Source organism: Accumulibacter sp., assembly GCF_036625195.1.
Taxonomy (GTDB): Bacteria; Pseudomonadota; Gammaproteobacteria; order Burkholderiales; family Rhodocyclaceae; genus Accumulibacter.
The window spans coordinates 2634510-2746630 of sequence record NZ_JAZKUG010000001.1 but is presented as its reverse complement, the minus strand read 5'-3'; the positions used below and the strand labels follow the sequence as shown (position 1 = coordinate 2746630).

General features: G+C 66.1%; 108 protein-coding genes, 2 tRNA genes and 2 pseudogenes (2 of these 112 cut by a window edge). 60 read left to right on the top strand and 52 right to left on the bottom strand.

Annotated features, from left to right (window positions below; all coding sequences use genetic code 11):
* Both V5B60_RS12195 and V5B60_RS12190 read right to left on the bottom strand, forming a co-directional pair.
* Positions 1 to 309, bottom strand: partial view of an ABC transporter permease gene (locus tag V5B60_RS12195; protein WP_332347249.1) — the beginning only. It extends 903 nt beyond the left edge of the window; only the first 309 of its 1212 coding nucleotides appear in the window; its start codon is at positions 307 to 309; its stop codon lies beyond the left edge, outside the window.
* A gap of 32 nt (positions 310 to 341) precedes the next feature.
* The gene (locus V5B60_RS12190) at positions 342 to 1589 is read right to left on the bottom strand and encodes an ABC transporter permease (protein WP_332347248.1); all 1248 of its coding nucleotides are present in this window, start codon (positions 1587 to 1589) and stop codon (positions 342 to 344) included.
* Between the two features lie 330 nt (positions 1590 to 1919).
* Here V5B60_RS12190 and V5B60_RS12185 point away from each other — a divergent pair, with 330 nt between their 5' ends.
* The 4 genes from V5B60_RS12185 to V5B60_RS12170 all read left to right on the top strand — a co-directional run bounded on the left by V5B60_RS12185 (position 1920) and on the right by V5B60_RS12170 (position 5767).
* Entirely contained in the window at positions 1920 to 2993 is a 1074-nt protein-coding gene (locus tag V5B60_RS12185; RefSeq protein ID WP_332347247.1) for a hypothetical protein, read from the top strand.
* Between the two features lie 13 nt (positions 2994 to 3006).
* Positions 3007 to 4047, top strand: a complete 1041-nt coding sequence (locus tag V5B60_RS12180) for a methyltransferase (protein ID WP_332347246.1) — start codon at positions 3007 to 3009, stop codon at positions 4045 to 4047.
* Positions 4048 to 4072: 25 nt separating this feature from the next.
* Positions 4073 to 4942, top strand: a complete 870-nt coding sequence (locus tag V5B60_RS12175; RefSeq protein WP_332347245.1) for a ThiF family adenylyltransferase — start codon at positions 4073 to 4075, stop codon at positions 4940 to 4942.
* Between the two features lie 99 nt (positions 4943 to 5041).
* Positions 5042 to 5767, top strand: a complete 726-nt coding sequence (locus V5B60_RS12170; protein ID WP_332347244.1) for a tetratricopeptide repeat protein — start codon at positions 5042 to 5044, stop codon at positions 5765 to 5767.
* An 80-nt stretch (positions 5768 to 5847) separates the two neighbouring features.
* Here V5B60_RS12170 and V5B60_RS12165 read toward each other — a convergent pair whose 3' ends face one another.
* Complete coding sequence (locus V5B60_RS12165) at positions 5848 to 6780, bottom strand: class I SAM-dependent methyltransferase (protein WP_332347243.1); 933 nt, start codon at positions 6778 to 6780, stop codon at positions 5848 to 5850.
* A gap of 208 nt (positions 6781 to 6988) precedes the next feature.
* On the bottom strand, positions 6989 to 7924 hold the full coding sequence (locus V5B60_RS12160; protein ID WP_332347242.1) for a PEP-CTERM sorting domain-containing protein: 936 nt from the start codon (positions 7922 to 7924) through the stop codon (positions 6989 to 6991).
* A gap of 464 nt (positions 7925 to 8388) precedes the next feature.
* On the opposite strand from V5B60_RS12160, the gene rfbC reads away from it, so the two are divergent.
* From rfbC to V5B60_RS12130, 6 genes are all read left to right on the top strand, one after another.
* Positions 8389 to 8940: a dTDP-4-dehydrorhamnose 3,5-epimerase gene (rfbC, locus tag V5B60_RS12155; RefSeq protein ID WP_332350546.1), complete on the top strand. Its 552-nt coding sequence runs from the start codon at positions 8389 to 8391 to the stop codon at positions 8938 to 8940.
* 261 nt (positions 8941 to 9201) lie between these two features.
* The gene (gene glyQ, locus V5B60_RS12150; protein ID WP_332347241.1) at positions 9202 to 10101 is read left to right on the top strand and encodes a glycine--tRNA ligase subunit alpha; all 900 of its coding nucleotides are present in this window, start codon (positions 9202 to 9204) and stop codon (positions 10099 to 10101) included.
* 1 nt (position 10102) lies between these two features.
* Positions 10103 to 12175 (top strand): glycine--tRNA ligase subunit beta, encoded by a 2073-nt coding sequence (gene glyS / locus V5B60_RS12145; protein WP_332347240.1) that lies wholly within the window; start codon positions 10103 to 10105, stop codon positions 12173 to 12175.
* A complete protein-coding gene (gene gmhB / locus V5B60_RS12140) occupies positions 12172 to 12708 on the top strand; it encodes a D-glycero-beta-D-manno-heptose 1,7-bisphosphate 7-phosphatase (RefSeq protein WP_332347239.1) in 537 nt (178 codons plus the stop codon). Before glyS ends, gmhB begins: the two co-directional genes overlap by 4 nt.
* Entirely contained in the window at positions 12708 to 13451 is a 744-nt protein-coding gene (locus V5B60_RS12135) for a lysophospholipid acyltransferase family protein (protein WP_332347238.1), read from the top strand. Before gmhB ends, V5B60_RS12135 begins: the two co-directional genes overlap by 1 nt.
* Complete coding sequence (locus tag V5B60_RS12130; RefSeq protein ID WP_332347237.1) at positions 13435 to 14199, top strand: M48 family metallopeptidase; 765 nt, start codon at positions 13435 to 13437, stop codon at positions 14197 to 14199. Before V5B60_RS12135 ends, V5B60_RS12130 begins: the two co-directional genes overlap by 17 nt.
* 134 nt (positions 14200 to 14333) lie before the next feature.
* Here the strand turns inward: V5B60_RS12130 and V5B60_RS12125 are convergent, their stop codons facing one another.
* The 3 genes from V5B60_RS12125 to V5B60_RS12115 form a co-directional block, all read right to left on the bottom strand.
* Entirely contained in the window at positions 14334 to 17306 is a 2973-nt protein-coding gene (locus V5B60_RS12125) for a hybrid sensor histidine kinase/response regulator (protein WP_332347236.1), read from the bottom strand.
* 88 nt (positions 17307 to 17394) lie between these two features.
* Positions 17395 to 18057, bottom strand: a complete 663-nt coding sequence (locus tag V5B60_RS12120) for a response regulator transcription factor (RefSeq protein ID WP_332347235.1) — start codon at positions 18055 to 18057, stop codon at positions 17395 to 17397.
* A gap of 8 nt (positions 18058 to 18065) precedes the next feature.
* On the bottom strand, positions 18066 to 19943 hold the full coding sequence (locus V5B60_RS12115) for a PAS domain S-box protein (RefSeq protein ID WP_332347234.1): 1878 nt from the start codon (positions 19941 to 19943) through the stop codon (positions 18066 to 18068).
* Between the two features lie 418 nt (positions 19944 to 20361).
* Here V5B60_RS12115 and V5B60_RS12110 point away from each other — a divergent pair, with 418 nt between their 5' ends.
* The 14 genes from V5B60_RS12110 (at position 20362) to V5B60_RS12045 (ending at position 32379) form a co-directional block, all read left to right on the top strand.
* On the top strand, positions 20362 to 21708 hold the full coding sequence (locus tag V5B60_RS12110) for a CmpA/NrtA family ABC transporter substrate-binding protein (RefSeq protein WP_332347233.1): 1347 nt from the start codon (positions 20362 to 20364) through the stop codon (positions 21706 to 21708).
* Between the two features lie 10 nt (positions 21709 to 21718).
* Positions 21719 to 22558 carry a nitrate ABC transporter permease gene (gene ntrB / locus V5B60_RS12105; RefSeq protein WP_332347232.1) on the top strand — a complete coding sequence of 280 codons (840 nt, stop codon included), beginning with the start codon at positions 21719 to 21721 and terminating at the stop codon, positions 22556 to 22558.
* A 14-nt stretch (positions 22559 to 22572) separates the two neighbouring features.
* Entirely contained in the window at positions 22573 to 23505 is a 933-nt protein-coding gene (locus tag V5B60_RS12100; protein WP_332347231.1) for an ABC transporter ATP-binding protein, read from the top strand.
* Positions 23502 to 23945 carry a cyanase gene (gene cynS, locus V5B60_RS12095; RefSeq protein WP_332347230.1) on the top strand — a complete coding sequence of 148 codons (444 nt, stop codon included), beginning with the start codon at positions 23502 to 23504 and terminating at the stop codon, positions 23943 to 23945. The genes V5B60_RS12100 and cynS overlap by 4 nt, the downstream gene beginning before the upstream one ends.
* Positions 23946 to 24062: 117 nt before the next feature.
* The gene (gene gloA, locus V5B60_RS12090) at positions 24063 to 24449 is read left to right on the top strand and encodes a lactoylglutathione lyase (RefSeq protein ID WP_332347229.1); all 387 of its coding nucleotides are present in this window, start codon (positions 24063 to 24065) and stop codon (positions 24447 to 24449) included.
* A 4-nt stretch (positions 24450 to 24453) separates the two neighbouring features.
* Entirely contained in the window at positions 24454 to 25056 is a 603-nt protein-coding gene (locus V5B60_RS12085; protein WP_332347228.1) for a hypothetical protein, read from the top strand.
* A gap of 146 nt (positions 25057 to 25202) precedes the next feature.
* The gene (locus V5B60_RS12080) at positions 25203 to 26195 is read left to right on the top strand and encodes a beta-propeller fold lactonase family protein (RefSeq protein WP_332347227.1); all 993 of its coding nucleotides are present in this window, start codon (positions 25203 to 25205) and stop codon (positions 26193 to 26195) included.
* Positions 26196 to 26197: 2 nt separating this feature from the next.
* Positions 26198 to 26950: a polysaccharide deacetylase family protein gene (locus tag V5B60_RS12075; protein WP_332347226.1), complete on the top strand. Its 753-nt coding sequence runs from the start codon at positions 26198 to 26200 to the stop codon at positions 26948 to 26950.
* Positions 26947 to 27951, top strand: a complete 1005-nt coding sequence (locus V5B60_RS12070) for a sterol desaturase family protein (protein WP_332347225.1) — start codon at positions 26947 to 26949, stop codon at positions 27949 to 27951. The genes V5B60_RS12075 and V5B60_RS12070 overlap by 4 nt, the downstream gene beginning before the upstream one ends.
* Positions 27941 to 28456, top strand: a complete 516-nt coding sequence (locus V5B60_RS12065; protein WP_332347224.1) for an HD domain-containing protein — start codon at positions 27941 to 27943, stop codon at positions 28454 to 28456. The genes V5B60_RS12070 and V5B60_RS12065 overlap by 11 nt, the downstream gene beginning before the upstream one ends.
* A gap of 105 nt (positions 28457 to 28561) precedes the next feature.
* A complete protein-coding gene (locus V5B60_RS12060; RefSeq protein WP_332347223.1) occupies positions 28562 to 28909 on the top strand; it encodes a hypothetical protein in 348 nt (115 codons plus the stop codon).
* A 379-nt stretch (positions 28910 to 29288) separates the two neighbouring features.
* The gene (locus V5B60_RS12055) at positions 29289 to 29891 is read left to right on the top strand and encodes a hypothetical protein (RefSeq protein WP_332347222.1); all 603 of its coding nucleotides are present in this window, start codon (positions 29289 to 29291) and stop codon (positions 29889 to 29891) included.
* Positions 29888 to 31300 (top strand): DASS family sodium-coupled anion symporter, encoded by a 1413-nt coding sequence (locus V5B60_RS12050; RefSeq protein ID WP_332347221.1) that lies wholly within the window; start codon positions 29888 to 29890, stop codon positions 31298 to 31300. The genes V5B60_RS12055 and V5B60_RS12050 overlap by 4 nt, the downstream gene beginning before the upstream one ends.
* A 161-nt stretch (positions 31301 to 31461) precedes the next feature.
* Positions 31462 to 32379 (top strand): glutamate/aspartate ABC transporter substrate-binding protein, encoded by a 918-nt coding sequence (locus V5B60_RS12045; RefSeq protein ID WP_332347220.1) that lies wholly within the window; start codon positions 31462 to 31464, stop codon positions 32377 to 32379.
* A 139-nt stretch (positions 32380 to 32518) separates the two neighbouring features.
* On the opposite strand, the gene V5B60_RS12040 is transcribed toward V5B60_RS12045, so the two are convergent.
* Complete coding sequence (locus V5B60_RS12040; protein WP_332347219.1) at positions 32519 to 32962, bottom strand: universal stress protein; 444 nt, start codon at positions 32960 to 32962, stop codon at positions 32519 to 32521.
* Positions 32963 to 33492: 530 nt separating this feature from the next.
* Between V5B60_RS12040 and V5B60_RS12035 the strand changes: the two genes are divergently transcribed.
* On the top strand, positions 33493 to 35115 hold the full coding sequence (locus V5B60_RS12035) for an ABC-F family ATPase (RefSeq protein WP_332347218.1): 1623 nt from the start codon (positions 33493 to 33495) through the stop codon (positions 35113 to 35115).
* A gap of 27 nt (positions 35116 to 35142) precedes the next feature.
* Here V5B60_RS12035 and mnmA read toward each other — a convergent pair whose 3' ends face one another.
* The 3 genes from mnmA to V5B60_RS12020 are packed head-to-tail and all read right to left on the bottom strand — an operon-like array spanning position 35143 to position 37334.
* Positions 35143 to 36243 (bottom strand): tRNA 2-thiouridine(34) synthase MnmA, encoded by a 1101-nt coding sequence (mnmA, locus tag V5B60_RS12030; protein WP_332347217.1) that lies wholly within the window; start codon positions 36241 to 36243, stop codon positions 35143 to 35145.
* A gap of 27 nt (positions 36244 to 36270) precedes the next feature.
* Positions 36271 to 36891 carry a hypothetical protein gene (locus V5B60_RS12025; RefSeq protein WP_332347216.1) on the bottom strand — a complete coding sequence of 207 codons (621 nt, stop codon included), beginning with the start codon at positions 36889 to 36891 and terminating at the stop codon, positions 36271 to 36273.
* On the bottom strand, positions 36879 to 37334 hold the full coding sequence (locus V5B60_RS12020; protein WP_332347215.1) for an NUDIX hydrolase: 456 nt from the start codon (positions 37332 to 37334) through the stop codon (positions 36879 to 36881). The genes V5B60_RS12025 and V5B60_RS12020 overlap by 13 nt, the downstream gene beginning before the upstream one ends.
* A gap of 107 nt (positions 37335 to 37441) precedes the next feature.
* Here V5B60_RS12020 and V5B60_RS12015 point away from each other — a divergent pair, with 107 nt between their 5' ends.
* From V5B60_RS12015 to V5B60_RS11985, 7 genes are read left to right on the top strand one after another with little or no spacing between them, the layout of a single operon-like run.
* Positions 37442 to 38380 (top strand): branched-chain amino acid transaminase, encoded by a 939-nt coding sequence (locus tag V5B60_RS12015; RefSeq protein ID WP_332347214.1) that lies wholly within the window; start codon positions 37442 to 37444, stop codon positions 38378 to 38380.
* An 8-nt stretch (positions 38381 to 38388) separates the two neighbouring features.
* On the top strand, positions 38389 to 38586 hold the full coding sequence (locus V5B60_RS12010) for a zinc-finger domain-containing protein (RefSeq protein WP_034932872.1): 198 nt from the start codon (positions 38389 to 38391) through the stop codon (positions 38584 to 38586).
* A 45-nt stretch (positions 38587 to 38631) separates the two neighbouring features.
* Complete coding sequence (gene waaF / locus V5B60_RS12005) at positions 38632 to 39648, top strand: lipopolysaccharide heptosyltransferase II (protein ID WP_332347213.1); 1017 nt, start codon at positions 38632 to 38634, stop codon at positions 39646 to 39648.
* Complete coding sequence (locus V5B60_RS12000; protein WP_332347212.1) at positions 39645 to 40088, top strand: YybH family protein; 444 nt, start codon at positions 39645 to 39647, stop codon at positions 40086 to 40088. Before waaF ends, V5B60_RS12000 begins: the two co-directional genes overlap by 4 nt.
* Before the next feature lie 38 nt (positions 40089 to 40126).
* On the top strand, positions 40127 to 41059 hold the full coding sequence (locus V5B60_RS11995) for a hydrolase (protein WP_332347211.1): 933 nt from the start codon (positions 40127 to 40129) through the stop codon (positions 41057 to 41059).
* A 1-nt stretch (position 41060) separates the two neighbouring features.
* A complete protein-coding gene (locus V5B60_RS11990) occupies positions 41061 to 42440 on the top strand; it encodes a phosphomannomutase/phosphoglucomutase (RefSeq protein WP_332347210.1) in 1380 nt (459 codons plus the stop codon).
* Between the two features lie 42 nt (positions 42441 to 42482).
* A complete protein-coding gene (locus V5B60_RS11985) occupies positions 42483 to 43739 on the top strand; it encodes an EAL and HDOD domain-containing protein (protein WP_332347209.1) in 1257 nt (418 codons plus the stop codon).
* Here the strand turns inward: V5B60_RS11985 and V5B60_RS11980 are convergent.
* From V5B60_RS11980 to V5B60_RS11970, 3 genes are all read right to left on the bottom strand, one after another.
* Positions 43699 to 44355 (bottom strand): hypothetical protein, encoded by a 657-nt coding sequence (locus V5B60_RS11980; protein WP_332350543.1) that lies wholly within the window; start codon positions 44353 to 44355, stop codon positions 43699 to 43701. The two genes, V5B60_RS11985 and V5B60_RS11980, sit on opposite strands and share 41 nt — an antisense overlap.
* Positions 44356 to 44449: 94 nt before the next feature.
* Positions 44450 to 45244, bottom strand: coding sequence for a glycerophosphodiester phosphodiesterase (gene ugpQ, locus V5B60_RS11975; RefSeq protein ID WP_332347208.1), 795 nt, complete (start codon positions 45242 to 45244; stop codon positions 44450 to 44452).
* Complete coding sequence (locus V5B60_RS11970; protein ID WP_332347207.1) at positions 45241 to 46521, bottom strand: extracellular solute-binding protein; 1281 nt, start codon at positions 46519 to 46521, stop codon at positions 45241 to 45243. Before V5B60_RS11970 ends, ugpQ begins: the two co-directional genes overlap by 4 nt.
* Positions 46522 to 46817: 296 nt before the next feature.
* On the opposite strand from V5B60_RS11970, the gene V5B60_RS11965 reads away from it, so the two are divergent.
* The gene (locus V5B60_RS11965; RefSeq protein WP_332347206.1) at positions 46818 to 47219 is read left to right on the top strand and encodes a hypothetical protein; all 402 of its coding nucleotides are present in this window, start codon (positions 46818 to 46820) and stop codon (positions 47217 to 47219) included.
* Positions 47220 to 47348: 129 nt separating this feature from the next.
* On the opposite strand, the gene V5B60_RS11960 is transcribed toward V5B60_RS11965, so the two are convergent.
* Complete coding sequence (locus tag V5B60_RS11960) at positions 47349 to 48386, bottom strand: aldo/keto reductase (protein WP_332347205.1); 1038 nt, start codon at positions 48384 to 48386, stop codon at positions 47349 to 47351.
* Between the two features lie 237 nt (positions 48387 to 48623).
* Here V5B60_RS11960 and V5B60_RS11955 point away from each other — a divergent pair, with 237 nt between their 5' ends.
* Both V5B60_RS11955 and V5B60_RS11950 read left to right on the top strand, forming a co-directional pair.
* A complete protein-coding gene (locus V5B60_RS11955; RefSeq protein WP_332347204.1) occupies positions 48624 to 50714 on the top strand; it encodes a DUF1631 family protein in 2091 nt (696 codons plus the stop codon).
* Between the two features lie 109 nt (positions 50715 to 50823).
* On the top strand, positions 50824 to 52308 hold the full coding sequence (locus tag V5B60_RS11950; RefSeq protein ID WP_332347203.1) for a DEAD/DEAH box helicase: 1485 nt from the start codon (positions 50824 to 50826) through the stop codon (positions 52306 to 52308).
* On the opposite strand, the gene V5B60_RS11945 is transcribed toward V5B60_RS11950, so the two are convergent.
* From V5B60_RS11945 to V5B60_RS11920, 6 genes are all read right to left on the bottom strand, one after another.
* Positions 52282 to 53097 (bottom strand): PP2C family protein-serine/threonine phosphatase, encoded by an 816-nt coding sequence (locus V5B60_RS11945; protein ID WP_332347202.1) that lies wholly within the window; start codon positions 53095 to 53097, stop codon positions 52282 to 52284. The genes V5B60_RS11950 and V5B60_RS11945 overlap by 27 nt on opposite strands.
* A 166-nt stretch (positions 53098 to 53263) precedes the next feature.
* Positions 53264 to 54604 (bottom strand): AMP-binding protein, encoded by a 1341-nt coding sequence (locus tag V5B60_RS11940; protein WP_332347201.1) that lies wholly within the window; start codon positions 54602 to 54604, stop codon positions 53264 to 53266.
* A 35-nt stretch (positions 54605 to 54639) separates the two neighbouring features.
* Positions 54640 to 55893, bottom strand: a complete 1254-nt coding sequence (glcF, locus tag V5B60_RS11935) for a glycolate oxidase subunit GlcF (protein WP_332347200.1) — start codon at positions 55891 to 55893, stop codon at positions 54640 to 54642.
* A 13-nt stretch (positions 55894 to 55906) separates the two neighbouring features.
* Entirely contained in the window at positions 55907 to 56974 is a 1068-nt protein-coding gene (gene glcE, locus V5B60_RS11930; protein ID WP_332347199.1) for a glycolate oxidase subunit GlcE, read from the bottom strand.
* The gene (locus V5B60_RS11925; RefSeq protein WP_332347198.1) at positions 56974 to 58449 is read right to left on the bottom strand and encodes an FAD-linked oxidase C-terminal domain-containing protein; all 1476 of its coding nucleotides are present in this window, start codon (positions 58447 to 58449) and stop codon (positions 56974 to 56976) included. The genes glcE and V5B60_RS11925 overlap by 1 nt, the downstream gene beginning before the upstream one ends.
* 236 nt (positions 58450 to 58685) lie before the next feature.
* On the bottom strand, positions 58686 to 59423 hold the full coding sequence (locus tag V5B60_RS11920; protein WP_332347197.1) for a ParB/Srx family N-terminal domain-containing protein: 738 nt from the start codon (positions 59421 to 59423) through the stop codon (positions 58686 to 58688).
* Between the two features lie 198 nt (positions 59424 to 59621).
* Here V5B60_RS11920 and V5B60_RS11915 point away from each other — a divergent pair, with 198 nt between their 5' ends.
* A complete protein-coding gene (locus V5B60_RS11915; protein WP_332347196.1) occupies positions 59622 to 61094 on the top strand; it encodes a cobyric acid synthase in 1473 nt (490 codons plus the stop codon).
* 160 nt (positions 61095 to 61254) lie between these two features.
* On the opposite strand, the gene V5B60_RS11910 is transcribed toward V5B60_RS11915, so the two are convergent.
* Both V5B60_RS11910 and cobU read right to left on the bottom strand, forming a co-directional pair.
* Entirely contained in the window at positions 61255 to 61719 is a 465-nt protein-coding gene (locus V5B60_RS11910) for a universal stress protein (protein WP_332347195.1), read from the bottom strand.
* Positions 61720 to 61793: 74 nt separating this feature from the next.
* Positions 61794 to 62339 (bottom strand): bifunctional adenosylcobinamide kinase/adenosylcobinamide-phosphate guanylyltransferase, encoded by a 546-nt coding sequence (cobU, locus tag V5B60_RS11905; RefSeq protein ID WP_332347194.1) that lies wholly within the window; start codon positions 62337 to 62339, stop codon positions 61794 to 61796.
* A gap of 68 nt (positions 62340 to 62407) precedes the next feature.
* On the opposite strand from cobU, the gene cobT reads away from it, so the two are divergent.
* Positions 62408 to 63442 (top strand): nicotinate-nucleotide--dimethylbenzimidazole phosphoribosyltransferase, encoded by a 1035-nt coding sequence (gene cobT, locus V5B60_RS11900; RefSeq protein WP_332347193.1) that lies wholly within the window; start codon positions 62408 to 62410, stop codon positions 63440 to 63442.
* Positions 63443 to 63509: 67 nt separating this feature from the next.
* Here cobT and V5B60_RS11895 read toward each other — a convergent pair whose 3' ends face one another.
* Both V5B60_RS11895 and V5B60_RS11890 read right to left on the bottom strand, forming a co-directional pair.
* The gene (locus tag V5B60_RS11895; RefSeq protein ID WP_434735374.1) at positions 63510 to 64748 is read right to left on the bottom strand and encodes a NupC/NupG family nucleoside CNT transporter; all 1239 of its coding nucleotides are present in this window, start codon (positions 64746 to 64748) and stop codon (positions 63510 to 63512) included.
* Positions 64749 to 64889: 141 nt separating this feature from the next.
* The gene (locus V5B60_RS11890) at positions 64890 to 65150 is read right to left on the bottom strand and encodes a hypothetical protein (RefSeq protein WP_332347191.1); all 261 of its coding nucleotides are present in this window, start codon (positions 65148 to 65150) and stop codon (positions 64890 to 64892) included.
* 573 nt (positions 65151 to 65723) lie between these two features.
* On the opposite strand from V5B60_RS11890, the gene V5B60_RS11885 reads away from it, so the two are divergent.
* The gene (locus V5B60_RS11885; protein WP_332347190.1) at positions 65724 to 66059 is read left to right on the top strand and encodes a hypothetical protein; all 336 of its coding nucleotides are present in this window, start codon (positions 65724 to 65726) and stop codon (positions 66057 to 66059) included.
* A 64-nt stretch (positions 66060 to 66123) separates the two neighbouring features.
* On the opposite strand, the gene V5B60_RS11880 is transcribed toward V5B60_RS11885, so the two are convergent.
* Entirely contained in the window at positions 66124 to 67092 is a 969-nt protein-coding gene (locus V5B60_RS11880) for an ISKra4 family transposase (RefSeq protein ID WP_332345952.1), read from the bottom strand.
* Complete coding sequence (locus V5B60_RS11875; RefSeq protein ID WP_332345299.1) at positions 67046 to 67480, bottom strand: hypothetical protein; 435 nt, start codon at positions 67478 to 67480, stop codon at positions 67046 to 67048. The genes V5B60_RS11880 and V5B60_RS11875 overlap by 47 nt, the downstream gene beginning before the upstream one ends.
* Before the next feature lie 251 nt (positions 67481 to 67731).
* On the opposite strand from V5B60_RS11875, the gene V5B60_RS11870 reads away from it, so the two are divergent.
* A complete protein-coding gene (locus V5B60_RS11870; protein ID WP_332347189.1) occupies positions 67732 to 68067 on the top strand; it encodes a hypothetical protein in 336 nt (111 codons plus the stop codon).
* Between the two features lie 253 nt (positions 68068 to 68320).
* Here the strand turns inward: V5B60_RS11870 and V5B60_RS11865 are convergent, their stop codons facing one another.
* From V5B60_RS11865 to V5B60_RS11850, 4 genes are all read right to left on the bottom strand, one after another.
* The gene (locus V5B60_RS11865) at positions 68321 to 69088 is read right to left on the bottom strand and encodes an MBL fold metallo-hydrolase (RefSeq protein ID WP_332350541.1); all 768 of its coding nucleotides are present in this window, start codon (positions 69086 to 69088) and stop codon (positions 68321 to 68323) included.
* Positions 69088 to 70230, bottom strand: coding sequence for an outer membrane protein assembly factor BamC (gene bamC / locus V5B60_RS11860; RefSeq protein ID WP_034933557.1), 1143 nt, complete (start codon positions 70228 to 70230; stop codon positions 69088 to 69090). Before bamC ends, V5B60_RS11865 begins: the two co-directional genes overlap by 1 nt.
* 17 nt (positions 70231 to 70247) lie before the next feature.
* A complete protein-coding gene (gene dapA, locus V5B60_RS11855) occupies positions 70248 to 71126 on the bottom strand; it encodes a 4-hydroxy-tetrahydrodipicolinate synthase (protein ID WP_332347188.1) in 879 nt (292 codons plus the stop codon).
* A 147-nt stretch (positions 71127 to 71273) separates the two neighbouring features.
* The gene (locus V5B60_RS11850; RefSeq protein WP_332347187.1) at positions 71274 to 72200 is read right to left on the bottom strand and encodes a histone deacetylase family protein; all 927 of its coding nucleotides are present in this window, start codon (positions 72198 to 72200) and stop codon (positions 71274 to 71276) included.
* Between the two features lie 111 nt (positions 72201 to 72311).
* On the opposite strand from V5B60_RS11850, the gene V5B60_RS11845 reads away from it, so the two are divergent.
* From V5B60_RS11845 to mltB, 4 genes are read left to right on the top strand one after another with little or no spacing between them, the layout of a single operon-like run.
* A complete protein-coding gene (locus V5B60_RS11845; RefSeq protein WP_332347186.1) occupies positions 72312 to 73238 on the top strand; it encodes an AAA family ATPase in 927 nt (308 codons plus the stop codon).
* The gene (locus tag V5B60_RS11840; RefSeq protein ID WP_332347185.1) at positions 73238 to 74212 is read left to right on the top strand and encodes a DUF58 domain-containing protein; all 975 of its coding nucleotides are present in this window, start codon (positions 73238 to 73240) and stop codon (positions 74210 to 74212) included. Before V5B60_RS11845 ends, V5B60_RS11840 begins: the two co-directional genes overlap by 1 nt.
* Positions 74202 to 76169, top strand: a complete 1968-nt coding sequence (locus tag V5B60_RS11835; RefSeq protein WP_332347184.1) for a transglutaminase TgpA family protein — start codon at positions 74202 to 74204, stop codon at positions 76167 to 76169. The genes V5B60_RS11840 and V5B60_RS11835 overlap by 11 nt, the downstream gene beginning before the upstream one ends.
* Complete coding sequence (gene mltB / locus V5B60_RS11830) at positions 76166 to 77218, top strand: lytic murein transglycosylase B (RefSeq protein WP_332347183.1); 1053 nt, start codon at positions 76166 to 76168, stop codon at positions 77216 to 77218. Before V5B60_RS11835 ends, mltB begins: the two co-directional genes overlap by 4 nt.
* Here mltB and recQ read toward each other — a convergent pair.
* The 5 genes from recQ to V5B60_RS11805 form a co-directional block, all read right to left on the bottom strand.
* On the bottom strand, positions 77176 to 79008 hold the full coding sequence (gene recQ, locus V5B60_RS11825; protein ID WP_332347182.1) for a DNA helicase RecQ: 1833 nt from the start codon (positions 79006 to 79008) through the stop codon (positions 77176 to 77178). The genes mltB and recQ overlap by 43 nt on opposite strands.
* 97 nt (positions 79009 to 79105) lie before the next feature.
* Positions 79106 to 79843, bottom strand: a complete 738-nt coding sequence (locus tag V5B60_RS11820) for a UDP-2,3-diacylglucosamine diphosphatase (RefSeq protein ID WP_332347181.1) — start codon at positions 79841 to 79843, stop codon at positions 79106 to 79108.
* Between the two features lie 34 nt (positions 79844 to 79877).
* A complete protein-coding gene (locus V5B60_RS11815; protein WP_332347180.1) occupies positions 79878 to 80369 on the bottom strand; it encodes a peptidylprolyl isomerase in 492 nt (163 codons plus the stop codon).
* The gene (locus V5B60_RS11810) at positions 80366 to 80935 is read right to left on the bottom strand and encodes a peptidylprolyl isomerase (RefSeq protein WP_332347179.1); all 570 of its coding nucleotides are present in this window, start codon (positions 80933 to 80935) and stop codon (positions 80366 to 80368) included. The genes V5B60_RS11815 and V5B60_RS11810 overlap by 4 nt, the downstream gene beginning before the upstream one ends.
* A gap of 148 nt (positions 80936 to 81083) precedes the next feature.
* The gene (locus V5B60_RS11805) at positions 81084 to 82037 is read right to left on the bottom strand and encodes a tetratricopeptide repeat protein (protein WP_332347178.1); all 954 of its coding nucleotides are present in this window, start codon (positions 82035 to 82037) and stop codon (positions 81084 to 81086) included.
* Between the two features lie 135 nt (positions 82038 to 82172).
* Between V5B60_RS11805 and cysS the strand changes: the two genes are divergently transcribed.
* Together cysS and V5B60_RS22240 are read left to right on the top strand one after the other, a co-directional pair.
* Entirely contained in the window at positions 82173 to 83549 is a 1377-nt protein-coding gene (cysS, locus tag V5B60_RS11800) for a cysteine--tRNA ligase (protein WP_332347177.1), read from the top strand.
* A gap of 84 nt (positions 83550 to 83633) precedes the next feature.
* Positions 83634 to 83717, top strand: a pseudogene (locus tag V5B60_RS22240) (SAM-dependent DNA methyltransferase); the annotation flags it as partial.
* Between the two features lie 47 nt (positions 83718 to 83764).
* Here V5B60_RS22240 and V5B60_RS11795 read toward each other — a convergent pair.
* The 4 genes from V5B60_RS11795 to grpE form a co-directional block, all read right to left on the bottom strand.
* Positions 83765 to 84907: an ABC transporter substrate-binding protein gene (locus V5B60_RS11795; protein WP_332347176.1), complete on the bottom strand. Its 1143-nt coding sequence runs from the start codon at positions 84905 to 84907 to the stop codon at positions 83765 to 83767.
* A gap of 186 nt (positions 84908 to 85093) precedes the next feature.
* Positions 85094 to 86218, bottom strand: coding sequence for a molecular chaperone DnaJ (gene dnaJ, locus V5B60_RS11790; protein ID WP_332347175.1), 1125 nt, complete (start codon positions 86216 to 86218; stop codon positions 85094 to 85096).
* 65 nt (positions 86219 to 86283) lie between these two features.
* Positions 86284 to 88221 carry a molecular chaperone DnaK gene (dnaK, locus tag V5B60_RS11785; RefSeq protein WP_332347174.1) on the bottom strand — a complete coding sequence of 646 codons (1938 nt, stop codon included), beginning with the start codon at positions 88219 to 88221 and terminating at the stop codon, positions 86284 to 86286.
* A gap of 100 nt (positions 88222 to 88321) precedes the next feature.
* On the bottom strand, positions 88322 to 88903 hold the full coding sequence (gene grpE / locus V5B60_RS11780) for a nucleotide exchange factor GrpE (protein WP_332347173.1): 582 nt from the start codon (positions 88901 to 88903) through the stop codon (positions 88322 to 88324).
* A 175-nt stretch (positions 88904 to 89078) separates the two neighbouring features.
* Between grpE and V5B60_RS11775 the strand changes: the two genes are divergently transcribed.
* The 3 genes from V5B60_RS11775 to V5B60_RS11765 are packed head-to-tail and all read left to right on the top strand — an operon-like array spanning position 89079 to position 91608.
* Positions 89079 to 90425: a serine/threonine-protein kinase gene (locus V5B60_RS11775; RefSeq protein WP_332347172.1), complete on the top strand. Its 1347-nt coding sequence runs from the start codon at positions 89079 to 89081 to the stop codon at positions 90423 to 90425.
* Positions 90426 to 90439: 14 nt separating this feature from the next.
* Entirely contained in the window at positions 90440 to 91183 is a 744-nt protein-coding gene (locus tag V5B60_RS11770; protein WP_332347171.1) for a TerC family protein, read from the top strand.
* Positions 91180 to 91608, top strand: coding sequence for a universal stress protein (locus tag V5B60_RS11765; protein ID WP_332347170.1), 429 nt, complete (start codon positions 91180 to 91182; stop codon positions 91606 to 91608). Before V5B60_RS11770 ends, V5B60_RS11765 begins: the two co-directional genes overlap by 4 nt.
* A gap of 32 nt (positions 91609 to 91640) precedes the next feature.
* Here V5B60_RS11765 and hslU read toward each other — a convergent pair whose 3' ends face one another.
* From hslU to V5B60_RS11750, 3 genes are read right to left on the bottom strand one after another with little or no spacing between them, the layout of a single operon-like run.
* Positions 91641 to 92975, bottom strand: a complete 1335-nt coding sequence (gene hslU, locus V5B60_RS11760) for an ATP-dependent protease ATPase subunit HslU (protein ID WP_332347169.1) — start codon at positions 92973 to 92975, stop codon at positions 91641 to 91643.
* Positions 92976 to 92977: 2 nt separating this feature from the next.
* Entirely contained in the window at positions 92978 to 93514 is a 537-nt protein-coding gene (hslV, locus tag V5B60_RS11755) for an ATP-dependent protease subunit HslV (RefSeq protein WP_332347168.1), read from the bottom strand.
* A gap of 23 nt (positions 93515 to 93537) precedes the next feature.
* Positions 93538 to 94737: an STAS domain-containing protein gene (locus V5B60_RS11750; RefSeq protein WP_332347167.1), complete on the bottom strand. Its 1200-nt coding sequence runs from the start codon at positions 94735 to 94737 to the stop codon at positions 93538 to 93540.
* A 322-nt stretch (positions 94738 to 95059) separates the two neighbouring features.
* Here V5B60_RS11750 and V5B60_RS11745 point away from each other — a divergent pair, with 322 nt between their 5' ends.
* The 7 genes from V5B60_RS11745 to arsC all read left to right on the top strand — a co-directional run bounded on the left by V5B60_RS11745 (position 95060) and on the right by arsC (position 101638).
* Positions 95060 to 95611 (top strand): tetratricopeptide repeat protein, encoded by a 552-nt coding sequence (locus V5B60_RS11745; RefSeq protein ID WP_332347166.1) that lies wholly within the window; start codon positions 95060 to 95062, stop codon positions 95609 to 95611.
* Between the two features lie 201 nt (positions 95612 to 95812).
* On the top strand, positions 95813 to 96979 hold the full coding sequence (locus tag V5B60_RS11740) for an efflux RND transporter periplasmic adaptor subunit (protein WP_332347165.1): 1167 nt from the start codon (positions 95813 to 95815) through the stop codon (positions 96977 to 96979).
* A 3-nt stretch (positions 96980 to 96982) separates the two neighbouring features.
* The gene (locus tag V5B60_RS11735; protein ID WP_332347164.1) at positions 96983 to 97708 is read left to right on the top strand and encodes an ABC transporter ATP-binding protein; all 726 of its coding nucleotides are present in this window, start codon (positions 96983 to 96985) and stop codon (positions 97706 to 97708) included.
* Entirely contained in the window at positions 97690 to 98898 is a 1209-nt protein-coding gene (locus V5B60_RS11730) for an ABC transporter permease (RefSeq protein ID WP_332347163.1), read from the top strand. The genes V5B60_RS11735 and V5B60_RS11730 overlap by 19 nt, the downstream gene beginning before the upstream one ends.
* Positions 98899 to 98929: 31 nt before the next feature.
* Positions 98930 to 100135: an ABC transporter permease gene (locus V5B60_RS11725; RefSeq protein WP_332347162.1), complete on the top strand. Its 1206-nt coding sequence runs from the start codon at positions 98930 to 98932 to the stop codon at positions 100133 to 100135.
* A 471-nt stretch (positions 100136 to 100606) separates the two neighbouring features.
* A complete protein-coding gene (locus V5B60_RS11720) occupies positions 100607 to 101218 on the top strand; it encodes a CBS domain-containing protein (protein ID WP_332347161.1) in 612 nt (203 codons plus the stop codon).
* Positions 101219 to 101275: 57 nt separating this feature from the next.
* Positions 101276 to 101638: an arsenate reductase (glutaredoxin) gene (gene arsC, locus V5B60_RS11715; protein ID WP_332347160.1), complete on the top strand. Its 363-nt coding sequence runs from the start codon at positions 101276 to 101278 to the stop codon at positions 101636 to 101638.
* Positions 101639 to 101656: 18 nt separating this feature from the next.
* Here the strand turns inward: arsC and V5B60_RS11710 are convergent, their stop codons facing one another.
* The 4 genes and pseudogenes from V5B60_RS11710 to V5B60_RS11695 form a co-directional block, all read right to left on the bottom strand.
* A complete protein-coding gene (locus tag V5B60_RS11710; protein ID WP_332347159.1) occupies positions 101657 to 103501 on the bottom strand; it encodes a glutamine--tRNA ligase/YqeY domain fusion protein in 1845 nt (614 codons plus the stop codon).
* An 82-nt stretch (positions 103502 to 103583) separates the two neighbouring features.
* Complete coding sequence (locus V5B60_RS11705; protein WP_332347158.1) at positions 103584 to 104081, bottom strand: type II toxin-antitoxin system RatA family toxin; 498 nt, start codon at positions 104079 to 104081, stop codon at positions 103584 to 103586.
* Between the two features lie 14 nt (positions 104082 to 104095).
* Entirely contained in the window at positions 104096 to 104845 is a 750-nt protein-coding gene (locus V5B60_RS11700) for a sulfatase-like hydrolase/transferase (protein WP_332347157.1), read from the bottom strand.
* 181 nt (positions 104846 to 105026) lie between these two features.
* Positions 105027 to 105155 (bottom strand): annotated as a pseudogene (locus tag V5B60_RS11695) (hypothetical protein); the annotation flags it as partial.
* A gap of 360 nt (positions 105156 to 105515) precedes the next feature.
* Here V5B60_RS11695 and V5B60_RS11690 point away from each other — a divergent pair.
* Positions 105516 to 105662, top strand: a complete 147-nt coding sequence (locus tag V5B60_RS11690) for a hypothetical protein (protein WP_332347156.1) — start codon at positions 105516 to 105518, stop codon at positions 105660 to 105662.
* A gap of 58 nt (positions 105663 to 105720) precedes the next feature.
* Here V5B60_RS11690 and V5B60_RS11685 read toward each other — a convergent pair whose 3' ends face one another.
* Positions 105721 to 105987, bottom strand: a complete 267-nt coding sequence (locus tag V5B60_RS11685) for a hypothetical protein (protein ID WP_332347155.1) — start codon at positions 105985 to 105987, stop codon at positions 105721 to 105723.
* A gap of 212 nt (positions 105988 to 106199) precedes the next feature.
* On the opposite strand from V5B60_RS11685, the gene V5B60_RS11680 reads away from it, so the two are divergent.
* From V5B60_RS11680 to dtd, 4 genes are read left to right on the top strand one after another with little or no spacing between them, the layout of a single operon-like run.
* Positions 106200 to 107255 carry a C4-dicarboxylate ABC transporter gene (locus V5B60_RS11680; protein ID WP_332347154.1) on the top strand — a complete coding sequence of 352 codons (1056 nt, stop codon included), beginning with the start codon at positions 106200 to 106202 and terminating at the stop codon, positions 107253 to 107255.
* Between the two features lie 39 nt (positions 107256 to 107294).
* Positions 107295 to 108293: a cation diffusion facilitator family transporter gene (locus V5B60_RS11675; RefSeq protein WP_332347153.1), complete on the top strand. Its 999-nt coding sequence runs from the start codon at positions 107295 to 107297 to the stop codon at positions 108291 to 108293.
* Entirely contained in the window at positions 108290 to 108748 is a 459-nt protein-coding gene (gene arsN2 / locus V5B60_RS11670; protein WP_332347152.1) for an arsenic resistance N-acetyltransferase ArsN2, read from the top strand. Before V5B60_RS11675 ends, arsN2 begins: the two co-directional genes overlap by 4 nt.
* The gene (gene dtd, locus V5B60_RS11665; RefSeq protein ID WP_332347151.1) at positions 108745 to 109197 is read left to right on the top strand and encodes a D-aminoacyl-tRNA deacylase; all 453 of its coding nucleotides are present in this window, start codon (positions 108745 to 108747) and stop codon (positions 109195 to 109197) included. Before arsN2 ends, dtd begins: the two co-directional genes overlap by 4 nt.
* 152 nt (positions 109198 to 109349) lie before the next feature.
* Here the strand turns inward: dtd and V5B60_RS11660 are convergent, their stop codons facing one another.
* The 4 genes from V5B60_RS11660 to gltX all read right to left on the bottom strand — a co-directional run.
* Positions 109350 to 109850 (bottom strand): YkgJ family cysteine cluster protein, encoded by a 501-nt coding sequence (locus V5B60_RS11660; protein WP_332347150.1) that lies wholly within the window; start codon positions 109848 to 109850, stop codon positions 109350 to 109352.
* A gap of 1171 nt (positions 109851 to 111021) precedes the next feature.
* Positions 111022 to 111097: transfer RNA gene (locus tag V5B60_RS11655), tRNA-Glu, on the bottom strand.
* A 20-nt stretch (positions 111098 to 111117) separates the two neighbouring features.
* A tRNA-Ala gene (locus tag V5B60_RS11650) sits at positions 111118 to 111193 on the bottom strand.
* Positions 111194 to 111311: 118 nt separating this feature from the next.
* Positions 111312 to 112121 carry the 3' portion of a glutamate--tRNA ligase gene (gene gltX, locus V5B60_RS11645; protein ID WP_332347149.1) on the bottom strand. 609 nt of this gene lie beyond the right edge of the window, so the window shows 810 of its 1419 coding nt (coding positions 610-1419); the start codon falls outside the window, past its right edge; it ends in the stop codon at positions 111312 to 111314.

Sequence of the window (112121 nt, the reverse complement as noted above, 5' to 3'; positions counted from 1 at the left end):
ACCGGAAAAGCTGAGTCTTGCCATCACGTCCACGACGCCCTGAGCCTCTCGAATCACCTGTTTCACGCCGTCCGGATCGTCGATCAGGTACTGGTCCGGTGAGCGTGAGCCATGGTCGTGAAAGCCCTTGCGATACACCTGCAGGTGTCCCGACTGCGAGTGAATCGTCGCCTCGCTGAGCTGAAAGAGGATGTCCTGCACGAAGCCTCCGGAGATCATCAGGCCGATCACTCCGAACACGATCGCTCCCAACGTCATCGCGGTTCTGAGCTTGTGTCGGAAGATGTTTCGCAAAGCGAGGCTAAGCATGACGCACCTTGCTTGCCGTGGTGGCGCTTGCGTCAGCGGTTATGTCGGAGAGCATTGACGATTTCCATGCGGGAGGCTTTCCAGGCCGGGTAGAGGCTGGCGAGCAGAGTTGTCGCCAAGGCCAGCGCCAGAGCCTCCAAGGCAAGCTGCCAAGTCACGAGGATTTCCCCGGTGAAGCCGCGGGCCATACCTGGCGGCGGCGGCATCGGTATGCCGACCGCCGAGATTGCTGCGGCCAGAAGCAGCCCAAACATCAAGCCCGCAACACCGCCAATCAAGCCCAGCACGGCGGCCTCGCCGACAAAGAGGCGCAGGATGGTACTGCGCTTGATGCCCAGGGCCATCCCTGTCCCGATCTCGTTCGTACGCTCCATGACGCTCATCATCAGGGTGTTCGAGATGCTCAAGACGATGATGATGGCAATGATCAGTTTCATCGCCCCGACCTGCTTCTGGAACAGCACGACCGTCTTGTTGTAAAAGTCGGCCAGTTCGTACCAAGGGACCAGTTCCAGTCCTTTTCCAGCCAACTGCGGACGAAGCTGCTCAAGCACCAGATCCGTTGCCGCGGTATCGTCTAGCAGGATCAGCCACCGATGCGCTCCGGAGGTTCGCAGGAGTTTTTGCGCCATGGGCAATGGCAGGCGCAGGGCCGCATCGTCGTAGGCTTTGCTGACACTGGAGAACAGACCACGAACGTGCCCTTCGGCGGCGGAGACTCCACCCGAAGGGCTGCTGACCAGCAAAACGACGGTGTCCCCAACGCCAGCTCCGAGATTGGCAGCCAGGCCGTTGCCGAGAATGACGCCATGCGGATCGCTTGTGGAGAGACCTTCTCCCTTGACGATGATCAGGTTCCGCCGCAAGAGATCGTCCATCTCTGGACTGACCCCGTCACCGATGAACGATATGGTCGACTCGCGGTGGCTGATGAGCCCATTGAAGGACAACTTCGGTGCAACCCCCTTGACTTGTCTCAACGCCTCGATTGTGCGCAGTTCGGGTGCGTTCTCGGGCAACAGGAAAGCAAACGGGTCGGCCAGTCCGCCATCGAGGTAGCCTGGACGCGTGACTTGGATGTGGCCCAGATGGGATTCGATCGTGCCCTCCCGCATGGCCCAATAGATCCACTCGATGAAGCCCCCCGCCAGAACGAGCGAAACCACTCCGAAACCAACAGCCGAGATCGCCACGGCCGACCGCCTGCCCTGCCGGACGACATTGCGAAAGGCGATCGACAAGTCGGACATTAGGCCACTGTACACCATCGGCCCGATCATATCGCATGCGCCAGCCCGATGTCGATTCCCTCGGCGGCATACCGAGGTGGGGCAAAAGGAAAACTGCCTGCCGACGTCTCCCGCTATCCGCCCGATTGTGGGAAACTACGCACCGATCGGGCAGGTGCGGCAGCGACCTCGCCCGTGCAACCGGGCATCCCCGCCTGCATCGCGAGCCAACGAGGATACCTGATGGCCAATCGCCAAGGCCGAGAAGCGGCGGCTGCGGGCCGTACGTCCTCGCGATGGCGGAGCCACGGTGTGGCATGCCTCGCCACCGCTGCGATGCGGCCAACTGAGAAGGGAGATTGACGTGCCAGGTGATTCGCGATGAGTGCGCGTGACGTTCCGGGATGGGTCGACTTCCTGGCCCGGGCCGGCCAGATGGCGCCTTCAGCGGACAACTCGCAACCGTGGCGCTTCGTCTGGGACGGTAGCGACTTGTCGCTGCACATGCATGAGGAACGAGGCAAGACCGGGCTTGGCCTCGAGCATCCAGCCAATCTGATGGCGATGGGAGCGGTCATCGAGAACCTACAGCAAGCCGCCGTTGCACTCGGCATGCCCCCCGAAGTACTCCGCGTCGATGCCACGAATGCCACGGGTTGCATGGCACGGATTAACTGGGACGGCCCGGATCCTGTCGAGCTGCCGGATCCACTCCCTGACCTGTTCCGACGGCACACCAACCGCGGGCCGTTTGCGGGCACGCCCCTGACCGAAGAAGTGATCAGCCTGCTTGCCCCGATGCAGGAAGGCCCGGCCCGGATACTGGTCGTTACTCGGCCCGAATCGAGGAAACGCTGGGCGGGTCTGGTACGCGATGCCTCCCAAATACGCTTTCAGACCGAGGACATCCACCGCTGGCTGGCAGGAAGCCTGCGCTTCACGCCCGCAGAGATCGACCGCGGTGATGGGCTGGATGTCGCCACCTTGCTGCTGCCCCCTGGCGCCGTCTGGCTGCTCCGACTCTCTCTGGACTGGCAGCGCATGACGGCGCTCAACAGATTCGGAGGCTTCAGGCTGTTTGCGTTCCTCGAAGCGGCCATGCTGCAGCAATGCGGCGCCCTTGTGGTCGTGGCAGGGCCGGTTTCCGGAACCGCTGTCGAGGTCGCCGCGGGCCGCCTCCTCGAACGCGTGTGGATTGCCCTGAATGGGCAAGGGCTGGCCGTCCACCCCTACTACGTGCTTCCCGACCAGTTGTTCCGGCTGCGCGCAGGGCGGGTTGCGTCGCAGTTTACCCACGCAGTCGGCAGGATCACCGAGGATGTGGCCGAGTTGCTGGGTTCGCGGGATGAAACCGCGTTGATGCTGTTGCGGGTTGGCTCGCCAAAGGTGGTTGATCCCATTCGCTCCCGGCGACTGCCGGTCGAAAACAATCTGACGTTGTTGACTTCGCAATGAGGGAGAGAAGCAGATGAGTGACAACAAAGAAATCGACATGGAAGGTTTTGTCCTGGTGGCCCAGGGGCACGCAGCCTTCCAGTTGTTGTGGGCGGGTGTCAAACTGGGCGTGTTCGACATGCTTTCCAGGGCACCTGCCTCGACCGCCGAGAAACTGGGCAGCAGCCTGAAGCTGCAGCCCTATCCGTGTCGGGTCCTGCTGACCGGCCTTTGCTCACTGGGTCTGATCGTCAAGAACGAGAACTGCTTCCGCAACTCAGCGGTTGCCGAAAAACTGCTGGTGAGCGAGAAACCCGAGTCCATGGCGCCGGTTCTCGGCTGGCAGGCGCACATCGTCTATCCCGGGCTGCAGGATTTTCTCGAGTCGCTGCGCGCTGGCACCAATCTGGGCTTGAGCCGCTTTCCTGGGCACGGAGAAACGCTGTACGAGCGCTTGGTGAGCCATCCCGAACTCGAGCAGATCTTCCAGGATGCGATGAGCGCGCTCTCGGTTCAGGCCAACCGCCTGATTGTCGATGCCTACGATTTCGGGCGCTTCTCGCATGTCGTCGATGCCGGCGGGGGCGATGGCACCAACGCCATTGCCCTAGCCAGACGTTACCCGGACCTGAGAGTCACGGTGTACGATTCCGAGTCTGTCTGTCAGATCGCCGCGGAGAAGATTGCTGCGGCCGGATTGAGCGAACGCGTGTTCACGTGGGTCGGGAATTTTCTCCTCGATCCCTTCCCGCCGGGGGTCGATTCCATCCTTTTCTCGCACATTCTCACCATCTGGTCGATGGCCCGCAACCTTGAACTGCTGCGCAAGTGCTGGCAGGCCCTGCCGGCGGCCGGCGCGGTGGTGCTCTTCAACATGATGGGCAATGACAGCGACACCGGTCCAGTCGGCACGGCTTTGGGTTCGCCCTATTTCCTGGCCATAGCCACCGGCGAGGGCATGCTGCACGCCTGGAAGGACTACGAACAGGCCATGCTGGCGGCTGGTTTTTCCAACATCACCCGTGTCGACGACCTGCCGCTAAACCATGGTTTGCTGGTCGCGCACAAACAGTGACCAAACGGCCACCTCACCCCGACCGATGGAAACGCCAACGACCCCCTTCGATTACTACACTGCTTTCCAGCGCAATCTGGGTTTCCTCAGCCGCGAGGAGCAGGAAAAGCTGCGGACTGCGCGCGTCGCCATTGCCGGTCTCGGCGGCACCGGCGGCGCCCAGGTGCATGCCTTGTGCCGTATGGGCATCGGCTCCTTCCATCTGGCTGACCCGGACATCTTTGAACTGGTCAATTTCAACCGCCAGATCGGCGCGACCATGGGCAGCATTGGTCGCGCCAAGACCGCGGTGATGGACGAACTGGTGCGGGGAATCAATCCCGAAGCCGATGTCCACCTGTTCGAGACCGGTGTGAATCCGGAGAACATCGCTGCCTTCCTGGACGGGGTCGATGTGGTTGTGGACTCGCTCGACTTCTACTGCTTCAAGGAACGTTTCCTGCTTTACCGTACGGCTCGGGAACGGGGCATCTGGGTGCTGACCTCGCCACCACTGGGGTTCGGTTACACCCTCCTGATCTTCAGTCCCCAAGGCATGTCCTTCGAGGACTACTTCGCCTTTAAGGAAGGCATGGACGAGTTTGAACTCAGCGTATCGCTGATTGCTGGCATCGCTCCGCGGCCGTGGTTGATGGAATACCAGACCAAAGGCGGCCTTGATCCGGCCGGCCATCGCCTCCCCTCGGTGGGCGCGGCGCCGTTCATGATTGCCGGGGTGATTGCCACGGAAGTGATGAACTTGCTCATCCGAAAACAAGCCACGCTGTCGGTTCCTGACATCATTCAATATGATGCACTGCTGCGCCGGTTTCGCCGGGCGCGTTATCCCTGGGGGATGCGTGGGCCGCTGCAGCGGTTGAAAAAGGTGTTCCTGCGCCGTCAGCTGCGGCGCTGAACCGTCGCGGAGCGGGTGCGGGTGAAACCGACCCTGAAGGAATAGAGCTCTGAGAATCTTGCGTGGAAAACATTGGATAACCAACCGTTGGAGCATTCGATGCTTAGCAATCTCCGTTACACCGCACTCCGCAGCGCGGTTGTCGCAGCAAGCTCGCTGCTGCTCTCCGGCCCGGCACCCGCCGTGCCACTGACCGAAAAAGGGGCAATTCAGTCCTCGGCGCCCGGCGGCACGGCAAGTCCCTACGACCCAGCCATCGCAAAGGCTCAGGGCAGCCTTGATGTGATCAGGCAGCACCGGTCGCTGCTCAAATCGGGGGACGGAGCGCGTGCCGACGACAAGGCGCTGGCGTGGCTTGCCAAGCACCCGGATGACCGCATCGTCAAGACCTATCTCGCCCGGAGCTATCTGAAGCGCGAGCGCGAGCGCGACGCCATCAAGCAGTACGAGGCCCTGCTCAGTCGCATACCGGACGAACAGGAGGCCCTCAACAATCTCGCTGTCCTTTACCAGCGTACGGGCGATCCACGGGCCGTGACCATGGCCCAGAAGGTGTATTCGCTGAAACCCGACAGCGCCACTTATGCCGATACCCTGGGGTGGATCCTGGTGCAGCAGGGCGAGACAGCGAAGGGCCTGAAACTGTTGGAGCAGGCCGTTGCTGGCGCGCAGCAAGATCCCGAGATCCGGCTTCACTGGGCCCAGGCCCTGGTGAAGGACGGTCAAGGCGCCAAGGCACGCGAAGCGCTTGGAGCGCTCAAGGGCATGAAGCTGAACCCCGAGCAGGCGAGCCAACGGCAGAAGCTGCTCTATCAGCTGCGCTGAGCAGAGGCGGGCAAGCAGCGTGCGCGCCTATTTTTTTGCCCGATGAAATTGCCGCCAGGATGCCGGCGGCGATGCAGATTTCAGGCCGCCCGATCGGAAGCGTGGACCCAACTCCGTCCTGCCATTCCCAGCGTGGTGCTCAGAAACCACCATTCGTTCCTCATCTCCCGCGGCACTGGACCTTGCCCCGGCTGCCAGGGGAAGCCGGCGCGCAGCAAAGGCTCGCTCCGCCCCTCGGGCAGACCGAGCACGATTTGCGCGCCGGGTAGCCCGCGTGGGACTAGGTGGCACCAGTTCCGCGCCGTATCCGTCGGGATGGCCTTCCTGAGCTCCTCTGGGGTATACGCCGCATACATCGAGTTGCGGAAGTCCTCGTAGAAATTGGGCAGGCCCCGTTCGATGTAGTCGTGGCCAATGATGTTGATGTAGCGCTCGGTAATGTCTGCCGTGCGCAGGCGCACCAAGTCCATGAGCATCACCAAGCCCTCGGGCCGGGTGATCCGGTCCATCTGCCGCAGCACCTGCCGTACGTCGTCGATGCCCGTCAGATGGTGAGCCGCTCCGGTAAAGCTGGCGAGATCGAAGACATTGCCGTCGATGTCGTCCAGCCGGGTGATGTCACCCTGCCGGAAGCTCACCCGATCCTGGAGCTGGTATTCAGCGGCGTTCCTGGCGGCCGCGCTCACCATGCCTGGGGAAAGATCGACCCCGGTCACCGACTCGAAGCCCAGATAGCGTGCGAGACAGAGAGTGTAGTGCCCGGGACCGCAAGCCAGATCGATGGCCTTGCGCCCGCCGTCCCGTGGTGGCAGGGCGCGGTGGAGAAGGGCCAAGCCCGCCCCATATACCACCGCGAGCTTGGTTCCCATCACCCGATCGTATTGCAGGACATTGGGATCCGCAGCGGTCACCGCTGAGGGCTCGGGGGTGCGCCCCAGTTCCTGCGACCCGATCTGCTGGGCAAGCAACAACGGCAGAAGCCGGATCGGGGTGGGGAGGTTGCTGCCGCTCATAGGGGACTCTGATTGACCACGTTAGGGTAGCCGAGACACTGGCCAAGAAGCTTACCCGAGTCCGCCCAAAAAGAAAAGCTCCCATCGCGGGAGCTTGAGGGGTTCAACTAGAAGCGCCTATTCATGACGCCCGCTGCGGTAGTTGGTCATGGATCGATGCACGGGCTCCCGGCAGCCTACAGCTGGAGCCGTGCATCAATCGCCAGCTTCACGCCCGACGGCGCCGAAGGCCGAGACCGACTAGGCCAGCACCCAGCAGAATCATGGTTCCGGGCTCCGGTACAGCCATTTTCTCGAGATCTGTATCGCTGGTCGCAACGTAGCCGTCGTCAATCAGGGATTGCAGAGCGGCTTTGGCAGTGGGATTGAACGCCCCGCCACCGTTGATTGTGCCGTTAACCAACACATCAACGGGCCCATTGTTTCCTGGCAAGCCAAGCAGCACCAGATCCTTTCCTGTGCCGTTGTGCAGGATGTCGAGGCCAGCATTGAAAAAGCCGGAAATCTGGGTCACGGGTTTTCCGAGGATGGTGGAGTAGGTGGCTCCGGTTCCGAGGGCTGTCCAGTAGTTGTTCGTGATATCAGCGCCAAAACCGTCTACCTGCCAAAGCGCGCCATCCGATGCTTGGGCCAAGCATTCCGCCCGGGTCTTGCAGCTCAAATTGTTTGGCACAAGGCCGGCGTCGACAGCCAGATTGGGAGTGTCGTCCAACCAAAACGCGACCATGGCGCCTCCACCAACCCCACCACCAGGGACATTGACCCCAGCCGCAGCGTTCAGGCCACCTGCGTAGGGCTCGAACTCGATACCGCCTGGGCCAACCGATTTCGCCTGAATGACACTGACCCCGGTGAGTTCCTGCGGAAGGATCGGCTTGCCAGCAGCTGTGTTGAACTCGACAACGGCGACCAGAACATCGCCGACGTTGAGCGTGTCGTCGGTATCAGGGATGAGCGTCCAAGTGCTTGGATCGTTCGGATTATAGTTCGTGGCCTGCTTGTCGACCGTCATGGCGAAGTCGATGTTGTCGTCTTGGAACACCGTGCTCGTCGGCTGGCCGTTCCATGTGATACCAGCCGTCGCCGAGCTCATGGCCAAGGCCAACCCGACTGCGCCGACGATCTGCTTCAGCTTCGTATTCATATCATGTTCCTATCAATCAAGGTGAGTGAAATCAGTCGTGTCGCACAGTGGTGCGTGCACGGCTCCAACCAAGCAATAATGATGCCAGAAAAAATGTGGTTTTCTAACTCCATGAATATAAATCAACAACTCAACTCACCAAGAGGTACAGCCGGTCTCAGACCGACCCGGAGTGTAAAAGATTCCGACACCCCCTGGTTGCTCGAAGCCCGTTCGGACGAAGGCTCCCCATCGCTCGGGACCAAGCAAGCTGAGCTTCCCGGGGTCACGCCGGGTCCGGGAACCGGATTGCGTGCACGGACCGCCCCACGGGGCGGCCCGGGCGGGGCAAGGCGGACAATGCGGATCGTGGAGACGTTCCTGCCGCCGAACCGCACGCTGCGCGCCACTTGGCGTCGCCTCGGCTCGCGCCAAGGGCGGTAACATGTCGAGCCTCACAGTATTGCGAAAGAGATCGTCTGGTGATGGTCTCCCCCACGCGTCTCGCAGGACTCCTCGTCATCGAACCCAAGGTATTCCCCGACCAGCGCGGGTACTTTTTCGAGAGTTTCAACGCACGCGCCTTTGCCGAGGCTACGGGCCTCGCCGTCGAGTTCGTGCAGGACAATCATTCGCTGTCGACGCGCGGCGTGCTGCGTGGGCTGCATTACCAGCTTCCTCCGAAGGCGCAGGGCAAGCTGGCTCGGGTCGTGCACGGGGCCGTCTTCGACGTCGCAGTCGACTTGCGCCACGGATCGGCGACCTCTGGCCGCTGGGAGGGACATCGGCTGAGCGCGGAAAACAGGAAACAGCTCTGGATTCCAGCGGGCTTGGCGCATGGCTTCCTGGTGCTGCCGGAGACCGCCGAGTTCCTCTACAAGACGACCGACTACTACTCGCCGGAGCACGAGCGCGCCCTGCTCTGGAACGATCCGCAGCTCGGCATCGAATGGCCCCTGCAGGGAGAACCGATCGTCGCCGCCAAGGATGCCGCAGCACCGCGGCTGAGCGGAGCAGAGACTTTCCCGGCTGGCTGAGCGCTGCTTCGACAATCCTCGCCAGCAGCCCGCCGAGAACTGCGCGGCCGGCCCGCGCTCCGGTCAATGCACGGTGCACACCATGCACGGATCGAAGGAGCGGACGCCCTGTCGTCCAACCCGGCTCTGGGCTGTTCGCACGTCGTCCGGGCAGCCCTCCGGCAGCCGGGACTGAGTGGGAACCCGGCGGGCAATCGTCGTCAGCAGCCGCGTGCGAAACGAAGTAAAATCCCGCCTTCTCGTCCTGCCCACCAATCTCTCATGCCTACCTTCCAGGAAGTCATTCTGCGTCTCGAGGAGTTCTGGGACAAGCAGGGCTGCGCACTGCTGCAGCCCTACGATATCGAAGTCGGCGCCGGCACCTTCCACACTGCGACCTTTCTCCGCGCCATCGGGCCCGAACCGTGGAACGCCGCCTACGTGCAGCCGTCGCGACGGCCGAAGGACGGGCGCTACGGCGAGAACCCGAACCGCCTGCAGCACTACTACCAGTACCAGGTGGTACTCAAGCCCTCGCCCGCCAACATCCAGGACCTCTACCTCGACTCGCTGCGTGCGCTCGGCATCGACACGGCGCAGCACGACATCCGTTTCGTCGAGGACGACTGGGAAAGCCCGACACTCGGAGCCTGGGGACTCGGCTGGGAGGTCTGGCTCGACGGCATGGAAGTCACCCAGTTCACCTATTTCCAGGAGGTCGGCTCGCTGCCCTGTCGGCCGGTGCTCGGCGAGATCACCTACGGCATCGAGCGACTGGCGATGTACCTGCAGGGCGTCGAGAACGTCTTCGATCTGGTCTGGGCCGAGGGACCTGGCTACCGCGTCACCTACGGCGACGTTTACCACCAGAACGAGGTTGAACAGTCGAAGTACAACTTCGAGCACGCCAACGTCGAGTTGCTGTTCCGCCACTTCGGCGAACACGAATCCGAGGCGCGTCGCCTGATCGCCGCCGGTCTCGCACTGCCGGGCTACGAAATGGTCATGAAGTGCTCGCACACCTTCAACCTGCTCGACGCGCGTGGCGCCATCTCGGTTACGGAACGGGCGGCGTACATCGGCCGCGTGCGCGCGCTGGCGCGGGAAGTCGCACAGGCCTACCACGACTCGCGGCAAGCGCTCGGTTTTCCGATGTGCCGGACCAGCTGCGGAGCGCAATGAAATGAACGACACGATCCTGATCGAGCTGCGGACCGAGGAATTGCCGCCGAAGTCGCTCAAGCTGCTGTCGGAAGCCTTCGCCGATGCGGTCTTCTCCGCGCTGCGCGCGCAGGAGTTCACCACTGCCGCCAGTGTCTGCACACCCTACGCGACGCCGCGCCGGCTCGCGCTGACGATCAGCGAGGTCGCCGAACGCCAGCCCGACCGGTTGCTGGAGAAGAAGGGGCCGGCGGTAGCCGGCGCAATCGACGCCGCCGGACAGCCAACGCGCGCCCTCGAAGGCTTCATGCGCGCCGCCGGCGTCAGCTTCGCGCAACTGCACCGGACGAGCGATGCCAAGGGCGAGTACTTCGTCGCGCGGCGTGAGCAGAAGGGCGAGGAGCTGTCGGCGCACCTCGCCGCCATCGTTGCCCAGGCCGTGCGCAAGCTGCCGATCCCGAAAGTGATGCGCTGGGGCGATTCCGAGCACCAGTTCGTGCGGCCGGTGCACAGCCTCATCCTGCTGCACGGCAGCCAGGTCGTCGCGGGTGAGGTCCTCGGGCTGGGCAGTGGGCGGACGACGATGGGACACCGCTTCCTGTGCGCCGGCGACGTCGTCATCGAGCGGGCGGATGACTACGCGGCCCGACTGGCCACCGCCAAGGTCATCGCTTCCTTCGGCGAGCGCCGGGCGCTGATCGCATCCCAGCTCGAAGCGGCGGCGAGCAGCCTTGCTGCCCGCATCAATCCGGCAACCGCGCTGCTCGACGAGGTGACGGCGCTGGTCGAATGGCCGGTCGTCTACGTCGGCGAGTTCGAGGCGGAATTCCTCGAAGTGCCGCAGGAGTGCCTGATCCTGACCATGCAGCAGAACCAGAAGTACTTCCCGCTGCTCGACGCCGCCGGCAGGCTGCTCAACCGCTTCCTGATCGTCGCCAACATGCAGGTTGACGATCCGGCACACATCATCCGCGGCAACGAGCGGGTGGTCCGCCCGCGCCTGTCGGACGCGCGCTTCTTCTTCAACCAGGACCGCAAGGCCGGTTTCGCCAATCGCGTCATTCGACTGGGCGACGTCGTCTATCACAACCGGCTAGGTTCACTCGGTGACCGGGCGCAGCGCCTGGGCCGCGTCGCGCGGGCGATCGCCGAGAGGCTCGGTGCCGACGGCAGTCTCGCCGAGCGCGCGGCACTGTTCGCCAAGATCGACCTGCTCACCGACATGGTCGGCGAGTTTCCCGAACTGCAGGGAATCATGGGCCGCTACTACCTGCTGCACGAGGGCGGCCTGCCGGTGGTGGCCGACGCCATCGAGCAGCACTACCGGCCACGCTTCGCCGGCGACTCGCTGCCGCAGGGCAACATCGCCTGTGCCGCCGCGCTGGCCGACAAGCTCGATGCCCTCGTCGGGTTCTTCGGCATCGGCCAGGTGCCGACCGGTGACAAGGACCCGTTCGGCCTGCGACGCGCCGCCCTCGGCGTCCTGCGCATCCTGATGGAAACGCCACTGCCACTCGACCTCGGCGAGCTGATCGCCGACGCCCGCGACGCCCTGCTGCTGCAGGGAGTGCGGCTCGCAGCGGTCGACGAGCACCTGCTGGCGTTCATCCTCGACCGCCTGCGCGGCATGCTCCGCGAAGCGGGACACTCGGTTGACGCCATCGAGGCGGTGCTGGCGCAGCGGCCGACACGCATCGACCTGGTTCCCGCCAGGCTGGCCGCGGTGCGCGAGTTCCAGAAGCTGCCGGAGGCGCTGGCACTGGCCGCCGCCAACAAGCGGATCGGCAACATCCTGAAGAAGGCGGACGAGGAACTGCCGGAGCCCGATATCGCGCTGCTTGAGGAAGAAGCCGAGAAGGCCCTCTTCCAGCGCGTCGTCCTGATGGCGCCCCTGGTCCGCTCGCACGTCGCCAACGAGGACTACGCCGATGCCCTGAAGGTGCTCGCCGCGGTCCGCGGCGAGGTCGACCGCTTCTTCGACGAAGTGATGGTCAACGTCCATGAGCCGTTGTTGCGCGGCAACCGCCTCGGCCTCCTGCGAGCACTCTACGAAGAGCTCAACGCGGTTGCCGACATCTCGAAGCTGGCCGTATGAAACTCGTCATCCTCGATCGCGACGGCGTCATCAACTTCGACTCGAAGCAGTTCATCAAGTCGCCAGCAGAGTGGCGCCCGATCCCCGGCAGCGTGGAAGCGATCGCCCGCCTCAATCAGGCCGGCTACCGGGTGGTGGTGGCGACCAACCAGTCGGGCGTCGGCCGCGGCCTGTTCGACATGGACACGCTGAACGCCATCCACGACAAGATGCACCGCGCGGTGGTGGCCGCCGGCGGGCGCATCGACGCGATCTACTATTGCCCGCACGCGGTCGACGCCGGCTGCCACTGTCGCAAGCCGGCGACCGGCATGTTCGAGCGCATCGCCCGCTGCTTCAACATCGACCTGCCAGGGACGCCGACGGTGGGCGATTCGCTGCGCGACCTGCAGGCAGCCGCCGCTGTCGGTGCGCTGCCGCTGCTCGTACTGACCGGCAAGGGAACGCAGACGCAGATCGACGGCGGACTGCCGGAGGGCACCGTGGTCTTCGCCGATCTGGCAGCTGCCACCGACCACATCCTCCTCCTCTGATGGCCGCCTGGCGCACGGCCCTCTTCATGCTGCTGGTCGGTCTGTGGACGGTGCCGTTCGGGCTCCTGGTGACGCTCGCGATCGCCCTGCCGATGGTCGCCCGCTACCGCATCATCGCCTGCTGGCGCAAGGGCTTCATGGCGCTGTGCCGGGGCCTTCTCGGGCTGCGCTACCGCGTCCTCGGGCGCGAGAACCTGCCGGCGACGCCTTCGGTGGTGCTGGCCAAGCACCAGTCGGCCTGGGAGACGGTGGGATTGCAGGACATCCTGCCGCCGCTGGTGTTCGTCCTCAAGAAGGAGCTGCTGCGCGTCCCCTTCTTCGGCTGGGGACTGGCGGCGATGAAGATGATCTCGATCGATCGTGCGGCAGCCAAGGACGCTCTCAAGCAGGTTTTCGAGCAGGGCAAGGAGCGGCTCGCTGCCGGCTACTGGGTGGTGATCTTCCCCGAAGGCACGCGTGTTGAACCCGGCGAGACCGCGCGCTACAAGCCCGGCGGCGCCCACCTCGCCCTGCGCGGCGGCAGTCTGGTCGTGCCGGTGGCACACGATGCCGGCGAATTCTGGCGGAAGAGCGTCTTCGCCGTCTCCCCCGGCACCATCACCGTCAGTATCGGGCCGCCGATCGACCCGACCGGCAAATCGGCGGCGCGCATCAACGCCCTCGCCGCCGCCTGGATCGAGGCCGAGATGCGCCGCATCTCGCCACACCGCTATCCGGCTGCGGCCGATGTCGTCGCCGCTTGAAAGGGCGAGCGCGGCCAGCCGGCAGCCGGCAGCCAGCGAGACTCAGCGCACGATCGAACTCGGCGAGCGGACGGTCGCCTACGTCCTGCGCCGCAGCCAACGACGAACCATCGGCCTGTCGATCGACCATCGCGGCCTGCGTGTCGGCGCCCCGCCACGTGCACCACTGCACGAAGTGGAGTCGCTCCTCCTGCGGCATGGCGAATGGATCGGCCGCAAGCTCGACGAGTGGCGCGCGCGCCGACCGGAGCGGCTGCACGCGATCACCGATGGCCTGCAGCTGCCCTTCCTCGGGCACACGCTGACGATCCGCCTGGCGCTTGGCGGCAATCGCTGTCTGTGGAACCGGCATGCCGGCGGTACGATACTGAGCCTCTGCCTGCGCGCACCGGCAGAAGCGCCGCGCGTACTCGAGCGGGCGTTGCGCGAACGGGCACGCGAACTCTTCAGCGAAAGGCTGGCGCACTACGCGCCCGTTCTGGAGGTGCCGCAACCACGCCTGAGCCTCACCGCCGCGCGCACCCGTTGGGGAAGCTGCAGCGCCCGCAGCGGCGTTCGCCTGAACTGGCGACTGCTGCATTTCCCGCTGCCGGTGATCGACTATGTCGTCGTGCACGAACTGGCGCACCTGCGCGAGATGAACCACAGCCCGCGCTTCTGGGCGATCGTCGCTGGCGCCTGCCCCGACTGGCAGGCGTTGCGGGTGGAGTTGCGGGTACTCGGCAGGACGCTTCCGGGTCTCGCATAGCAGAGCCGCACGCAGCGCGCCGCTTTCGGCGATCGACTGCACCGGTGCGGACCGCGGCGTGCCGGCTCACCCGGTTCAATTCCCGTGCGTGTGGTCGGCACGTTCGACGGACTGGCCGCCGTGAATCGGGAAGCTCAAGGCGCGGCGGTAGACGCCAGGCCCCGCGACAATTCGGCCAGCGCTTGCGCCAGCGCCCACAGCTCTTCGTCAAGATGACCTGAGGAAAGCTCGGACGGACTCCAGTCGTTCAGCTGAAGCTCGATCCGGCTGGCGGTCGAGCGGATCGCCTCCGCGCCAAGCGTCGCCGCAGCTCCCTTGAGCGAGTGTGTCAAGCGACGCGCCTCGGCGAAACAACCGCTGCGGAGGTTCTCCCGGATCGCCACCGGATCGTGCGTGTGGTACTGCACCAAGCGTTCGAGCAGTTGCCGGTAGCGGGCACGCTTGCCCCCTACGTAGCTCAAGCCCGCGGCGATGTCGAGCCCCGCGATCACCGGGAAAACGGTCTCCTCCTCCGGCAGGGTCGGCTGCGGCACCACGGCGCGGTCGGGCATCCTGCATGGCTGCGGCACGCTGGCCGGCAGCGGCAACCATTGGCGCAGGGCCGTATAAAGGCGCTCCGGGACGACCGGCTTGGCCAAGTGATCGTTCATGCCGGCCTTGAGGCAGCGCTGGCGATCCGACTCGAAGGCATTGGCCGTCATGGCGAGAATCGGCGTTTTCTGGTAGCCAGCCATGCATCGTATCGCCCGCGTCGCTTCAATACCGCCCATCACCGGCATCTGCATGTCCATCAGGATCAGGTCGTAGTGCCGCTCGAGAGCCATGCTCAGCGCCACCCGCCCGTCCTCCGCCACGTCCGCCTGCAACCCCGCAGCCGTCAGCACGTCGAGCATCACCTCCTGATTGAGGGTGTTGTCCTCGACGAGCAGGAGCTTACATTTGGCATAGAGCGACAGGTCGGTCGCCAAGCCATCGGTGCTGCCGGCGGTCGTGCCATCGGTGGTGTCCGCGGGCCAGCCGGCGAGCAATCCCCGCAACACCTCGACCAGATAATCTGCGTCGGCGGGCAGCGGCACGATGGCATCGAAGAAACCTGACCGCTCCTCGGGTTCGTCCGCCGGTACGCCATCAACCCGAAACGCCCAGATCCGGTAGGGCCGCACCGCCTGGCCGCCAAGCCCCAGGAGCGGCGCGGCGGTTGCTGCTGCCAGCAGTTCATCGAGGAAGGCGCCGTACCCGGCGCAGACAATGAAATCGTAGGGCCGGCCGGCCCTGGCCGCTACCTCGATGCGTGTCAGCAATTGATGCACCGCATCCGCCTGCTGGACATGGATCCCTTGCCGAGCCAGGATGTGGCGGATCTGGTCGAGATCCCCGGCGGCGGCACTGATCAACATCGCGCGCCGGCCCTTGAGCTTCGCCCGGCTGGCCTGCGATGGCTGAGGGATGGCCTCCGGCAGCGTCGTTTCGAACCAGAACGTGCTGCCGCGTCCGGGTTCGGTCTCCGCGCCGACTGTTCCGTCCATCAGGCCGGCAAGCTGGCGACAAATCGCCAAGCCCAGTCCGCAGCCGCCATGCTTGCGTGTCGTCGAACCGTCTTCCTGGACGAAGGGCCGAAAGATTCGGTCTGCCTGGGCCGGATCGAAGCCGCAGCCGGTATCGCGCACGGCGAAGCGGATGCGATGCCCGGCGGCGTCTTCCCCCAACCGCTGCACGGTCAGGGCGACCTCGCCGTGGTCGGTGAAGTTCACGGCATTGCCGGCAAAGTTGACCAGGATTTGCCCGAGCCGCAAAGGATCACCGAGCACGCGCTCCGGAACCCCCGGGCCGATCTTCACCAGCCACGCAATCCCCTTGTCGCGCAAGCGCTCTTCAACCTGGCTCGAAACCGTGTCGAGAACGCTCGCCAGCATGAACGGCGTCCTCTCGATTTCGATCTTGCCCGCCTCGATCTTGGCGAGGTCGAGGATGCTGCTGATGAGGCCCAGCAAGTGCTGCGAGGACGACACGATCCGCTGCAGCCGCCTGCGCTGGTCAGGCTCCCGAATGTCGTTGAGCATCAGCAGCGACGACGCGACGACCGCGTTCAATGGCGTGCGAATCTCATGGCTCATGTTGGAGAGAAACTCGCTCTTGGCCTGCGCCGCCTTCTCGGCCGTCGCCACGGCATCGGCCAACTGCCTTGCCATCGCGATGCTGTCGCTGACATCACGATTCGACGCGCGGCGGCCCTGGAATTGGCCATTGTCGTCGAACACGGGCTGGCAGACGTGCTCCAGCCAGCGCCAGTTGCCCTCCGGATCCCGGATGCGGAATGTCATCTCATGCCAACCGGCGTCGGCAAACCCGCCGCAGAGATGTTTGCCCACCACCGCTGCATCGTCCGGGTGTGTGATCGACAGCAGCAGGCCCGGGTTGTCGAGAAACGCCTTTGCGTCATAACCGGTGATGCGCAGGCACGAGGGTGAACAATAACGCATCTCGCCGTCGGGGCCGGCCCAGGTTTCCCAATCGCAGGTATGGTCGGCGATGATTCTGTTCCGCAGTTCCAGCTCGCCGACCAGAGTCTCGTGATGCTCCGCCATCTCGCTGAAATGCGCGTACATGTCGATGAGCGCACGGCTCAAGGCCGGCCGGGCCGGGTCCAGCGCGTAGCTTCCGACGCCTTCGAAGGCAGCATGCGGCGCCATGCCATTGCCGATGCCGTGCAACTGCCGAGCCAGATCCTGGTCCTCGCCGAGGATGTGGAACACGACCCAGTGGGTGATGAATCCCAGCAGCTTGCGCCCGGTGACACCACTCCGGTTCAGGCAGGCGGCCGCCATTTCCTCGACTTCGGCGACGAAGCGCCGGTGTGATTCGTGGTGTTTGGCGATGTGCCGCGGGTCGACGCCCTGGCTGCTCATCAGCCCTTCTTCGCTGGCGAAATGCCGGTCGGCATAATCCCGCAACTGGTCGAACAGCTCGGCGAGTCCGTCCGGCACTTGGTCGCCAGCCGTGGCGAGCATTGAGGCCAACTCGTTGACGCGCTCGACCAGACAGCGATGCTGCCTGTCCACCGTTTCGATACCGGTTTCGAAGTGGGAATTCCAGGCCAGAAGGGACATGGCTGCGTTAAGCTACGCGCGCCTAGTGGGTACATCTCATGCAGCGATACTAGGCTGCCATGAGTTTGAGGGCTAGGGTTGCCGGCCCTTAAGTGGCAACACCTAATGAAGCAAGCAGCTCGACGAGCCTTGCCGTCGGCAGCCCGCCCTGTTCGCAACGACGCTGCCAGTCCTGGACTGAAGCAGCATCGAGCTTGAGCAGCAGTCGTGAACGATGGGCCTCGATGGTTCGCAGGCTCAAGCCCAGGATCTCGGCAATGGCCCAGTTGCGGATCCCCTGCAGCGCAAAGCCCAGGATCTCACGTTCACGCCCGGTCAGCCGCTGCAAGACGCAGAGCACTTGTTCTTGCAGTTGCCGCGCCTGGAAACGCGCCGTCTCCGCCTGCCAACAGGCGTCGAGCCTGCGCAGCAGCAATCTCCCATCGACCGGCTTGAGCAGGAAGTCGACCGCGCCGGCACGCAACGCCACCAGCGCATCCGGCAATTCGCCATGGCCCGTCAGGAAGAGGATCGGGATGGTGCCGCCAGCCTCGACGAGGCGGCGCTGCAACGCCAGGCCGTCCAGCCCCGGCATGCGAAGATCGAGGATCACGCAGCCGGCAAGCGCCGCCATGCTCTCCGCGACGGCATCAAGAAAGGACTCTGCACTCGCAAACCCCTGCGCTGGATAACCGGCCGACTCCAGCAGCGACACCAGCCCCTTGCGGACATCCGCATCGTCATCGACGACGTACACCAGCAGGCCACTCATGCGCGCGGTCAACCGGCAAGGTCTTCGATGGCCGGCAGCATGAGGCGGAAGCGCGCTCCGCCGCCTGGCGGAACCTCGTAGGCCAGCGTGCCGCCCAGCGACTGGGCCAGGGAATGGCTGATGGCCAGCCCCATGCCGAGGCCGCCCGGCTTGCTGCTGACAAAAGGCTGGAACAGGCGCGGGACCAGTTCTGCCGGCACCCCGGGACCATTGTCGTCCACCTGGAGGCAGATGCTCCGTGCGGCCTCGAACACCTCGATGACGATCCTGCACAACCTGCCTGGAGTATGCACCGATTGGCAGGCCTCCACGGCATTGCGCAACAGGTTGAGCACGATCTTCTCGATCTGCAGTGCATTGCCCGCAACTTGCGGGATATCGCCCGGCAAACGCACCTCGATCTCGCCAGCGAACGGCCGACCGGCCTGACATTGCACGACGACTTCTTGCAGGAGCGCAGCCAGATCGAAGGCTTCCGGCGTGCGCTCGGCCCGGCGGAGGAAGCCCATCAATTCATGCACGACACAGCCCGCACGCTGCGCGCCATGAGCGATGCCCTCGAGTGCACTTGCCAGTGGTACCGGAAGCGGGTTGCCGCCGTGCAGCTGTTGGCGAGCGGCCTCGGCCAACGTAGTGATGGCGTTCAGCGGCTGGTTCAATTCATGGGCGATGCCGGCGACGGTCTGATGCGCCACCTGGAGGGCCAACGTCCGCTCCATTTCCTCCCGATGCTGCCGCACCAGTGCTTCGGCCTGCTTGCGCGGCATCGCGTCGCGCATCATGACATGGACGGCGCGGCGCCCCTGGTATTCGATGGCCGCCGAAACGCCGTCGACGGGCAATGGCGTGCCATCGCAGCGATTGATCTCGACTTCAGCAATGGGGTTCACCGCTCCCAGCTTCAGGGCACGCGTGATTCGCCCTCGCAGCAGCGGGTGCGACCGCGTGCTGGTCAGGGACCAGACATCCCGGCCAAGCAATTCCTGTTCGGAGGACGCCCGAAACAGTCGGACACTGGCCGGGTTGGCCATGATGACACGCTGCTCGAAAAAGATCAGGATGGCATCGGGTGCCGATTCAACGACGGTGCGGTAACGCGCTTCGCTCTCCTGCAATGCCAGTTCGGCCTGCTTGCGGGCGGTGATATCCAGTAGCGTGCCGGCGATCCGGATCGGCTGTCCCTGCGCATCGGTGCTGAAGACCCGCCCGCGGTCATGCAGCCACACCCAGCTGCCATCCCTGTGACGCAGACGGTACTCGATATCGACATGTCGCAAGTCGCCTGTGACAATGCGGTCGTAGTGTGACTGTATGCGCGGCAGGTCTTCCAGGTTGACGCGATCCATCCAGGCCCTCACCGACATCTCGAGTTCCCCAGGAGCATACCCCAGCAGAGCCAGGTAACGGTCATTGACCTCGACGCGTCCGCTCGGCAGGTGCGCATCGTAGGTGCCCAGGCTGGCACCGACCAGCGCCAGTTCAAGCTTTTCATGGGCTTCAGACAGTTGTGCCTCGATGCGCCTGCGGTCGGTGATGTCCTCGAAACAGGCGAAGGCACCGACAAGCCTGTGCTCGACCCGCAACGGACAGGCATGAATCCGGAGCCAGCGCCGTTCTCTTCTCGCCCGGCTCGTTACGCCCATGATGAAATCCCTGACCGGCGCCCCGGTTTCCAGGCACATCATCGCCGGGTGCTGCTTGCCGGGAAATGGACCGCCATCTGCGCTTACTGCCCGCCAGTCCGGATCCATGGCGGTCTCTCCGGTGATCTCGGCAAGACTCAGCCCGAGAATCTCCGGCGCCGAAGCGTTTGCAGCAACGACGCGGCCAGCAGGGTCATAGACGACAACCCCCTCCAGAAGGGAATCGAACAAGGCCGTGAGCATGGCTTGATCCAGCAAGTACGCAGTATCGGGCGAGCTTTTCACGAGGATGGACGGGTCGGCTGATGAGCGCGAATTATGAGGGCATGTCGGCCCCCTACACTACCGTAGCGACACGTAAGCCCGCGGCAAACCAGCAACGCCCGCAGGCAACGGCGTGGCACCGCAGCGGACGCGCCCTCGTTGCGGGTGAGTCAGCAGCTTGGCCCACCGTTGACCTGGAGCGTCCGTGGCCGTAGCCGATCCCGAAGCGGTGCATCGGGCCGGCCGAGTGCGCTTGCATGGTGCAGCGTTGGGACGGGCGCAGCGCGAAAAGGGCTGTGGCGCCTCGCTGCCGTGCCTGGCATGGGTCCTGCTTTTGGTTCCATGTAGCCACTGATCCGTCGCCACCTTGCCCCCGATCCGCCAGGAGCCCACGCACATGGACAACCCCTTTGACGCTGAAGCGAGACTGCACGCCGGCTGCACCTGCGGCCATCACGGCAGCCAGGCCGAACACGAAGCCGCCGCACCTGCGGAAGAGGCTCTCAACCGCCGCGTCATCGAGACCTCCGTGATGCGCGCCCTGTTTCCGCGCGACAACGAGCGCCGCAAGTTCCTGCACAGCGTCGGCGCCTCGACGGCCTGGGCCGCGATCTCTTCCGTCATCCCGTTCGGCGCCCTCGAAGCGATGGCCCAGGACAAGGGTTCACTGGAAAAGAAGGACCTCAGGATCGGCTTCATTCCCATCACCTGCGCCAGTCCGCTGATCATGGCAGACCCGCTGGGCTTCTACAAGGAACAGGGCCTCAATGCCTCGGTCATCAAGACCGCTGGCTGGGCCTTGATTCGCGACAAGGTCATCAACAAGGAGTACGACGCCTCGCACATGCTGGCGCCCATGCCCTTGGCGATGTCGATGGGCGTCGGCTCGGCGGCCGTGCCGATCAGCGTGGCGACCATCCAGAACATCAACGGCCAGGCCATCACCCTGCACGTCAAGCACAAGGACAAGCGCGACCCGAGAATGTGGAAAGGCTTCAAATTCGCCGTACCCTTCGAGTATTCGATGCACAACTTCCTGCTGCGCTATTTCGTCGCGGAGCACGGCCTTGATCCCGACAGGGATATCCAGATCCGCGTCGTGCCGCCGCCCGAGATGGTCGCCAACCTTCGCGCCGGCAACCTCGACGGCTACCTCGGGCCCGACCCGTTCAATCAGCGAGCCGTCTATGACGAGGTCGGCTTCATCCACATCCTGTCCAAGGACATCTGGGACGGCCACCCTTGTTGCTCCTTTGGCGCACCTGCGGCGTTCGTCAGGGAAAATCCGAACACGTTCGCCGCGCTTTACCGTGCCGTGCTGACGGCCGCAGCGATGGCCAACGACCCCAAGCGCCGGCCGCTCATGGCCGAGGTGCTGTCGCCGCCGAATTACCTCAACCAGCCGAAGACGGTACTGGAGCAAGTGCTGACGGGAAAGTTCGCGGACGGTCTCGGTGGCGTGAAAAACGTGCCCGATCGCGCCGGTTTCGATCCCTTCCCGTGGTATTCGATGGCGGTGTGGATCCTGACGCAGATGAAACGCTGGGGCTACATCAAGGGTGACGTGCGCTACAGGGACATCGCCGAAAAGGTCTACCTGCTGACCGACGCCAGGACGCACATGGCCGAACTGGGCCTGACCGCGCCGAAGGAGTCCTACAAGAGGTTCAAGGTCATGGGCAAGGAGTTCGACCCGGCCAAGCCCGAACCCTACGTTGACAGCTTCGTCGTCAAGCGTGTTTAAGGAATCCTCGATGCGCAGCGAAACCCTCAAGGCCGCCTTCATCTCCCTCCTGCTGTTCGCAGTCTTCATCGGCGCGTGGCACATGGCCACCCTGCCGAAGGTATCCGCGGCACAGGCAGGGGCCAACGCCGAATATGCCGCCTTGATGGGCAAGGGCGCGGAGAGGTCCGGTGGCTTCCCGCCGCCGGCTGAGGTCGGCGCCGCCTTCATCACCCACCTATCCAACCCGTTCTACGACCGCGGCCCCAACGACAAGGGGGTCGGCATCCAGCTCGGGCATTCTCTGGTGCGGGTGGCACTGGGCTTTCTGCTCGCCGTGCTGGTGGCCGTACCGTTCGGCTTTGCGATCGGCATGTCGCCACTGCTCCTGAAGGCCTTCGATCCCTTCATCCAGGTACTCAAACCGATCTCGCCGCTGGCGTGGATGCCGTTGGCCCTGTATACGCTGAAGGACTCCTCGATCTCCGGCATCTTCGTCATTTTCATCTGCTCGGTATGGCCGATGCTGATCAACACCGCCTTCGGCGTGGCTGCGGTGCGCCGCGACTGGATCAACGTCGCCCGCACGCTGGAAGTGAATCCGCCGCGCAAGGTCTTCCTCGTGATTCTGCCGGCTGCCGCTCCGACCATCCTCACCGGCATGCGCATCTCAATGGGCATCGCCTGGCTGGTCATCGTCGCCGCCGAGATGCTGGTCGGCGGCACCGGCATCGGCTACTTCGTCTGGAACGAGTGGAACAACCTCGCCCTGCCCAACGTCATCTTCGCCATCGCGCTGATCGGCCTCGTCGGCATGCTGCTGGACATGATCTTCCGCCGGCTGCAAGAGCTGGTGACCTACCGGGAATAGGGAAGGGGCACGCGATGAGTTCTCCTTTCCTGTCCATCGAGGCCTTGTCCCGGGTCTTCCCCGGCACCGCCGGGAAACCCAACCCGCCGGTGTTCGAGGACATCCACTTCCAGATCGACAGGGGCGAGTTCGTCTGCATCGTCGGTCACTCCGGCTGTGGCAAGACCACCATCCTCAACGTGCTGGCAGGCCTGGACGAAGCCACGCAGGGCTACGTTTTCATGGCCGGCCGTGAAGTCAGCGGGCCGAGCCTCGAACGGGGCGTGGTGTTTCAGGGCCACGCACTGATGCCCTGGATGACCGTCCTCGGCAACGTCGCCTTCGCCGTCAAGTCGAAGTGGCCGGACTGGGGCAAGGACAGGGTCACCGCCCACTGCACCAAGTACCTGGAGATGGTCGGCCTCGGCTGCGCCTTGCAGAAACGGCCGGCGGAACTGTCCGGCGGCATGAAGCAGCGCGTCGGCATCGCCCGTGCCTTTGCCATCGAACCCAAGATGCTGCTGCTCGACGAACCCTTCGGCGCGCTCGACGCGCTGACGCGGGGCACCATCCAGGACGAACTGCTGAAGATCGTGCAGGCCGCGCAGCAGACGGTGTTCATGATCACGCACGATGTCGACGAAGCCATCCTGCTCGCCGACAGGATATTGATGATGAGCAATGGCCCCTACGCCAAGATCGCCGAGATTGTCGAGGTCACCATGTCCCGTGACCGCAAGCGCACCACCATGCACCACGACCCGCAGTTCTACCGCATCCGTAACCACCTTGTTGACTTCCTCGTCAATCGCTCGACCAGCTATTCGGGCGCCGACGTCAGCCACGACGCGAAAAATCCGCCCGTAGTGCGGCCGGGACTCGTAGACGACAGGCAGAGGGCACCTTCACGACCCCTGCATGCCGTCAATCAATCACCCTCAACCCAAACGAACAGGAGGCTGCAATGAACCGCAATGACGTGACCGAAATGATCGTCGGCGCCAAGATCCAGAAAGGCATCAAGTGGAGCGACGTGGCCAGCAAGCTCGGACTGTCCAAGGAATGGGTGACGGCCGGTTGCCTCGGCCAGATGACCTTCGACAAGAACCAGGCGACCACCATCGGCCAGATCTTCAGCCTGCCTTCCGAGGCGGTGGCCCTGCTGCAGGTGGTGCCCTGCAAGGGCTCGCTGCCGACCGCCGTGCCCACCGATCCGCTGATTTACCGCTTCTATGAGCTGATCAGCGTCTATGGCACGACCCTCAAGGAACTGATCCACGAAGAGTTCGGGGATGGCATCATGTCAGCGATCGACTTCAAGATGGACCTGCAGCGCGAGCCCAACGCGGCCGGTGACCGGGTGAATATCGTCATGTCCGGCAAGTTCCTGTCCTACAAGACGTACTGATCAGAGGTTGGCCTTGGGGCCGATGGATTTGCTATCCTCCGGGGCATGCCACGCTCCGCATCGGTCAGGAACCGCGGCGGGCGCTGTCACGCAAGTCCAATCCGCTGAGGAACTGCCATGAGAATCCTGCATACCATGCTGCGTGTCGGCGAGCTCGATCGATCGATCGCCTTCTACACCGAAGTCCTCGGGATGCGCGAGTTGCGCCGCCAGGACTATCCAGGCGGGCGCTTCACCCTTGCCTTCGTCGGCTACGGGCCCGAGTCGGACGGGGCCGTGCTCGAACTGACGCACAACTGGGATACCGCTTCGTACGAGATCGGCAACGGCTTTGGCCATGTCGCGATCGCAGTCGACGATGCCCATGCTGCCTGCGAGCGGATCCGGGCGCGTGGCGGCAAGGTCGTTCGCGAGGCGGGGCCGATGAAGCACGGTACGACGGTGATCGCCTTCGTCGAGGATCCCGATGGCTACCGTATCGAGCTGATCCAGAAAAAGGGCTGAGGCGGTGGGCTTCCCGGCCTTCTTCGCACAGGTGCCGTCGATCGTCCTGCGCGATCGCCTTGCCGACTTCCTCGGCGCCGCTGCCGGCGGGCTGATCGAGTACGGCTATGCCGACGCCGTCCGCCTTGCCGGTCACTCGTGCCCGACCGTGGCCGGCAGCTACCTGCTGAGCCATCGCGCCCTGCGCGCCCTCCACGGCGACGAGACACCACTGCGTGGCGAGATCGCCGTCGACTTCCGCGAGGCGGCCGAGACCGGCGTCAGCGGCGTCATGGCGGCGGTCGTCGGACTGCTCACCGGCGCTGCCGGAGCCGGTGGCTTCAAGGGGCTGGCTGGCCAGTTCGTGCGCCGCGACCTGTTGCGTTTCGGGCAGCAGCTGCCAGGCGATATCCGCTTCCGACGCCTCGACAATGGGCAGAGCATCACGGCAACGCTGCAACTCGCGCAGGTCCCCGCCGACCCCCGTCTGCCATCGCTGCTGCAAGGACTGCTTGCCGGCGACGACGATCCGGAGAGCCGCAGCCTGTTCGCCAGCCTGTGGCAGGATCGGGTACGCCGCATGCTCCTCGATCATTTCGACGATCCGCGACTGGTGGTTCTGGCATAGGGGGGAGTTTTCCTGCAGAATCACGCTCCGGGGGATTCGCCACCGGCGCCCGGCCAGCCCCGGCAGCCACGTCGCAGACTGCCTGCCGCCGTTTCGGACCACGACGCTCGCCGACCACTCTCGTTCGCAACCGGATTCCGACTGAAGTGACCCACCGCCACCCTGCATCCCTCGCTCGTCTCCTGCCCAGACTGCTGGCGCTGTTCTTCTTCCTCTGCGGCAACCAGATGGCAGCACATGCCGGCCTCGCAATCGCGCTCAACTCGGCCGATGGAACGCTCAGCCTGATCGACACCGACAGCTACAAGGTCACTGGCAAGGTCAACGTCTGCAAGGAGCCGCATCACCTGATGCCCACTCCCGACGACAAATCGCTGATCGTCGCCTGCGCGGCATCCAACCAGCTCGTCTTCTACGACCCGCTGACCGGCCAGGAGCAAAGACGCATACGTGACATCTCGGACCCCTACCAGATCGGCTTCTCGCCGAACCGCAAGTGGTTCGTCGCCACCTCGCTGCGCCTCGATCGCGTCGACCTCTACGACGCTGCCGACTTCCGCCTGCTTGCCCGCCTGCCGGCACCGAAGACGCCCTCGCACATGGCGTTCGACGATGCCAGCCAGTTCGTTTTCATCACCCTGCAGGACTCGAACGAGTTGATGGCGATCAGCCTGCCGACGCAGAAGATCGCCTGGGTGATGCCGGTGGCGGCGACGCCGGCGGGAATCGTCATGGCGCCGGGCAATCGCCACCTGCTGGTCGCCAGCATGGGCGAAGGGGTGGTCGAGGTGATCGAATGGCGGGCGCGCAAGAGCGTACGGCAGATCGCCACCGCGAAGGCGGCGCACAACCTGCAGCCGAAGGGCGATGGCCGCCATTTCTACGTCTCGAACCGGACGATCGACGGCAGCATCTCGCTGCTCGACACGCAGACGATGAGCGTCGTCGAACAATACGACGTCCCCGGCGGCCCCGACGACATGATGGTCCGCGCCGACGGCAAGGAGCTGTGGACCACCGCGCGCTTCGCGCGCAGGGTGCAGGTCGTCGACCTGGTGAGCAAGCAGCTGAAGCTGTCGATTCCGGTCGGCAGTTCGCCGCACGGGGTCTTCTTCCTCAACCACGCCGGGCTCCGGTGAGGATGGCACGCTTTCATCCCGCACTCGCTCTGGCGCTCGGGCTGGCGACGGCAGGCGCGGATGCCGCCGGAGCCGCCACGCCACAGTCGGGCTGCAAGGGGACGCTCTATCTCACCTTCGACACCGGCAACATGCGCCACGCCGAACTGATCGCCGACACCCTGGCACGACACGGCGTCAAGGCGACGTTCTTCCTCGCGCAGGAAAGGACCACTCGCGGCGACAGCGCCCTCGACGCCAGTTGGGCCCCCTACTGGCGTGCCCGCGTCGCCGAAGGCCACGCCTTTGGCAGCCACACCTGGCGCCACGGCAGTTTTCGTGGCGACAGCGGCACGCTGGTGCGCTACCGGCTGCAGGATGGCAGCAGCGAAACGATGGACGCCGCCGCCATCTGCGCCGAGCTGCAGCGACCCGACACCCGCTTCCAGGAACTGACCGGCCGCGGCCTCGACCCGCTTTGGCGGGCTCCTGGTGGCCGCACGACGCCGAACACGCTGGCGGCGGCACAGTCCTGCGGCTACCGACATGTCGGCTGGGCGGCAGCCGGCTTCCTCGGCGACGAGCTGCCGTCTGAGACCTACCCCAATTCGATGCTGCTGCAGCGAGCGCTCGAGCGCCTCCGCCATGGCGACATCGTCATGGCCCATCTCGGCATCTGGTCGCGCAAGGACCCCTTCGCGCCGATGTTCGAGCCGCTGATCGCCGGCCTCAAGGCGAAGGGCTTCTGTTTTTCCACCCGGCGCGGGCAGACATGATCGACACAATGACCGAGGCCTTCGTCTTCCTGCAGGGCTGGTTGCTCGATCATGTGGTGCAACCGCCGCTGTTCGCGCTCGGCATGGGCAGCCACCTCGAAATGGCTTTCGACGGCATCCAGTTCTTCCTCGCCGGGGTGTTGCAGATCGGCTTCGCCTACCTGCTGCTGCGACCGCTCGAAGCCTGGCGGCCGGTCGAGGTCTGGCCGGATCGCCGGGCAGTCCGCGTCGATATCCTCTACTCGCTGCTCGACCGGCTGGGTATCGTTCCGCTGGCGGTGTTCGCACTGCTGGCACCGCTCTTCGCAGTCATCGATGGCTGGTTGCGCCTGCACGACATCATCCCGCCGCAACTCGAGGACCTGTTCCCCGGCCTCGACACGAGGCCGCTGCTCGCCTTTCTCGTCTACCTGCTGCTCCTCGATTTCGCCGAATACTGGCGCCACCGGCTGTCGCACATCCTGCGCTGGTGGTGGGCACTGCACGCCATCCACCACAGCCAGCGGCGGATGACCCTGTGGACCGACAGCCGCAACCATCTGCTCGAGGATCTGATCGGCGGCTTCTGGTTCGCCAGCATCGCCCTGCTCATTGGCGTACCGCCGGGGCAGTTCATCGGCCTGCTGCTCGTCGTCAAGACGGTGGAGAACCTCGCCCACGTCAATGCCCGCCTCTCGTTCGGGCGCTTCGGCGAAAGGCTGCTGGTCAGCCCGCGCTACCACCGCTGGCACCATGCGCTGCACCTGCCGGCGGGTCGTCGGTACCGCCACGGATGCAATTTCGCCGTTCTGCTGCCGGTCTGGGACCAGATCTTCGGCACCCAGTACCACGAGCAGGAACTGCCGCCCTGCGGCCTCGCCGGCGGCCCGCTGCCACCTGAGGCCGAGCGCAGCGGCTTCTGGCGACAGCAATGGGAGGGGCTGCAAGCCTTCGCCGCCGCCTTGCGACCACGCGGCCACAACGCGGACGAGCGACAGACGGAAGGCTCGCATGCTGGCTGACGCGCGCGCCTTCGCGTTGCGCGCGCACGACGGCCAGATGTACGGCGAGCGCCCGTACTCCTGGCACCTCGAAGCAGTCGCCGAACTGCTCGCTCCGTACGGTGCGCAGGCGCAGGTCATCGCTTATCTGCACGACATCGTCGAGGACACGGCAGTCAGTGACGACGACGTCAACGCCCGTTTCGGGCCCTTCGTCGGCGAATGCGTCGGCCTGCTGACCGACGCCCCGGGCGCCACCCGTGCCGAGCGCAAGGCGCAGACCTACGCCCGGCTGGCGGCGGTCAGTGGCCCGGCGGAACTGGCACTGGTGGTCAAGGCAGCCGACCGCCTGGCCAACGTCAGGAGCTGTGTCGCCGATCGCCGGCAGCGTCTCTGGGAGATCTACCGCCACGAGCATCGTGCCTTCCGTGCCGCGGCGTACCGCCCCGGCCTCTGCGAACCATTGTGGTGCGAACTCGACGGGCTGCTGGCGCCGGATGACATCCCGGCGGCGACCGATGGCTGATTCCCGCGCCCGGCCGCACACGCGGCTGCCCGCGCCGCGCGCCACCGCCACGCCAAGCGGGGCGAACGCAAAGCCGATGGACCGATGCGCCAGGCAGCGGGACCGATGACGGCGCGCGTACGGCGCGCAGTGATCGCCGTCTGCCTGTTGCTCGCTGCGTGCGTGCCCGGGCCCGACAAGGCAGCTGAACTGACTCGCGTGTCGATGCAGGAGTATTTTCGCTACGACCCGCAGTTCAGGGGTCAGGGCGTCGAGGTCCTCGCCGTCCGCATCACCGGCGGGCAGGAACGGCAACTCGCAGCCGTGGCGACGATCCGCCACGCGGGCAAGAGCCACGAGGTGCCGGTGATCATCGTCCTCGACGGCGTCAATCTGGCATGGTTTGCCCAACCGGGCGGGCTCGCCTTCCTCGCCAGTCCGCGCCCCGACGGAGTCCAGCAAGGCTCGAAATAGATGTTCGCTGCTGGCACTTGCCGGCTGTCGTCCACAGCGGCAGCGGCATCCCCATACGCAGACACCCCCCGTGCGCTCCTTCGCGAGGTCCTCCGGCGACCGATCGCCGACAGGGCGACCGCGGCGGCGGTGCCCGTACTGCCCCAGTGGGCTGGCGCTGGAGGCAGACCTCAGGAACGGCAAGCTGCCATCAAACATACTCGAGGCATATGCTTTCGGGCTGAGGATGGGCTGAACTGGGCAGGAATTCCGCGGCGCTGGCTTTTCCCCGCCCAAAGTGCTAGGGTAATCCGCGATGGGTTCGGATCGTCCCGGCGGGCCTGTCGCCGACGCGGACACGTGCTTCGTCTCGCTTCTCTTTCCCATCGGAGGCAGATCCATGCGTTTTCCGACCCATTCATCCGCACGCCATTGTCCGCCGGGCATCATTGTCCTGGCCGTGCTGCTGTCGGCGGCCTGCGGCCGACCGGACCCGTCATCGCCCGCTGCCACCGCGAGTTCAGCACCGCAACCGGCAACTGCCGATGAGGTGCGGCACTTCAGCGGCGACTGGACCACGACCGGAACGAGGCAGGTTCTCGACCTCGGTCCGGGCCACCAGGCGGGCATCTTCTCACTCAGCGGCACGATGTTTCTGCAGGGCAAACAGCGGGTGAACCCGGCGTTCCAGGCCCAGGCCATCGGTCTCTCGGACACCACTACCGGTACCCAAGGGCGAAGTGTGTGGACCGACACGCGTGGCGACAGGATCTTCAGCGAACTGAGTGGCGATGTGATTGGCCCCGGCAAGCTCATCGAAGGCAGGTTCACCGGTGGCACCGGCCGCTACAGCGGCATCACCGGCGAATACCGCTTCAAGTGGCAGCGCATGGGTGCCATCGAGGGTGAGGAGTTGACCGGACGTGTCGTCGACCTGAGTGGCTGGGTGCGCTTCGGCCAGCCACCTGCTGCCACTCCCGCCACGGCAGGAGGCCAGAAATGAGCACGCCCACCGTTGGTACCGGAAGAATCCTCAAACTGGCATGCCTGCTGGGCCTCTTCTTCGGCCTCTGGTTCGCACCGATCCCCGAGGGCCTGACCCGCGAGTCCTGGCATCTCTTTGCGATCTTCGCATCGGCGATCTTCGCGGTGGTGCTCAATATCTTCCCGCTGTTCACTTCCGCGCTGCTCGCCTGTGCGATCGTGGTCCTGACCAACACCCTGACCCCGGCCAAGGCCTTTGGCGCCTTCGCCAACCCCGTCGTCCTCCTGGTGGTGACCGCTTTCCTGGTCTCGCAGTCGGTCGTCAAGAGCGGACTCGGCAAGCGGATCAGCCTGTACGTGATCTCGTTCTTCGGCAGATCGACGCTCGGTCTGGCGTACAGCATCTTCATCACCGACACGCTGATCGCGCCCGGCTTTCCGAGCAACACGGCACGCGGCGGCGTGCTCTTTCCGGTCATCCTCGCCCTGGCACAGAACAGCGGCTCGACACCCGACGACGACGAGAAGCGGCGCCTCGGCGGCTACCTGATGTTCTGCGGCATGGCCAGTCTCGCCATCACCTCGGCGCTCTGGTTCACGGCCACGTCGGGCAATCCGGTCGGAGCCGGACTGGCCGCCGAGAAAGGAATGACGATCACTTTCGGCTCGTGGCTGCTCGCCTCATGCGTCCCATGCCTGGTGGTGATCGCCCTGCTGCCGCTGCTGCTCTACCGTCTCCATCCACCGGGGATCACCGACACCCCCGAGGCGCCGGACAACGCCCGCAGGGAATTGAGCAAGATGGGACCGATGTCGCGCCACGAGTGGATCACGGCAGTGACCTTCTCCGTCATGGTCACCGGCTGGATACTCGCCGCCCCCTACGGACTCAACCTGACGGCCATTGCCATGGCGGGTCTCGCGACGCTGATGATCACCGGCGTCCTGACGGTCGACGACATGAGCCAGCAAGGCGGCACGCTGGTCACGTTCATCTGGCTGGCCGTGCTCTTCGGCATGAGCGGACAGCTCAACGAGATGGGCTTCATGGGCTATGTCGGCGAGCGCCTGGCCGTCGGCCTCGAGGGCCTCTCCTGGCCGGCCGCCTACGTCGCCCTGGTGGTGATGTACGTCCTCCTCCACTTCGGCTTCGTCAGCCAGAACGCCCAGGTACTGGCGCTGCTCGGCGTGTTTCTCGATGTCGGAGTCAAGTCGGGAGTTCCCGTCCCCCTCATGGCCTACGCGTTGCTGTTCGCCAGCAGCTACTTCTCGGTGATCACGCCACAGGGCGGCAGCCAGAACATCATCTTCGTCGCCAGCGGCTACCTCAGGCAGGGAGAGCTCTACCGCCTGGGGCTGCTGACGACGCTCTTCTGCACCGTGGTGTTCCTGGTCATCGGTACACCCTGGATCCTCTGGGTGGGTTGATCCGGGGTGAGCTTCGAACTCAACCTGCGCGAAATCGACTGGCGCCGGGCGCAGCCGCGCTGCATCGATTGCTGGTCGCGGGTGGCCATGAAATCCGCCGCGGACCGCGCCCGTCTGCCGACCCACCTGGGCCTTTTATGCATGCAAGGGAGACCGATGCCATGTTCCGGAATTCACTGACCCACCCGCAGCGCTTCGCCATTGCGGCAACGCTCGTCGCCGCCCTCATCTCGTCACCGGCGCTGGCGCAGCAACTCAGCGGGACGCTGCAGAAGATCAAGGAAAGCGGCGTCATCGCACTGGGACATCGTGCATCGTCGGTACCGTTCTCGTACTACGACGACCGGCAACAGGTCATCGGCTACTCACAGGAGATGATGCTCAGGGTGGTCGACGCGATCAAGGCCGAACTGAAACTCGACAGACTCGACATCAAGCTGATCCCGGTCACATCGGCCAATCGCATGACGCTCGTGGCCAACGGGACGGTCGACCTCGAGTGCGGTTCCACGACCAACACCACCGAACGGCAGAAGCAGGTCAGCTTCTCGAACAGCATCTTCGTCTCCGGCACGCGCCTATTGACCCGAGCCAACGCCCGCATCAAGGATTTCCCCGACCTGGCGGGCAAGGATGTCGTGACCACTGCCGGCACCACCTCCGAGCGCCTGCTGCGCCGGATGAACGAATTGAGCCTGATGAAGATGAACATCATCAGTGCGAAGGATCACGGCGAAGCATTCCTGATCCTGGAGAGCGGCCGCGCTGCGGCTTTCGTCATGGATGAAGTGTTGCTCTACGGCGAAATGGCGAAAGCCAGGAACCCCGGCGAGTGGGCCGTGGTCGGTTTGACGCAGTCGTACGAGGCCTATGGCTGCATGATGCGCAAGGATGATCCCGCCTTCAAGAAGGTCGTCGATGCCGCCCTCGCCAGGGTGATGACCTCGGGCGAGGCAGAGAGGATCTTCAGCAGGTGGTTCCAGCAACCGATCCCGCCAAACGGTCTGAACCTCAACTTCGCGATGTCGTATGCCCTCAGGAAACTGTACCAGTCGCCCAACGACAAGGCTTACGAGTAGCGCTCACCCGACGCGAGACGAGACGCTCCGACCGCAGCGCGGGCAAGCGCCGGTGCCGGCGGCTGCCCGCGCAGTGCCCCGGGGACCAGTGGTGGGGTTCCAGACGTGGCGCCGGGAGCGTGCCCGGCAAAGAGAAGGATCAGCGGTAGACGATCACCGGCACGCGTGAGTGCGACAACACCTTCTGCGTCACGCTGCCGAGGAGCAGCTTCCTGATCTCGCTGCGCCCGCGCGAGGCGATGAAGATCGCGTCGCAGTGCTTCTTCTTCGCGGCATCGGTGATTCCTTCGTGCGTGATCGCCGGCTTGGTGATCACCCCGACATACTCGACGTTGGCCTCGCGGGCAGCCTCAGCGATCTCCTCGAGATACTTCTCGCCGGTGACGCGCGCCAGCCGGTCGAGCTTGGCGAGCACGTTCCTGTCGATCGCCTCGCCGTCGCCGAAAGCGGCGGGCTGCAAGAAGGGCATGGCGTAGTAACCGGTGACCTTCGCCCCCAACGACTGCGCCAGCTTGACGCCAGCCTTGATCGCCTTCCGCGAAACGGCCGAGCCATCGGTCGGAATGAGGATGTTCTTGAACATACCGCTTGCTCCCGATGAAACGTCCCCTGGCAAGGGCACATGCCCGTACCGCTCGTCCGGGGCGAGACAGGGGTTCGGGCTGCAGGTGCCACGTCTTCGGCCAGTGCCTGGTGCACGGCGGCCGTGGCCGGTGCCGCCCAAGCCGCCACCTCGCCGGCCCATCATGCCCGCCCGGCCTGCCGTGATCCGGGAAAACGAGGCGCAGCGACACCGGGCAGTATAGGCCGGCTCCGTAAACCACGTCAATCGCGGACACTCGGCGCGCCGTCACGGCAAGCGCAGGCGACGGCGACGGCGGCTGCGGGGCCAACCCGGGTCGCGCACGCCGGCATGAAGCGCGCGCCTGCGGTACAATTGCGCGGTCTCGCCAGACGAATGGTGTCGCCTGCCGCAGCACCGGTGCCAATGCAGCTGGCCGCCGCTCCGCGTCGCCACCGCGTCCCTCGACGCCGCCCCGGTGCCCGTCCGGGGGCCTGCGGCGATTCCTTCTTGTCTGACTTTCGCGCATTCGATCTTGCAGAGGTTCCTTCGTGCTCATCGCCAACAACATCACCATGCAGTTCGGGGCGCGCCCCCTCTTCGAGAACGTCTCGCTCAAGTTCGGCGAGGGCTATCGTTACGGACTGATTGGCGCCAATGGCTCGGGCAAGTCGACCTTGATGAAGATTCTCGCTCGCGAGCTCGAACCCACTGCCGGCAACGTCACGAAGGACGTCCACGAGCGCATGGCCTACCTGCGCCAGGACCAGTTCTCCTTCGAGGAGCAGCGGGTGATCGACGTCGTCATGATGGGACATGAGGAAATGTGGGCCTGCATGCTCGAGAAGGACGCCATCTACGCCAACCCCGACGCCAGCGAGGCGGACTACATGCACGCCGCCGACCTCGAGGCCCGCTTTGCCGAGTATGGCGGCTACAGCGCCGAGTCGCGCGCCGGCGAGTTGCTGCTCGGCGTCGGCATTCCGGCGGCGCAGCACTACGGCCCAATGAGCGACGTTGCTCCGGGCTGGAAGCTGCGCGTCCTGCTGATCCAGGCGCTGTTCGCCGACCCGGACATCCTGCTCCTCGACGAACCGACGAACAACCTCGACATCGGCACCATCCGCTGGCTGGAGAACGTGATCAACGACCGCAACAGCACGATGGTCATCATCTCGCACGATCGCCACTTCCTCAACCAGGTCTGCACGCACATGGCGGACCTCGATTACGGCAGGATCACCGTCTACCCCGGGAACTACGACGACTTCATGGAAGCGTCGACGCAGGCCCGGCAACGGCAGCAGAGTGCCAACGCCAAGGCCAAGGAGCGGATCGCCGAGTTGCAGAGCTTCGTCCGTCGCTTCTCGGCCAACGCCTCGAAGGCCAAGCAGGCCACCTCACGCCTGAAGCTGATCGACAAGCTGAAACCCGAGGACGTCAAGCCGTCTTCACGCCAATATCCTTGGATCCGCTTCGACTTCGACGAGAAGGAAAAGCTGCACCGACAGGCGGTCGAGATTCAGAACCTCGGCTTCGCCTATCACGGTGCCGCGCGGCCACTCTTCAGCAAGCTCGACCTGACGCTAAACGGCGGCGAGCGCCTGGCGATCATCGGTGAGAACGGCGTCGGCAAGACGACGCTGCTCAAGCTGCTGATGGGCGAGTTGCAGGCGCAGCGCGGCACCATCAAGTGGGCCGAAAAGGCGCGCCCTGGCTACTGCGCGCAGGACCACGCGCTCGACTTCGACAGCGATCTCAGCCTGACCGAGTGGATCGCCGGCTACGCGCGAGGCAGCGCCGAAGACGGCGACGACCTGGCGACGCTGATCCGCGGCACGCTCGGCCGGCTGCTGTTCTCGGGCAACGAGGTGCACAAGCCGGTGCGCGTCATCTCGGGCGGCGAACAGGGGCGGATGATCTTCGGCAAGCTGATGCTGCAGCGGCCGAACGTGCTGGTCATGGACGAACCGACCAACCACCTCGACATGGAATCGATCGAGTCGCTCAACACCGCGCTCGAGAAGTTCAAGGGAACGCTGATCTTCGTCTCGCACGACCGCGAGTTCGTCTCGTCACTGGCCACGCGCTTGCTTGAAATCCGCCCCGATGGAACCTTGGTCAACTACCTGGGCAACTACGAAGACTACCTCGCCAGCCAGGGCATCGCCTGAAGCGACGTGCAGCGTGGCGGCGTTGGCTCAGGCGATGACGCCGCCGCCGAGACAGACGCGGCTCTCGTACACCACGACCGACTGCCCCGGAGTCACCGCCCACTGCGCTTCGGCGAAGCGGATGCGGCAGGCGTCCGCTGCCACCCACTCGATCTCGCACGGCGCATCGGCCTGCCGGTAGCGCGTCTTCGCCGTATACACCCAGTGTGTGTGCGGCGCCTGGCCGGACACCCAGGAGAGGTCGCGCGCCGTCAGCTCGTCGCTGAACAACGCCGGGTGATCGTGGCCCTGGACGACGTGCAGGACGTTGTTGACGATGTCCTTGCCGGCGACGAACCAGGCGTCGTGGTCGCCGCTCGCGCCACCCTTGCCGCCCTTGACGCCGCCGATGTGCAGCCCCTTGCGCTGGCCGATGGTGTGGTAGGCAACGCCGTCGTGCTCACCGAGCACGCGGTCGTCGTCGAGGCAGCGAATCTCGCCCTGCTGCGGCGGCAGGTAGCGCATCAGGAACTCCTTGAAGGGTCGCTCGCCGATGAAGCAGATACCGGTCGAATCCTTCTTCAGCGCTACATGCAGGCCGGCATCGGCGGCAATTCGGCGGACGTCACGCTTGTACAGTCCGGCGAGCGGGAACAACGTCGTCGCCAGTTGCTCCTGTTGCAGCCTATGCAGGAAATAGCTCTGGTCCTTGGTGCCATCCTCGGCCTTGAGCAACTGCCACGCGCCTTGGAACTCGCGCACGCCGGCATAGTGGCCGGTGGCGATGCGGTCGGCACCGATTCGCTCCGCGTGCTCGAGAAAGGCCCTGAACTTGATCTCTGAATTGCACAGGACATCCGGGTTCGGTGTCCGCCCCGCCTCGTACTCGCGCAGGAAATGGGCGAAGACGCGCTCGCGGTACTCGGCGGCGAAGTTCAGCACCTCGACGTCGATCCCGAGCGTGTCGGCGATACTCATGACGTCGATCAGGTCCTGGCGCGACGCGCAATGCTCGTCGGTATCGTCGTCCTCCCAGTTTTTCATGAACAGGCCAACCACGCGCCATCCCTGCTCCTTGAGCAGCAGCGCGGCAACCGCCGAATCGACGCCGCCCGAGAGGCCGACGAGCACCGTTCTTCCTTTGTTCATTTCCCTGTCCCCGCAGCCATCATCATCTCACGGCCCAAAAGCCGGCATGCCGGCGATCAGCGAAGGCAGCGCACTCTCCACCTCACCGCCGCCGGCGAGCCATTCCGGCAACGACAGGACCACCGCCGGCTGGCCATTGTCGTGAAACCAACTGTCGACGACGTGCAGCTTCGCCGTCGCAGCGACGCCGTCCGGCGTCGGCGCCGCTGCCTTTTCCGCGATCTGCGCCGAGAAATGGGCAGCGAACAGGTAGCGCGTCCGCAGCACCGGTTCCCGAACCTCATGGAAGCGCAACCAGCGACGATCGTCGAGCATGCGCAGCAGCCGCGTCGTCGTCAGCGAATGATCGATGCAGTCCATTCGCCCATCGACCCCATCGTCGGCAACATTGCCGCCACGGTCGGCGGCGATCGCGCTCTGCTCACCCGCCCAGCCGAGCAGCCAACCGATCACCAGCGCCAACCGGTCGCGCTCGTCGGCGGCGTCGCCGGCGGCCGCGAGAAAGGCTCCAACCAGCGCCAGTTGCCGCTCGCTGTAGCGCACCTCCGCCTCCTCCACGCAGCCGTAGTTGTAGCAGACCCGCAGCGTCGCGTCGGCCACCGCCGTCTGCGCCGATGCCGCCAACAGCAGGACGATCAGCCAGCGCACGGAAAATGGCTCAGAAGCTGCAGTGGGTAACGCCTGCCGGACAGCCAGTCGTCGATGCAGCGCAGCACCAACGGACTGCGGTGCTGCGCCTGCCGCGCGCGGATTTCCTCCACCGTCAGCCAGTGTGCGGCGAGGATGCCGGCGTCGAGCTGCCGCAAGGGATCGTGGGCGACGATCTCGCCGGCAAAGGCAAAGCGCAGGTAGGCGAGATCGCCGGCGCCGGTCGGGTAAAGGTAGACGCCAAGCAGCGAATCCGGGCGCATCGTGTACGCCGTCTCCTCGAGCGTCTCGCGGACGGTAGCGTCGAGCAGCGACTCACCCCAGTCGAGGTGCCCTGCCGGCTGGTTGAAGCGGATGCCGTACTCGGTTTCCTCTTCGACGAGCAGGAAACGCCCGTCGCGTTCGAGTACCGCGGCGACGGTGACGTTCGGTTTCCAGATCATGGCTGCAGCCCTGCGGCGGTCGGCGAAGCCGCCATTTTAGCGCCAACGAGGGGGCGAAATCGGCTAGAATTTCCGCTTCAGGTTTAGCGGCTCGAGGGGAGAAGACGATGTCCATGGCGGATCGCGACGGCTTCATCTGGTACGATGGCAAGCTGGTTCCATGGCGCGACGCCACGACCCATGTGCTGACCCATACCCTGCATTATGGCATGGGCGTCTTCGAGGGCGTCCGCGCCTACAAGGCGGCCAGGGGCACGGCGATCTTCCGCCTCGCCGAGCATACCGAGCGGCTGTTCAACTCCGCCTACATCTTCCAGATGAAGATGCCCTACGATCGCGAGACCCTGCTCGAAGCGCAGAAGGAAGTCGTGCGCGCGAACGGCCTCGAGTCGTGCTACATCCGGCCGATCGTCTTCTACGGCTCGGAGGCGATGGGCATCGCCGCCACCGCGATCAGCACGCATGTCGCCATCGCCGCCTGGCCGTGGGGTGCCTACCTCGGTGCCGAGGGAATGGAGAAGGGAATCCGCGTCAAGACCTCGTCCTTCACCCGCCACCACGTGAATATCAACATGTGCCGCTCGAAATCGGTCGGCACCTACACCAACTCGATCCTCGCCCACCAGGAAGTCGCGCACGACGGTTACGACGAGGCACTGCTCCTCGATGTCGATGGTTATGTCGCCGAAGGTGCCGGCGAGAACGTATTCATCGCCAAGAAGGGAACGCTGTACACGCCGGATCTGACGTCCTGCCTCGAAGGAATCACGCGCGCCTCGGTCCTCGAGCTTGCCGCCGAACTCGACATCCCGGTGGTCGAGAAGCGCATCACGCGTGACGAGGTCTATTGCGCCGACGAGGCGTTCTTCACCGGCACTGCCGCCGAAGTGACGCCGATCCGCGAACTCGACAACCGCCAGATCGGTGCCGGCCACCGCGGGCCGATCACGACGAAAATCCAGAGCCTGTTCTTCGACTGCGTGAACGGCCGCGTGCCGGCGCACGAGAACTGGCTCGTCTACGTCCAAACGCCTTCTGCAAGGTGATCAAGAAGATGTCCCAGAACGACCAACAGAAGCCCATCGCGGTCACCGCCAACGACCTGCCGCTGCACTGCCCGACGAAGGACGCACCGCTCTGGGCCAGGCACCCGCGCGTCTTCCTCGACATCACCCACAGTGGCGAGGCCACCTGCCCGTACTGCAGCGCCCACTATGTGCTGCAGGGCGGGCTCCCGAAAGGCCACCACTGAGCCTCCGCTACCCGAACACGGGTAGCGCACACCGCACAGCCAGTGATGAAAGCCCTCGTCGTCGCCCCTTCGTGGATCGGTGACTCGGTACTGGCGCAGCCGCTGTTCACCCGGCTGCACGAGCGCACCCCTGGCCTGCAGCTCGATGCGCTGGCGCCGCGCTGGGTGGCAGCGGTCCTCGAGCGGATGCCCGAGATCAACCGCATCGTCGACAGCCCATTCGCGCATGGCGAACTGTCGCTGCGCACCCGCCACCGCATCGCCCGCGAACTGGCACGCGAGGGCTACCAGCGCGCCTATGTCCTGCCCAACTCGCTCAAGTCGGCCCTGATCCCGTTCTTCGCCGACATCCCCGAGCGTATCGGCTTCATCGGCGAAAGCCGCTACGGATTGATCAACCGCCGCCACACGCTGGACAAGAAGCTGCTGCCGCAGATGGCGGAGCGCTTCGCCCAGCTCGCCGAAGAGCCGGCAACGCCACTGCCTCGACCCGTGCCGCAACCGCGCCTGCGCACCAGCCCGGCGCAGCGCATCGAGACGCTGGCCGCGCTCGGCGTCAGCCTGCCGGCGAAACTCGCGGTCTTCTGTCCGGGTGCCGAATACGGGCCGGCAAAACGCTGGCCGGCGCGACACTTTGCCGCCCTGGCCGCCGCGCTGGCCCAGCGCGGTCATGCCGTCTGGCTGCTCGGGTCGGCCAAGGACAGGCCCGTCGGCGAAGAGATCCTCGAGCATGCCAGCCCCGGCAGCCTGCCGCTCAATCTGTGCGGTGCGACGACGCTGGCACAGGCGATCGACCTCCTCGGTGCCGCCTCGCTGGTCGTCTGCAACGATTCCGGCCTGATGCACGTGGCTGCCGCCCTCGGCCGCCGGGTCGTTGCCGTCTACGGCTCGTCATCACCCGACTTCACGCCGCCGCTGTCGGCAACGGCGACGATCATCAGCCTCAATCTCGCCTGCAGCCCCTGCTTCAAACGGCAGTGTCCGCTCGGCCATCTCGACTGCCTGCAGAAGCTCGAGCCCGAGCGCGTGCTCGCCGCCTGCCTTGGTGGAGTCGCCGCATGATCGTCATCTTTGCCACCCCCGAGGATGTCGAGGCGGCCTTCTACGAGGCCATCGCCCGCGCCGACCTGGGTGCTCTGATGAGCGTCTGGGCGGAAGACGAGGAAATCGTCTGCATTCACCCGACTGGCCAGCGCCTGGTCGGCGCCGACGCGATCCGTGACAGCTGGCGCGGCATCTTCGCCAACAATCCGCGCCTGTCGGTGCGACTGAGCCGCGGCGTCCGCTGGAACGGCATGCTGCTGTCGGTACACAGCGTCGTCGAGATGCTGTACATCGGCGACGACCGCAAACCGCACGGCCCGATGCTCGCCACCAACGTCTTCCAGCGTGGCGCCAGCGGCTGGCGGCTGCTGGCGCACCACTCGTCGACCGCGGCCGAGCGCGAAGCCGCCGAGGGCGATGGCAGCGGCGACCGCAACACGCCGCGGACGCTGCATTGATCCCGTATTGCGCGCCCGGTTGGCTGCCCGGCGGGCATTTGCAGACCCTCTATCCGCTGCTCATCCGCCCCGACCCGATACCCTACCAGCGGCAGCGCTGGGAGACCCCGGACGGCGACTTCATCGACCTCGACTGGCTGGTCACTGCGGGCGGCGTGACCGCGACGGAGGAGGCGCGATCGCTGCTGGTGGTCTTCCATGGTCTCGAAGGCAGTTCGAACAGTCACTACGTCCTGGCACTGCTGGCAGCTGCGGCGGCGATCGGCTGGGCCGCGGTAGCGGTCAACTTCCGCGGCTGTTCGGGTGAGAGCAATCGCCTGCCGCGCGCCTACCATTCGGGCGACAGCGACGAGATCGACTGGATCCTGCACCGTCTGCGGACCACTTTCCCGCAGCAGCAGCACTACGCGGCAGGCGTCTCGCTTGGCGGCAACGCGCTGCTCAAGTGGCTGGGCGAACGCGGGTCCGCTGCCGGCTGCTGCCTGCAGGCAGCGGCTGCGATCAGCGCACCGGTCGATCTCGCCGCCTGTGGTCATCATCTCGCGCATGGCGTCAATCGCGTCTACACCCGGCACTTCCTGCACAGCCTGAAGCGCAACGCGGCGGCCAAGCTGCGCCGCTACCCGGGGCTCTTCGACGAACGACGGATGCGCAGCGCCCGCAACCTGTACGAGTTCGACGATGTCGTCACGGCGCCGCTGCATGGTTTCGCCGGTGCCGACGACTACTGGCGACGGGCGTCGAGCAAGCCGTTGCTGGGCGGCATCCGGCTGCCGACACTGCTGCTCAACGCCGTCAACGATCCTTTCCTGCCGCCACGGGCGCTGCCTGCCGCCAACGAGGTCGCCGGCAGTGTCCGCATCGACTTCCCGCGCCAGGGCGGCCACGTCGGCTTCGTCACCGGCAATCCCCCGGGGCAGCTCGTCTGGCTGCCGCAACGAGTCCTGCACTATTTCCAGCATGAGGTTTGAGATGAACGCTCCCCTGCCGCAAGAGATCTTCAAGGCCTACGACATCCGCGGCATCGTCGGCCGCACGCTGACACCCGCCATCGTCAGCCGCATCGGCCATGGACTCGGTTCACTGGCGGTCGAACGCGGCCAGCGAGCGATCGCGGTCGGCCGTGACGGGCGCCTGTCGGGCCCGCAGCTGGCGGAGGCCTTGATGGCCGGCATCCGCATGGCCGGCATCGACACCATCGACGTCGGCTGCGTGCCGACACCGGTGGTCTACTTCGCGGCGCACGAACTCGGCTGCCAGAGTTGCGTCGCCGTCACCGGCAGCCACAACCCGCCCGACTACAACGGACTGAAGATGGTCGTCGCCGGCGAGACGCTGGCCGGCGAGACGATTCAGGGCATCCGGCAACGCGTCGACGCCAATCGCCTGCAGCACGGTTCCGGCCAGTCCAGCAGCGCCGACGTGCAGCCGGCGTACCTGGCGCGGATCGGCAGCGACGTCCGCCTGGCACGGCCGATGAAGATCGCCATCGACTGCGGCAACGGCGTCGCCGGTGGCATCGCGCCGCAGCTCTTCCGGGCCCTCGGTTGCGAACTCGTCGAACTGTTCTGCGCCGTCGACGGCAGCTTTCCGAACCACCATCCCGACCCGTCGAAGCCCGAAAACCTGCAGGATCTGATCGCGGCGCTGCGCGACAGCGGGGCCGAGATCGGCCTCGCCTTCGACGGTGACGGCGACCGTCTCGGCGTCGTCACCCGTGACGGCGAGATCATCTACCCGGACCGCCAGTTGATGCTCTTTGCCGCCGACGTCCTGCGCCGCTGTCCCGGGCAAGCGATCATCTACGACGTCAAGTGCAGCCGCCGGCTGGCGCCCTGGATCCGCGAGCACGGTGGCGAACCCTTGATGTGGAAGACCGGGCATGCGCTGGTCAAGGCCAAGCTGAAGGAGAGCGGATCGCCGCTGGCCGGCGAAATGAGTGGCCACATCTTCTTCAAGGAACGCTGGTTCGGCTTTGACGATGGTCTCTATGCCGGCGCCCGGCTGCTCGAGATCGTCTCGCAGGCAGCCGATGCCAGCGCCGTGCTGCGTGCCCTGCCCGACAGCAGCTCGACACCCGAACTCAACATCGGCATGGGCGAGGGTGAGCCCTTTGTGCTGATCGAGCAACTGCAGCGGCACGCCCGCTTCGTCGGCGCGCGCGAGATCATCACCATCGATGGCCTGCGCGTCGAGTATGCCGACGGTTTCGGCCTCGCCCGCCCGTCGAACACGACGCCGGTCGTCGTCCTGCGCTTCGAGGCCGACTCCGCCGCCGCGCTGGCGCGCATCCAGGCGGATTTCCGTCGCGTCTTCAACGAGGCCCGGCCCGACCTGCACCTGCCGTTCTGAGCGGCCGCCAGCGACCCGGCACAGCGCCCAGGAGGAGCCATCGTGATCACCGAGCAAGCCCTGCGGAAAGCCTTTCTCTTTCGCCAGCCGATCGTCAGCCGGCAGCAGGAACTCGCCGGTTACCAGCTGCTGCTGCGCAGTGCCGAACCCGACACCGACGAGCGTCAGCAGACGCTGAACACCGCCGCTCTCTGTGCTGCCTACCTCGAGCTGGGCATGCACAGCGCTCTCGGCAACACCTGCGCCTACCTCGGCATCACGCCGGACTTCCTGCAGCAGGAGGCGATCGAGCTGCTGCCGGCGGCCGGCGTCGTCCTTGAACTGCTGCTCGACCGCCCGCCGGACAAGGCGGTCCAGATCCGTTGCCGCTGCCTGCACGAACGCGGCTACACGCTGGCACTCGCCGACTACCGCGGCATCGATGATCGCAGCCGGCCGCTGCTGCCGATGGTCGATGTCATCAAGATCGACGCCGGCACGACGGACCAGCGCACGCTCGGCAACCTCGCCGGCTCGTTGCGCAACCTGCCGATCAAGCTGCTGGCGCAAGGGGTCGACAGCCGCGAGCTGATGGATCGTTGCCGCAACCTCGGCTTCACGCTCTTTCAGGGGCGCCATTTCGCGCAGGCCGAAATCGTCAGCGGCCGCCGCCTTTCAGCTTCGCAGGCGGCGCTGATCCGCCTGATCAACCTCGTCGGGCGCGATGTCGATGTGGCGCTGATCGAGGACGCGTTCAAGCACGAACCGGCGCTGACGCTCAATCTCCTGCGCATCGTCAACTCGGTCGGACACCGCGGCAACCGCCTGTCGCAGCCGGTGACCTCGCTGCGCCATGCGATCAACCTCTTCGGGCGGCGCCATCTGCAGCGCTGGCTGTCGCTGCTGCTGCTCGCGCCGGGCAGCGTTGCCAGCGACCCGGCAAACTCACCGCTGCTGCAGGTGGCTGCCCTGCGCGGACGCATGATGGAGCTGCTGATCACTGGCGACCCGTCGGGAGCGAACGGCAGGCTGGCCGACCTGGCTTTCATGACCGGCATCCTGTCGATGATGCCGGCAGCGCTAGGGCTGCCGATCGACGAGATCCTCGCGCAGATCGCCGTCGAGGACGAAGTGCGCACCGCGCTCTGTGAGCACGCCGGCCTCCTCGGGAGCATCCTCGCGCTGCTCGAGTGTTTCGACAACGACGACGCCAGTGGCTGCGACGCGCTGCTCGGCCAATTGCCGGGGCACCTGGATCGACAAGCGCTCAACACCTGCCTCAGCGTCGCACTGCGCTGGCTGAACGGCAACGGCGGGTAGACCCGCCGCGCGCAGCCTGGTGACCCGCCAGACGCGGTAAGACGAGGGAAAGGAAAGAGGTCGGGGAAAGTCCGGCTCGCAGGGCAACGAGAAAGCAGGGAGCACCGCTGCCGCTGCGGTCGATCGATTTCCGGCACGCCGCGCGCACGTTCATCCGCCGGGCGACGACGTTGGCTACGCCGCCAATGCTCCGGCCTGCCCTCGCGAAGACCTCGGCAGGCGCCACATTCCTGCCGCCCGACGGCGCCACATAGCGGTCGGCCAGCAGGTAGTCGATCGCAGACAGACCGGAAGTCCCCGGACACCCGAGCCAGCGGACCTGAACCGGCGCCGGCCGTCGGGCAACGATGCCCGTGCGAGCGTCGAGCGTGTGGCCGCCCGGATCAACGAAGATGCCGATCTCGAGTGCGCACAGCCTGCTTGCTGCCTCCTCGCCGGACAGCCGCGTGATGTCGAGGAATTTGTCGAGGGCCGTGCGCAATCGGCGATACGTGGCGTCACCGTTGAGCCGCGGACCGGAATGGACGGCGAAGCACTCGACGTTGCCGCGGCCATGCGCTTCGATCAGCTCGCCGATCTGCAAACCGACCGGATGCTCCCGCAAGTCGGCCGACAGGTAGGCGACCCGGGCAGGCTGGCAGGGACCTCAGCGCGGCACAAGCAACCGTCGCCTTGGCCGCGGCACGGGCGCGTCCGCGAAGGTGCTGGAACTACCGGCGGCTGCCGCCGCTGCGATGCTTTGTCGGGCACCCCCCTGCCACCTCGTCATCGCCAATGAGATCGATGCGATCGCTAAACACGGCAGCGACGCCACGCACGAACAGCGCCGACGCCAGAACCGGATCATTGACCGTGTAGCAGAGAAGTGGAATGTCGCAGGCGCGCGCTTCGGCGATGACCCCATCGTCGACCAGCCCGGCATCGCAGTGCAGCGTCGCGGCCCCGAGCCGGCGCAGGCGTTCGCGCCAGTCGGTGGGGACGCGCTCGAAGAGGCAGCCCAGCGTCAGGGTCGGAACCACCGCGCGTGCTGCCTGCAGAGCGGCCTCGCAGAAGGAGGAGACGAGTGGCTGCTCGGTACCGGCCCACAGCTGCTGCACCTGCCGCGCGACGACGCTGCCGGTCAGCTCCTCGCAGCCGGCCGCCGGCTTGATCTCGACGTTGGCATGCAGCCCGAGCTGACGACAGGCGGCCGCTGCCGCCGCCAGGGTCGGCACCCTTTCACCGGCAAAAGCCGGGTGACGGCGAATGCCTGCGTCGAGCTCGTGCAGTTGCGCATCGCTGCTGGCGCAGACACGGCCGACACCGGTGGTGGTCCTCTCGAGGGTCTCGTCGTGGACCAGCCATGGCGAGCCGTCGGCCGACAGCATGACGTCGAACTCGACCGCCGTGATGCCGAGACGGGCGGCGATGCGCAGGCCGGCTAGGGTGTTCTCGGGTGCCAGCGCACCGCCGCAGCGGTGCGCAAACACGCGCGGCAGGCGCCAGCCGAACCGCGCCGTGTTCACTTCTTCCTGGCTGGCGCCTTTGCCTTTGCCGCTGCCGCAGGCACTTTGTTCATGACCAGGTTGCCCCGCTGCACGGCGACGTCGAGCGCCTCCTTGGCCGGCGTCTTGCCGGACCAGGCTGCCTCGAGTTCCTCCTCGACGATGATGCGCACCTTCTCGATCTCGGAAACGCGGATCGGACGCAGCGCCGCGGGGCCCTGCAACTGGCGATAGGCGATGTTGAGACCAGCGACATCGGCCTGCAACAGCTTGCTGCCAGCGGCGGCGCGCGCGGCGGCGGTCATCGGCAGGAAGCCCGATGCGGCGGTGAACTCGACCTGCAGACTGGGTTCCATCAGGAAGCGGACGAACTGCGCGATTCCCTTGTAGTCGGCCGGCTTCCTGCCGCCAGCCGCCCACAGCGAGGCCCCACCGGCGAGCGTCTGCTGCGGTGCTCCCTGGATGTCGTCGTGATAAGGCAGCGGCGACACTCCGGTGTCAACCTTGCGGCTCTCGTGCAACGCACCGAAAAGCGACGATGAAGAGGTCAGCATGCCGCACTCGCCTTCGGCGAAGCGCCTGTCCGCCTCGTCGCGGCGGCCGAAATAGATGAAGAAGCGCGCTTTCGCCCAGGTCGTCAGCAGCGCCGTGTGCTTCACCTGCGGCAGGCCGTTGAAGACCAGGGTACCCTTGGCATCCGCCACCTCGACACCGTTCCAGGCACTGAGGTTGTCGATATGCACCCATGCCGGCCAGGATGTGGTGTACGGGCACTTGCTGCCGGCGTCGAACAGTTTGTCTGCCGCCTTCTGCACTTCGGCCCAGGTCCGCGGGGGCTTCTCCGGATCGAGCCCCGCCTTGCGGAACTCTCCCTTGTTGATGAACAGGATCGGGGTGGCGAGAGCGAGCGGCAGCGCTGCCAGGTTGCCTCTTGCATCGGTCAGTCCGACGCGCAGTTCGGGCGCGATACCGCTGCCGTCGAAGGGAATTCCGGCTTCGCTCATGATCTGCTGGATCGGCTTGAACGCTGCCTTGGCTGCAACGTAGTGCCCCTGCTCCTCACGCGTGGCAAGGTTGAGGTCCGTCGCCGGCTCGCCCTGCACACGGCGCACCAGCTTGACCTGGTAATCCTTCTGGCTGCCGTTGAAGCGTTCGATCACCTTCTCGACGCGCTCGGCGCGCTCCTCGTCGAGCTGGTGCGACAGCAGGATCTCGGCCGGCGCGGCCGCCGTCACGCCGGGAATGGAAGCGGCAAGGGCAAGAGCCAGTGCCGTCGGGAGGAATTTGCGCAAGAGCATGGCAGTCCTTCGGTAGCGGAAAAAAGAGTGCGATTATAGCGGCAGGTGGCGACGCCTTGGACGACGATGCGACCTGCCCGCCAGCGGACCCTCTGTGCCGCCGCGCCTTCCCGTTGGTCGTCGTCAACGACCGCACCCGCTCGCGGTGCTTGCACCGCTGGCTGAGGGCTTGCGCAGTTGAGTGTGGAAGCGGAACGGAACGTGCATTTCCGCCGATCAACGCCGCGAGTCGCAGGCAGCGATCCGTCGATTGTGGTTACAATGCGCGACTGATCTTCAGCTTCCCGGGAAGCACCGTGTTCGATCGTGCGCGCCTGCCATTCCGTACCCTCCTGATCGCCTGCTGGCTGCTGCCTGGCCTGAGCGCCTGCGACTCGGCACAGCAGGCGGTCGGTATCGAGCCGGCCGGCGCCAAGCTCGCGCGCCTGGACGCCGAGGGCAAGGCAGTTGGCGGCGCGTGCCGACAATCGGGGCGGGCGATCGAGGACTGCTATTCGATCTACTCGTGGCTGCCGAAGGCCTCGATCTACGAGGGGTGGCGCGACATGGACATCTACATGCGCGAGAACAAGCTCGAAACCGTCGAGCCACAGCTGCCACCGCCGCAACCACCCGGCAGCAAGAAGAAGAGGGCTGCCGCCGGCGAGCCCACGGAAGGCGAAGGCAAGTCGACGCCGAAGCCCACGGCGAAGGAGTAGAAACCGCCGCGTCGTCCCACATGTGGTCAGCAGCGCTCGCGCATTGCCCGCTGACCCGCTGATCATCGACCCGGGAGCCGCGCGCTACTGCGGATTCCACCTTCTGGCGACACCCTCACCGACCCGTGTTCACGGAGCCGGATTGGCGTGGCGCATGTGGATCCCGTCGACCTCAGCCAACAGCGCGGGCGACACGGGCAGAGCCAACGCCGCCAGGTCCTCGTCGAGTTGCGCGACGCTGGTGGCGCCGATGATCGTGCTGGCGACGAACCAGCGTGAGTAGACGAAGGCCAGTGCCAGCTGCGTCGGCGTCAGCCCGTGCCGGGCCGCCAGTTCGACGTAGGCGCCCACCGCCGACGCGACGCCCGCCTTGCCGTAGCGCTGGCCGAAACCCGGGAATTCGTTGATGCGACCTGCCGCCTGCGGATCGCGCAGGTACTTTCCGGTCAGGACGCCGAAGGCGAGCGGCGAGTAGGGCAACAGGCTGACCCCCTCGCGGTGGCAGACCTCGGCGAGCCCGTTCTCATACACCCGGTTCAGCAGGTTGTAGGCATTCTGCAGCGAGACCGGTCGCGGCAGACCGTTCTCGCGGGCAAGGCGGACGAATTCCATGACGCCCCAGGGATGCTCGTTCGACAGGCCATAGTGGCGGATCTTGCCCTCGCACATCAGCCTCGCCAGAGCCTCGATCGTTTCCAGGATCGGCGTCGCCGCGTGCTCCTTGGCCGGATCGAATTGCCACTGGCCGAACATCGGCTGATTGCGCGCCGGCCAGTGCAGTTGATAGAGGTCGATGTGGTCGATCTGCAGTCGCCGCAGCGAGCCCTCGACCGCGCTGCGCAGGCTGCCGTAGTCGAATGCGTGTTCGCCGCCGCGTATCCAGTGGAGACCGCGCGACGGTCCGGCAGCCTTGCTGGCAATCACCAGGCGATCGCGCGCCTGCCCGCGCAGCCAGCTGCCGATGATCTCCTCGGTGCGGCCGCAGCTTGCCGCGCGCGGTGGCACCGGATACATCTCGGCGGTGTCGATGAAGTTGATCCCGGCTGCCAGCGCCCGGTCGAGCTGTGCGTGGCCTTCCGCTGCGCTGTTCTGTTGTCCGAAGGTCATCGTGCCGAGACAGATCTCCGACACCTGCAGGTCGCTGTTGCCAAGGAATCTCCGTTGCATCTCTTCTCCCACCCGTCACCCGGCGACGGTCAACAAGAGCCTCGGCACGCCCATGCGCGAGGCGAAAAGCTCGGTGTCATCGTGCAAAGCCGTTCATGGCGACGGATGTCGTCGTCTATAATCGGACGACGATCCCGCCGCCGCTGCAACGCGGTCTGCAGCGGCCCACCGAGCCGTATTACGATACAACAAACGAGACCACCCGAGATCTGTGCGGGCAACCCGAAGGCTTGACCGATGCCTCCTCACGAACCGCCAACCAGTCGCCCCGGCGAGCGGCAACTCGCTCTGACCCGCGCCAGCAGGGAGATTCTCCAGCGCCGGCTGGGTGATGTCGTCAGAATCTGCGCCGCAAATTCGCCGGCGGCCGCAGAGGCTTTCGAGCGAGAGATCGGCGACGCGCATGACGAGCTGTTGTCCAACCACTCGGACCACGACTTCGGGCAGGCCAGCGAGTTGACGGCTTCGCGCCTTACCCTGATGGGCGACGACGATCTCGAACTCGACATCCGCATCCGCAACCTCGGCAGCCGCCTGCGTGAGGCTGGCGGGCGCGCTCTGTCCCGCTGCCAGTCGCGCTACCGGACCCTGCTCGGCTGGGCGGCGAGCAACGACGGCGACGAACCACTGGGTCCGGAAGTCATCTGCCTCGGACTCTGGGCGCTGTCGCGCGAGGCCGCCCGCAGCCTCGACGAGGCGCTGACCCTGCTCGATCGGATCGAACAGCGGCTGCTGCAGCAACTTCCCCTGGTCTACGGCGAGATCGACGACTTCCTCGCCAGCCAGGGGGTCGAAGCCGCGCCGACCGAGCGGCGGCCGAAGGCGGACACGGGAACGGTGACGGCGCCATCGCCACGGAGCCCGGCCGGCCATGGCCAGGCGTCGAGTTCGGCACTGCAGGACTTGGTCCGGCAGCAGACCGCCGGCACGCCAACGGCCAGCGCAGCCCCGTTGGCCGGCGATGATAGACTGCAGGCCGGCAGTCCGACGCTCGACACGGCAGCGCTCGTCATGCTCCAGCACCTGCTCGCCCGCCTGACGGCACTCGAGGCGCGCGCCTCGACAGCAGACGGCACGGCGACCAGCGCTGCCGGCACTGCTGCGCCGCGATCACAGGATCTCGACCTGCCGGCGGGGCGACCGGAGGCGGTCATCATCGACACCATGGCGCTGATCTTCGAGGCCATGTTCGAGTCGGATGAGTTGCCGGATGTCATCCGCGCGTTGCTTGGCAACCTGCAGATTCCCGTGCTGAAAGTGGCGCTCGTCGATCCGGCGCTGCTCGCCAACGAGATGCACCCCGCCCGCCTGCTGCTCAACCGGATCGGCCATGCGGCGCTGGGCCTGCCGCGCGATGCGCCATCGGGGCACCCGCTGTGCGCGCGGCTGTGCCGGCTGGCAACAACGGCGCGGGCAGCGCTCGCACGGCAACCGATCGATCTCGACAGCCTGCTCGCCGATCTCGCAGCGCTGATCGACGAGCGCGAGCGGGCGATCCGGGCGTCTGCCGAACCGTACGCGCAGATGGTGCGCGCGCACGAGAGCAGACGATACGCCAGCCAACTGGCTGCGACCTGGCTGCGAACCAGCCTGGCACGGACACACGCAGCCGAGATCGCCGCCTTTCTCGAGACGTACTGGCTGCGCGTGATGATCTCTGCCGGCGCCGACGGGGGCCCAAACGGCAAGCGCTGGCAGCAACACAGCCGGACCGCCGACGATCTGATCTGGAGCGTGCTGCCGAAACAGGGCCCAGAGGAGCGCAAGCGGCTGGCCGGGATGGCTTCCTCACTGCTCAAACGAATCGCCGACGGCCTCGACGGAATCGGCATCAGCGCGGCCGAGCGCACGCCCTTCCTCGACCGGCTCTTCGAGCTGCAGACGGCAGCCCTGCGCAACCAGCCGGCTGCTGCCCCGGCAGGAGAGGGGGCAGCAGGCACGCGACCGACGAGCAGGTTCGCAGAGGCGCTCAAGGAGGCTGCTGGAAGCGGAGCGCAACTGCTCGAGAACGACGGAAGACGAGTACGCTACCTGGGCAGTGCGAGCAGCGAGCGTCCGCCGCAGGCAGGCGCCACGGCCGACTTCCAGGTCGGGGAATGGCTGCGCTTCAACCTGCCGGATGCCGCACCACTGTGTGGTCTGAGCTGCTGGCTGGACCCGGCCGGGGCGACGATCCTCCTGTTCAACCCGGACTGGATTTGGGCGGTGGCGGCGCATCGCTCCTTCTTCGACCGGCAGATTGCCACCGGTGGGGCACGCATCGTGTCACGCATCGGCCTCTTCGACGCCGCCGCAGAAACTGCCCTTCGCCGTCTGGGCGGGGGTTGAGCCGGTGGCGCTCGGTCAGCCGGTGCGGCGCAGCCGACCGCCGTTTGGCAAGCGATGTATAATCAGTCTTATATGAGACTGATGATGACCCGATTCCGAGGTTCCGCGCATGCGTTTCGATGAACTGGACCTGGCACCTGACCTGCTGCAGGCGGTTGCCGACCAGGGTTACGCCGAACCGACGCCGATTCAGGCGCAGGCGATCCCGCTCGTTCTCGCAGGCCGCGACCTGATGGGCGGCGCGCAGACCGGCACGGGCAAGACGGCAGCATTCACCCTGCCGCTGCTGCAACGTATCCTCGGCTTTGCCAACGCCAGCCCGTCGCCGGCGCGGCATCCGGTGCGGGTGCTGATGCTGGCGCCGACCCGCGAACTGGCGATCCAGGTGCACGAGTCGGTCAAGACCTATAGCCGACATGTTCCGCTCCGCAGCGCCTGCGTGTACGGCGGCGTCGACATCAAGCCGCAGATCGCAGAGATCCGCTGTGGCGTCGAAGTTCTGGTGGCGACGCCCGGGCGTCTGCTCGACCTCTTCGAGCAGAAGTGCCTCAACTTTGCCAGCGTCCAGGCGCTGGTGCTCGACGAGGCCGACCGCATGCTCGACATGGGGTTCATCCCCGACGTCACGCGCATCATCAACCTGCTGCCGACACAGCGGCAGAGCCTGCTGTTCTCGGCGACCTTTTCCGAGGAGATCAAGAAGCTTGCCGACCGCATGCTCAAGTCACCGGTGCTGATCGAGGTGGCCCGCCGCAACACGGTCTCGGAAACCATCACGCACCGTGTGCACCCGGTTGCCGCGGTGGCGAAGCGGGCGCTGCTGGTCAAGCTGCTGAAGTCGGCCGACTTCAATCAGGTGCTGGTGTTCACCCGCACCAAGATCGAAACCAACCGCTTGGCGCGCGACCTGCAACGGGCCGGCATCGCAGCCGACTCGATCCACGGCGACAAGAGCCAGCAGGACCGGCTGAAAGCGCTCGAGGCGTTCAAGGATGGTTCGATCCTCGTCCTGGTCGCCACCGACGTCGCCGCCCGCGGTCTCGACATCGACGAACTGCCGCATGTGATCAACTACGAGCTGCCGCACACACCCGAGGACTACATCCATCGCATCGGCCGCACCGGCCGCGCCGGCAAGCCGGGAACCGCAGTCTCGCTCGTCTCTGCCAGCGAGGTGCAGTACCTCGCCGACATCGAGAAGCTGATCCGGCTGCAGGTCGAGCAGATCGTCGTCCCTGGCTTCGAGCCGGAATACGATTACAGCTATCCGCCGAGCGGCAAACGGGGCCATCTGCGACGGCCCGCGTCGGCCTCCCCACCGGCAGCGGCCGCGCCAGGCGGGCGGCGCGAAGAGCAGCACCGGTCGGGCCGCAACGACGAGCGCCGGGACGGTCGTGACCGACAGGGCAGCGAGCGCCCGTCATCCATCGCCGCCGACGGCTTCGACTTCAGCAAGCCTTACGAGAGTAGCGTACCGCCGCCACTCGCGACCACCGCTGCCGGCGCAGCTGCCCGGCTCCCGGTACACGGCGACCACCCGCACAAGACCCGCCGTCCGGTCGCAGCCTTACTGGGCGGACTGGGGCGCAAGTGACGCCGTTTCCGCCGCGGGCCGGGCGACCTGCTCGGCCGTCGCCGCAGCAACGACTTTCAGGATGGCGAGCGAAATGTTGTCGCCATCGCCGTTGCCCAGTGCACGCGCTCGCCCGATCAGCAGTTCCGATGCCTCGCGTGCGGACGCGGAGCCGCTGATCACCCACGCCAGCTCCTGATCGGTGAAATAGGCCCAGAGGCCGTCGGAACAGAGGAGGAACGTGTCTCCGGGCTGCAGGCTCGCGCTCTCGCCGAAAGCGATCTTTGGCAGCTCGATGCCACCGAGCGAAGTCAGCAGAATGTTGCGGTTGGGATGAACCAGCGCCTGTTCCGGTGTCAGGCGCCCCTGCACCACGAGCTGCTCGACGTAGGAATGATCGGTGCTGCGAAACACCAGGCTGTCGCCGCGAAAGTGGTAGAGCCGGCTGTCGCCGCAGTGCGCCCAGCTCACCTTGCCCGGTTGCAGGAGCAGCATGACCGCCGTGCTGTGCGGATCCTTCTCGTTGATGAAACGCGATGCCTTGATCAGCATGTGCGCCTCATTGAGGCTCGACTCGAGCAGCGTCCGGGCCGAATCGTTGCGTGCCGAAAAGCCCTCGAGATTGTTGCGTGCGGTGTGCACCACCTGCTTGGCGGCGATCACACCGCCGGCGTGCCCACCCATGCCATCCGCCACCACGGCGAGGACGACGCCACCGCCACGCGGATGCGGCACGATGGCGGCACGGTCCTGCTGTTCACGGCGATCGCCCTGATGCTGGGCAACGCAGGCATCAACTGAAATCCCCATGTCCCTCGTCCATTCGCCCCTTCCTCCGGCATCGCGCAGCCTGCACCGCGGCGGCTACCCCCACGTCGCCTGCCGCAGGACGGCAACGACCGTCTCACACATGCATCTTGGCGGGCAATTCTATCGCTTTCGGAGAACGGCAGGTGCGACGAAAGTGCGCACGGCTTCAGACATCGGCGGCACGCCCGCGGTACCAGAAATCTCCCTTGGCATCGGCTGCCACCAAAGCGCCCGTGAGGAACCAGCCATCACCGAGCAGCCGGGCATCGCTTGCCGCGTGACCCGGCCATGAACCGAGCGGCACCGCCGGGTCCTCCTCACCGTTGCACACCCGATGCACCGCCAGTGCGCCGACGGCGCCTGCACCGAGCAGCGCGCCCTGATGGTCCAGGACCGCGACCCGGTGACCGGGATACGGCCGCCCGAGCGAGCCCGGGCTGGTCGGCCAGCGCGCTGCGCAGGGACCGAGAATGCCGCTGATCCCGGTGCCGCACCAGATCTCACTGATCGTCACGCCGAGCTTGTCCTGCGACCAGTTGTGGGTCGCCTCGTTCAGCGGCTCGCCGCTGCTCGCCAGCGTGCGCAACTCGAGGTCGCAGGTCGCCCGCGGATCCGGCAGCGTCTGCTGCAGCATCTGCAGCGCCGACGGTTCGAGAAGACAGTTGCGCACCGCGTAGTGCTGCAGCAGGGCGAAAGCCTTGCCGGCGTCGAAGGGTCCGTTGTAGGCCAGCAGCGGTCGGCCGAAATGCCACGTTGCGAGCAAACCCTGCAAGAGGCCGCCGGTGCACGCCCAGTCCAGGGGTGACCAGAAGAGGTCCGCGTCCTGCGGGAAGCACTCGTGCGCGCTGGCGTAGGCGCCCACATTGCCGAGCAGGGCCCGTTGCGCCAGCAGAACCCCCTGCGCCCCGCGGGCAGGAGCATCCGGGTAGAGGATCAGCGCCGGGTCAGCGGCCGCCGTGTCCGTCGGCGCGTAGCGCGGTGAGGCATGCTCGACGACGGCTGCCCAGGGTCTGACTGCCCCGCCGACCGCCGCGCCGACGCCGATCACATGCCGCAATGCCGGCAGCCGGTGGCGCACCTGCGCCAGAGCCGGCAAAGCCGTCTCGTCGACGATGGCCAGGTATGCGCCCGAATCGTCGAGCCGGTGTGCAAGCGCATCGGGCCCGAGCCGAGGCGCGAGGGGCACAGCGATGGCGCCCATCTGGAGGATCGCGACCTGCGCGATGGCGGCTTCGGGGCGCTGTGGCAACACGATGGCAACGCGGTCTCCGGCAACCGTCGCCAGAGCGGCGAGAACGTTGGACAGGCGATTGGCATCGCGCTGGATATCCCAGAAAGTGTGTGCCGAGCTGAAGCCGCTGGCATCCTCGTAGTACAGCGCGAAACGACCGCGATCGCCGGCCCAGCGGCCGCAGACATCGTCGGCAATGTTGAACCGCGCGGGAACCCGCCAGCGAAAGCTGCAGCTGAATTGCTGCTGATCACCGTCCTGACTGTCGCTCGTCATCGTCTGCTGGCCGTTCCTCGCCCCTGCGCCGATGCTCAGGAAGCCGTTCCCAATCGCTCGTCGATGAGCTCGATCCAGTGCCGTACCGGCGTCGCACTGCCACTCTGCAGGTGCGTCTGGCAGCCGATGTTGGCGGTGACCAGGAACACCGGCCGGCCGGCATTCATTGCCCCCAGCTTGTTGTCCCGCAGCTGCGTCGCCAACACCGGCTGGCTGATCGAATAGGTACCCGCTGATCCGCAGCACAGGTGTGCGTCCGCAACCGGCGACAACTGGTAGCCGGCGACGGTGAGCAGGCCCTCGACGACGCCGCGGATCTTCTGCGCGTGCTGCAGCGTGCACGGCGAATGAAAGGCAACCCGCTCACCGCTGGCACCGCCTGCCGCGCGCAGCAGCTCGACGAGGCGATCCTGCTCGCCGGCCAGGATCTCCGAAACGTCCCGCGTCATCTGCGCGATGCGCGCCGCCTTTGCCGCATAGGCTGGGTCGTTCTGCAGAAGTTCGCCGTAGACCCGCACATGCTCGCCGCAGCCCGACGCGGTCATCACGAACGCCTCGACGCGGCCGCTTTCGACCTCCGGCCACCACGCGTCGATCACCTGCCGCATGTCGTCGAGCGCCTTCTCCTGCGCCTGCAGGTGGTAGCGCAAGGCACCACAGCACGCGGCAGCGGGTATCTCGGCCAGTTCGATGCCGAGGCGGTCGAGGACGCGGGCGGTCGCGGCATTGGTGGCGGGGGTCAGTGTCGGCTGCACGCAGCCGGCCAACGCGATCATGCGTCGCCGGTGCCCTGCGGCTCGCGGCCACGGTCGCGCGGCGCGCGCCGCGGCAGGCGGCACCTTGTCGGCCAGCGCGCGCGGCAACAGCGGTCGCATCGCCTGGCCGACTCGCACCGCCGGCCGGAAGATCCAGTTTCGCGGCAGCGCCTCGCAGAGCAGGAAGCGCATCGCCCGCGCCGCCAGCGGACGCGGCACCTTGCGCTCGACGACTTCGCGCCCGATCTCGAGCAGCCGGTGATAGCGGACCCCGGACGGGCAGGTCGTCTCGCAGGAACGGCAGCTCAGGCAGCGGTCGAGGTGCAACTGCGTCGTCTCGCTGACCGATCCGCCCTCGAGCATCTGCTTGATCAGGTAGATGCGGCCGCGCGGCCCGTCGAGTTCGTCGCCGAGCAACTGGAAGGTCGGGCAGGTGGCCGTGCAGAAGCCGCAATGGACGCAGCTGCGCAGAATCGCGTCGGCCTCGCGGCCAGCCGGCGTGTCGCGGATGAAATCGGCTAGATTGGTCTGCATGATCGGCGAACTCTCATAGGTCCGGGTACATCCGGCCGGGATTGAAGATCCGCTGCGGATCGAAGGCCAGCTTCAGGTTGCGATGAATCCTCGCCAGCGCCTCGGGCAGCGGCTGGAACACACCGGCGGCGGCCTTCAGCGTCGCGTCAGCGCGAAACAGGGTGGCATGGCCGCCGGCCCTGGCGGCTGCCTCCCGGATGATGCCCGCTTCGCCGCCGCGCAGCCAGCGTTGCGCGCCGCCCCATTCGATCAGCGTCGGACCCAGTCCCAGTGGCGGAGCCACCGCAGGCAGGCCGAGACGCCACAATGGAGCGTCACCGGCAAAGAAGTCGTGCTGCTGCTCGCGCAGCGACTGCCAGAACGCATCCGCCACCGGCTCATCGAGCACCTCGCCGGCCAGCGTCCGCCGCGCCGCCGCGACTGCCGCTGCCGCTCCCGAAAGGCGCAGCGTCAGGACGCCGTCGTGCCAGGCCGAAGCGGAAATTGGCAGCGGCCGCCCCCCCCACTGGTTGAGTCGCTGCAGTGCCGCCACCTCGTCGCTGGCCAGACGCAGGCTGCTCTCGGCCACCGGCCGCGGCAGCACCTTCAACGATACCTCGAGGATCACGCCCAGGGTACCCAGGCTACCGGCAAGCAGGCGCGGCACATCGTACCCGGCAACATTCTTCATCACCTGACCACCGAAGGAAAGTACCTCGCCACGCCCATCGAGCAGGCGGACGCCGAGAACGAAGTCGCGCACGGCGCCCATCGCCTGCCGCCGCGGGCCCGACAATCCGCACGCCAACATGCCGCCGACCGTCGCCTGCGACCCGAAAAGCGGTGGCTCGAAGGGCAGCCATTGACCCTTCTCGGCCAGTATCGCAGCCAGATCGGCGACGCGGGTGCCGGCGCGAGCGGTCACCACCAGTTCGGTCGGCTCGTAGGCGACGATGCCCCGGTAGTCGCCGACTGCGAAGGGCTCGCCGCTTTCGGTGCCGCCGTAGAACGACTTGCTTCCGCCGCCGCGAATCGCCAGCGTGCCGCCTCGGCCGGCAGCTTCCCTGATCCGGCCAACCCAGTCTTCGAGCAGCGCGTCCATCACGACCTCGCCGACGCGGTCGCGCTGGCGGCACGCGCTTGCGTGTACTCACGGCAGCGCGCCAGCGTCGGCACGCCCTTGCCCGGATTGAGCAGGCCGTGCTCGTCAAAGGCCGCCTTCAGCCGGTGAAAGGCATCGATCTCCGTCAGACTGAACTGCTCGGCCATGAGCATGATCTTCTCGACGCCGACGCCATGCTCGCCGGTGATGGTGCCACCGAAACGAACCGAGAGTTCGAGGATCTCGGCCCCGAAGGCGGCCGCCCGATCGAGCTCGCCCGGCTGGTTGGCGTCGTACATGATCAGTGGGTGGAGATTGCCATCGCCGGCGTGGAAGACATTGGCACAGCGCAGCCCATATTTCTCGGAAAGAGCGTTGATCGCCGCCAGCATCTCCGCCAGCCGCCGTCGCGGAATCGTGCCATCCATGCACAGGTAGTCCGGAGTCAGGCGACCGACGGCCGGAAAGGCCGCCTTCCGCCCGGCCCAGAAGCGCAGCCGCTCGGCCTCGTTCTGCGACACGCGGATGCCCGCGGCACCGCTCATCTCGATCACCGCCCGCATGCGGCCGATCTCCTCGGCCACCTCTTCCGGCGTGCCATCGGACTCGCAGAGCAGGATCGCCTCCGCCTGCAGGTCATAGCCGGCGTTGACGTAAGGTTCGACGGCGTGCGTCGCCTTCTTGTCCATCATCTCGAGTCCGGCCGGGATGATGCCCGCGGCAATGATGCTGGCAACGGCGTCGCCAGCTTTGCGGACATCGTCGAAGGAGGCAATCACGACCTGCGCCAACTCCGGTTTCGGCGTCAGCCTGACGGTGACCTCGGTGATCATCGCCAACAGTCCCTCCGAGCCATTGAGCAGCGCCAAGAGGTCGTAGCCCGGTGCATCGAGCGCCGCGTTGCCGAACTCGACGATGTCGCCGGCAATCGTCAGTCCGCGCACGCGCAACACATTGTGTACCGTCAGGCCATACTTCAGGCAGTGCACGCCGCCGGCATTCTCGGCGACGTTGCCGCCGATCGTGCATGCGATCTGCGACGACGGGTCGGGTGCGTAGTAGAGGCCGTAAGGCGCGGCAGCCTCGGAGACCGCCAGGTTGCGCACCCCGGGCTGGACGATGGCGGTGCGCGACAGCGGGTCGACGGCGATGATCTTCTTCAGCTTCGCCAGCGACACCAGCACCCCGTCCGGATGTGGCGTCGCGCCGCCCGAGAGGCCGGTCGCGGCACCGCGCGGCACGACCGGCGCGCGCAACTCATGGCAAATGCGCAGGATCGCCTGCACCTGTTCCTCGTTCTCCGGCAGCGCGACCAGCAGCGGCAACTGACGGATGGCCGTCAGACCGTCGCAGTCGTACGGCCGCATCTCTTCCTCCTCCGCCAGCAGGGCGCTGGCCGGCAGGACCGCGCGCAGGCGCCTGATCAGTTGTGCTCGGTCAATGTTGCGGCGGTGCTCGGCCAGCGTGCTTTCCATTCTCGCGCTCCCTCCTCGGACAGTTGATCACGGCAGGCCTGCCGCCACTTGAAGGCGCCGGCATCCTCTTCGCACGCCGCTGCGGCATCCGCGTCAAGCCGGTCGTTCACGGCGCGGACGACAGCGAGGCGTGCGGCAGGAAGGGACCACCTCACGGAACCAGTCCGCCGCGGGGCATCGCCAGAGCGAACCCGGCGGCGTTCCGCGACCCCGCGCCGGCCGCCACGGCCTGTCCCTCAGGCGCCGCCGACGAAACCCGAATAGCCCGGCAAGCCCGCAGCCTCGGGCGACCTGGCGTAGGAGATGGCCTGCTCGACGATCCGGTTGCGGTCCTCCTCCTTCATCCTGGAAAGCAGCACCTCCGTGCTTCGCGTCTCGTTGCGCAGGATGTCGTTGTCGAGAATCATGCGCATGCGAAAGTACTGGGCCCAGCGGAATTCGGCGAAATCGGCCGGCCTCTTGGAGTAGCCGAAATGCGACCGCACATACCAAGCCAGCCCACGATAGGGATCATTGCGCAGGTCCTTGATGTGCGTCGGCAGTTGCGAGGGCTGCAGTGGCCCGCCACCGGTATGATCGAAGAGGTAGACCCAGGCGGCGTCGTGCATGGCTTTCCAGAAATTGTATTCCTTGAGCACGCTCCAGTTGTAGAGCACCTCGACGACCACCCGCGCGTCATCCGTCGTGATGCCAGCGTCGTTCTTCCCTTTCGCCGTCTCCCAGACCGCTCGCGCCAGATGATGGTGATCGGTCAGGCAGAACTTGTTGTCCCGGCCGATGACGATCGGCACCGGCCGCGTGATCAGGTAGGCAGTCAGCTCATCGCGGCTCTTCCTTCGCATCGACTCCGCCCGTGCATAGACCTCGTCGAGGCCGACGGCGCACTGTGTCGGATGCAGGTCGGACACCTTGATCTGGTACAACTCGCCACTGCGGCGCGCCTTGCCTGAGCACTCCTCATAATTGAAATCCATCGTCTTCCTCCAAAATTGTCGTTTGTGTTGACCCGAGCGATGGACCGATGGAGGCGTCGCGCCCGGTGCCCTTCCGTCACCCGTGCGAACAGCCGCCAGCGGCCACCGGACAAGGATGCCGATGGTGGCAGCATCCGTCAACACAAGTTCGCATGGCAGACGTGCGACAATCATGGCTACCCGATCGGAGCCTGCGACATGAACGAACAGCGAACCCCCTGCCTGATGGTCCAGGGATGCACCTCCGACGCCGGCAAGAGCGTTCTGGTCACCGCACTCTGCCGCATCCTGCACCGCCGCGGCGTCCGCGTCGCGCCCTTCAAACCACAGAACATGGCGCTCAACTCGGCGGTCACCGTCGATGGCGGCGAGATCGGCCGCGCGCAGGCACTGCAGGCGCTGGCGGCCGGCCTGCCGGCACAGACCGACTTCAACCCGGTGCTGCTCAAGCCGGCCACCGACAGGCGGGCGCAGGTGATCATCCATGGCAAGGCAATCAGCGACCTCGACGCACGCGACTATCACGCCTACAAGCCGCTGGCGATGCAGGCGGTTCTCGCTTCCTGGCAACGCCTCTGCGAACAGTACGAGTGCCTGCTCGTCGAGGGAGCCGGCAGCCCGGCGGAGATCAATCTGCGCGCTCGCGACATCGCCAACATGGGCTTCGCCGAGGCGGTCGACTGTCCGGTGATCCTGATCGCCGACATCGACCGCGGTGGCGTCTTCGCCCACCTCTGCGGCACGCTCGACCTGCTCGCCGCATCCGAGCAGGCGCGTGTCAAGGGCTTCGTCATCAACCGCTTTCGTGGCGACATCGGCCTCCTCGAAAGCGGCCTGCGCTGGCTCGAAAGACGCACCGGCAAACCGGTGCTTGGCGTTCTCCCGTATCTGCACGGCCTCTATCTCGACGCCGAGGACGCCGTGCCGCGACAGAAGGAACGCAAGACGGCGCCCGCGCTGCGGGTCATTGCGCCGGCCTATCCGCGCATATCTAACCACAACGATCTCGACCCGCTGCGCTTTCACCCGGAAGTCGACTTCCGCTTCGTCGGCGCGAACGAGCGGCCGCCGCCGTGCGAGCTGGTCGTCCTGCCGGGATCGAAGGCGGTGCAGTCGGACCTCGCCTGGCTGCGCGCCCAAGGCTGGGAAGAGTCTCTGCGTCGGCACCTGCGCTACGGGGGCAAGCTCATCGGCATCTGCGGCGGCCTGCAGATGCTCGGCCGCCAACTGCACGACCCGCTCGGACTCGAGGGACCCAGCGGCAGTACGCCGGGATTCGGCTGGCTGAACTATGACACGACACTGGCCAGCGAGAAGCGGCTCGAGAATGTCCACGGCAATCTCGAACTGCCGGGCTCAGGCTCACCACCGCTCAGCGGCTATCGCATCCACATGGGCGTCACCAGCGGTGAAGCCCTGGCGCAGCCGGCAGCGATGCTCGACGGTCAGCCTGACGGCGCGATTTCGCAAGACGACCAAGTGCTCGCCACCTATTGCCACGGCCTCTTCGACTCGCCGCCAGCTCTGGCTGCGCTGCTCGCCTGGTCCGGCCATCGACCGGCGCAGGAGTTCGACGCGCGGCAGCGGCGGGAGGACGACATCGAGCGACTCGCCGATGCCGTCGAGCAGAACGTCGATCTGCAGCGGCTGGCCGAGTGGCTGCCGCTCTAGCAGCCTGTCGGACTTGATGGGTCGAAGCGAAAGAAGTGGGAGACGAGCGCAGTTTTTCACGGATTTCAAGCGAATAGTGGTTCTATTCGTGCAGAAATACGGGGAGAAATGAGCCGTCTTCCCACTTCTTGCAGCCGACTTGGTCAAGTCCGACAGGCTGCTAGGCTTCCTCCTGCTCGCCGCGCACCAGCAACAATGAGGTGGATCCCTTGCGCACCAGGCGCTCGGCGACACTGCCGACGAAGAAACGTTCGATCCCCCGCCGCCCATGCGTCCCGACAACCAGCAGATCGGCCTGCCATTCGCCCGCCGCTTCGATCAGCATGTCGGAAACGTGCTTCTCTTCCGACTCGACGATCCTGATCTCGGCGTCGATGCCGGCGGCACGCGCTTCCTGCTGCAGACCGGCGAGGAAGCCCTCGGCGCCCAGCCGCATCCGCGCCTCCGTCTTGCCGACGCTGTTCGGCAGCATCATCGCCACCTCGCGCTGCGCCAGCAACGTCTCGTCGATCGCATGGCAGATCGCCAGCCGTGCCTCGTTGACCCGCGCCAGGGCGATCGCGGCCCGCATCACCTGGCTGGTCATGAAACTCTGGTCCACGCCCACCATGATCTTCTTGTACATAGTCCCGCTTCCTCGTTCGACACGGTTGTCCGACACGCGAAACAATAACACCGATGGATCGCGAACAGGAGATCCTACTTGAGCGTCAGCGGCAACCCGGCGGCAACCAGCGTCACCCGCTCGCAGACCGCCGCCACGCGCTGGTTCAGGCGACCCTGCTCGTCGGCAAACAGCCGCGACAGGGGCAGCATCGGGACCATGCCGCAGCCGACCTCGTTCGACACCAGGATGACTCGCCCGGGCAACTCCGGCAGCAGTTCGACGAGCGCCTGTGTCGCTCCGGCAAGACGCGGGCAACGGATGGCCTCGCCGGCTTCGGCCTGGCTCGCGGCGTCGCCGGCGAACAGCAGGTTCGACAACCACAGCGTCAGGCAGTCGACCAGCAGGCAGACATCAGGCGCCGCGTGCCGCCGCAGCGCCGCAGCCAAGTCGAGCGGCTCGACGACCAGCCCCCACTCCGGGCTGCGTCGAGCCTTGTGTTGTTCGATGCGGCGCGACATCTCGGCGTCGAGCGCCAGCGCGGTCGCGACATAGAACACCTGCAATCCGCACTCGCCGGCCCGACGCTCGGCCAGCAGACTCTTGCCCGAACGGGCACCACCAATGATCAGTTCTCGCATGGCAGCGAGCTTATCACGAGCGCGGGACGCGTATAATCCGGCGCTTCCCTGCCGCCACCCGTCGTCCCATGAAGTTCTCCATCGAAGCGATCGCGCCCTTTCCCGGCCTGCAGGCGCGAATCGACGGCAAGACCAAGCCGCCGGGATCGCTCGGAGAACTCGAGCGCCTCGCGCTGCAGATCGGCATGATCCAGCAGTCACTGACGCCAAGCCTCGGTCAACCTCACCTGCTGGTCTTCGCCGGTGACCACGGGGCAGCTCCTGCCGGCATCTCCGCCTACCCGCAGGAAGTGACCTGGCAGATGGTCGAGAACTTCCTCGCCGGCGGAGCCGCGATCAGCGTCTTCGCCCGCCACAACGGCCTGCGACTGCAGGTCGTGGACGCCGGCGTGGCGCACGACTTCGGCCCCCGCAGCGGACTGATCGACGCCAAGGTCGCCAGCGGCACGCGCAACTACCTGGTGCAGGCCGCGATGAGTCCTGCGCAACGGGATCGGGCACTGGCCCACGGCGCAGCGATCGTCGACGGCCTGGCGTGCCAGGGCTGCCGGGTGATCGGCTTCGGTGAGATGGGAATCGGCAACACCGCCTCGGCCTCGCTGCTCACGCATCAACTCACCGGCACGCCACTCACCGACTGCGTCGGCCGCGGCACCGGACTCGACGACGCCGGCCTGGCTCGCAAACAGGCGCTGCTGGCACAGGCGGCGAAACGCGCCAACCTGCCACCGGATGCCGATGCGCTCGACGTTCTGGCCGAGTTCGGCGGTTTCGAAATCGCCATGATGAGTGGTGCCATGCTTGCTGCGGCAGCCCACCGGATGTTGCTTCTGATCGACGGCTTCATCGTCACCGCCGCCCTGCTCGTCGCCGCCCGCCACGTACCGGCCGTACGCGATTACTGCGTCTTCTGCCACCGCTCTGCCGAAGCGGGCCATCAGGCGCAGCTGCGCAGCCTCGCCGCCGAGCCGCTGCTCGACCTCGGCCTGCGCCTCGGCGAAGGAACCGGCGCTGCGCTGGCGTGGCCATTGGTCCGCGCGGCTGCCGCGTTTGTGAATGAGATGGCGAGTTTCGCCAGCGCCGGTGTCAGCGAACAGATCTAGAGCTGGCGCGGAATCCTCCACCGCCAGCGACAGGATCGTGCTTGTCGGCCCGGTGGACAGCGGCCGATCACAGCAGCATGGCGACGACGCTACCGCAGGACAGCGTCGCCAGAGTGCCCGACAGCAGGGTCCACGGAGCAAGCTCGACGATCTCGGCGCGTCGCTCGGGCACCATCGACGACATGCCACCGAGCAGAATCCCGAGACTGCCGAGATTGGCGAAACCGCACAGGGCATAGGTCATGATGATCCGGCTGCGCGCCGACAAGGCCTCTGGCGGCAGACTCGCCAGATCGAGGTAGGCGAGCAACTCGTTGAGCACCGTCTTCGTCCCCAGCAGTTCGCCGGCAATCGCGGACTCGGACCAGGGGACTCCGGCCATCCAGGCGAGCGGCGCCATCAACCAGCCCATCACGCGCTGCAGCGAGATGGCTGCACCGGCGACACTCGGCAGCATGCCGAGAAGCTGATTGGCCAGACTGACCAGCGCGACCAGAACGATCAGCATCGCGGCAATGTTGATCAGCAAGCTCACACCTTCGCCGGTTCCGCGGGTGATCGCCTCCATGCTCGAGCGGTCGGTCGGCGGCAGTGCGAGACATCGCCCGCTGGGAGCCCCTGCAGGCGGCACGAGGATGACGGCGAAGACGATCGCGGCTGGCGCGCTGATGAACGATGCGGCCAGGATGTGACCGAGCGCGTCCGGGACGACAGGCCCGAGGATGCCGGCGTAGAGCGCCATCACCGTACCCGCGACGCCGGCCATGCCGCTGCTCATGATGATGAACAGCTCGCCGCGGCTGACTGCCGCCAAGTAGGGCCGGATCAACAGCGGCGCCTCGATCATGCCGACGAAGACGTTCGCCGCGCTGGACATGCCGACCGCGCCGCCGACACCGAGGGTCCTCTCGAGCACGAGTGAAAAGCCGCGCACCAGCAGCGGCAAAACGCGCCAGTGGTAGAGCAGCGCCGACAGGGCGCTCATCACCAGCACCACCGGCAGGGCCTGGAAGGCGAGAACGAAGCTGCTCCCCGAAAGCGCCTCGTCGTACGGCAACGGCGCCCCGCCAAGGAAGCCGAAGACCAGCGCGGTTCCCGCGCGTGTCGCCGCGGCGACCGCCAGCAGTGCATCATTGCAGCCCGCAAAGAAGGCCCGCGCCGCCGGCAAGCGAAAGATCAGCAGCGCCAGCAAGCCCTGCAACAGGATGCCGCCGCAGACGGTGCGCCAAGGGACCGCTGACCGCTGTACCGACATCACCCAAGCCAGGGCGAGCAGCAACAGGTAACCGAGGATGGCCTGCAGCAGCGGATTCAAGGCCGCCCCCCAATCTGGCCCTGCGGCCACCGCCTGCGCAGGCAGGGACAGCGGAAGGACCGACTCGGTTGGCCGCTGCCGCCGGTGACCGCCACCCGGCTCAACGACCGGACGCCGGCAAGCCCTGCACCCCTAGCGGCTCGCCGCCGGTGGTGCCGGCGACACCCCTGCGGGCGCAAATTCGGGACGGACCTGGCTGGCATTGCGGTACGCCGGCTGGATCTGGTCGGCCGGCGTCGGCGGAACGTCGCGCTGTGGCCAGCGCTGCGGCGAAGGCGGCACGTCGGGAGCAAAGCGTGCGCCATAGTTGCGCTGATAGCGATCGAGAAAACGCCGCATCTGTTCATAGTCCGAACAGTTCCAGGGAGCCAGACAGCGGCCGTAGGCATCCATGGCACCCGGCGCTGGCCAAGGGTAGCCGTAAGGTGAGAGCCACGGCCCATACGGACCTGGCCCTCCGCCAGCGACCCACTCGCCACCCACGATGACGGACGTTGCTGCGGCATCAGCCATCAGACCAAGCACCACGACAGCAAGCAAAGTGCGAGTTCGCATTGTGGCGAGTGTAGCACCTGTGGTCACGGGCGGCAGTGACAACCGCCCGCCTTCTTGCCGTGCCGCGGTGGCGGGCCGGTTGCGGCTCGACGACCACTTCGGCACGATCGAGCGCCTGCTGCGGCCACCACCGGTGGGCACGACGGTCATGACTGCTACGACACCCGGATCATGCAAGTCATGACGGTCCCCCCTCATCCCCGACCTTCCCCCGCGCCCGGCGAAAGAAAAGACTGGTGCGTCGCGGACGCGACTCTGACGGCGGGGCCGGGGCAACGAGCGATTCCCGGCCCACCGTGGGAAACCGCACATCGCGTTCCGCCGCCCGCTGTACACTTTTTTCGGCCACCGCTGGCAACAGACCACAGTCTGCGGCCTTCTCGTCGACCTGGCTGGAGCCCTGACGCCGCCATGAAATGTCCCAAGTGCCACTCGACAGACCTCCACCGATCGCGTCGCCGCGGCCTGACGGAGGGCTGGAGCCTGCGCCGCAAGCAACTGGCCCCCTATCGCTGCTCGGCCTGCGGCAACCGATTCATCGCAGCCGAGGCGCGGCCAGACGGACAACAGCGCTCGCTGTCGATGGCCGACTATCTGGGCCTGAACGACAGGACACGGCAGCAGTGCAGTGGGCCCGTGATCATCGCCGGGCTCACCTCGCTGTTGATCCTGTTGAGCATCTTGCTGTTCCTGTCCCTGGCTTTCGGCTGGCTCGATCCGCCGTCACTGCAGCGGCAAGCACTCTGAGAGCAGCCGAAGACGGTTGCTTGCTCCTGTTCTCCCGGGGTGCAATCGGAAGTGCGACTGTGGATCAGGCGGCCTGTTGACGTGTGGACTGCCAATAGCGGTCCCACTCCTGGTTGGCGCGGCAGACACGCAGCGCCAGCATGTGCTTGGCGTTTTTCAGTTTCCACCAAGCGCCGGCCCGCTTGAGACGGTCCTGGATGACGTAACGGTGTGCGCTTTCGATTTCGCCGGACCCTATTGGCAGCCCGGCCACGAGCGCGTCTTGATAGTTGAACTGCCCCGGGCGATTGGTGAGATAGCGATGCGCCGCGCGCACCGGGGCGTTGGCATCGGGAACGGTGTCGTCCTCGACGAATCGCTGCAGTTCCTCGACGACGTCCTGGAGGCGGTTCTGTTTCAGCCGATCCTTCTGCGTTTCCAGCCAAGCCCTCGCCGCCGTGCCGGCGATCGTGTCCCCTGCGGCCGTCAGGTAGTCACAGACATGGTAGAAATCGACGAGAAAGTGGCCTTGCAGTCCGAATTGCTCACTCACCTGATCCGCAATCCATGCGGCGCCGTCGCTGACCGCATGGACCTTGGTCTTACGCCCCAGTCCGGCCTGAACCGCCGTGCGCAACAGCGTCTCTCCGACCTGGTCGGGCGGGCCCACGGTGGCGCCGAACACCGGGGTGACGGAGCCCGGCGCATGGACCAGACTCAAACGCGCTTCCCTCCAGCCCACCCGGCGGGTCTTGCGGCGGTCCACTTTCGCGCTCTGGTCGTCCGATTCGGCCGTCTCCACGACGGGAATCATGCTCCCATCGATCTCGCCGATCAACTGCTCTACGCCGTCTCGTGCCGGGATTTTTGCCGCCGCTTTCGGGCGCTCGTCGATCGTCGCGGCATGCCGCAAGACGATCGGCCAGCACGTACTGGCGGACACCTCGATACCGTAGTGCTCTTTCAGCTTCTGCGGAATGCGCGCCGCGGGCGCGTCCGCCCCGAAATCAACGATCGCTCGCTGCAGCGGCTCCGAGCAGCCCCGGCAGACCACCTCCGCCGAACGCGTGAATGGCCGGATCTCCGGCCCGCGCGTCCCTTGCCGGAAGACCTGCTCCGCTACTTCGATCTGTCCGTACCGGGTCTGCCAATAGACGTTTTTTTTCCTTCCGCTGCACGCCCGGTTGTTGCGCCACCTCTTCTTCCTTCCGCTGCGCTTGCCGTCGCGCCCAGCCGTGCAACGCTTCGTTGCCCAACTGCCGCAATTCCTCCGTCACCCGCCGCTCCGCCTCCGCCGCCTTCTCAACATCGCCGGCCGCATTCTCGACCACCGCCAGCAAAGACTCGATCTTGGCTTGGAGCTCGGGATGATCTCTAAACCGCTCTTCCAAACCCCGACTCGGCTTGAGTCGCCCCTCCATTTCCGACCACCTTTCTGTCATGGGTCTCGCTCCAAGGTGAAGTAACCCACCACTATTTACCCCACCTCCGCCCAATTGTCTAGTGCCGAATGCCACCGCCAACCACCTCGCCCCGGCGTCAGTCGCACTTCCGATTGCACCCGTTCTCCCGCCGATCAGGGTTCCCGGCGGCGATAAGGTGCTAAAATTGCGAGTTGATCGACGCTTGCCGGTCAACCTTCAAGCTTCTGGCTCGTTTTATCCGTTTTCCAACGTCCATAAGGAACCCCCCCATGAAGAACTCCCTCCTCGTTGCCGCCCTGCTCGCTCTGGCCGTTACCGCTTGTGGCAAGAAAGAAGAAGCCAAGCCGGCTGCCGCTCCCGCCGCCGCCCCGGCCGCTGCCGCTCCGGCTGCCGCTCCTGCCGCTGCTCCGGCTGCTGCTCCAGCCGCCGACGCGGCCAAGCCGGCCGACGCCGCAGCCAAGCCGGCCGACGCCGCAGCGACGGCCGGTGCCGCTGCCGGTGCCGCGGCTGCCGATGCCGCCAAGGCTGCCGGTGCCGCTGCTGGTGCCGCTGCCGATGCCGCCAAGGCTGCCGGTGCCGCCGCTGCCGACGCCGCCAAGAAGTAAGCTCGGGATGGCGACAGGAAAAAGCCGGCGCAAGCCGGCTTTTTCTTTGCCCTCTCATGTGGCGCAAGACTGGCGCTGCCACGAACGCAGTGCCGTTGCCGCGTCACCGCCCTTGGATGGGCTAGCCGGCTGACGAGGGTCTCCTGTGCAACCAGCAGCGACTGTCGATCAACCGAACGCTTGGCCCACCCGCCACACTCCACACTCGCATCGCAAACCGCCGTCAGCCGATGGTTGCCACGCGCACAAGATCTCAGGCGAGTTGGCGCCAGCCAAACCCTCCCTCCTGGTCGGCAACACCGATCCACTCCTCGCCACAGTCGAGTGCCAGCGCCAGCGCCCGCGCCGCCAGATGTGCCCGGTTGTTCTCCTGGCTCAGGTGGGCCGCAAGCACATGCTGCAGGCGACTCGTGTCGATCTGCCGCAATAGCTCCGCCGCCTGCCCATTCTCGAGGTGGCCAAAGGGCCCACCGATGCGTCGCCTGAGCGGCGCCGGATAGCGCGATGCGGCGAGCAATCCCTGATCATGGTTACACTCCAGGACGAGTCCATCGCAAAGGCGGAGCACGTCCACGATGTGCGACGTGATCGAACCGCTGTCGGTGAGTACGCCAAGACAGCGATCGCCATCGCTGAAGACGTACTGCACCGGCTCGCGGGCGTCGTGCGGCACCGGAAAGGGGCGCAGTTCGATGTCGTCGATGGCGAACACTGCATGCCCGTCGATCAGGCGGCAATCGGTCAAGGCGTTCCTGCCGCGAGCCGCCATCTTGTACGTGCCGTGGGTCAGATAGACGGCCAGCCGGTGGCGGCGCGCAAACGCGAAGACGCCGCCGACGTGGTCGGCATGTTCGTGCGTCACGAGGATTGCCGCCAGCCCGCTGGGGTCGATGCCGAGGCGAGCCAGCCGCAGAGTCACCTCGCGGATCGAAAAGCCGCAGTCGAGCAACAGCCGGGTCCCGCCCGCCTCGACAATCAGTGCGTTACCCTGACTGCCGCTGCCCAGCGAGGCAAAACGCATCACTTCAACTGATCGTAGAGCAGATTGAGGATCTTTTTCGCCGTTTCCGACTGGTCGACGGCGCCATCAGACAGGACCACCTGCACGGTCGACCGGGAACTGGCCGTCGCACGCACAAAAATGCGGTACTGGGTCTGTGGCTTGGCAGTCGAACTTCCCTTGAACGGATTGAGCTTCGCCAGGAAGCCCTCCTCCTTCTTCTCGTTGTCGCTCTCCGGATCGACGTAGCGGACGAAGTACAGGCCACGACTTCGATCGCGATCCTCCACCGTGAAGGCAACGCGGTCGAGAGCCAGACCCACCCGTCGCCAGGCACGATCGAAGGACTCCTCGACTTCGAGTGCTCCCGAGCCATCGGCACCTCGCGTCAGCCTCGCCCGCTCGAAGGGCTTCTCCTGCGCTGCCTTGAGCGCTGCGCTCGCACGCTTCTCTTCACTGCCCAGATGAATCATCAGGCGGCGCAGCATTTCGGCTTCGAGTTCGGGATCCGCCGGGCGCGGTTGCCACTTCGTCTGATCCTTGCCTTCGGAGACGAAGATCTCGTACATGCCACGGTGACTGATGAAGATGTCGGTCGTCCCCGGCGTACTGCCCGCTTCCATGCGGGTACGGAACTTGTCGCGTTCGGCGGTCGAGTAGACCGAATCGATCACCTTGCCAAGGACATTGCGGATGAAATCCTGCGGAATTTTTGCGCGGTTCTCGGCCCAGTCCGTCTCCATCACACCGGCATCGGGCAGGTCGAGCTTGATCAGGAAACCGGTCTCCTGCCAGAATTCCTTGACGGTCCCCCAGAGCTTGTCCGGAGTCCCGGATGCGACCAGCCAGCGCTGTGTTCCCGAACGTTCGATGCGCGCCTGGTCGACCTCGGGCAAGACCTCACCCTTCTGTTGCGCCCTCGCCTGTGGTGAACGTTCGGCCGCGTACTGCGAATAGGTCGCGCTGCCCTTGCCAGCGGCATCAGGAACGGCATAGCGATCATCACGCGTCGGCGAGGTGAGGTCCGGAGGGATCTCGAGCGGCGGCACGTTGCTCGACCCTGCGGTCTTGTATTCGATTCGTTTCGGCTCGAGAAGCGAACTGCTGCAGCCGGCGAGCAACAACAGCAAGACGATCTGCAGACGCGTGGCGACGGGTCTCATTGGCTGACGCAATACTGCTAGACGAGCACGCCGGCCTGCGACAGCGCGGCTGCGATACGGGCGTGATTCTCCGGCGACAGCGGCGTCAGGGGCAGACGCAAGCCGTCGCCGATGAGGCCCAGTTGCTGGCAAGCCCACTTGACCGGGATCGGGTTCGCCTCGCAGAACAGTTGCCGGTGCAGACCGATCAGCCGCGCGTTCAGCGCCCGCGCCTCGGCCACATTGCCCGCCACCGCCGCGCGGCACATCTCGTGCATCAGCCGTGGCGCGACGTTGGCAACGACCGAGATGTCTCCCTGGGCGCCCATCAACATCAGCGCACACGCGCTGGCATCGTCACCGCTATAGACCGCGAAACCCGGGGGCGACCGGACGATCAGCTCGACGCCGCGGTCCATGTTGCCGGTCGCGTCCTTGATACCGACGATGTTCGGCATTTCGGCCAGACGCAGGGTCGTCTCGTTGCTCAGGTCGGCCACCGTGCGACCCGGTACGTTGTAGAGGATCAGCGGGATATCGACCGCCTCGGCGATGGTGCGAAAGTGGCGATACAAGCCCTCCTGCCCGGGCTTGTTGTAGTAGGGAACGACCGACAGCGCCGCATCGGCCCCCGCCCGGTGCGCGAAGCGGGTCAGCTCGATGGCCTCGGCCGTCGAATTGGCACCCGTGCCGGCAATCACCGGAAGGCGTCCCGCCGCCTGCTCGACGACGGTCCGGATCAGCTCGCAGTGCTCGGCGAGGCTGACCGTCGGCGACTCGCCCGTCGTGCCGACCACGACGATGGCGTCGGTGTTCTGCTCCACATGGAAATCGACGAGCCGGCGCATCGCGGGCAGATCGAGGCTGCCGTCGGCCTGCATCGGTGTGACAATCGCTACGATCGAGCCAGTAATCATGAGTTTGCGTGCGCGCCAGTCAAGACCCCGGGGAGATCCCGAGGGGGGAAATCTGAAGCACGCATTCTAACCGAAGGCACCCGCCTTGGCGACGAAAAACGCAGGCAGCGTCGCCGCGAGACGCTGCCGGAGGGCTGCCGGGAAGAATCAGAGCTCGGCCAGGATCCGCATGTGCGCGGCCACGCTGCGAGCCAGAGCCGACAGCGAGTAGCCGCCCTCGAGTATCGACACGATCCGCCCCTGCGCACATTCGTCGGCGAGATCCTTGAGCTGCCCGGTGACCCAGGCGTAATCCTGCTCGAGCAGCCGCAAGCCGCCCATCTCGTCCTCGTAGTGGGCATCGAAACCCGCCGAGATGAACAACATTTCCGGCTGGAACTCGCGCAGTCTCGGCATCCAGAGATCGCTCACCACGCGCCGGAACTCCTCGCCATCGGTGCCGCGCGGCAAAGGAATGTTCACCATGTTTGCCGCCGGGGTCTCGGTCCCGCTGTAGGGGTAGAACGGATGCTGGAAGGTGCTGACCATCAAGACCCGCTGGTCACCGCGAAAACAGTCTTCGGTACCGTTGCCGTGGTGAACGTCGAAGTCGATCACGGCCACACGCTCCAGGTTGTGCGCCGCCAGTGCGTGCGCCGCGGCAACCGCAACGTTGTTGAAGAAACAGAAACCCATCGCCGTCGCCCGCTCGGCGTGATGACCGGGCGGCCGCACGGCGCAGAAGGCATTCTCGGCCTGCCCCGAAAGCACCAGATCGACAGCCAGGACGCCCGCCCCGGCGGCGCGCATCGCCGCCTGCCAGGTATGGCGGTTCATCGCCGTGTCGGGGTCGAGGTGGACGATCCCGAGATCCGGCGAGGCGCGCTTCAGCCGCTCGAGATGCGCCGCGGTATGCACCCGTTTGAGCTGCTGAAAAGTGGCCAGGGGCGCATCGTGATAGACGAAGTAGGAATCCAGGCCCTGCGCGATCAGGTGATCACTGATCGCGCTCAGACGCTCGGGCGCTTCCGGATGGTACGAACCCATGTCATGCAGATGGCAATCGCGATGGGTGATGAAAGCCGTGACACTCACTGTAATCCTTCGGTCGCGACAGTGACGCCGCAAGCGGCGCCCTGCCCAGCGATGGAACGGGTTGGGAACTGATGGTTTATTATCATCCCAATTGCTTCCCGACGACAAGCCATGCCAACCGCCAACCACCACTCCCCGGTCAGCCGAATCCTCGCCGCCGCCGACTCGGTGATCCTCGGCAAGAGCAACCAGACCCGCCTCGCGCTCTGCTGCCTCCTGGCCAGGGGCCATCTGCTGATCGAGGATCTGCCCGGGGTCGGCAAGACGACGCTGGCGCACACACTGGCTCGGCTGCTCGGTCTGCAATTCGCGCGCATCCAGTTCACCAGCGACATGCTGCCGGCGGACATACTCGGCGTCTCGATCTTCGACCGCGAGCGGAACGGCTTCAGGTTCCTGCCCGGCCCGGTCTTCTCGCAGGTGCTGCTGGCCGACGAGATCAACCGCGCGACACCGAGAACCCAGAGCGCGTTGCTCGAGGCGATGGAAGAGGGGCAGGTGACCACCGAGGGCGAGACGCGACTGCTGCCGGAACCCTTCTTCGTCATTGCCACGCAGAACCCCTCGCACCAGATCGGCACCTTTCCCCTGCCCGAGTCGCAGCTCGACCGCTTCCTCCTGCGTCTCGACCTCGGCTACCCGGATCGTGACGCCGAGCGCGCACTGCTCGAGAGCGGCGGCAGCCGGGAGCGATTGCCGACCCTTTCCGCCTGCCTCGACGACGGCGAGTTCGCGCCGCTGCAACGACAGGCGGCCGCGGTCCATGCTTCACCGGCGCTGCTCGACTACGTGCAACTGCTGATCGAAGCAAGTCGCCGCGAGCAACGCTTCGTGCACGGCCTGAGCCCGCGCGCCGCTCTCGCCCTGCTCGCAGCCGCTCGCGCCTGGGCCTTCAGCGACGGCCGCGAGATGGTCCTGCCGGAGGATGTACAGGCCGTGCTGCCGGCAGTGGCCCGCCACCGCCTGCGCCTGGTCAGTGGCAGCCAAGCCGACGGCGAAGACATCGCCGCCCTGATCCGCTCCGTCAAGCTGCCCTGATGCGTCAGCTGAACGTCCTGCAGCAATGGCTCTTCGGCCGCCGGCGCGACGAGCAGTGGCCGCTCATCCTTGGCCAGCGGCGCATCTTCATCGTCCCGAGCGCTGCCGGGATGCTCTTTGCCGTGGTTCTCCTGGTGATGCTGATCGGCGCCATCAATTACGACCTCAGCCTCGGACACGCCCTGATCTTTCTCCTCACCGGCCTTGGTCTGGTGGCGATGGTGCACAGCTTTCACAACCTCTTCGGTCTGCGCCTGACGCCCGGACGCGCCGAGGCGACATTCGTCGGCGCTCTTGCGCGCTTTCCGCTGCAAGTCGAGAACCCGCGCCGGCAACAGCGGCGAGCCCTCGAACTGTCGTTCAGTGCACAGCCGGTGGTGGCGGTCGATCTGCCGGCAGAAGGCAGCGCGTCGATCACCCTGCCCTGTCTGGCACAGCGTCGCGGCCGACTCGACCCCGGCCGCGTGACGCTCGTCACCCGCTATCCGCTGGGATTGTTCCGTGCCTGGAGCTACATCCATCCCTCCTGGTCGTGCCTCGTCTACCCGAAACCATTGCGCACGCCGCTGCCGCCGGTGTCAGCCGCCTCCGTCGCCGAGCATCGTCGCGGGGACGGCGGCCAGGAGGATTTCGCCGGTCTTCGCCCACGACAGCCCAGCGACCCGACCCGGCACATAGCCTGGAAGGCGGTGGCCCGCCGCACGGACGAGCAGGCACTGCTGGTCAAGCAGTTCGCCGGCGGCGCGAGTGACGAGCTCTGGCTCGACTGGTCGCTGACTCCGGGCGATCGCGACAGCGAGGAGCGGCTGTCGATCCTCGCCGGCTGGATCATGCTCGCCGACGAGCAACAGGCATGCTATGGCCTGCGCCTGCCCGACCAGCAGATCACGCCCGCCACCGGCAGCGCCCACCGCGCAGCCTGTCTGCAGACCCTCGCTCTGTACCAGACGGAAGAGACACGCGATGCGGCCTAGTCCGCCACAACCCATCGACCAGGCTGCGGTGCCCTGGCTCCTGGCCGTCGCCCTGGCCACCGCCAGTCCGCATGGCGAACACCTGCCGCCCTGGCTGAGCGTGCTGTTCGCCGCCGCGCTGCTCTGGCGCCTCTGGCTGTGGTGGCAGAGGCGCCCGTTGCCACCGCGCTGGCTTCTCGCGCTGCTCGTCCTGGCCGCACTGTCGGGCATCGCCTGGCAGTATCGCAGCCTGCTCGGAAGGGATTCCGGAGTCGCCATGCTGGTCATCTTCATGGCGCTCAAACCACTCGAGATGAAGACCCGGCGGGATGCCATGGTGGTCATCATGCTCGGCTTCTTTCTCCTGCTGACGCACTACTTCTATTCGCAGAGCATCCCGACCGGCCTCTGGTTGCTGGCCAGTTGCACCCTGCTGACGGCAGCGCTGATCCGCCTGCATGGCGGTTCGCAGCCGCCTGCCGCGATCATCCGCCAGGCCGGCCTGCTGCTGTTGCAGGCGCTGCCTTTCATGCTCATCCTCTATCTGCTCTTTCCGCGTGTCTCCGGCCCGCTCTGGGGCCTGCCGCAGGACGCGCACGCGGGGCGCAGCGGCCTTTCCAACGAGATGGCCCCGGGGTCGATCAGCAACCTCATCCTGTCCGGAGCGATCGCCTTTCGCAGCCATTTCGCCGGCGGGATACCGGAGAAGGCGGATCTCTACTGGCGTGGCCCGGTGCTCGACGCCTACGACGGTCTGACCTGGCGCGCCAGCATACCAGCGGCCGGCCGACCACGGATGGTGCCGGTCGTCGAGGCCAGAGGGACGCCGTACAGCTACAGCAGCATCATCGAAGCGCATGGTCAGCGTTGGCTGCTCGCGCTCGACGTGGCGACCAGCCTGCCAGCAGGCGCCGTGCAGGCGCCGACGCTGGAAGTCCTGGCACGCGAGCCGCTGCGTGCCCGTTCCCGCTTCGCCTTCACGTCGTCGGTCGACTACCATGCCAACCGGAGCGAGACGGCGGCCGCGCTGCAGCAGGCACTGGCGCTGCCACCAATGATCAATCCGCGGGCGCGGGCACTGGCCGAGCAGTGGAAATCGCGACCACCGGCGCGGATCGCCGACGCGGTTCTCAGCCTGTTCCGCAACGAGGACTTCCATTACACCCTGCGGCCGCCCCTGCTCGGCGCCGATGCCGTCGACGAGTTCCTCTTCGGCACGCGGCGTGGCTTCTGCGAGCACTACGCCTCGGCCTTCGTCTTCCTGCTGCGTGCTGCCGGCGTGCCGGCGCGCGTCGTCGCGGGCTACCAGGGCGGCGAGGTTAACCCCGTCGATGGCTACCTCATCGTCCGCCAGTCGGATGCGCACGCCTGGGCCGAAGTCTGGCTCGCGGGCGAGGGCTGGGTGCGCTACGACCCGACGGCAGCGGTCGCTCCTTCGCGCATCGAACAGGGAATCGTCGCCGCCCTGCCGCAGGACGAACCACTGCCCGCCATCGTCGGCCTCGATGCCGACTGGCTGCGTCAGCTGCGCTATCGCTGGGAGGCCGCAAACAACGCCTGGAATCAATGGGTCCTCGGTTACAATCCGCAACGCCAGCGCGACATCCTTTCCCGCTTCGGCATGGCCAACCCGGACTGGCAAGGCATGAGCGCGGCGCTGGCCGTGCTCTCCGGCGTCGCACTGTTGCTCGTCACCGTTTGGACGCTGCCCCGTCGTCGTCGCGCCGATCCGGCGCAGCGGGCATGGCAGCGGTACTGCAAGGCGCTCGCGCGGCGCGGCGTGACGCGCGCCGCTTGGGAGGGGCCAATCGCTTTCGCCCGTCGAGTCGCCGTCGAAAGGCCGCAGCTGGCGGCACTCACCAGCGAAGCGGCACGCTGCTACGCGGCACTGCGCTATGGCCGCGGCGACAGCGAGCAGTTGCTCGTCCTGCAGGAATGTGTGCACCGCCTACCGGCCAGATGGAGAACCAGTCCTTGAAACACCTCGCCAGCAACCTGCTCGTCGCCCTGCCCCTCAGTCTCGCGGCACTATCCGCAAGCGCCGAGCAGGCGACCGGTTTGAGCCAGAACCCTGAAGTGCAGGCATTCATCGCCGGCATGCACGAGCAGCACGGCTTCGACATCGCCCATCTGACGCGCCAGTTCGCGGTCCTGCGACCGAATGCGACGGTCCTCAAGGCGATTCGCCCACCGGCTGTGCCCGAGAAGCAGCGTTCGTGGGAGCGCTATCGCGAGCGCTTCGTCAACGAACAGCGACTGGCGGGGGGATTGTCGTTCTGGCAGAAACATGCCGCGACGCTGCAGCGCGCAGAGGCGATCCACGGCGTCCCGGCCGAGGTGATCGTCGCCATCATTGGCGTCGAAACGATCTATGGCCAGCACATGGGCAGCTTCGGCGTCCTCGAGGCACTGGCCTCGCTCGCTTTCTTCTACCCGCCTCGGTCCGAGTTCTTTCGCGGCGAACTCGAGCAGTTCCTCCTCCTCGCGCGCGAGAATGGCATCAGTCCGCTCAGCGTCAAGGGCTCCTACGCCGGCGCCATCGGCATCCCGCAGTTCATGCCCAGCAGCCATCGCCGCTTTGCCGTCGATTTCGACGGCGATGACCGCATCGACCTGCGCCAGAGCCATGCGGACGCGATCGGCAGCGTTGGCCGCTTCCTGCAGCAGCACGGTTGGCAGACGGGCGAGCCGGTCGCGGTACCGGCGGCGGTCAGCGGCAATCCCGCCGCCCTTCTCGCCCTCGGCATCAAGCCGTCGCTGAGTGTCAACGAGTTCGCCGCGCAGGGGGTTGCCGCGGTGGCCGACGGCGACCGCGCCGCCGCCCTGATCGACCTCGTCACACCCGGTGCGGCGACGGAATACTGGCTCGGCTTCAACAACTTCTACGTCATCACGCGCTACAACCGCTCGAGCTTCTACGCGATGGCGGTCTTCCAACTGGCGGAGGCTCTGCGGCAGGAGCACGCGGCGCGCGCCGCGGGCAATCATTCGCCGCTGGCGACGAGGGCGAGCAACTCGTCGCCGTAGCGCTGCACCTTGGCAAGACCGATCCCGGGTACCGCAAGCAGAGCCTGCGGTGAGGCCGGCAACGCTGCCGCAATCTCGAACAGCGTCCGGTCGTGCAGGATCAGGTAGGCGGGAACACCCTGCTCGCGCGCCTTGGCGCTGCGCCACTGGCGCAGACTGGCCACCAGAGCCGACTCCTCCTGTTGCGGACGCGGCCGCGGAAGATCGGCGGCGCCACGGGCGGCGCTCCTGCCGCGGGCAGCACGGCTTGTGGCACGCTCGGACCGCCGGCGCAGCATCAGCGCCACTTCCCCGCGCAGGACGGGGCGGGCGCTTTCGCTCAGCTTGAGCGCTCCGTAGGCCGCGGCATCCGCTTCGAGGACGCCGGCGGCGAGCAGCTGTCGGAAGACGGAGCGCCAGCCCATCTCGTCGAGTTCGCTGCCGACGCCGAAGGTCGGCAGGCGATCATGCCCGAACTGCCGCACCTTGTCGGTGCTCTTGCCGCGCAGGATGTCGATCAGGTGGCCGGCACCGAAGCGCTGGCCGGTGCGCAGGGCGGCCGAGAGGACCTTCTGCGCCACAACCGTGCCATCCCAGACCTGCGGCGGATCGAGGCAGACGTCGCAGTTGCCGCAGGGCAGAGCGTCTTCCCCGAAGTAGTTGAGCAGGATGACGCGGCGACAGGTCGCCGACTCGCAGTAAGCCAGCATGCTCTCCAGCTTCTGTCTTTCGACCCTCTTCTGCTCGACCGGCGCCGCCGAATCCTCGATCATCTGGCGATGAATCACGACATCGTTCAGCCCGTAAGTCATCCACGCCTCGGCGGCATCACCGTCACGCCCGGCGCGACCGGTTTCCTGATAATAGGCCTCGAGGCTCTTCGGCAGGTCGAGATGGGCGACGAAACGGACGTCCGGCTTGTCGATGCCCATGCCGAAAGCGATCGTCGCCACCATCACCAAACCCTCTTCGCGCAGGAACGTCTGCTGGTGCCGCTGCCGGTCGCAGGTACTGAGTCCGGCGTGATAGGGCAGCGCATCGATTCCCTGCGCGAGCAGCCAGGCTGCCGTCTCGTCGACCTTGCGCCGCGACAGGCAGTAGACGATGCCGGCCTCGCCGCGGTGCTGGCCGAGAAAGTCCAGCAACTGCTTGCGCGGATTGTCGCGCTCGACGATCTGGTAGCGGATGTTCGGGCGGTCGAAGCTCGCGACGAACGAGCGCGCGCGCTCGAGATGCAGGCGGGTGATGATCTCCTGCCGGGTCAGCTGATCGGCCGTCGCCGTCAGCGCGATGCGCGGCACTTCCGGGAAGCGCTGATGCAGCTCGCTGAGCTGGATGTACTCCGGTCGGAAGTCATGTCCCCACTGCGACACGCAGTGCGCCTCATCGATGGCGAACAGGGCGACCCCCTGCCGCGCGACCAGTTCCGCAAGGAGCCCGAGGAAGCGCTCGCCGAGCAACCGCTCGGGAGCGACGTAGACCAGATCGAGCTCGCCGGCCATCAGTCGGCGTTCGGTGTCAACCAGCGAACGGAAGTCCAGCGACGAATTGATGAAAGCTGCGTTGACGCCAACCTGGCACAGGGCCTCGACCTGGTCCTGCATGAGCGCGATCAGCGGCGAGACGACGACACCGACGCCGCTGCGCAGCAGTGCCGGAATCTGGTAGCAGAGCGACTTGCCGCCACCGGTCGGCATCAGCACCAGCGCGTCACCGCCGGCAAGGAGCTGGTCGACCACCTCCTCCTGCTGCCCGCGGAAGGCCGGATAGCCGAAGACCCGCGACAGGACTTCGTGCGCCGCGGCACTCATCGCCCGGATGCCCGGCCAGACCGCAGGTGCCGAAAGCGCGCAGGACGCGCGGCAGCCGCCAGACTGGCGCGGCACCCGCGCCACGCGAAGTCCCGGGTCAGTCCAGGCACTCGCGCGTCAAACGCTCGCCATCCCAGCACAGGCATTCACCACGGCTGGCGTGCCAATCAGCCAACACCCAGCGCTGAACGTGGATGCCATCGACGAGGTGATCGTGCACCGCCGGACGATGCGTGTGGCCGTGGATCAGTCCGACGTAGCCGTGGGCGCGAAGGAAATCATCGGTCTCGACCGGATTGACATCCATCAGGTACTGCGCCTTGTCGCGCTTGGCGGTCTCGCTCTGCTGCCGCAGAGCCGCGGCGACCGCCTTGCGCTCGCTCAGCGGCCGCGCGAGGAAGGCCTGCTGCCAGTCGCGACGGCGAACCAGCGCGCGAAACGACTGGTACTCGCGGTCATCCGTGCACAGCGCATCACCATGCGCCAGGACGAACTCGCCGCCGGGCAGCGCCAGCAGCCACGGATCGGGCAACAGGCGCGCACCGCTGGCAGCGGCGAAACGCTCGCCGAGCAGGAAATCGCGATTGCCGTGCATCACCGCCAGTCCGACTCCGGCTGCGACCAACTCATGCAGGGCGGCGACGACCGCGGCGGCCATACCGTCGGCGGGGTCGTCCAGGCAGTCGTCGCCCGGCCAGGCCTCGAAGAGGTCGCCGAGGATGAACAGGCTCTCCGCCGCCCGCGCCCGCCCGCGCAGGAAGTCGAGAAAAATCCGCGTCACGGCCGGCGCCTGTGGCGCCAGGTGCAGGTCGGATATGAACAGGGTGGGTCGCAAGCCTTACCTGCTGCGCTCGACTACGGACGCCGCATCAGCAGACTTCCGCCCGCTCGATCAACACGTCCTCGACCGGCACGTCCGAATGAAAACCCGAGGTTCCCGTGCGCACGGTCTTGATCCGGTCGACCACCTCCCGTCCCTCGACCACCTTGCCGAAGACGCAGTAGCCCCAGCCCTGTGCATTCGGCGCACGGAAGTTGAGGAAGTCGTTGTTGACGACATTGATGAAGAACTGCGCCGTCGCCGAGTGCGGTTCCGCGGTGCGCGCCATGGCGACCGTGTAGGCCTCGTTCTTCAGCCCGTTGTCGGCTTCGTTGCGGATTGGCTGCCGGCAGGGCTTCTGCTTCATGCCCGGCTCAAAACCGCCACCCTGCACCATGAAGCCGGGGATCACGCGATGGAAGACGGTGTTGTCGTAGTGGCCGGCGGCGACATAGTCGATGAAGTTCTGTGCCGACAGCGGTGCCTTCTCGGCGTCGAGCTCGATGGCGATGACGCCGAGGCTGGTATGCAGCTTGATCATGGTTTTCCTTTCTCGGAGATGATCCTGACCGACTGGATGGTGACCGGCTCAAGAGGAACGTTTTGATGCATCGCGCGGTTGCCGGTTGCCACCCCGGCGATCCGGTCCACGACCTCGATACCCTGCGTGACGCGGCCAAAGACGGTGTAGCCCCAACCATCGGGAGACGGATGGTTGAGCGACGCGTTGTCCCGATGGTTGATGAAGAACTGCGCACTCGCCGAATGCGGATCGGCGGTACGCGCCATGGCAATCGTCCCGCGATCGTTGCGCAGCCCGTTCTTCGCCTCATTCTCCACCCTGCGTGGCGCCGCCTTCTGTTCGAGCTCGCCAGTGAAACCACCGCCCTGGATCATGAAGCCGGGGATGACGCGATGAAAAACGGTGCCGTTGTAGAAGCCCTCATTGACGTACTGGAGGAAGTTGCGCACGGTCTTCGGCGCCTTCTCGGAATCGAGTTCGATGACGATGCGCCCCATGCTCGTCTGCATCTCGACGCTGGGCGCCGCGACGACCGCGACCGACAGCAGGGCGCCGGCAAGCGCGAAAAGCATCTTTCTCAACATCGGGCAACTCCTTGGCAAGCGATTCCCAGCGGGCGGGCGAAAGGTGACCGGACGCAGCAGCCATGCGTCGGCCGACAGCCGCCGCCGCGACCGGCGGCAACCAAATGGTCGGAAGCAGTGCCGGATGGCCCGTGCGGCAACTCCCCGGTCAACCGACACGTTCCTCCTGGATCAACCAGCGGCCACCGGACCTGACGAGAACCAGCGTCTTGCCCACCGTCGAGGTCAGTGCCGGCGAAGTGAAGGTCTGCCGGAAACGCACGGTGGCCTTGCCATCAGCGAAAGCGACGCGGATGTCGTCGACCTCGACGAGCAGTCGGCCGGGCTTACGCATCGGCCGCAGGCGCCCCTCTTCCCAAGTCTTGCGCGTCATGCCGCGTGGTGGGCGGAAGTCGGTGGCATAGTGGGCGAAGTATGCCTTCGCGTCCTTGCGCGACCAGGCCCTTGCCCAGCCCTCGATCATCTTCGCCACATCCTTCTCGTCGGCAGTACCAGCCGCCACCGACGCCCTGTCGGCCATGCCGGCAGCCGGCGAATCCGGGGCCGCAGACAGCCGCGCTGGGCTCGCGCCGGCATCGCCCAGGCCACCGCTGCCGACCTCCCGCACGCGCGAGAGCTTCCGCTGCGCGGCCTTCTTCGCCGGGTCGATCTGCAACGCCTTCTCATAGGCCTGGCCAGCCAGCCGGGCATGAATGTCACCGAGGTTCTCGTAGGCGGTGGCGTAGGTCGGCTGGATCCGGATCGCCATTTCGAGCGCCGTCCGCGCCTTGTCGTACTGTTTCTGCTGCGCGTAGAGAACGGCCAGGTTGTTGTACGGTTCGGGCAGTTCCGGATAGTCCTCGATCAGCTTGCTGAAGACGGTCATGGCATCGGCGGGACGACCCATCTCGACGAGGATCAGGCCCTTGCTGAAGCGTCCGCGCGCATCCGCCGGGTTGCTTGCCAGGTGTTCCTCGATCTTCTCGAGCGCTGCCGCCTGCTGGCCCTGCTTGAGCAGCCGCTGGGCATCGGCGAGGTTGTCGGCAAAGGCCGCGGACGCCGCCCCGCCGAGAACCCAGACGAGGAGCGCACAGCGGAGGGCTGGCAAAAGGCTGGCAGGCATCGGTGTGGTATACTGGGCCACGCGCGGTCGGGGGCAGCAAGAACAGGAAAGCGGACGATTCTAGCAAGAACTTCCGCCAAACCAAAATCCTCCGCCGGTGGCAGCCGCTCACGGCACATTCCCGCAGACCCGAAGATGCTGAAGATCTACAACTCGCTGACCAGAGACAAGCAGGAATTCGTCCCCATCGTACCCGGCGAGGTACGGATGTACGTTTGCGGCATGACCGTCTATGACTACTGTCACCTCGGTCACGCACGTGTCCTGGTGGTCTTCGACATCGTGCAGCGCTGGCTGCGGGCGAGCGGACTGCAGGTCTGCTACGTGCGCAACATCACCGACATCGACGACAAGATCATCCGCCGGGCAACGGAGAACGGCGAAACCATCGGCGAGCTGACCGACCGCTTCATCCGTTTCATGGATGAGGATGCGGCGGCGCTCGGCGTCGCCAAGCCGGACCATGAACCGCGCGCGACGGCCTACGTGCCACAGATGCTGAGCCTGATCCGGCGACTCGAGGAGAACGGCCTGGCCTATCGTGCGGCTGCCGGCGACGTCAATTTCTCGGTGCGTCGGTTTCCCGGTTACGGCAAGCTCTCGGGCAAGTCGCTCGACGACCTGCGAGCCGGGGAGCGTGTCGACATCGACAGTGCGAAGGAAGACCCGCTCGACTTCGTGCTCTGGAAGCACGCCCGTGAGGGCGAACCCGCCTGGGCTTCACCGTGGGGGAACGGCCGCCCGGGATGGCACATCGAGTGTTCGGCGATGAGTTCGGACCTGCTCGGGGCACACTTCGACATCCACGGTGGCGGCCAGGATCTGCAGTTCCCGCATCACGAGAACGAGATCGCCCAGTCCGAGGGGGCGCACGGCTGCCGCTTCGTCAACTACTGGATGCACAACGGTTTCGTCCGCGTCGATGACGAGAAGATGTCGAAGTCGCTCGGCAACTTCTTCACCATCCGCGAAATCCTGCGCCAGTACGACGCCGAGGTCCTGCGCTTCTTCATCCTGCGGGCGCACTATCGCAGCCCGCTGAACTACTCCGACGCGCACCTCGACGACGCGCGGCACGCGTTGAGCAGACTGTATACCGCGCTCAGGGCGGTGCCGGCGGCAGCGGCGACTGCAATCGACTGGAACGAGCCGCACGCACAGCGTTTTGCTGCGGCGATGAACGACGACTTCAACACGCCGGAAGCCTGCGCCGTCCTCTTCGACCTCGCCGCCGAAGTGAATCGCAGCAGGTCCGCCCTTGCCGCGTCCCGGTTGCGCACACTGGCCGGACTGCTGGGGCTGCTCGGACGCGAACCACAGGATTTCCTGCAGGCGGCCCCGGCACGCGGCAGCGAGGTCTCGGGAGAAGAGATCGAGACGCTGATCGGCGAACGTACGGCTGCCAAGAAGCGCCGCGACTTCGCCGAGGCGGACCGCATACGCGCCGAACTGCTGGCTGCCGGAATCATCCTCGAGGATGGCGCCAAGGGAACGAGCTGGCGTCGCGCCTGATCCACGGCCAGGGCGCATACACCCCGGCCCCGTCAGCGCCGGCTGTCCGACAGGCTGCCAGGCCTCAACTGACGACAGGAACCCATGGCCCTCAAGAAATCCCAGCTCTACAGCAAGCTCTGGCAGTCGTGCGACGAGCTGCGCGGCGGCATGGATGCCAGCCAGTACACACCCCGGACGCCCGCGACATCCTCAGCGTGCGGACGCGCCGTGCGTCAGCGCAGCACCCGCCCGCCACTGCCAATGACCGTCAGGTCGACGAACCGTGAGCCGGCGCGGTCATTCGGCGAAAAACTCACCCGGTAGCCGCCGAGGTCGTGATTCTGCATGTTCTCGAGCGCGGCCACCAGCTTCTCGCGCGTCGGTTCCTTGCCCGCCTTGCGCAACGCCTCGACGAGCACTTTTGCCATGGCGTAGGCTTCGATCCCGTAATAGGAGGGCTTCGCCTGCTTGCCAAGCAGTCTGTGGTACTCGCGCACGATCGGCAGGGTGTCGTTCCACGGATAGGGCATGACCTGCGAAATGCCGATGCCACGTGCCTCGTCCGCCAGTTCCTGCACGAGCAGATCGGCGCCCACCGGAGACAGGGTCATGAACTGCGGATTCTGTCTTGCCTTTCTCATCTCGCGTACGAAGGCGGCGCTGGCCTTGTACAGCGTCACCATGATCACCGCCTGTGGATTGGCCTTGGCGATGGTCTGTACGGCACCGCTGACATCGACGGAATTGCGCTCCACCGTGGCCACTGCCACCGGCACCTGATTGTGCTTCCTGAGCGCTGCCAGGACGCCCTCGAGCCCCGACTTCCCGAAGCCGTCGTTCTGATAGAAGACGGCGATGTTCTTGAAACCGAGCGAGGCGAGCTGGTTGACGATCGCCTCGGTCTCGTCGGCGTAGCTCGCGCGGACGTTGAACATGTAGCGATTGGCGGGATGATCGCGTGGCGAGTGGCGCAGCGAGTCGGCGCCTGAGATCGTCCCCACCAGCGGCACCCTGGCGACACCGAAGACCTCGTTCATCGCCGCCGTCGTCGGACTCGATCCGTAGAACGCCAACAGCGCGAAAACCTGCTCCTGCGCGATCAGCGTCCTTGTGTTGGCGACCGTGCGCTCGGTTTCGTAGCCGTCATCGAGACTGCGCAGGTCGAGTCTTCTGCCATGCACGCCACCCGCGTCGTTGAGCTGACGGAAATAGGCGTTGATGACGGTTTTCATGTCCAGCCCGTAAGGTCCGCTGGGGCCCGAAAACGGTGCCGTCATGCCGATCAGGATGCTCTTGTCGGTAACTCCGACCTCGCTCGCAGCAACTCCACCGCCCCAGATCAGGGCAACCAACAACAATGCTCTGGCAAGCTTCATGCCGCCCTCCTCGCGTGGCGCGTGGGCCGCCACCGAGCTGCGACGACCTCGACCACCGAGCGAGCATGGCGAAGCCAGCTGACACGACGCTTACAAACGCCGAACCTCTGCAAACCGGTCTGCGGCGTCGCTCAACCGCTCAGTCCTGCTGCCCCGGCCTGTTCGCGAGGCGTCCTTCACAACCTCTCAGGTCGCGGCGAAGAAGTCGCGCACGCGATCCATCCACGATTTCGCGCGCGGATTGTGATGGCCAGCGTTGTCCCGGCTCGAATCCTCGAGCTCGCGCAGGAGTTCCTTCTGGCGCTCGGTGAGATGAACCGGCGTCTCGACGACCACATGGCAAAGCAGATCGCCATGCGCGTTACTGCGCACGCCCTTGATGCCCTTGCCACGCAGGCGGAACACCTTCCCCGACTGCGTCTCCGCTGGAACCCGGATCTTCGCCGCACCGTCGAGCGTCGGAATGTCGATCTCGCCGCCGAGCGCCGCGGTCGTGAAGCTGATCGGCATCTCGCAGTGCAGATCGTTCTGCTCGCGCTGAAAGACGGCGTGCGACTTGAGGTGGATCTGGACGTAGAGGTCACCGGCGGGACCGCCATTGATGCCGTGCTCACCCTCACCCGACAGGCGGATGCGATCGCCCTCGTCGACGCCGGCCGGGATTTTCACCGCCAGCGTCTTGTGCTGCTTGACCCGACCGGCGCCATGGCACACGCCACAGGGGTCGGCGATGTAGCGCCCGGTACCATGACACTTCGGACAGGTCTGCTGGATCGAGAAGAATCCCTGCTGCAGGCGAACTTGGCCGCTGCCCTGACAAGTCGGGCAGGTCTTCGGCTGCGTTCCGGCCTTGGCGCCACTGCCGTGGCAGGCTTCGCAGACTTCCATGGTCGGGATGCGAATCTTGGTTTCCGTCCCGAAGGCCGCCTGCTCGAGGCTGATCTCGAGGTTGTAGCGCAGGTCGGCACCGCGATAGACGCTCGAGCGCCCACCGCCACCGCGTCGCCCGCCGAAGATCTCGTCGAAGATGCCACCGAAGGCGTCCGAGAAACCGCCGGGACCCGCAGCGCCCATCCCTGCCTGAGGGTCCACTCCGGCGTGTCCGTACTGGTCGTACGCCGCCCGCTTGTCGGGTTCGGAGAGGATCTCGTAGGCCTCCTTGACTTCCTTGAAGTGCTCCTCCGCCCTGGGATTGTCCGGATTGCGATCCGGGTGGTACTTCATCGCCAGTTTGCGGTAGGCCTTCTTGATGTCCTCATCGGCAGCGTCACGGTTGACGCCCAGAATGTCGTAATAGTCGCGTTTTGCCATCGGTTCGTGAGCACGTTGGGGGGACGAAGGGAGGCGCGGTCATGCGCCCCCCTCCAGGCAACAGCTTACTTCTTGTCCTTGACTTCGGTGAACTCGGCATCGACGACGTCGCTGTCGTCTTTCCTCGCTTCGCCGGTCGAACCTCCGGCGCCACCCGCACCAGCGGCTCCCGGCGCGTGCTCCTGCTGCTTGCCGTACATCTTCTCCCCGAGCTTCTGGGCGGCCGTCCCCAGGACCTCGCTCTTCGCCCGGATGGCATCGATGTCGTTGCCACGAATGGCCTCTTCCGCGTCCTTCACGGCTTTCTCTATCGACGCCTTCTCGCTGTCGGCGAGTTCCTTGCCATACTCGGCAAGTGACTTCTTCACCGTATGGATCATGGCATCGCACTGGTTGCGCGCCTCCGCCAGTTCATGCGCCTTGCGGTCTTCTTCGGCATGTACTTCGGCATCACGCACCATGCGCTGCACTTCATCTTCGCTGAGTCCGGAAGACGCTTGAATCTTGATCTTGTTTTCCTTGCCGGTCGCTTTGTCCTTTGCCGATACATGCAGGATGCCGTTGGCGTCGATATCGAAGGTGACCTCGATCTGCGGCATGCCGCGCGGTGCCGGCGGAATGTCCGACAGGTTGAACTGGCCAAGACTCTTGTTGCCGCCGGCCATCTCGCGCTCGCCCTGCAGCACGTGGATGGTGACCGCCGACTGGTTGTCGTCGGCGGTCGAGAAGACCTGGGTCGCCTTCGTCGGAATCGTCGTGTTCTTCTTGATCAGCTTGGTCATCACGCCACCGAGCGTCTCGATCCCGAGCGACAGCGGCGTCACATCGAGCAGCAACACGTCCTTGACCTCACCCTGCAGGACACCGCCCTGGATCGCCGCACCGACGGCGACCGCCTCGTCGGCGTTGACGTCGCGCCTTGGCTCGCGGCCAAAGAACTCCTTGACCTTCTCCTGCACCTTCGGCATGCGCGTCTGGCCGCCAACCAGGATGACGTCGTTGATGTCGCCAATGCGGCAGCCGGCATCCTTCAGCGCGATGCGGCAGGGCTCGATGGTCCGTTCGACGAGATCATCGACCAAAGACTCGAACTTGGCGCGCGTGATCTTCTGCGTCAAGTGCTTCGGCCCGGAGGCATCGGCGGTGATGTACGGCAGGTTGATTTCGGTCTGCTGGCCCGACGACAACTCGATCTTGGCCTTTTCCGCTGCATCCTTCAGACGCTGCAGCGCCAGCACGTCCGCTTTCAGGTTGACGCCCGCCTCTTTCTTGAACTCCTCGATGATGTAGTCGATCAGCCTCTGATCGAAGTCCTCGCCACCGAGGAAGGTATCGCCGTTGGTCGACAGCACTTCGAACTGGTGCTCGCCCTCGACCTCGGCAATCTCGATGATCGAGATGTCGAACGTACCGCCGCCGAGATCATAGACGGCGATTTTCTTGTCGCCCTGCTTCTTGTCCAGACCGAAAGCCAGGGCAGCCGCCGTCGGCTCGTTGATGATCCGCTTCACCTCGAGACCGGCGATCCGGCCGGCGTCCTTGGTGGCCTGCCGCTGGCTGTCGTTGAAGTATGCGGGAACGGTGATCACTGCCTCGCTGACTTCCTCGCCGAGGTAATCCTCGGCCGTCTTCTTCATCTTGCGCAACACCTCCGCCGACACCTGCGGCGGGGCGATCTTCTTGCCGCGCACCTCCACCCAGGCATCGCCGTTGTCGGCCTTGAGGATGCGGAACGGCATCAGCGAGATGTCCTTCTGCACCTCCTTTTCCTCGAAGCGCCGACCGATCAACCGTTTGATCGCATAGAGCGTGTTCTTCGGGTTGGTTACCGCCTGCCGCTTGGCAGGGGCACCGCAAAGCACCTCGTCGTCTTCGGCGTAGGCGACGATCGACGGTGTCGTGCGCGCGCCTTCGGAGTTTTCAATCACCTTCGGCTTGCCGTTTTCCATCACGGCGACGCAGGAGTTGGTCGTCCCGAGATCGATGCCGATGATTTTTCCCATTCTTGAATCCTTTCAATATTGCTCGTGTTGCCAGATTGCACCGTCGCCCGCAGACGCAATGCCCGGAATGATCCCTCAAATGGGGGTCAGGCAGCGTATTTCAAGACGCCGCCTTGGCGACGATGACCAGCGCCGGTCGCAGCACGCGCTCGGCGAGCAGGTAGCCCTTTTGCAGAACGGTGACGACCGTGTTGGCTTCCTGAGCAGACTCGACGACACTGATGGCCTGATGCCGGTTCGGGTCGAACTTCTCGCCGACGGGGTTGATCTCGGTCAACGCTGATTTCTCGAATGCCGCCACGAGCTGTTTCAGGGTCAGCTCAGTGCCCGCGCGCAGGCTCTCGGCGGTCGCCGCTTCAGTCGCCAGAGCCGCCTCGAGACTGTCCTTCACCGGCAACAACTCGCGGGCGAAGCGATCGACCGCGAACCTCGCCGCCTTGGCGATGTCCTCCTGCGCCCGCCGGCGCACGTTCTCGGTTTCGGCCTTGGCACGCAGCCACAGATCCTGGTATTCGTCGGCCTTCAGGCGCGCCTGCTGCAGTTCCTCCCGCATCGTGGCGCCACTTTCCTCAGCCAGCGGCTGCTCGGCGATGGGCATCTCGCCGCTGGCGGGCGGCTCCGCCGCAGTGTCGGCTGCGGCAACAACTGCTGGTTCCTGAGGTGCTGAATCGTTGCTTTGCATGGATGATGGTCTCCGGAAAAACGAATCTGTATTTGGGGGGGCGCCGCCGGATTTCAAGTCCCTTGACGAAGCACGCCGGTGACCACATGCAATCGGCCCGCATTTTTTTGCTGCACGAACAGCTTCTGCTGCTAGCATTCCTCCTTTGTCGGTCGTAGCTGGAATCGGGCTCCGCATGCTGCAGAAAATCGGAAGATACGAAGTCATTCGCTCTCTCGGCAAGGGAGCGACTGCCGTCGTCTACTTGGCGCGCGATCCCCGTCTCGACCGTCAGGTCGCCATCAAGCTGATCCGCTTCGATGAAGACAACGCGGCCATGTCGAGGCGTCTGCGCAAGCTGTTCCAGACCGAGGATTCGATCGCTCGCCGGCTCAATCACCCGAACATCGTCAAGATCTTCGATGCGGTGATCGAGCCTGATCAGGCCTATCTGGTGATGGAATACGTCGACGGGGTCGCGCTGGACCAGTTCTGCAAGATCAACAGACTGCTGCCGATGCACCGGGTGATCGGCATCATCTTCAAGTGCTGTCTCGCCCTCGACCATGCGCTTCACCAAGGGGTGGTGCATCGCGACATCAAACCGGCAAACATCCTGATCGACGCCAACGACAATCCGAAGATCACCGATTTCGGGCTCGGCCTCAATCTCCTGAAGGACATGGGACGCGACTCGACCTTCGTCATGGGTGTCGGCTCGCCAGCCTACATGTCGCCGGAGCAGGTCAAGAACTACCCGCTCAACCACAAGACCGACCTCTACTCGCTCGGCGTCCTGCTCTTCCAGCTGCTGACGGGGCGCCTGCCCTTTCGCGCCAACAATCCGGCGACACTGGTGTACAAGATCGTCAATATGGACGCCCCGTCGGTCTGTGCGCTGAACCCGAATCTGCCGCCTGGCCTCGATCCGATCATTCGCAAGGCACTCGAGAAGGACCTGTACAGCCGCTATCGCAACGGCGCCGAGTTCGCCAAGGATCTATCGGCGGTGCGTTACCAGATGCAGGAAGAGGATCAGACGCAACAGGATCTGGCGCACTTCGATCGCTTGCGCAAGGTCGATTTCTTCGCCGAGTTTGAAGACATCGAGTTGTGGGAGGTGCTGCGGATCAGCGTCTGGCGCGAAGTCTCGGAAAAGGTGACCCTGATTCGCGAAGGCGACACCCATCGCAAGTTCGGCATCATCGTCGACGGTTTCGTCGAGGTTTCCGCCAACGGCCGGGTCATCTGCCGCCTCGGCCCGGGTGAGGTCGTCGGCGAGATGGCTTTTCTGCACCCGACCGACGACCGTCGCCAGGCAACGGTGGTCACCCTCGAAGTGACCCGCTTCCTGGAAGTCAACAGCTCGGCCCTGGGCCTGAGTTCGGACGAAGTGCGCGAACGCTTCAACAAGGTGCTTCTCGTCAAGCTTCTCGGGCGCCTGCGAGAGGCCAACAAGGTTCTGGCCAAACTGGGCCAGACGGCAGTCCAGGGCAGCACTTCCAGCTACGCCGGCGGCTCGCCGCCGCTCGAGCTGCTCTGAGGGAAAGCTTCTCCATGCCCGATCTCGCCTCGCCCGCCTTCTGGATTTCCGTCCTGCAGATCATCGCCATCGACATCCTGCTCGGCGGCGACAATGCGGTGGTCATTGCACTGGCCTGCCGCCGGTTGCCCGCGACGCAACGCAACAAGGGGATCTTCTGGGGCGTATTCGGCGCCATCGCCCTGCGCGTCATCCTGATCTATTTCGCGCTGCAGCTGCTCGCCGTCCCCTACCTGAAGATGGTCGGCGGCTTGCTGCTGTTCTGGATCGGCATCAAGCTGATCCTGCCCGAGCATGAGGAAGCACACGGCAACGTGCAGGGAAGCAGCACGCTGCTCGGAGCGATCCGGACGATCATCGTCGCCGACGCCGTCATGAGCGTAGACAACGTCATCGCCGTCGCCGGCGCAGCACACGGATCGATCGTCCTCGTCGTCTTTGGCATTGCGGTATCGATCCCGATCGTCGTCTGGGGCAGCAAACTGGTGCTCGCGCTGATGGATCGTTTTCCCATCGTCATCACCGCCGGCGGCGCCCTGCTCGGCTGGATCGGCGGCGGCATGCTGCTGACCGACCCGGCACTGCCCGCCGCGTGGCGGGAGTTCGTCCCGCACAGCCACTATATCGCATCCGGCTTCGGCGCCCTGCTGGTGGTCGCGCTCGGCAAGTGGCAGGCTTCGCGCCAGACCGCCCGCGCCAACGAGGTGTCGCCGGCTGCCGGCAGGTCGCAAGTCCTGCAACCAGGAGATCCGAAATGAACCCGAGATGGTTGCTTCCCGTCGATGGCTCGCTGCCCGCGTTGCGGGCAGTCGACCATGTCATCGCCGAGGCGCTCGCGACGCCGCTGGAACCGGAAGTCCTGCTGCTGAACGTGCAGCACCCGCTGCCTTCGGATATCAGCCGCTTCGTCCGCACGGACGTCGTCCATGACTATCATCGCGAGACGGGTGACGCCGCTCTCGCCTCGGCGCGCGCCCGGCTCCACGCAGCCGGAATCGGCCACGGTGAGCACGTCATGGTCGGTGAGATCGCACCGACGATCGTCGATTTCGCGCGCGAGCACGACTGCAGCCTGATCATCATGGGAGCGCGCGGCCTCGGCAGCGTGTCCGGCCTGCTGCTCGGATCGGTGACGCAACGTGTCATCCATCTCACCGACCTGCCGGTGGTCGTGGTCAAGTAGTTCGCGGCAGCGCTACCGGGTCGCCAACCGGCTCAGAGGACGTAGCGGGAGAGGTCCTCGTTCTGTGCGAGTTCGACCAGGCGATGGTCGACGTACGCGGCGTCGATCGTGAGGCGCTCGCCCGGTCCCTTGCCGGCGGTGAATGAAATCTCCTCGAGCAGGCGCTCCATCACCGTGTACAGGCGGCGAGCGCCGATGTTCTCCGTCCGCTCGTTGACCGACCAGGCAATCTCGGCCAGGCGCCTGATGCCTTCGGCAGAAAACTCGAGCGCCACCCCTTCGGTGGCCAGCAGCGCCTGGTACTGCTTGGTCAGGCAGGCATCCGTCTGCGTCAGGATGCACTCGAAGTCGGCAACCGACAACGACTCCAGCTCAACGCGAATCGGCAACCTGCCCTGCAGTTCGGGGATCAGATCCGAGGGCTTGGCAAGATGGAAAGCGCCGCTGGCAATGAACAGGATGTGGTCGGTGCGGATCATCCCGTACTTGGTCGATACCGTCGTCCCTTCGACCAGCGGCAACAGGTCACGCTGCACGCCCTGGCGCGAAACGTCCACGCCGTGCGTATCGCTGCGCGAAGCGATCTTGTCGATCTCGTCGAGAAAGACGATGCCGTTCTGCTCGACGTTGCGCACCGCGTCGAGCTTGACTTCCTCATCATTGACCAGTCTGGCCGCTTCCTCGTCGATCAATAGCCGGCGCGCCTCGCAAATCTTGAGCTTGCGCGATTTCCTCCGGCCACCGCCGATGTTCTGGAACATCCCCTGGATTTGCGCCGTCAGTTCCTCCATTCCGGGCGGAGCGAAGATCTCCGCCTGCATCGATGGCGCAGCGACATCGACCTCGACCTCCTTCTCGTCGAGTTCGCCCTCACGCAGCTTCTTGCGAAACTTCTGGCGCGTCGCCCCCTCCTCGCCGCCTGCCTGCCCGTCATTGTAGAAACCGGCGCGTGCCGGCGGCAGCAATGCGTCGAGAAGGCGCTCCTCGGCAGCATCCTCGGCACGCAGCCTGACGCCCTTCATCGCCCTTTCGCGACCGCTCTTGACGGCGATCTCGACGAGGTCGCGGATGATGGTTTCGACATCGCGACCAACGTAGCCGACTTCAGTGAACTTGGTCGCCTCGACCTTGATGAACGGCGCGCTCGCCAGCCGTGCGAGACGGCGAGCGATCTCGGTCTTGCCGACGCCGGTCGGACCGATCATCAGGATGTTCTTCGGCGTGATCTCCTGCCGCAGCGGATCGGCCACCTGCGCTCGCCGCCAGCGGTTGCGCAGGGCGATGGCCACTGCCTTCTTCGCTTTCCCCTGACCGACGATGTGCTTGTCGAGCTCGTGAACGATTTCCTGCGGCGTCATCGACGACATGCTCACTCCAGCACTTCGATGGTGAAATTCTGATTGGTGTAGATGCACAGATCGCCAGCGATCTGCAGCGACTTGCGCACCACTTCCGTCGCCGTGAGCGAACTGTTCTCCACCAGCGCCCTCGCCGCCGAATGAGCGAATGCGCCACCCGAACCAATGGCGACGATACCGTACTCCGGTTCAAGCACATCGCCATTGCCGGTGATGATCAGCGACGCCTCGCGGCTCGCTACCGCCAGCATCGCGTCCAGTCGGCGCAGTGCCCGGTCGCTCCGCCAGTCCTTCGCGAGTTCCACCGCCGAACGTAGCAGGTTGCCCTGATGCTTGTCCAGCTTCGCCTCGAAGCGTTCGAACAGGGTGAAGGCGTCGGCGGTTCCGCCGGCAAAGCCGGCAAGGATCTTACCCTGGTGGATGCGGCGAACCTTGCGCGCGCTCGCCTTGACGACGATGTTGCCGAGCGTCACCTGCCCGTCACCGCCCATGGCCACACTCTCGCCGCGGCGCACCGACAGGATCGTCGTACCGTGGTACTGGTCCATATGCTGCTCTCCTCCGGGAGATTCTAGTTCCGTGCGAGAACGACCTCCGCCACGGCCCGGAGGCCGACGACACGGAACAACTCGGCCACCAGGTGATTCGGGTGGCGAAAGACGATCTGCCGGCCGCTTCCCTTGATCGTCGTCAACACGTTGAGCAGGGCACCGGCGCTGAGAAAGTCCATTCGCGTCACCCGCGAACAGTCGATCAACACCGGATCGTTCGCCGCCGAGTAAGCCAGCAGGTCACCGAAACGCGACGACTTGACCTCGCCCTTGATGACGTAAGCCTCGGCCATCAAATCTTCGGTTGCCGCCAGAACGAGGGGCCCGGGGCCGCTCGCCGCCACGCGTTGTGGTTCCCAAGAAGGCGGCGAAATCTCGAAGTTCACCGCGTACTGAATGGCCAAATCCTCGAACACATCGATTCGATCATACAACTGGCAGAACTCCAGCTTCAGCAGCCAGCAGGCGCGGTCACTCTGTTGACCGGCAACGACGCGACTGTCCAGCAGGCCAGCGACGCGGTCACGGTTGAGCAGTTCGACCTCGCGCTGGCTCTTGTGCGCCTGTTGCAGCAGTCCGAGAAGGCGCTCGCAACCCGCGTCGTCCAGCTGACGGACCTTGCCCAGATCGAGCCGCAGGTGCTGGTTGGCCGCAAGCGCCTGCCGCACGGCAGCGAATCCGGCCTCGTTGTCGCCCGTCAACTCACCCTTGAACAGGATGGTACCCGCCTTGATCAAGACCGGCGCGCGACGAACGGTCTCCTGCCAGCCTGGCGGTGATTTCTCGAAGACTTGTGCGTACTCGATGCCGAGTGCCTCGAACGGGCCCTTGTCGCCGCCAACGCGGAAGAGGTCGAAAAGCATCAGCCAAAGGCGCTCGCCGGCGCCACTGCGATACTGGCGCGTCGCATTTTCGAGTCGTGAGCGCACGGCGGCATCCTGCCCATTCGCGTAGAGCATCGCGGCTTCTTCCGCTTCGGCGTCGACCGGGTCAAGGTCGACCTCCGGCTGAAAGTTGGGCTCCATCACGCTGAACACGAACTCGCTCAGGTCGAGTGGCGGCGCATCGCTCTTGGCGACCGGCGTCGTAAACGGCAGCTCGGCCCGGTTCAAACCCACCGGACCTGTCGGCGCATGCCGCGGCCTTTCCTCCGGCAAACCATCGCCAACACGGCCGCGTTCCTCGCTGGCTCGCGGCGTGGCGGGTTGCCGGACGCCCATCTTCCTCTCCGGCTGCTTCTTGAAGAACGAGAAAACCATGGCTGGCAAAAAGCGGCTGATCCCGTGGCGACAAAGCGATCTTGTAACACATCGTTTCGCGGACTGCAATTTCAATCCGCAGCATCGAGCGGCTGGTCGCGGTCCGTCGGCTGCCCCGGGGCATTGGTCGGGGCTGCCACGTGTTGCGGAGCAGCCGGGCATGGGTCTGAAGCCCGCTGCGGTGCCGTGTCGACATGTTGCGGCTTTGGTTGATGCCGACTTCTTGCTAGAATCCGACGCTCGCGCGACAGCCATCCGCTGCCTGGCCAGGAAGACATCCCCTATGCACCCGATCTTGCCAAGGCTCTTGCCGGCGACAATGCCGGCAATGCTCCTCGTCCTGCTCTTCGCCTTCAGCCTGCCGAGCGCCGTCGCCAACGAGCTGGCCGAAGCCCAGCGCCTGTTGCAGCAGGGCCAGGCCGAACAGGCGCTGGCGAAGGTCGACGCCTACGTCGCGGGCAAGCCGCGAGAGCTGCAGGGGCGCTTCCTCAAGGGACTGATCCTGATGGAGATGAATCGTCCGAACGATGCCATCACCGTGTTCACGCAGATCAGCGACGACTACCCCGAATTGCCCGAGCCCTACAATAACCTCGCCGTCCTCTACGCCCGGCAAGAGCAGCTCGAGCGGGCGCGCGCGCTGCTGGAGATGTCGATCCGGACCCACCCCGGCTACGCGCTGGCGCGCGAGAACCTTGGTGACGTCCTGCTGCGACAGGCCAGCCAGTCCTACGATGAAGCGCTGCGGCTCGACCCGGCCAACAAGGCGGTGCAGGCCAAGCAGGCCCGCCTGCGTGAATTGAAGGTCGCGCCGTCGCCCGGCGCCGTCCGCTGAGGGCCGCGCAGCAGCCTGGCCGCGTCACCGATGATCGGCGGAAAGACCGCACCAGTGAGCTTCCGCCTGCCACCATGGCAGGCTCACCGCCACGGCGCCTGCTGATGACGGGTTTGCGCCAAACGGCCAGCACACCGGCAGTCGGATCGGCGCGCGATGCGCGTCGCTGACGCTGCCCCAGCCTCATTGCCGAAAACGCGCATGTCAGCCCCCCTGCTCCGCCGCCTGTTCGTCGTCCTCCTGCTCGCGGCGCTGCTCGCCGCCGGCGTCTGGTGGCTGGACCGGCCGCAGGCGGTGGCTGTCGTACTGCGCGAGATCGACCGCGGAGTGGTCGAGTCCACCATCTCCAACACGCGCGCAGGAACGGTGGAGGCCTGCCAGCGCACCCGCCTGTCGACCATCAGTGGCGGCCGGATTGAAATCCTGGCGGTGAAGGAAGGAGACCGTGTGCGCCAAGGCCAGCTGCTGATGAAGCTCTGGAACGACGACCAGCAGGCGCAGAGCGCCTGGCATCTCAGCCAGGTCGCGACCGCCCGGCAGCGCGTCGACGAGGCCTGCGTCGTCGCCGCCAACGCCGAGCGCGAAGCGACCCGGCAGGCGGCGCTGCGAGCGCGGGGTTTCGTCTCCGGAGCGAGCGAGGAAAAGGCGCGCAGCGAGGCCCTGGCCCGGCAGGCCGGCTGCCAGGCGGCCAGGGCCGACCTCAAGCAGGCGGAAGCGCGGGTCCGGCTGAGCCAGGTCGAGCAGGGAAGGACTGTCCTCTACGCACCTTTCGCCGGCACCATCGCCAAGATTGTCGGCGAGGTCGGCGAGTACTCGACGCCCTCGCCACCCGGCGTGCCGACGCCGCCGGCGATCGACCTGATCGACGACTCCTGCCTCTACATCAAGGCGCCGATGGATGAGGTAGACGCGCCGAAGATCAGCACCGGACAGCCGGTGCGGATCAGCCTGGACGCCCTGCCCGGGCGCTCGTTCCCGGGAACGGTGCGGCGTGTCGCGCCCTACGTTTCGGCAGTCGAGAAGCAGGCACGCACCGTCGACATCGAGGCGACGTTCGACGACCCGGCCGCTGCGGGCAGACTGCTGGTGGGCTACAGCGCCGACGTCGAGGTGGTCCTGGCGGTCCGCGACGCGGTCCTGCGCGTTCCCACCTCGGCACTGCTCGAAGGCAATCGGGTACTGGTCGCACAGGCCGACGGCCTGCTCGCCGAGCGCCGCATCAGGACCGGCCTCGCCAACTGGGAGTACACCGAGGTCAGCGAAGGACTGCAGGCAGGCGAACGGGTCGTCAGCTCGCTCGAGCGGGCGGGTGTCAAGGCGGGCGTGCCGTACCTCGCCGAGCGTGCCGCCGCCGCGGGCGGGAAGTGAGCGATGGGCGCCCCACTGATCGAGCTGTCGGCCATCGAAAGGGTCTTCCATCTCGGTGAAAGCCGGGTCCACGCGCTGCAGTCGATCGACCTGTGCATCAGCGGCGGCGAATATGTGTCGGTGATGGGGCCGTCCGGGTCGGGCAAGTCGACGCTGCTCAACCTGCTCGGCCTGCTCGACCGGCCGGACAGCGGCAGCTACCGCCTCGCCGGCCGTGACGTCACCACCCTCTCGGCCGACGAGCAGGCGCGCGTGCGCAGCGAGCGGATCGGCTTCGTCTTCCAGAGTTTCCACCTCGTCCCGCGCCTGACGGCGACCGAGAACATTGCCCTGCCGATGGTGCTCGCCGGCATCCCGCCAGCGCAACGTGGCGAACGCGTGCGGCAGGCGCTGCGCGACTACGGACTGGAGAACCGCGCCGACCACCGACCCGATCAGCTTTCGGGCGGACAGCGCCAGCGGGTGGCGATCGCGCGCGCAACGATCATGAAGCCGGCGCTGGTCCTCGCCGACGAGCCAACCGGCAACCTCGACCGGACGACCGGCGAGGAGGTCATGCGCCTGCTCGAGGCGCTCAACGGCACTGGCGTGACCCTGATCGTCGTCACCCATGACGGCGCCCTGGGCGCGCGCGCGCGTCGGCAACTGCTGATGGCGGACGGCACGTTGCAGCACGACCGGGCACGCAGCGTCGGCTGGCCGGGCGAAGCATGCGCGCTGCCGACCTGATCCGTTTCGCGCGCGACGCGGCAACCGGCAGCCCGCTGCGCACCAGCCTGCTGATCCTCGCCATGGCGATTGGCGTCGCTGCCGTCGTCGTCCTCACCGCGCTCGCCGACGGCGCCCGGCGCTACGTCCTCAACCAGTTCTCGGCGATCGGCAGCAACCTGGTGATCGTCCTCCCCGGCCGCTCGCAGACCGGTGGCTTCAATCCCGGCAACGCCATCACCAGCACCCCGCGCGACCTGACGATCGACGACGCGCAGGCCCTGCTCCGCGCCAGCGCCGTCCACCGGGTGGCGCCACTGGCCGTCGGCACGTCGGAGATCAGCGTCGGCGGCCGCCTGCGCGAGGTGATGGTCGCCGGGACGACGGCCGAGTTCATCGCCGTGCGCCGCCTCAGCCTCGCCCAGGGCCGCTTCCTGCCGCCAGGGGACTGGCGCCGCGGCGCGTCGGAAGCAGTCATCGGCGCGCGCATCCGTGACGAGTTGTTCGGCCGCGACGAAGCCCTCGGCCAACTCGTCCGGGTCGGCGATCGACGTGTCCGCATCGTCGGCGTCCTCGCCGCGACCGGCCAGGGACTGGGCATGAACACCGACGAACTGGTGATCGTGCCGGTGGCTCTGGCGCAGGCGATGTTCAACAGCAACACCCTCTTCCGCATCCTCGTCGAGGCCAACGGCCGCGAAGCGATCGCGCCGGCGAAGGCGCAGGTGAGCGAGATCATCAGGCTGCGCCACGAGGGCGAACAGGACGTGACGGTCATCACGCAGGATGCCGTGCTCGCCACCTTCGACCGCATCCTCGGCACGCTGACCGTCGCCGTCGCCGGCATTGCCGCGATCAGCCTGGCCGTCGCCGGCATCCTGGTGATGAACGTGATGCTCGTCTCGGTCACCCAGCGGACGGCCGAGATCGGCCTGCTGAAGGCCCTCGGCGCGACGCGCACGACGATCCGCAATGTCTTCCTCACCGAGGCAGCGATGCTCTCGCTCGCCGGCGCCCTGCTCGGCTTCGCCCTCGGGCACGCGGCTGCCGCGCTGATCCGCCAGTTGTACCCGGCTTTTCCGGCGCTGCCGCCGGATTGGGCGGTGTTCGCCGGAGTGGCCACCGCGCTCGCCACCGGCCTCGCCTTCGGCGTCCTGCCGGCGCGCCGCGCGGCGCTTCTCGATCCCGTGCAGTCGCTGGCCCGGCGCTGAGGCGAGCGACCGGGAAAGCGGGAAGCACGCGATGATCCGCAGCCAGGACATGCTCCAGTTCGCCCTGCGCGCCCTGCGCGCACACCGGCTGCGCAGCTTCCTGACCTTGCTCGGCATCGCCGTCGGCATTGCCGCGGTGATCCTGCTGACCTCGATCGGCGAGGGGATCCATCGTTTCGTCCTCGCCGAGTTCACCCAGTTCGGCACCAACGTCATCAGCGTCGCACCTGGCCGGATCAAGACCTCCGGCCCGGCGCCGACCGGCATCCCGACTTCGGTACGACCGCTGACGCTCGACGACGCACGCGCGCTCGAGCGCCTGCCACATGTGACGGGAATGACCGCCACCGTCTGGGGCAACACCGAGGTCGCCGCCAACGGCCGCCTGCGGCGAACGACGGTCAACGGCGTCGGTGCGGCGATGCTGCGGGTGTTCAGCATTGGCGTGCGCAGCGGCCAGTTCCTGCCCGCCGATGAAGCGGATTCCGCCCGCGCCTTCGTCGTCCTCGGCGCCCGGCTGAAGGAGGAACTGTTCGGGCCGGCGAATCCGCTGGGTGCAAAGTTGCGTGTCGGCGGCATGCAGTTTCGCGTCATCGGTGTCCTCGAGGCGAAGGGGCAGATCCTCGGCATCGACCTCGACGACGCCGCCTACATCCCGACCGCGCGGGCACTCGAACTGTACAACCGCGATGGCATCATGAAGATCGACCTGTCGTACGAGGAGGGCGTGCCGGCGGCCGCGGTCAGTGCACTGGTCACGGCAACGCTGAAGGCCCGCCACGGACGCGAGGATTTCACCATCACGACGCAGGAAGACATGCTGCGCACGCTGTCGAACATCCTCGATGTCCTGACCATGGCCGTCGGCGCGCTGGGCAGCATCTCGCTCCTCGTCGGTGCCGTCGGCATCGCCACGATCATGACCATCGCCGTCGCCGAGCGGACGGGAGAAATCGGCCTGCTGGTTGCCCTGGGCGCCCCGCGGCGCAGCATCCTCGGCCTCTTTCTCGGCGAGGCGGTGGCCCTCTCCGCGCTCGGTGGACTGCTCGGCCTGCTGCTCGGCATCGGCGTCGCGCAGCTTCTCCACCTGTTGCTGCCGGCACTGCCGGTACACACCCCGTTCAGTTTCGTTGCCCTGGCTGAAGCGCTGACCATCGTCATCGGACTGCTGGCGGGCGTGCTGCCGGCACGACGCGCTGCCCGCCTGAACGCCGTCGACGCCCTGCGTGCCGAGTGATTCCTTGCCCAGCAACGGTTGCCGGCAGTTGCGGCAGGATGGCGTGCTGCCGACAGCCTGCCGCATGGCGGGCCACACACCGGTCGCCGACGTCCCGCGTGCTGCCGGGTGACGCAGGCTGTCGAAAAGCTTTACAGTAGCGGACCATGTGGTCCGACACCGCACGCCACAAGGCTGCTAAATCAGGGCGCTTCGCTTGATGGTACGTTTTCTGCTTGATCCCGGAAAAGCAACAATCCGGAGTACTGCGGCAGCACGCTGCCGACAGCTTGGCCGGCCGCGCTCGCGCGGTCGGCCCTTTTCTCGCTTGGTCTTCGACGCTTTTTCACCAGAGGAGGGAGTCAGGGTGGAGGACCAGAGCAAGCCGCGAGGAGCCCGCGGGCGGCGCCCGCCGGTGTCGTCCGCGGGCACGACCGGGAAAGGTCGCTGGCGCGCCGTGCGGCAGATTCGGTCACACCGCATGAGGCTGCAATGTTTGCCGTCTACGGCCTGAGCGGCCCCATTTTCCGCGGCACCTTCGAGAGACTCGGCGAGGTGGCAGCGGTCGCGCGCAGTCGTCCGGTGCAGCCGGTCGCCGGCGAAGAAGCGCGCGCCGTGTCCGGCACGCCGAGCGCGCAGGCGATCAGCGCCTACCGCCAGATGCTGCGCGTCGATGGCGATCGCGGCCCGCTCTACCATGCCTACCAGATCATGCAACGGCCGGTTGTTTCGCTTTTCAGTGAAGATACCGTCGAGCGCGCCTGGCGCCTGCTGCTCGCACGGCGCATCCACCAGGCACCGGTGCTCGATGCCGGCTACCGACTGGTCGGCATCGTCAGCGAACGTGATCTGCTGACCACGCTCAACCTCGATGCGGACGGCCCGCGTGACATCATGGCGCGTCAGGTCGGCGACGTGATGACCACGCCAGTCGTCACCGCCGATCCGGTCACCGATATCCGCCGCATCGCTCAGGTCATGCTCGAACACGGGGTCGATGGCGTGCCGATCGTCAATGAGAGCGACGCACTGGTCGGATTGGTCTCGCGCAGCGACGTGCTGCGCGCAGTCATCACCGACCCACCTTTGAGTCTCTGGCGTTAGCGGGTGCAACCGGCACCAGCGACCGCCTCTCGACCCACCCTCCCGAGGAGCAAGCGAATGAGCCAGATCCCCGTGCGCATCTATCACAACCGGCGCTGCTCGAAGAGCCGCGCCGCCTGCCAATTGCTCTCGCAAAACGGCGGTCCCGTCGAGATCATCGACTATCTGGAGACGCCGCCAAAACGCGACGAACTGCGCCTGCTGCTGCGCCAGCTCGACATGCCGGCAGCCGGACTGGTCCGCCGCGGCGAGGCCGTCTTCCGGCAGTTCTACGCCGGCCGGACGCTGAGCGAAGACGAGTGGCTCGACGCGCTGGTCGCCCACCCGATCCTGATCGAACGGCCGATCGTCGTCCGTGGAGATCGGGCCGTCGTCGGCCGCCCGCCGGAGAAGGTCCTCGAACTGCTGCAGGGGGAGTGAGCGCGGCGCGCCACCCGCTCAGCGACGCGGACCGGCCTGCGCCGCCCACGAATCGCGCAGCGTCACCGTGCGGTTGAAGACCAGTGCCCCCGGCTTCGAGTCGACCCTGTCGGCGACGAAGTAGCCGTGCCGTTCGAACTGGAAGCACTCCTCGGCGCGGGTGTCGCGCAGCGAGGGCTCGACCCATGCCTCGATGACGCGCATGCTGGCCGGATTGATGTCATCGCGGAAGTCGCGCTCGACTCCCTCGGGGTCGCCCTCACGCCGTGCGCCGGGAGCGGCAACCGCGAACAGCCGGTCGTAGAGGCGCACCTCGGCGCGGCAGGCGGCGGCAATCGACACCCAGTGCAGGTTGCCCTTCACCTTGTACTGGTCGGCACCGGCAGTCCCGCTGCGGGAATCCGGCAGGTATTCGCAATGCACTGCGCTGACGGCACCGCTCGCATCGTGCTCGCAACCGGTGCAACGAACGACATAGGCGTGGCGCAGGCGGACCAGATTGCCCGGATGGAGGCGGTGGTAACCCTTGCTTGGCTGCAGCATGAAATCGTCGCGCTCGATCCACAGCTCGCGGCCGAAAGGCAGCACGCGCCTGCCGCGCTCCGGCTGCAGCGGATGATTCGCCGCCAGGCACTCCTCGCTCTCGCCCGCCGGGTAGTTGTCGATGATCAGCCGCAACGGATCGAGCACCGCCATGCGCCGCTCAGCCGACTCGTTGAGCACCTCGCGCATCGTGTCCTCGAGCTGCGAGTACTCGATCAGCGAATCCGATCGTGAGGCACCGACCCGTTCGGCGAACCGGCGGAATCCCTCGGCGGGGTAGCCGCGCCGGCGCGCGCCGACGAGTGTCGGCAGGCGCGGATCGTCCCAGCCCGCCACATGCCCCTCGTCAACGAGCTGGATCAGCTTGCGTTTGGAGAGGACGATATAGCTCAGGTTGAGGCGCGAGAACTCGATCTGTTGCGGCAACGGACGCTGCAGCACGCCGCCTTCGGCGAGACGCTCGAGCAGCCAGTCGTAGAACGGCCGCTGGTCGGCGAACTCGAGCGTGCAGATCGAATGGGTGATGTTCTCGAGCGCATCCTCGATCGGATGCGCGTAGGTGTACATCGGATAGACGCACCAGCGGTCGCCGGTGTTGTGGTGACTGGCATGACGAATGCGATAGATCGCCGGATCACGCAGGTTGATGTTCGCCGAAGCCATGTCGATGCGCGCCCGCAGGACATGCGCACCATCGGGGAACTCCCCCTGCTGCATGCGCCGGAACAGACTCATGTTCTCAGCGACGCTGCGCTGACGAAAGGGCGAGTCCCTGCCGGGCTCGGTCAGCGTGCCGCGGCTGGCACGCATCTCCTCCGCGCTCTGGCTGTCGACATAGGCATGGCCGCTGTCGATCAGGTACTCGGCGAAAGCGATCATCCAGTCGAAGTAATCCGAGGCGTAATAGAGGTTGCACTCCGCCTGCGCCGCCCCGTCCGCGCCGGCCTCCCAGGAGAAACCGAGCCAGCGGACCGATTCGATGATCGAATCGACGTACTCCTGCTCCTCCCTTTCCGGATTGGTGTCGTCGAAACGCAGGTGGCAACGACCGTCATAATCCTGCGCCAGCCCGAAGTTGAGGCAGATCGACTTGGCATGGCCGAAGTGCAGGTAACCATTCGGTTCGGGCGGGAAACGCGTGCGGATGCGCGCGGGATCGAGCGGCCCGGCAAGCTGCTGTGCTCCCGGACCAGGCCGGCCCGACCAGCGACGCTGCGCGTGCGTGCCGGCGGCGAGGTCGGCCTCGATGATGTTGCGGATGAAGTTGGTACTGACGAGTGCGGACGAACTCGCCGCCCTGCTGCTGGACTCCTGGCTCACGTGGCAACCCCCGTTTCGACAAGAGCGGCATTTTACCTGCCCGCGGGCTCAAGATCTCGACAAGCTGCGTACTGCCTGCCGTTCACTCCGGTCGCCGGTCGTCTGCCGGCAGGCTGCCGGGCGACGGCGAGAGACGACGCACCACCGCCTGCGCCGCGAGCAGATGCGCTCGCCGCTCGAAGGCGCCCACCATGGCGCCCGCCATCGGCAGGATCAGGAGCTGCAGCACCGGCATCAGGAACAGCGAGCGCAACTCGCAGTCGAGGGCAAAGTCTACCTGGCAGCGATCGTCTGCCAGAGGCGCAAAGTTCCAGCGGATGTCGAAGCGGCAGAACGAGCGGTCCTGCGAAACGATGCTGATCGCCCGCGGCCGCGACAGCTCGGTCCGCGTGCGGAAACGATGCTCGAGCACGCCGACGGCCAGCGTCTGCTCGGTTTCGTAGGCCGCCGCGTCGCGCCGCAGCACGCGCGCGGCACGGATCAGCGGCACGAAGTCCGGATAACTCTCGACGTCGGCAACAACGTCGAACAGCCTGTCCACCGGCAGCCCGATGGCTCGGGTCTCGCGATGGGTCGCCATTCGCCGCCTGCCGTTCAGCCCCGCGGCCGGCTGAAGCGGCTCAGGTTGTTCATCATCTCGACCGTTTCGCGCCGGATCTCGCTCTTGGCGCGCTCGGGATCGTCGACCGGCCGGTCGTCGGCATCCAGCACCTCCATGCGGACAGCCCCCGTGGCGTTGATCGGAAAGGCCACCTTGTACTTCTCGCCGATGTAGGCCACGCGATGCCAGTCGGCAGCAACCGCGTAATCACGCCGGAAGTCGGGTGCCAGCAGGTCCTGCCCCTGCGAGTAGTCCTGCGGCGGATTGCGCACGCCGAGCAGCGGCATGAGCGTCGCCGGGATGTCGAGATGGCTGGTGATGCCGCTGATCACGCGTGGTTTCGCTCCCGGGATCCGGATGACGGCCACCGTGCCCGTCTGGTAGCGGTTGAACTCGGCGGCGTGCCCCCAGCGCTCGCTGCGCTCCATGAACTCCTCGCCGTGGTCGCCGAGAACGATGACGATCGTGTCCTCGAGCAGCCCCTTCTCGCGCAGATGGGCCGTTACCCGGCCGATCTGGCGGTCGACGTGATGCGCGGCGTTGAGGTAGCGGTTCTTGATCCGGCTCATCTGCCCCTTGAAGTCGGCCGACAGATAGTTGAAGTCGTCGATGTAGGGCTCGGCGATGACGCAGTCGGGCGGAAAGTTGTAGTTGGCGTGCGTCCCCTCGAAGAACATGTAGGCCATGAACGGTCTGCCCGGATCGCGGCGATCCAGGAAGCCAAGCAGGCGGTCGATGTTCATCCGGTCCCGGTCCCACGGCGGTGCGCCGTCCGGAGATCGGCTGCATGTCGGCCGGGTCCATCTTCAGGAAGACCGTCCTGTCGAACTGCGGGTAGGTGAAGACGGTGCTGGTATGCAGGCTGAACTGGTAGTTCTGCTGCTGCAGCACGTCCATCAGCAAGGGCGAGCGGGCCGCCTTGATCATTGGGAACCAGTAGTTGCCGTACAGTCCGTAGAACATCGAGAAGATGCCCATCTGGGTGCCGTTGCCGCCACTGTAGTGCTGCTCGAGACGCAGCGCCTGCCCGAGAACTCGCCACAGATTGGGCATGATCTCCGGATCGAGCAGGTCGAAGCGCAACGACTCGGCGACCATCCAGACGATGTTCGGCGGACGTGCCGGCGCTTCGACCTGCAACGGGACGAGCGGGTAACTCAGGCCACCATGCCTGAGCTGCACCCCCTCGGCCGTCTCGTTGCCCAGCTTGACGCCGAGGCGGGCCGCCAGCTTGCGGAACGTCGTCGGCACATAGAAGGGGTAGCGCTCGCTGGCAAAGAGGATCGGCTGATAGTTGGTGGCCGCGCTGTAGCCGTAGGCGAGCCGCTCGCCCAGAGCCAAGCCCCAGGATGACGAGCAGCACCCAGCGCGCCCGCAGGCGCCACTGCGGCGGCCGCCTGCTCGCTCTGCCGCATGCGCGTCCACCACCATGTTGCCGCCTGCAGCGCCAGCAACGCGAGGACGATCAGCGCCGCCGTCAGCTCGGTGCTGCGACTGGCGCCCAGCGAATCGATGCCGCCGGGCGAGAAGACGAGGTCGACGACGAAGCCGTTGATGTGAAAACCGTACATGCTCATGGATCACCGGTCGGCAAACAGCAGCACCTGCACCATTCCCGTCAGGCCGACCAGGACGGCGGCGAGCGCAGCCGTGCGCCAGGCGTGGCGGGGCGCCGACACAACCAGTAATGCAGGACATAGCCCGGGACGACCGCCGGCAGGAGGTAGAGAAAGGCATAGCTGATCGTCGTCGCCAGCGTCCACGCGACCAGTGCCGGCGTGCTGTATGCATTGCCGGTGGTGAAGGCGCTGACGTGCAGCACAACCCAGAATCCGCTGAGCAGGAAGAAGCGGTCGATCTGGTGGCGCGATGGGAGAACGGTCATGGCGGCTTTCCGATTGTCGATCAACAGTCTAGCCCAGGAATGATGGCAGCGAAACCTTAGGCCTGGCTGAAGCGCTGCCGCCGGACGTGTGCGCGGTCGAGGCGGTGCGGCGGCGAGGCCATGGCAGCGGCACCCGGCCGCAGCCACGGCCGCGCGCTGGCGTCCAAGCCGAGAGATAATCAGCGTTCTCTGATCGACAGGAAACCCGAGCCATGGCCGCCGCCCATTCGCCGACGACCACCCTTGCCGATGTCGTGCGCCACTTCGCTCCCGGCTGGTTCGCTGCCGTCATGGGCAGTGGTGTGTTGAGCCTCGACACGCTGGCTCTCGCCTCGCGCTGGCCGGTCCTCGAGGCGCCGGCCTGGGCACTGCACTACTTCAATCTGCTACTCTTCGCAACGCTGCTGCTTCCCTGGTTCGCCCGCTGCCTCCTGCACCCGCAGCTCGCACTGGCAACGCTGCGGCATCCGGTGCAGGCCAGTTTCTATCCGACCTTGCCGATCGCCATGCTGGTCATCGCCGCGCAGTTTCTCGCCTTCGGCCCGCACGTCGGCCTGGCGCTCGCGTTCTGGTGGACGGGAGCGGTGCTGACCTTCGCTTTCGGCCTGGCGGTGCTGTACACGGCGTTCGCCGGCGAGCAACTCGGCCTCGAACACGTGACGCCGGCCAACTTCATTCCGGCGGTCGGCCTGGTCGTCATTCCCATCGCTGGTGCGCCGCTGGTCGGTCAGCTCACGGGCGCGGCACGCGACCTCGCCCTGCTGCTCAACATCGTCGCCCTCGGCGCCGGGACGTTGATGTACCTGGCTCTGCTGGCGCTGACCCTGCAGCGCAAGTACCTGGCCAAGCCGGCTTTCGGCATGCTGACGCCGACAGTCTGGATCCACCTGGCACCGATCGGCGCCATTCCCGTCAGCCTGCTCAATCTCGCCGAGCAGCTACCGTTCGCCCTGCCGGAAGGCGTGCTCCTCCTCGTCAGCCTGCTCTTCTGGGGCTCCGGTGTCTGGTGGCTGCTGATGGCGACGCTGTTGACCGCTGCCGCCCAGCGTCGCGGCCTGCTGCCATTCGCACTGTCCTGGTGGGGGTTCACCTTTCCACTCGGTGCCTTCGCCGCCGCCAGCCTGCGGCTCGGAGGCGCCACGGGACTGGCGGGCGTCGACTGGATCGGCATCGCCTGCTGGTTTCTGCTGATCGTCGTCTGGCTGGCGACGCTGGCGGGCACGACGCGGGGCGTTGCCAGCGGCGGCCTCTTCCGCCCGCATCCCTGACCCGGAGCGGACGGCGATATCGGTTAGAATTCCACCACCATGAGCGGACCACAGCTGCAGCAAGACGACGCGCACGAACACGGCAAGTGCGGACACGACCACGACCACGCTGGCCACCGACATGGCGGGCATGCGCACGGGCACGCAGCGGACGCCGGCCCACGCCTGCTCTGGGCGTTGCTGCTGACGCTCGGTTTTGCCGGCGTCGAGGCTGCCGCCGGCTTCTGGTCGGGTTCGCTCGCCCTGCTCGGTGATGCCGGCCACATGGTGACGGACAGCGCCTCGCTCGCCCTCGCCGCGTTCGCCGCCTGGTTCTCGCAGCGGCCGCCGACGCAACAGCACACCTATGGCTACGGCCGCGTCGAGACGCTGGCGGCACTCCTCAACGTCCTCTTCATGGTCATCGTCGTCGTCGGCATCTCGGTGGCGGCTGTCGACCGCATCCTGACGCCGGTCGCCATCAACGGCGAAGCCGTGACGCTGGTCGCCGCCCTCGGGCTGCTGCTCAACATCGCCGTCGCCTGGCTGCTGATGCATGGCGAACAGACGATGAACACCCGCGGCGCGCTGCTGCACGTGCTCGGCGACCTGCTCGGCTCGGTCGCCGCGCTGGTTTCCGGCGCCGTCGTCATGTGGACCGGCTGGACGACGGCCGACCCGCTGCTCTCCTTGCTGATCTGCGCGCTGATGCTGGCCTCCAGCCTGCGGCTGCTGCGCGAGGTGCTGCAGGCATTGATGGAAGGGGTACCGGCCAGCCTGTCGACCGAGCAGGTGGCGCGCGTCCTCGCTGGCATCCCGGGCGTGACTTCGGTGCACGATCTGCACATCTGGACCCTCTCTTCCAGCCGCGTCGCGCTGTCCGCGCACCTCGTCGTCGAGTCGCTGGAGCAATGGCCAGCCGTGCTGGCCGCGAGCAGGGAAGCGCTGGCGGCCAGCGGCATCACGCACGTCACGCTGCAGCCGGAGCCTCTGACAGCGCCGGTGCGCTGGCTGCCACGCCGCAACGGTTGGCAGCCGCGCGCAGCGCGGCCGTCATGAACAGTCTGCTACCGGGCCCGACGGACGCCGCCGATCTGCCCACCCTGCTGGACCTGCTGCAGAGCTGCGGGCTGCCGACCGCCGACCTCCGCGAGCGACACCTGGCGGATTTCCTGGTCTGCCGCGACGGCGGGCGAATCGTCGCCAGCGCGGGCCTCGAACACTACCCCGGGGTGGCCCTGCTGCGGTCTCTGGCAGTGTCGACCGATCACCGCCAACGCGGAATCGGGAGCCGGCTGCTCGATGAACTCGTGCAACGGGCGCGCAACCACGGCCAGCACGACATCTTTCTCCTCACCACGAGCGCAGCCGCCTTCTTTGCTGCACGCGGCTTTCAACCCTTCGATCGCTGCCAGGTGCCGCCCGAAGTCGCGCAATGCAGCGAGTTCCGCAGCCTCTGTCCGGCCTCTGCGGTGTGCATGCGGCGGCGCCTGAGCGACGGTGACACGGCATGAGGGTGGTCGTGCAACGGGTCGGCGCGGCACGTGTCGACGTCGCCGGCGAGACCGTCGGCGCCATCGCCGCCGGTCTGCTCGTCTTCGCCGGGTTTGAGGCGAGCGACGGCGACGGCGACCTCGACTGGATGGCGGGCAAACTGGCTCGACTGCGCATCTTCGCCGATGCCGCCGGACTGATGAACCGCAGCGTCAGCGACATCGGCGGTGAGGTTCTGGCGGTCAGCCAGTTCACCCTCTTCGCGTCCACCCGCAAGGGCAACCGGCCATCGTGGCAGCGCGCCGCACCGCCGACGGTCGCGCAGCCGCTGTTCGAACGCTTCGTCGCCCGCCTCGAGAGCGCCCTCGGCCGCCCGGTGCCGAGCGGCGTTTTCGCTGCCGACATGCAGGTCCATCTGGTGAACGACGGGCCGGTGACGCTCGTGATCGACTCGCGCCAGCCGGAATAGCGCCGCGCGCTTACCGACGTCCAGCCGCGGTCACGGCCACGCTGAGTTTTCCCTCCGCAGGGCATAGCCCACGGCTGTGCTGCAGCGTGGCGGTCTGCCCATCCGGCCAAGGCGGCCGGATGCTGGCGCAGCCCGGCACACGCCGCCACGGCTCAGGGTCTGTCCTGCCAGCCCGCAAACCACTCGCGCAGCGTGCGGACTTCGCCAAGGCTGGCAAGCCCGTGGTCGATGGCATCGTGATTGCCCCAGACGACATCGGCCAGTGCGCCACCCGCCACGCGTGCCTCGATGTCGGGGCAATACAGCCCGAGTTGGCGCTCGACGTAGAAGCCGTAGGTGCGGCAGGCGACCGGCCGCCAAGCATAGACCGTGCAGGCGCCTGTCGGCTGGTCGAGAAGCGGGCAGACGAGCGGACCCTGCGAGCGACCGTCGAGGGTCGCGAGGTCGGCGGCGATCGGCCGCAGCCGCTCTGCCGGCAGCGCGGCCAGCCCTGCGCGCAGCAGATCCCATTCCGCTGCCGTCAGCCGCGGCTCGGCGGCGAGCCGCCGGCAGCAAGCGTCGCAGCCCCGGGCGCACTGCCAGTCGGGACGCGCCGAGCGGATCGCCTGCACGCGTGCGTCGATCTGCCGATGCAGTTCGGATAGAAGCCTCATTGCGCTGTCGGCACGGACGGCAGCACGGGCTCGACGGCCCACTTCGCGGTCAGCCAAGTCCGTTCGCCATTCGTCTTCCAGACGTCACGGCGACCCTTGGCCCGCCCACGTTGCTCAGTGCGCAATCGCGTCGCCAGCTGGTCCATGGCCTTCGTTGCCACTGCCTTGTATTCCCTTCATCGCCGCTCTCCGTCCCGGATCGATTGCCGAGCCCATCGAATTGTAGTGGAACGAACGGTCAGGGCGCCACGCGGCACCGCCCACCAGAGAAACCATACTCCTCTGGCGCCGCATCGACCGCCCGCCGCCCGACGAACTGGGGTGGGCAAGCCGGCGCTCTCGCTCCTTTCGCATACCTGGAAAGCCGCGCCGCGGGCGGCGCGTCGGCGCGCACGCCACGGTGCCGGTGGCGCGTTGACGATGCCGGCGGCTTGAAACAACCAGCGGACGCGAACAATCCGCGCAACGGCCCGCCAAGGAGGCGCTTCAGTCCGACGCGATCGATCCCAGATTCAGGGCGTCGCCGTTACCCACGAACAACTCCGTAGGGGAGCCATGCCTCAATGTCTTCCCGATTCACCCGCCACCACTGCGGCAGCGCAGTGACGATGTCCTGCTGCTGGCCGAAACCCTGCTCGCCCGGGTCGCTGGCGGTAGTTCCGGCAGGCGCCTGTCGCCGGAGGCAGCGGACTGGCTGAGACGCTCTGCCTACGCCGGCAATGTGCGCGAGTTGCGCCACACTCTCGCACGCGCCCGCCTGCCCTGCGCTGGCGATGAGATCCTTCTGCAGCACCTGCCACTCGAGTTGGCGACTGCAGCCTGCACACGCCCAGGCGCATCGCAGCAGTACCTACCTGAACAACCTGATTCCCGCGAACGCGAAGCGGTTTCGCTCCCGGAGCAGGTGCGTCGCCTCGCAGCAAACGCAAGACTCTGGCCAGGCACCTCGGCCTGTCGGGGTGTCGGAACGGACGTTGTGCCGTCGACTGAAAGCGCCCGACGCCACGACACCGTCGTCTTGCGCGGCAGATGTTGGCGCAAGCGTCCCACTCAGGAACCCCGCGTCGCGGCGAGCCCTGGCAAATGAAGCGCTTACTGGACATTGACTGGGGAGCGGTCGCACTGCGGCACTTCCGGCGCATCCGCTCGGATCGCGAAGGCGGCGAGCTGCTGGCGTCCCCACGGGGATTCGAACCCCGGTACCTACCGTGAAAGGGTAGTGTCCTGGGCCTCTAGACGATGGGGACCCGGAACTTCTCTCGGCTTGTGGTGGAGGTACGCGGGATCGAACCGCGGACCTCTTGCATGCCATGCAAGCGCTCTCCCAGCTGAGCTATACCCCCGCCCGAAAGAAGCCGCGATTATAGGCAGTCGACCCGCCGCTGTAAAGCGCGAATCGCTGCCCCGCCGGCTCCTGGCGCTTCAAGGTCCTGCTCTGCCGGCGCCGCAAGCCGCGCGCAATCACACGCTGCGCGGCGCCGAGGACGCGACGCGCGGGGCACGCGCCAGCCGCTCGAGCGCAGTGGTGCGCGGAAAGAGCGCGATCAGCGCGTCGACCGAAGGCGTCTGCTCGAGACCGGTCAGGAGGACGCGTACCGGCATCGCCAGCTTCGGCATCTTCACACCGTGGCGGGCGACGCACTCCTTGATCAGCGCGGCGATGGCCGCCGCCTGCCAGGGCACTTCGGCGAGCCGGGCGGCGAAGTCGTCGAGCAGCGGCAGAACCTCGGGCGCCAAGTGGCGGGCCAGCAGTTCGCTCCTCGGCTGCAGGTCGATGTAGAACACTTCGGCGACATCGGCCAGTTCGTTGAGGTTGCTGACGCGCTCCTTGTGGAGCTCGATGATCGCCGCCAGCGACGGCGTCTCGCCGACGACGACGTTGCGCGCCGCCAGCCGCGGGCGGACCAGGTCAGCCAGGCGACCGGCGTCGCAGCGGCGCAGGTAATGCGCGTTCAGCCAGATGAGTTTCTCGCTGTTGAACTGGGCTGCCGACGGGGTGATGTGGTCGAGATCGAACCACTCACAGAACTGCTGCATCGAGAAGATCTCGTCGTCACCGTGCGACCAGCCGAGACGGGCCAGGTAGTTGAGTAACGCCTCCGGCAGGTAGCCCGCATCATCGTACTGCATGACACTCACCGCACCATGTCGTTTCGACAGTTTCTGCCCGTCGTCGCCGAGGATCATCGACAAGTGGGCGTAGAGCGGCACCGGCGCACCGAGCGCCTGCAGGATGTTGATCTGGCGCGGCGTGTTGTTGACGTGGTCGTC

Excerpts from the sequence above, each read along its gene's own strand:
- V5B60_RS12190 (WP_332347248.1), bottom strand. The coding sequence starts at position 1,589 with ATGATCGGGCCGATGGTGTACAGTGGCCTAATGTCCGACTTGTCGATC.
- V5B60_RS12185 (WP_332347247.1), top strand. The coding sequence starts at position 1,920 with ATGAGTGCGCGTGACGTTCCGGGATGGGTCGACTTCCTGGCCCGGGCC.
- V5B60_RS12180 (WP_332347246.1), top strand. The coding sequence starts at position 3,007 with ATGAGTGACAACAAAGAAATCGACATGGAAGGTTTTGTCCTGGTGGCC.
- V5B60_RS12175 (WP_332347245.1), top strand. The coding sequence starts at position 4,073 with ATGGAAACGCCAACGACCCCCTTCGATTACTACACTGCTTTCCAGCGC.
- V5B60_RS12170 (WP_332347244.1), top strand. The coding sequence starts at position 5,042 with ATGCTTAGCAATCTCCGTTACACCGCACTCCGCAGCGCGGTTGTCGCA.
- V5B60_RS12165 (WP_332347243.1), bottom strand. The coding sequence starts at position 6,780 with ATGAGCGGCAGCAACCTCCCCACCCCGATCCGGCTTCTGCCGTTGTTG.
- V5B60_RS12160 (WP_332347242.1), bottom strand. The coding sequence starts at position 7,924 with ATGAATACGAAGCTGAAGCAGATCGTCGGCGCAGTCGGGTTGGCCTTG.
- rfbC (WP_332350546.1), top strand. The coding sequence starts at position 8,389 with ATGGTCTCCCCCACGCGTCTCGCAGGACTCCTCGTCATCGAACCCAAG.
- glyQ (WP_332347241.1), top strand. The coding sequence starts at position 9,202 with ATGCCTACCTTCCAGGAAGTCATTCTGCGTCTCGAGGAGTTCTGGGAC.
- glyS (WP_332347240.1), top strand. The coding sequence starts at position 10,103 with ATGAACGACACGATCCTGATCGAGCTGCGGACCGAGGAATTGCCGCCG.
- gmhB (WP_332347239.1), top strand. The coding sequence starts at position 12,172 with ATGAAACTCGTCATCCTCGATCGCGACGGCGTCATCAACTTCGACTCG.
- V5B60_RS12135 (WP_332347238.1), top strand. The coding sequence starts at position 12,708 with ATGGCCGCCTGGCGCACGGCCCTCTTCATGCTGCTGGTCGGTCTGTGG.
- V5B60_RS12130 (WP_332347237.1), top strand. The coding sequence starts at position 13,435 with ATGTCGTCGCCGCTTGAAAGGGCGAGCGCGGCCAGCCGGCAGCCGGCA.
- V5B60_RS12125 (WP_332347236.1), bottom strand. The coding sequence starts at position 17,306 with ATGTCCCTTCTGGCCTGGAATTCCCACTTCGAAACCGGTATCGAAACG.
- V5B60_RS12120 (WP_332347235.1), bottom strand. The coding sequence starts at position 18,057 with ATGAGTGGCCTGCTGGTGTACGTCGTCGATGACGATGCGGATGTCCGC.
- V5B60_RS12115 (WP_332347234.1), bottom strand. The coding sequence starts at position 19,943 with ATGCTCACGGCCTTGTTCGATTCCCTTCTGGAGGGGGTTGTCGTCTAT.
- V5B60_RS12110 (WP_332347233.1), top strand. The coding sequence starts at position 20,362 with ATGGACAACCCCTTTGACGCTGAAGCGAGACTGCACGCCGGCTGCACC.
- ntrB (WP_332347232.1), top strand. The coding sequence starts at position 21,719 with ATGCGCAGCGAAACCCTCAAGGCCGCCTTCATCTCCCTCCTGCTGTTC.
- V5B60_RS12100 (WP_332347231.1), top strand. The coding sequence starts at position 22,573 with ATGAGTTCTCCTTTCCTGTCCATCGAGGCCTTGTCCCGGGTCTTCCCC.
- cynS (WP_332347230.1), top strand. The coding sequence starts at position 23,502 with ATGAACCGCAATGACGTGACCGAAATGATCGTCGGCGCCAAGATCCAG.
- gloA (WP_332347229.1), top strand. The coding sequence starts at position 24,063 with ATGAGAATCCTGCATACCATGCTGCGTGTCGGCGAGCTCGATCGATCG.
- V5B60_RS12075 (WP_332347226.1), top strand. The coding sequence starts at position 26,198 with ATGGCACGCTTTCATCCCGCACTCGCTCTGGCGCTCGGGCTGGCGACG.
- V5B60_RS12070 (WP_332347225.1), top strand. The coding sequence starts at position 26,947 with ATGATCGACACAATGACCGAGGCCTTCGTCTTCCTGCAGGGCTGGTTG.
- V5B60_RS12065 (WP_332347224.1), top strand. The coding sequence starts at position 27,941 with ATGCTGGCTGACGCGCGCGCCTTCGCGTTGCGCGCGCACGACGGCCAG.
- V5B60_RS12060 (WP_332347223.1), top strand. The coding sequence starts at position 28,562 with ATGACGGCGCGCGTACGGCGCGCAGTGATCGCCGTCTGCCTGTTGCTC.
- V5B60_RS12055 (WP_332347222.1), top strand. The coding sequence starts at position 29,289 with ATGCGTTTTCCGACCCATTCATCCGCACGCCATTGTCCGCCGGGCATC.
- V5B60_RS12050 (WP_332347221.1), top strand. The coding sequence starts at position 29,888 with ATGAGCACGCCCACCGTTGGTACCGGAAGAATCCTCAAACTGGCATGC.
- V5B60_RS12045 (WP_332347220.1), top strand. The coding sequence starts at position 31,462 with ATGTTCCGGAATTCACTGACCCACCCGCAGCGCTTCGCCATTGCGGCA.
- V5B60_RS12040 (WP_332347219.1), bottom strand. The coding sequence starts at position 32,962 with ATGTTCAAGAACATCCTCATTCCGACCGATGGCTCGGCCGTTTCGCGG.
- mnmA (WP_332347217.1), bottom strand. The coding sequence starts at position 36,243 with ATGAACAAAGGAAGAACGGTGCTCGTCGGCCTCTCGGGCGGCGTCGAT.
- V5B60_RS12020 (WP_332347215.1), bottom strand. The coding sequence starts at position 37,334 with ATGATCTGGAAACCGAACGTCACCGTCGCCGCGGTACTCGAACGCGAC.
- V5B60_RS12015 (WP_332347214.1), top strand. The coding sequence starts at position 37,442 with ATGTCCATGGCGGATCGCGACGGCTTCATCTGGTACGATGGCAAGCTG.
- V5B60_RS12010 (WP_034932872.1), top strand. The coding sequence starts at position 38,389 with ATGTCCCAGAACGACCAACAGAAGCCCATCGCGGTCACCGCCAACGAC.
- waaF (WP_332347213.1), top strand. The coding sequence starts at position 38,632 with ATGAAAGCCCTCGTCGTCGCCCCTTCGTGGATCGGTGACTCGGTACTG.
- V5B60_RS12000 (WP_332347212.1), top strand. The coding sequence starts at position 39,645 with ATGATCGTCATCTTTGCCACCCCCGAGGATGTCGAGGCGGCCTTCTAC.
- V5B60_RS11990 (WP_332347210.1), top strand. The coding sequence starts at position 41,061 with ATGAACGCTCCCCTGCCGCAAGAGATCTTCAAGGCCTACGACATCCGC.
- V5B60_RS11970 (WP_332347207.1), bottom strand. The coding sequence starts at position 46,521 with ATGCTCTTGCGCAAATTCCTCCCGACGGCACTGGCTCTTGCCCTTGCC.
- V5B60_RS11960 (WP_332347205.1), bottom strand. The coding sequence starts at position 48,386 with ATGCAACGGAGATTCCTTGGCAACAGCGACCTGCAGGTGTCGGAGATC.
- V5B60_RS11955 (WP_332347204.1), top strand. The coding sequence starts at position 48,624 with ATGCCTCCTCACGAACCGCCAACCAGTCGCCCCGGCGAGCGGCAACTC.
- V5B60_RS11950 (WP_332347203.1), top strand. The coding sequence starts at position 50,824 with ATGCGTTTCGATGAACTGGACCTGGCACCTGACCTGCTGCAGGCGGTT.
- V5B60_RS11945 (WP_332347202.1), bottom strand. The coding sequence starts at position 53,097 with ATGGGGATTTCAGTTGATGCCTGCGTTGCCCAGCATCAGGGCGATCGC.
- V5B60_RS11940 (WP_332347201.1), bottom strand. The coding sequence starts at position 54,604 with ATGACGAGCGACAGTCAGGACGGTGATCAGCAGCAATTCAGCTGCAGC.
- glcF (WP_332347200.1), bottom strand. The coding sequence starts at position 55,893 with ATGCAGACCAATCTAGCCGATTTCATCCGCGACACGCCGGCTGGCCGC.
- glcE (WP_332347199.1), bottom strand. The coding sequence starts at position 56,974 with ATGGACGCGCTGCTCGAAGACTGGGTTGGCCGGATCAGGGAAGCTGCC.
- V5B60_RS11925 (WP_332347198.1), bottom strand. The coding sequence starts at position 58,449 with ATGGAAAGCACGCTGGCCGAGCACCGCCGCAACATTGACCGAGCACAA.
- V5B60_RS11920 (WP_332347197.1), bottom strand. The coding sequence starts at position 59,423 with ATGGATTTCAATTATGAGGAGTGCTCAGGCAAGGCGCGCCGCAGTGGC.
- V5B60_RS11915 (WP_332347196.1), top strand. The coding sequence starts at position 59,622 with ATGAACGAACAGCGAACCCCCTGCCTGATGGTCCAGGGATGCACCTCC.
- V5B60_RS11910 (WP_332347195.1), bottom strand. The coding sequence starts at position 61,719 with ATGTACAAGAAGATCATGGTGGGCGTGGACCAGAGTTTCATGACCAGC.
- cobU (WP_332347194.1), bottom strand. The coding sequence starts at position 62,339 with ATGCGAGAACTGATCATTGGTGGTGCCCGTTCGGGCAAGAGTCTGCTG.
- cobT (WP_332347193.1), top strand. The coding sequence starts at position 62,408 with ATGAAGTTCTCCATCGAAGCGATCGCGCCCTTTCCCGGCCTGCAGGCG.
- V5B60_RS11890 (WP_332347191.1), bottom strand. The coding sequence starts at position 65,150 with ATGGATGCCTACGGCCGCTGTCTGGCTCCCTGGAACTGTTCGGACTAT.
- V5B60_RS11885 (WP_332347190.1), top strand. The coding sequence starts at position 65,724 with ATGAAATGTCCCAAGTGCCACTCGACAGACCTCCACCGATCGCGTCGC.
- V5B60_RS11875 (WP_332345299.1), bottom strand. The coding sequence starts at position 67,480 with ATGACAGAAAGGTGGTCGGAAATGGAGGGGCGACTCAAGCCGAGTCGG.
- V5B60_RS11870 (WP_332347189.1), top strand. The coding sequence starts at position 67,732 with ATGAAGAACTCCCTCCTCGTTGCCGCCCTGCTCGCTCTGGCCGTTACC.
- V5B60_RS11865 (WP_332350541.1), bottom strand. The coding sequence starts at position 69,088 with ATGCGTTTTGCCTCGCTGGGCAGCGGCAGTCAGGGTAACGCACTGATT.
- bamC (WP_034933557.1), bottom strand. The coding sequence starts at position 70,230 with ATGAGACCCGTCGCCACGCGTCTGCAGATCGTCTTGCTGTTGTTGCTC.
- dapA (WP_332347188.1), bottom strand. The coding sequence starts at position 71,126 with ATGATTACTGGCTCGATCGTAGCGATTGTCACACCGATGCAGGCCGAC.
- V5B60_RS11845 (WP_332347186.1), top strand. The coding sequence starts at position 72,312 with ATGCCAACCGCCAACCACCACTCCCCGGTCAGCCGAATCCTCGCCGCC.
- V5B60_RS11840 (WP_332347185.1), top strand. The coding sequence starts at position 73,238 with ATGCGTCAGCTGAACGTCCTGCAGCAATGGCTCTTCGGCCGCCGGCGC.
- V5B60_RS11835 (WP_332347184.1), top strand. The coding sequence starts at position 74,202 with ATGCGGCCTAGTCCGCCACAACCCATCGACCAGGCTGCGGTGCCCTGG.
- recQ (WP_332347182.1), bottom strand. The coding sequence starts at position 79,008 with ATGAGTGCCGCGGCGCACGAAGTCCTGTCGCGGGTCTTCGGCTATCCG.
- V5B60_RS11815 (WP_332347180.1), bottom strand. The coding sequence starts at position 80,369 with ATGATCAAGCTGCATACCAGCCTCGGCGTCATCGCCATCGAGCTCGAC.
- V5B60_RS11810 (WP_332347179.1), bottom strand. The coding sequence starts at position 80,935 with ATGTTGAGAAAGATGCTTTTCGCGCTTGCCGGCGCCCTGCTGTCGGTC.
- V5B60_RS11805 (WP_332347178.1), bottom strand. The coding sequence starts at position 82,037 with ATGCCTGCCAGCCTTTTGCCAGCCCTCCGCTGTGCGCTCCTCGTCTGG.
- cysS (WP_332347177.1), top strand. The coding sequence starts at position 82,173 with ATGCTGAAGATCTACAACTCGCTGACCAGAGACAAGCAGGAATTCGTC.
- V5B60_RS11795 (WP_332347176.1), bottom strand. The coding sequence starts at position 84,907 with ATGAAGCTTGCCAGAGCATTGTTGTTGGTTGCCCTGATCTGGGGCGGT.
- dnaJ (WP_332347175.1), bottom strand. The coding sequence starts at position 86,218 with ATGGCAAAACGCGACTATTACGACATTCTGGGCGTCAACCGTGACGCT.
- dnaK (WP_332347174.1), bottom strand. The coding sequence starts at position 88,221 with ATGGGAAAAATCATCGGCATCGATCTCGGGACGACCAACTCCTGCGTC.
- grpE (WP_332347173.1), bottom strand. The coding sequence starts at position 88,903 with ATGCAAAGCAACGATTCAGCACCTCAGGAACCAGCAGTTGTTGCCGCA.
- V5B60_RS11775 (WP_332347172.1), top strand. The coding sequence starts at position 89,079 with ATGCTGCAGAAAATCGGAAGATACGAAGTCATTCGCTCTCTCGGCAAG.
- V5B60_RS11770 (WP_332347171.1), top strand. The coding sequence starts at position 90,440 with ATGCCCGATCTCGCCTCGCCCGCCTTCTGGATTTCCGTCCTGCAGATC.
- V5B60_RS11765 (WP_332347170.1), top strand. The coding sequence starts at position 91,180 with ATGAACCCGAGATGGTTGCTTCCCGTCGATGGCTCGCTGCCCGCGTTG.
- hslU (WP_332347169.1), bottom strand. The coding sequence starts at position 92,975 with ATGTCGTCGATGACGCCGCAGGAAATCGTTCACGAGCTCGACAAGCAC.
- hslV (WP_332347168.1), bottom strand. The coding sequence starts at position 93,514 with ATGGACCAGTACCACGGTACGACGATCCTGTCGGTGCGCCGCGGCGAG.
- V5B60_RS11750 (WP_332347167.1), bottom strand. The coding sequence starts at position 94,737 with ATGGGCGTCCGGCAACCCGCCACGCCGCGAGCCAGCGAGGAACGCGGC.
- V5B60_RS11745 (WP_332347166.1), top strand. The coding sequence starts at position 95,060 with ATGCACCCGATCTTGCCAAGGCTCTTGCCGGCGACAATGCCGGCAATG.
- V5B60_RS11740 (WP_332347165.1), top strand. The coding sequence starts at position 95,813 with ATGTCAGCCCCCCTGCTCCGCCGCCTGTTCGTCGTCCTCCTGCTCGCG.
- V5B60_RS11735 (WP_332347164.1), top strand. The coding sequence starts at position 96,983 with ATGGGCGCCCCACTGATCGAGCTGTCGGCCATCGAAAGGGTCTTCCAT.
- V5B60_RS11730 (WP_332347163.1), top strand. The coding sequence starts at position 97,690 with ATGCGCGCTGCCGACCTGATCCGTTTCGCGCGCGACGCGGCAACCGGC.
- V5B60_RS11725 (WP_332347162.1), top strand. The coding sequence starts at position 98,930 with ATGATCCGCAGCCAGGACATGCTCCAGTTCGCCCTGCGCGCCCTGCGC.
- V5B60_RS11720 (WP_332347161.1), top strand. The coding sequence starts at position 100,607 with ATGTTTGCCGTCTACGGCCTGAGCGGCCCCATTTTCCGCGGCACCTTC.
- arsC (WP_332347160.1), top strand. The coding sequence starts at position 101,276 with ATGAGCCAGATCCCCGTGCGCATCTATCACAACCGGCGCTGCTCGAAG.
- V5B60_RS11705 (WP_332347158.1), bottom strand. The coding sequence starts at position 104,081 with ATGGCGACCCATCGCGAGACCCGAGCCATCGGGCTGCCGGTGGACAGG.
- V5B60_RS11700 (WP_332347157.1), bottom strand. The coding sequence starts at position 104,845 with ATGAACATCGACCGCCTGCTTGGCTTCCTGGATCGCCGCGATCCGGGC.
- V5B60_RS11690 (WP_332347156.1), top strand. The coding sequence starts at position 105,516 with ATGCGCGTCCACCACCATGTTGCCGCCTGCAGCGCCAGCAACGCGAGG.
- V5B60_RS11685 (WP_332347155.1), bottom strand. The coding sequence starts at position 105,987 with ATGACCGTTCTCCCATCGCGCCACCAGATCGACCGCTTCTTCCTGCTC.
- V5B60_RS11680 (WP_332347154.1), top strand. The coding sequence starts at position 106,200 with ATGGCCGCCGCCCATTCGCCGACGACCACCCTTGCCGATGTCGTGCGC.
- V5B60_RS11675 (WP_332347153.1), top strand. The coding sequence starts at position 107,295 with ATGAGCGGACCACAGCTGCAGCAAGACGACGCGCACGAACACGGCAAG.
- arsN2 (WP_332347152.1), top strand. The coding sequence starts at position 108,290 with ATGAACAGTCTGCTACCGGGCCCGACGGACGCCGCCGATCTGCCCACC.
- dtd (WP_332347151.1), top strand. The coding sequence starts at position 108,745 with ATGAGGGTGGTCGTGCAACGGGTCGGCGCGGCACGTGTCGACGTCGCC.
- V5B60_RS11660 (WP_332347150.1), bottom strand. The coding sequence starts at position 109,850 with ATGAGGCTTCTATCCGAACTGCATCGGCAGATCGACGCACGCGTGCAG.